The organism is Rickettsia endosymbiont of Lasioglossum villosulum (assembly GCF_964026455.1).
GTDB lineage: Bacteria > Pseudomonadota > Alphaproteobacteria > Rickettsiales > Rickettsiaceae > Rickettsia.
Map to the genome: position 1 here is coordinate 749,729 of NZ_OZ032152.1, position 115,343 is coordinate 865,071.

Below are 115,343 nucleotides of genomic sequence, written 5' to 3' on the forward strand. Positions count from 1 at the left end.
ACCACAAGCAGCTGCTTGATAATAAGGGTGAATATTATGCTTTGTATAATAAAGAGCTGAGGGAAGAAACTGTTTCTAATGTTATTCCGTGAGCTTGTAGCGGGATCTCAGGACACAGTTTATAATAAATAGATACCGCGGTCAAGCCGCGGTATGACACTACTGTACTAACCATAAATAAAAACAACTAACATGCTTATCACCAGAATATTTAAAGACTACCGCTTATTCGAAATATTAATCTTAGGAATAGTTAGTGGGATGCCGCTGGCTGTAATTTTTACTACTATTTCGGTTTGGTTAAAAGAGTCAGGTGTGGATATTGCTGTTATCACTACTTTTGGAATAGCGAAATTATCTTATTCCTTAAAAGTATTTTGGTCTCCTCTGATTGATAATTTTAAAGTGCCTTTTTTAAGCAAATGGGGACATAGAAAAGGTTGGCTCATATTATGTAGCAGTTTGATGGCTTTAGTATTGATAGTTATGGGAAGAGAAAACCCTGCTGCTTCTTTAACTGCTTTATATTTTCTAACCATAGCTTTAGGGTTTTTATCAAGCACATTTGATATTGCTGTTGATGCTCTTCATATTGATAAGTTTGAAGAAGAAACCCAAGGCATAGCTAGTGCAACAGCGGTATTCGGTTATAGAATTGGTATGTTGATTACAGGTGGCTGGGCTTTATATTTTGCTGAAATAACTAACGATAACTGGCAATTAACTTTCTTTGTTATAGGTATAATATTTGCCGTCTCTACTATTTTTATAATAACAGTAAAGGAAAAAGAATTAGTAAGAGAGAAGATAAAATTTACTTCTATCGCTTCTTGGATTCATACAGTAATTAGTCCTTTTAAAGATTTTTTTAAAAGAGAATTTGCTATAACTATTTTGTTTGCTGTAATATTTTTTAAACTTGGTGATTCGATGCTTTTATCTATTGCATCGCCTTTTTATATAGAACTTGGTTATACTAAATCAGAAATAGCAGTAATTGTTAAGCTATATGGCTTGATTGCAACCTTAGTTGGTGGCTTTGTCGGCGGTATAGTGATGTATAGGTTTAATAATTTTAAAGGCTTAATTATTACCGGTATTATTCAAAGTTTAACACATTTTGCGTTTATTTGGCTCAACGGTCAACCTCCTTCTTTTGGAGCTTTATTAATTACTATTACTATAGAAAATTTTGCTGCCGCTATGGGTACTACTGCTTTGGTCGGATATATAAGCTATTTATGTAATAAAAAATACTTAGCAACGCAATATGCACTTTTTACCGCTGCGAGCAGTTTATGTAACAATACTGTCACTATTTATGCTGGTAAACTTGTAAATATGCTAGGCTGGAATGGCTTTTTCATCTTCACTATCATTTTAGCCTTGCCTGCTTTATTTATATTAATGTATCTTAATAAAAAGGTTAATATATAGTAAGTTTTGGCGTCATAAGCTATGCGAATTAAATGAGCGTGGCAATCTCAGGGGTTCTATGCTGCTTCATAAGATTGCCTCCGCCCTCTGCTACGCATCTCCTCGCAATGACGGTAAAGTTATAATTTCATCTTGACCAAACTCTAATAATATTTTATCTATATAAGATGTTTAGAAAAATTTTATTGCCTTACATTTTTGTTATCATTTCTTTACTTACCCAAGTAAGTGAAGCAAAAAAGGTTGTAAAAAATTCTTCTAAAGTTCCTATTCCCGTTCAAACTAGTTTAGTAATTAATGAAAAAAATGGTGAGGTTTTGCATGCTCATAATTCACAAGTTCGGATGTATCCCGCCTCTTTAACTAAATTAATGACGCTATATTTAATGTTTGAGTCAATTGAGACAGGTAAACTATCATTAAATAAAAAGCTAACCGTATCAGAAAAAGCGGCAAAAATGCCTCCTTGTAAGCTAGGTTTAAAAGCAGGCGAAACTATAACAGTCAGAGATGCTATTAATGGGTTAATTATAACTTCTGCTAATGATGCTGCTGTGGTTGCTGCTGAAAACCTTAAAGGCTCAGAAAAAGCTTTTGCTCATGCAATGAATGTCAAAGCTAAACAACTTGGGATGAAAAATACTTATTTCAAGAATGCTTCAGGCTTGCATGACCCGTTGCAGCAAACCACCGCAAGAGATATGGCTAAGCTTGCTTTAGCAATTAAGAAAAACTATCCTAAATATTATCCGTTATTTTCCAAAACAAGTTTTGTATTTCGCGGTAATACAAGAAATGGACATAATAATATTACTAAAAACTATCGAGGAGCTGAAGGTCTAAAAACAGGTTTTACTAATCCATCTGGTTATAATTTAGTTACTACTGCCTCAAGAAACGGTAAATCATTAATCACAGTTGTTACAGGCGGTAGAAGTGCTGGATCTCGTGATCAGAAAATGATCGGATTATTAGATCAGCACTTTAACGTAGCATCTGCCAAGCCTAAAGTCACACTTGCTTATAACAATAAAGTAAAAGCAAAACCTAAGCCAAAAATAGTGATAAAAAAAGGAGTCATGCGTAGTTAGTCTTCAAAATCGTCATTGCAAGAAAATTACGTAGTAATTAACGAGGCAATCTCAGGAATTTTTGTATTGAATTATGAGATTGTTATGCAGTCTTCGCTTGTTTTAGTACTATAAAAGCCATCCATGAAAATTTTTTATTTTTCTCATTATTATTCTTGCGAATATTATTGCTTCTAAATTTCAACTAGTCTATATATAATTCTTCTTAATTATAAGCCTTAATTAAAAATATGGAAAAACTTATCGGTTCAATTTTATTAATTGCAGGTACTTGTATAGGTAGCGGTATGATAGCCCTGCCTATGGTATTAGCAAAAATAGGTTTAATACCTAGTATAATATTAATGTTTATAATTTGGTTTCTAATGTATTATACTTCCTTAATTAATTTAGAACTTAACCTTCAAGCCGGTAAAGGTTTAGCATTAGGAAGACTTGGAAGATATTTTTCAGGACGTATTGCTGAAATTATCGGTATGGTAAATCTTAAGATTCTTTCATACGCTTTACTGGCAGTTTTTATATATGGAGGTTCGTCAATAATACAAAACTTATTATCCTTAGATATAAGTATAGTTTATATAGGAGCATGGTATGCTGTTATATCTATTTTAGTATTATTGCTACCGTTAAAGTTAATAGATTATATAAATCGTTTGTTATTTATTAGCATACTTATAGTAATAGCAATTTTAATTATAGGACTTATTGCTATGATTAAATGGTACAATTTACCATTATTTTCATCAAGGTATAAAGAAATATTAGTATGGAGTGAAATAACGCCTGTAGTTTTTACTTCTTTTGGTTTCCAAGTAATTTTTCATACTTTAACTAATTACTGTAATAAAAATGCTAGAACATTAAAATTAGCATTCTTATTTGGTACTTTAATTCCAGCAATAGTATATATAATTTGGACATGTAGCGTTCTTACTGTAATACATCATGAAAATCCGGTATTTTATCAACAGATGGTTGTAGGCAATGTTGAAGTAGGAGAGTTAGTTAAAGAATTAAGCAGTATAGCAAAATGGCAGTCCGTACAATTGCTAGTGTGGATAATTTCTACTTTAGCTATAGCTACCTCAGTAATTGGTGTAGGTGTAGGTCTATGTGATTCTCTTAAAGTAAGTTTTTCAAACCTACAGTGTAATTCAATGATTCGTGATATAATAGCTGCTTCTACTACTATATTACCAGCTTATATTGTAACAATACTAATTCCTAATGCTTTTGGTTCGCCGGTATGATATTGGTAATAATTGCAATTTTATTGCCTGCTTACTTATTATATAAAGCAAAAATAAAAAATTTTTATTATCCTGAACTAAAAAAGAAATATTTAATTGTTATATCAGTAATTATCGGAATATTTATTATGGGATATGAACTTACTAATACGATTATTGGTATTTTATAAGTATACTCGTTTTATTTGAAAAATTGGCTACGTTGTCTTTTGCTGATAATCCTCACGTATTAAGTATACGCTGCGGTTATCAGCTTCAAGCCGCCTTGCTCTTTTCCAAATAAAACTTCGTCTATCCAACTCTTCATTTATTAGCAGTATATATAGCTCGGTCAAGCACTAGATAACCCTGAGTTTTATACAACTATTATCTCGGATGCACTGGATATTTTGTTTCTAGATTAACAAATTTAGAATATTGACTGTCATAGAAAAGTTGAACATTTCCAACAGGACCGCTACGGTGTTTTGCAATTATAATATCGGTAATATTATGTGCTTTACTCATATTATCTTGCCATTCAGCATATTTTTCAGCATGTTTAGGGTCGCTTGCTGCAGGCTCTTTTCTGCTTAGATAATATTCTTCTCGGTAAATAAACATAACTATATCGGCATCTTGTTCAATACTTCCTGATTCTCTAAGATCGGATAGCATAGGTCTTTTATCCTCCCGAAGCTCTACGGCTCTTGATAGCTGAGATAATGCAATGACAGGAATATTTAATTCTTTGGCTATGGCTTTTAAACCTTGGGTGATTTCTGAAACTTCATTAACCCTATTATCGGATTTACTTACACCTCTAATTAACTGTAAATAATCGACAAATAATATACCTAAATTATGCTTGCGTTTCATTCTTCTAGCACGTGTTCTTATAGCTGAAATAGTTAAGGCAGGAGTATCGTCAATAAAAAATGATAATTCTGATAAAGCTATGGCTTCTTTGCGAAGACGATTATAATTTGCTTCATTAATCATTCCCGTACGAAGAGTAGTAGAGTCAATTCCTGCACTTATTGAAAGCAAACGTGTTGTAAGCTGCTCGGAGGACATTTCTAGAGAGAAAAATCCCACAGATTGTACTTCTTGATTATCACGCTTATTTTTAATAAGCATATTATTGCAAGCATTTAAAGCTAAATTTAAAGCAAAGGCTGTTTTACCCATCGCAGGACGTCCTGCAAGAATTACAAGATCAGAATTATGAAAACCAAACAGTTTACTATCTAAATCAATTAAGCCAGTAGATATACCTATCACATGATCGTTATTTTTCATTGCTCTATTTATGCTGGCAATCGACTCTGAAATAGGTATAGCAATTTTGGTAAAGCTTTTTTCATTTATCCCTTCACTAGCTAAATCATAAAGCTTAGATTCGGCTCGTTCAATTTGTTCTTTTGCTTCAAACTCTAAAGAAGAATTATATGCGTCGTTTACTACTTCTTCACCGATATTTATTAAATAACGTTTTATTGCTAAATCATATATTATTTTACCATAGTCAATAGGATTAATTACCATCATTGACATAGTGACTAATTTTGCTAAATATTCAGCTCCCTCCATTTCAGCAAAAAGCTCATCATTTGCTAGCATACTACGTAATGTTATAGGGGTAGCGATTAAACCTTTTTCGGTAATTACTTCAATTCCGTTATAGATTTTTTGGTGAATAAGTTCAAAAAAATGCTCACTGCGTAAAAATTCTGATACATAGTTTAGCAATTCATTATTGGTTAAAATTGCCCCAATAAGCATCTGTTCTGCCTGAGTATTTGAAGGTAAAACTCTTGCTAATACAGTATTTGCTTCATCGTTAGCTATATTTTTATCGTTGTTTGTTTTATTACGTGCCATTGTTGTTTTTTTAATAATTGAATTGTTATAAGAAATTGTTATTTTATATTAGGAATTCTACGTCATCTTAGCTAAAAGCGGCGTTGTTGCATAGCTCAATTTTTCCGTCATTGCGAGGAAAAACTGTAAGTTTTGACGAAGCAATCCAGTTAAAAAATGCTATAAATTAGCATTTTTTATTATTTTTTCTAGATTGCCATGCTCCTTGCAGTCGCTTAGCTCAGACGATTCTCGGTTTACGCAACAATGACACGCGGGAATGACATAGAAAGCATGATATTATTACAAACTAGATGTTTTATATTCTTCATTTTTTGCTTCATTTCTGCGTTCAGTAATTAATTTATCTACTAAACTTTCTTCTTGAGAATAGTATTTATTAATAGTATTTCGAGCTTTTTTTAGTGCAGATTTTAATAACAAAATTGATTTTTTATTATTCACAGCCCACTCCATCTTTTAATCAGATTAGTTTCGATATCGAAAAGGTCTAAGACTCTAGCGATAGAGTGGTTTACTATATCATCTATTTCTTTAGGTTTGCTATAAAAAGCTGGCATTGGTGGTGCTATAATTCCGCCATAATTTGCTACTTTTAACATATTCTTTATATGTCCTGTATGCAAAGGTGTTTCGCGAGTCATTAAAACGAGCTTTCTTTTATCCTTTAATACTACTCCTGCTGCTCTGGTAATTAAATTATCTTCCATTGCATGAGCAACGCTAGCCAAAGTCCTCATACTGCATGGTGCTATTATCATGCCAGAAGTTTTAAACGAACCGCTTGCAATAGCAGCTCCTATAGCTTTATTACTATAATGATAATTTGCAAGAGCTTTTACTTTTTCTATAGAATATTCAGTTTCAGCTTTTATAGTAAGAGCGGCTCCATCTGAAATAATTAGATGAGTCTCGATATTCTGTTCTTTTAATACTTCAAGTAAACGAATACCATATATTGCCCCTGAAGCTCCAGAAATTGCTATGATAATTTTTTTCATCGATGTTTTTATAATTTATTAGTTTAGTATATAATAAAAAAAATTATATAAAACAAATTATATATGCAAATAGCGAAGATATTATTACCAGCAGTAAAATTATTTCCTCTAGATTACTTAATCCCTGAAGATTTATCATTAAATATAGGTGATCTTGTTATAGTGCCTTTTAGAAATAAGGAATTAACCGGCATAGTATGGGAATTTGCTAATATTCCTGAAGTAAAGAAGCTAAAAACCATAAAAGAAAAAGTACCACTAAATTTAACTATAACTTCAGAAGTTTTAGACTTAATTAAATGGATGAGTAATTACTACATGGCTGAGCTTGGTAGCATAGCTAAATTAGTATTACCAGTAGATATAGCCGAAAAGCCAATTAAAGTTAAAGAACAGAAAATAAATAATAATTTTACGTTGCCTGATTTATCAGAAGAGCAAAAACAGGCGTTACAAATGTTAAACAATAGTAATAAACCAATTCTTATTAAAGGTGTTACTGGTTCAGGTAAAACAGAAGTTTATTTTCATCTAATAGCAGAATATTTAGCAAAAGGTAAGCGAGCACTTGTGATGCTTCCAGAAATAGCACTAAGCACGCAAATTATTAATCGTTTTAAGGAGCGTTTTGGGTTTGATCCTATAATATGGAATTCGAGCGTTACAAAAGCTCAAAAGAAAATGATTTTAAGAGGTATATTAGAGGATAAAGTTAAGATAGTAATTGGGGCTAGGAGTAGCTTGTTTTTGCCTTTTAAAAACCTTGGGTTAATAGTTATTGATGAAGAGCATGACGATTCTTATAAGCAAGATGATGGTGTGTTATATAATGCAAGAGATACTGCTATAGTTAGAAGTACGTTTGATAAAGCACAAATAGTTTTATGTTCGGCAACGCCCTCTATTGAGACAATGTATAATGCCAATATAGGAAAATATAGTTTAATTAACTTAAGTAGTAGATATAAAAACGCTGTTTTACCGAATATTGAAATGATTGACATGACAAAGGAAGAGCTACCTAAAAATTGTTACTTGTCTAATATTCTAATAAAAGCCATCAAGAATAATCTAGAAAATAAAGAGCAAACGCTTTTATTCCTTAATAGAAGAGGCTATGCCCCTTTAATGCTATGTAAATCTTGCGGTCATAGATTTACTTGTAAATATTGCTCTAGTTGGATGGTAGTGCATAAAAACTCTAAAAAGCTTGAATGTCATCATTGTGGTTATCAAAGTAAGATTTTTAACTCTTGCCCTGAATGCTTAGAAGATGAATCTCTAGCTATTTGCGGACCTGGAATAGAAAGGATAGAGGAAGAGGCAAAAACACTTTTTCCAAATAGTAAAATTGCTGTGATAAGTAAGGATCATGTTAAAAATCCAGAAAAAATAGCTCAGCTTCTACATCAAATGGAAAATCTAGAAATTGATATATTAATAGGAACGCAAATGATAACAAAAGGTTATCATTTTCCAAATCTTACTTTAGTTGGAGTAGTCGATGCCGATCTTGGGAGTAATCATGCTGATCTTAGATCAAGTGAGAGGGCTTTTCAGTTGCTTCATCAAGTAGGGGGTAGAGCAGGGCGTGGAAATTCTAAAGGTATGGTATATTTACAAAGCTATTATCCTGATAATATTATTTTTAGTTATATTAAAGATGAGCGGGAAGATAACTTTTTTGTCAATGAATTGGAAGTACGGAAAGCTGCCGATATGCCGCCATTCTCAAAAATGGCATCAGTAATTTTATCCGGCACAAATGAGCATAAAATTTTAGAGGTTGCTAAGAACATGGTACGAATTGCTCCAGAAGCACAGGTGAAAATTTTAGGACCAGCAAGCTCGTTAATGTCAAAACTTGCTGGTAAATATCGCTTTCGAATACTTATTATTGCTGATAAAAAATTTAATCTGCAAAAATATTTAAAATTTTGGTTAGAGCTGATTAAAATCCCCTCTTTTTGTCATATAAAAATAGATATCGACCCAAAAAGTTTTTACTAACCTCTTTGTTTAGTTTTGCTTTTAGACTTAGTTTTTTTAGGTTGGAGCTTACTTTCTAGAAGTTTTTTTGTTGTAGATTTAGCTGTTAAAGGTTTGGTAGCACCTCGTACTTCTTCTTTAGCTTCTTTGGTATTTTGTTTAGCATTTTTTACTGCTTTCATATAATAACGCACTTTCTCAATTTCGTCAGTATATCCTTTATTACCTATATTTTTGATAGCTTTTAAACTGTGCTTTATAACATTACCAATATTTTTCCAAATAAGAGTTTTATCTGTTTTTGTAGGTTCTTCACACCATTTATCTAGTTCTTTTAGCTTTGCTTCTACTATAGGCAAAACAGTTAATTTTTGAGATTCTTTTATACTAGGATCTATATGATCTAATTTCCTGTTGTAAGTTTCAATAATATCAGTTACTTTTTCTTCAAATTCTTTATGATGTCTAGTTTGCTTTAAATTAGCTTTTATTTCTTCATTCGTTGATAGTTCCTTAAGTGTGGAAATTATGCCATGTAATCTCTGTTGTTGAATATCACTAAAAGCCTTATGTAGAGCATCTTGTTTTTCTCGTCTATCTACAGCTGCTTTATCTTGCTCCTTTTTAGGTTTTGTTTTAAATATGTTTGTTATATCTTGTATTATACCCATAATAAATATCCTAAATAAATTTAACCATATTAAAATATAACTACTAATAGTTTATAGTTTTCAAATCTATTTTATTAAAATATAAAAATTTCTTTTTGTGGTGCGATATTTTTACTATAAAATATTTAACTATTTTTTTACAAATCAGCTAATAGAAATAGCAAAAGTTTAAATCTATTGGTTTATGCTCAAAGTTTAAAATAATCTAATATAATAATTTTTGACTATTGTTATCGTATATGTGCTTTATTTTTAGAAGTATAATTGGGTGCTAAAGAAGTGGAATTTGTATTATAATATTGAGTTTGTTGTTGAGTTCTATTTCTATACTTTTTTATTGGGAAAATTTCAATGGTATTGAATTTATCATGGTTATATTTAATATTCATTATATTTAGTTTTTCATCTGATCTTGCTTTCTCAATTTCTTTTTGTCTTTTTTCTACTAGCTTTAAATCTAATTCTATTCCATTATATATAAATTTTCCTGTACTAATATCTTTAGCTGCTTCTTTTAATTCTTTGCCTATTATAGTATGAATTGTTCCTAATTCATTTGCTCCTTTTCCTATTTTACTAACATATTCTGCTTTTACACCCCAGTAACTATCAGTCTTGCTACTTTCAATTATTGCTATTTCTAAATTATATAATGCAAGTGCTGTAATTGCATATTCTTTGCCTCTTTTGCCTCCATTTTTAATAAAATCTCTTTGAATGTTAGCCATTATATTATGCTTTTCTCCTTCATGCCAACCTTTAGGACTTAATTTATCTAGACCACTTATTCTTGTAAATTTTGAGGCTTCATCTTCTTTCAAGCTTTTTATATATTTTACTATTTCTTGAACAGATTGAAATATTGATAGATTTTGTTTTTGCTGATAAACATTAGCTATTTTTAATATTTCATTTTTATAACCTTGATTGATTAATAGTTCAATTTTTTTTGCTTGAAATTCAGTTTCACGACACATTATCGAATCATATGGATCAGTATTTACAAATAGACCAGCAATCGAATCATTTTGATTTCTACATGCTATTCCAATTAAAAAACGAGATAATGTATTTGATTTTAATTTATAAATTTTTTGTTTCATTTCATTAATTTATAATTTTTATTTACTCTTATCTTGTTCCCTAGACATATGGTTTTTATTCGGTATAAACCTAATGGAATCAGAAGGAGTATGCTTTATAACATTTCTTATTTTCTCTACAGTTGTTGAGATATTTTGTCTAGAATCTTTTATGGCATGTAAATAGAAATTTATTTTCTTTTTTTCTCGCTCAAAGGTTTTTTTATTACCTGCATTTAAAATAGCTAGTATTGCATGTTTTACTACCTTGCCAAAATTTCTCAATATATGAGTTTTATCAGTATTTATATTTTTATCACACCACTCTTCTAAATCTCTTAATTTTTGTTTTAATAATGGAAGTTCTTTTTTACTGTCTGTATTTATAATATTATTTACTTTTTCTTTAAACTCTTTATAATTTTGATTTTGTTTTAGCATTTCTATTATATCAGCTTGTAATAATTCTTTAAGGTTATTTATTATACTAGGGATTCTTTTTTCTTCGGCTAATTCTTTCGATAAAATATCTTCTATAGACTTGTAATTTTCAAGTTGAGGAAAATTGTCTTTTTCAGAACGTAGGCTTTGCATAGTTGATAAAGCTGTTAGTACTTTATCTTCTAATTCTTGTTTATTTAACTTTTTAGAATTTTCATTAATAATTACCTTATCTTTTTCTTCAAGTTCAACAAATAAATTTTTTATATCTTCTTTATGAATTATAAAATCTTTTAAGTCATCAATAGTACTTAAATTATCATTTTGTAAACGATTATTAACTAAATTAAATAATTTTCTGTATTATTACTATCTATATCATCAAAAAATTTTTTTACTTCATTATATGTTACTTCATTTTTATTTAAGGAAATTAATTCTTCGCCTTTATAAGTAAAACCATATTTAGGATGGTTCTCAACATTTGTTTTTGCTAATAATTCTTTAATTTCTGATATAGTAGGATTCCAAGGTATTAATTTCTTATTTTTTACTATAGTCATAGGTAAATCCATATTATATTTTTCAGAAACATAATATTTTGCTTCCAAAGCATATAATTTATGCTCAAGATCATCATTTTGTAAAGCTATACCGATAAGTCCTTTAGGATATAAATTAGCTATTATTTCGTTATAATCTTTTTGAGGATTATCTTTTAAAAAATTTTTATATGTTTTTAGAAATTTTTCTTTTGAGTGGGTTTGAACAAATTTTTTATTATCAAGCCTCATATTAAAAAAATCTTCTGTTCTACGTGCATTATCGGTCCAAAAATCATGCGGCATAAAATGCCTAATGGTAGAATCATTTGCATTATATAACAAACCTATACCTGTAAAAAATAGAGATATATTTACATCGGGTACGAGAAGGGTGGCACTTCTTCCTCTATTACCTTCACGTTCAATATTTTTATAATATCCGTCTTGACGATATTGATATAAGTATTTAGTCTCGTCTTCAATACGTCCGGTTCTTGCTATTATATTTGACTCTTCAAACAATTCTTGTAGCTGTTTATTGCTTATTTTTTTGCTAATGCCCTTAAAATCTTCTTCTACCTTATCTAATGCAGTCTTACCAATCTTATTCTTAATATTTATATCAGCTCCTAACTTTATTAGTTCTTTGATCATTTCCCCATTTTGTGCTCTTGCTAAAATATGTAAAACTGTTTCACCATCTGCATTTCTAGCATTGATATCAAAACCAAGCTTTTGAAAATTTTTTATTATTTCAAATTGACCATTTTGAGCTGCTGTATGTATTGGGGTATTGCGTTGTTTATCAACAAATTGAGTTAATATCTTTTTACCATTATCATGATTTTTCTTTACTAAATATTCTAGTACTTCTTTATTCCCTCCAGTAGCAATATAATATAAATAATTTTGTCCATTTTTATCATTTATATTATTTAAAAATTCTTTTTTAAATAAATATTTTGTTGCAGTAAGGTTACCGCTTTCTAAAGCTTGACAGAATAGCTCATATCTATTTTTTTTAAATTTAGCATTATTTTTTATTAGCAATTTAAATATTTTAGAATCGTTAATACGAATAGCATATTCAAGAGGAGTAAAACCATAGTAATCGACAGCATTAGGATTAGCTCCACTTTTTATCAATTTTAGTACTATATTATGGATATTTTTAATATTGACTTGACGTTTATTAGCTTGAAGAATTGCATTATGTAAAGGAGTGCGTCCTAGTTTATTTTGAGCTTCTGTATTTGAACCGGCTTTTAATAAAATTTTTGCCATTTTTGATGTTTTTAGCATATGTAATGCAGTTTCACCAGTTATATCTTGAGCTTCAACATTAATATTGTGGTTAATTAATATTTGTGCTTTTTTAATGTTATTTCGTTCAGCAGCCTGATGTAATAATGTTCTATTAAATTTTCCTATAGTAGTATTAATATCATTTTCGGGTTTCAATAAGATTGAAAATAATTTATTATGTAAACGTGATAAAGCACGTAAATCCATAGAATTAATATTTATATTTGTTTTTAGCAGCAACTCAAATGTTTGATCGCTTGCTGAATTATACATAGCTAATTCAAATAAGTTTCTCCCATTTTGAGTTTTAACATTTATATTTGCTCCAGCATCAATTAGCAATTTTGCTAACTCTGGTTTATCATTTATAATAGCATATTGTAAAGGAGTTTTACCAAGCTTTCCACGTTTGCCGAAACTATCTATTTTTATAGTATTCGAACTAATTAATTCTTTAATTTTATCAAGATCATAATCCTCTATAGCTTTTAAAAACTTTGCTTGGTTAATAGTATTAAATTTTATATTTGGTAGCGTAGAAACAGAAGGGGTTTTAGACGTTTGTAATAATACATGATCAGGCATAGGAGGTGGAACTGGTATAGAAGAATTTTTAGTATCTGAATTTAGATGTGATTTATGAGTTTCTTCCCAAGCTTTTATCTGTTTTGGGGTGGGTTTTGGAGCAACGGCAGGCTTTCCAGATTTTAATTTGGATTTAATATTCTTAATTTCATCTAGTAGTTTTGTATCTTTGTGCATAATAAACCTCAATAAAATATATTTTTTTGTTGAATATGTTTACTATTTAGATACTATTAGTTAATTTTATCTAACTTATTTGTTATATTAAAAAAAGTTTTTTTTGTTGTGTGGTAATTTTGCTTTAAGTTTAGAAATTAAAAAAGAAATAAAACTATTAGTCTCTAACTTTTTACAATATGGGACCTTAATTAGAAAAATTTTAAAATAACAATAATTTAAAAAGTTATACACTTTTTAAGAAAAAATAAGTTTTTTTTGTAATATAATAAATTAATATATATAATAATTATTATTAATGATGAGATATACCATGTACCCACTTATTAGACTTAGAAGAAATAGAAAAGCTGCTTGGCTTCGTGATTTAGTTGCTGAAACTACTCTTAGAGTAGAAGATTTGGTATTACCTTTATTTGTTGTAGAAGGGCATAATCAGCGGCAAGAAATTAAAACTTTGCCAGATATATATCGCTTGTCTATAGATCAGGTGATAGAAACGGCAAGAAAAGCAGCTGATCTTGGTATCAAAGCTATAGCACTATTTCCGTGTATTGATCAAAGTTTAAAAAACGAGAATGGTGACGAAGCTTATAATCTAGATAATTTAATGTGCCGTACTATAAGAAGTATTAAAAATGCTGGTATTGATATTGGAATAATATGTGATGTTGCACTTGATCCTTATACTACGCACGGGCATGATGGCGTAATACATAACGGCGAAGTGGATAATGATAGATCGGTAAAAGCGTTATGTAACCAAGCTTTAACTCTTGCAAAAGCTGGTGTTGATATTGTTGCTCCTTCTGATATGATGGACGGTAGGATTATGGCTATAAGAGAATATCTTGATGAAGAAAGTTTTGTTAATGTAGGGATACTTGCTTATGCTGCAAAATATGCTTCAAGTTTTTACGGTTTATATCGTGATGCAGTCGGTAGTACTAAGAAAATTTATTTAGATAAGGCAAGTTATCAATTGGACATACGAAATATTAAAGAAGCAATGCTTGAGATTGAACATGATATAGCAGAGGGAGCTGATATGGTCATGGTTAAGCCCGGTATGATGTTTTTAGATGTTATTCGTGAAGCAGCTAATAACTTTAATACTAAAATCTTTGCTTATCAAATTACTGCAGAATATGCCATGTTAAAATTTGCAGCAAATGCCGGAGCTATAGATTTCGAAAAAGGTTTATTAGAATCATTAATTAGTTTTAAAAGAGCAGGGGCAAGCGGCATATTTACTTATGCAGCTCTTGAAGCAGCTGAACTATACCTTTGATACTTCAAGATTCGGTAAATACTCAGATAGAACTTCAAAAATTGGTGACAATGTTCTATAAGTACGCAGGTAGCCACGTATTAAGTAACTGCTGCCGCTCCTCGTCTTATGAACCGATTACTCTTTTTGAAGTTGATCTTCGTATAAGCCAAATTGTGGGATTCGTCTTTGCTCACGTAGTTTATCTACGTTCCGCAGACTCACCGCTTACTTGACTTACCAACTTTTGAAGTATCTGCGGTATATTTAAGAAATAAATTATTTTTAGAGAGGTAAAAATGGCTACAAGCAAGAAACCAGTATTAAAAAATGTAATTGAGTCTTTAGAGCCTGAATTAAGTTTAGATAAAAAATCAGCTTTTAAAGATTGGAAATTTTTAAAGCCTAAAAGTGGTGGTGCTAATGAAGCAGGGGAGTACGGTGGAGTATATCAAAGTGCGGATAGTAACATTACTGCAATGATAAAACAAGAAGCTTCATCATCAAAAAATATAGCTGAATTTTTAGGGTCTAAATTTTTTGCAGCAACAAGCCCTGGTAATGGTGCTGAAGTTAGTTTAATTGCTCCAGATGGTTTTAGCAAATCTAAAAATAGTGATTCGCAAATATATGTTAAATCTGAATTCTTTAAGAATTACAGTAGTGATATGTATGTGGATATGGATAAACATATGTCTGCTGAAACTAAACCAAGTTCTTGGTTTAGAAAAGATGGGGGCAAACCACTTTTTATGGGAGCCCGGAATAAATTATTTAGAACTTTAGAAAATGCTTTTAAAGAAGTTAAATATCAAAATTTTGAAAATATCATGCCGACAAGTTTGTTGATTGGTGATTTTGATATACATGTCGGAAATATAGGGGTTATTAGAGATGAGAAAAATCCAAAAATTTTACCTAAATTAGTAAGAATTGATTTTGCTGGTAGTTTTGATAAATTAACAAATCAAATTTATTCTCATTCAAGAATGAGGCATTTACCTGGCTTTGGTCCTACTAATCACTTTAGAGAATTTCCGTCTAAATTAAGAAGAAGTCCTGAACTTGGTGATAGTTTAATTGCGGCTTCCAAAATCAATTTAACTAAAACTATTAATGAAAGTTTTGATGAATTAACTAAATATTATAGCGACGAAGCAATAGCAGGTTTTGCTAAGCAGGCTATGCCAGGACGATTTAATAAATCTGAAAAAATAACCCCGCAGCAGGTTAAAGATAGCTTATTAGATGTGATGCTAAAAAGACAGGAGTCTTTGAAAGAATATGGTCTTGAAATAAAGTTAACTAATGTAATTTCCAAAAAATACGATTACCCTTATTTTGAAATAAAAGAGCAAGAATTAAAATCGTTAATGAAAGAACATCCTAATTACTTTGAAAAAATTCTTAAAAGTGAAGAAGGAAAAATAGGAGGAAAGAAACTTAAATTACGAGACAAAGTTAGTTCTACTTTAAACAGAATTCTAGAAACTCTAGGGATTAGACCTAGTGCAAAAAAACACTTAATAAAAACTATAAAAAGCTTAAATGAAGAAATTAATAACGAAAAAGATTTAATAGATTTTTCAAAAGAAGTTGAGATAAAAAAGGTTAAAGCACCAACTAAAGAAAAAGCTAAAGCTAAAGAAAAACCAAATTTATTAGATTTAAATGAAGAAGATCTAAAAGCAATTAAGCATTTAAAAGAAGAGATTTTAAAACCAACAAAGCTAAAAGCGATAGAGACAACTAAGCAAGATTCAAAATCAAAAACTGCTCATCAGAAAGATGCTTCTAAAGCTAAAAAAATTATGCAAAAGTAAAAGCAAAGCCATAGTTAGGTTAAATTAAAACATGTCTAGCCGTATTTTTATAACTTTTTTTATTTTATTGAAAGAAAAGGCTAGACGTTAACAAAAAGATTTGTTATAAGGAATTATCTAAATTTTCCAGATGCTTCTAATGTTCCTCGGTAGCTCAGTGGTAGAGCAAACGGCTGTTAACCGTTCGGTCGCTGGTTCGAGTCCGGCCCGGGGAGCCAGTACCTACAGTCTACTATTTCTTGCAGTTTATCAAATGAAAAAGCCAGAGAGTAATCAAGGTTTTCGTCCTTCAAACTAGGTTCACAAATACAAAATTTAAAAACTCTCTTTTTTCTTCAATATTTAAACTTTACATTTATAAAGTTTAAATTATTAACATATTAATAATTTGATTGACAAAAAAATAAAATATGTGTATAGTACGCATAACTAAAAATAAATCAATTATTAGAGAGATTAATATGTTTAATAAACTAAATCGCTGTACTCTTGCTTTAATGTTACTAACTAGTAGCATGTCATTTTCTGCTTTACCTACAAAGGTAGTTGATCTTAGCCATTTATATGAAGAGGATGATATTCTTAAAGTGTTAGAGAATCGTGTGGGCAACAATCCAAGTATACACATCGTACCGCCAATTTCGGAGCTTGAAGATGATCCTACAAAAGATTTTATGGCTCAGTCTTGTATTGACAATATTGAAAAGATTGCCAATCAAGGTATTCCAGTGCAAGATATAAAAGTTTTAATACCTAATTTTTATGGCAATAGTAAAGATGAGAAAGGTAATGTTGTTGGACATTGGACTGCGGCAATAATACGTAAAGATAAATCAGGGGCTGCTACATTATATTACAACGATCCTGCAGGTAATCGATATAATCCTGATCCTAAAACATTACTTGAAAAAATAATAGGACTAATGAAAGTTGAATTGGGTGATATACCAATACGTGATTTACAAGTACATCAACAAAGTGATGGCACTTCTTGTGGAGCGTTTACTGCTGAAGATCTTGTAGTTTTAGCAGAAATGAACGGTGATGAATTGACATTAGAATCAGCAAGAGCATTACTTTCTAATATAACAGATGCTCAAATGCTTCGTAACAAACATGCAGGTATCGTTACTAAAGGAAATAGAGAAGATGTTATTCAAGAAGATAGAGAATACTACACTCAAGAAAATAGAGAGTATTTTGAAGATGAAGATAAAGATAAAGAGGAAGTTTTTAATTCGTCTAAAGATAAAAAATTTGTCGAGCAATTAAGAAAAGCATTACCAGGTAGTGATGCAGAAAAATTTGGAAATAGTCTTGATGAATTAATTGAGGAGCAGCAAGTAAAAGAAGCTTTTTCTAAGTTAACTGATCGTCCAAAAGAGCGAAATAGCGAAATTATACGTGCAGCTTTAAGACATGCATTAACAGATACCCATAATTCTGCAATGAGTGCGATACATAGCAGGTTAAGTAATGGACCTTTAGTGTAGTAGCAGCAGGTGATGATGATGTTGTTGGTGATACATGGCAACATGGCGTATGGGCTAGGGCATCAATTAGTCACAGTAAAGATAAAACAAGTAATAAGACAGCAGAATATTTTAGTGGTTATAAAACAAAAGGGCATAGTAATACTATAGGTGTTGATACCTTAATAAACGATAATCTACTTCTTGGTTTAGCGTATACTAACGCTTATACAAGCATAAAGCCGCAAAATCAAAATGCAGGTAATGTAGACAAAGCCAGAACTAATATGTTCTCATTATATGGTTCATATAATATACCAAATTATAATTGGTTTGTAGATGGTACTATATCTTATGCAGAAAGTGTTATAAGAGGTAAAAATGTACGTAATAGTAACGAAGTAGCATCAAGCAAATATAAATCACATTTATATAGCGGTAGCGTGTCTTTAGGATATAATTATCATACAAGTAATGACATCTATATTACACCAAGTTTAGGTATGACAGGTTCTTTAATTAAAGATTCTGGATATAAAGAAACTGGAACTAACTTTCAGAATTTAAATGTTGCGAAGAAACATTATAATAAGTTAAGCAGCACATTAGGAGTTAGAACATTTAAAAATATAAATCAAGGTAAGTTAACTATAACACCTGAATTATATAGCTTTGTTAATTATTCTCTGAAAAATAAAACTCCTAGTGTTAATGCTCAATTGCAAGGTATAGATGAAACTTTACCAACAATTAACTTTAAGAGTAATAAAGTAGATTATAATTTAGGTGTCGGTCTTTCATTAAAACACAACATGATGGAATACGGCATTAATTATACTGCTACTTTTGCTAAGAAGTACGAAGCACATTCAGGTAGTTTAAAAGTACGAGTAAATTTCTAATCTAATCCTATCTATTGCCAGGCGGTCTTTGACCGCTACGGCTCAAATTTTCAATTTTTCCTTTGTCACCCCGTGATGGCATTGCCCACGTGAATCAGTTTTTCCGTCATTGCGAGGAAATTACGAAGTAATTGACGAAGCAATCCAGCTAAAAAATATAATATTAGTATTTTTTATTATTTTCTGGATCTAGTTCCCAAGCCACGGTATGACTACCTTAGGGCATTTTTCGATCTACGCAACAATGCTGCCATGGCATGACAGAGGGAACTGATCCATGCAGGAAAAACCATCCCGATTCCATATTTCTCTACTATTTATCTTATTATTTTCTTATTTATTAGTTTTAATATTTTATTAAATACAATATGCTTACACGTTATTTAGTTGCTTGTATCTGCGGAATCCTGAAAAATGGACTCCGTGAATAAATCTATAGTACCGGACAGTTTTTATTCGATGTCATTCCCGCAGAAGCACAATAGTGTCCGGAAAAAATTGGAGTATTATTAAAACCGTCATTGCGAGCGGTCGTAGACCGCTTGGCAATCCAGAAAAATTGTAATTCTTCTCGCAATGACGAAAAAACCCAATAATAACAACGTTTATTTTTTTCCGGACACTACTGCGTAGAAGCGGGAATCCAGAAAAATAAACATAAAAGCAGCAAGTTTTAAAATTAAAAGCTTAGGTATCCCGCTTTTAGCTAGAAATGACATACAGGGCATTTTTCGAGCCACGCAACAAAGCCGAACAAGCAACTAAATGATAGTGGGTAATAAAAAAAAGTTTATGGTAAAAGGACGTATTAATTCGCTAAGAAGTTTGTTTAAAGAATATAGCATAGATGGTTATATAGTTCCGTCTAATGATAAATATATGAGCGAGTATGTACCTGAGTATGCTAAAAGGCTTGAATATATTACAGGTTTTACTGGCTCGAATGGTATAGCTGTTATATGCAAAGATATAGTGTTATTCTTTACTGATGGTAGGTATTTAGAACAAGCACGTAAAGAACTTAACCCGCAGCTTTTTAAGATTTTTGACTTAAAGGACATATCTAAATTTGCTTGGAAAAATTATTTAAGTAGAGCAGGGTATGATCCAGAATTATTTACTTACCCTGCTATAGCTAATCTATTGGATTCCGTGGATAAACCATGGGATGACAATCTACAGAAAATCAAAGGTAATCTAATTGATAAAATTTGGCAAAACCAGCCTCAAGAGCCAAATTCTCAAGTTTATTTACATGACATTCAGTTTGCAGGTGTCTCACATATAGAGAAGATTGATAAATGCCGTAACACGTCATCCCGTAGTTTACCCACGGAATCCAGAAAAATAGATACCGAAGAATATGCTTTAATCCTCCTAGATAGCTCTTCTATATGCTGGCTATTAAATATGCGGGCTAGCGATGTTGCTTATACGCCTCTAATGTTTGCTAAAGTGATAATCACTCCTAAAAAGTTGTATCTATTTATTAATCCTGCAAGAATTAGCCCTGAAATTATTGAAGAACGCCCTGAAATAACGATTTTACCTGAAGAAGAATTTGAGAATATTTTAAAAGATCAGGATAATATTTTTATCGATGACAGCATAGCATCTATTCATATAATGGATTTGATAGCGGATAAAAAAGTACATAAAATTAAAGATCCTTGCTTAATGCTTAAAGCCTGTAAAAATGAAGTAGAAATTAAGCATGCAATAGATTTTCATATTAAAGATGCAGTGGCTTTATGCGAGTTTTTTGCTGATTTGGAGGAAAGTACTCGTCATTGCGAGAAGATGCAAAGCGTTGACGAAGCAATCTCAGGAAAATATGAGGAGATTGCCACGCAGTCTACGACTGTGAGCTATGACAAAATATTAAACGAATATACTCTCGGTCTAAAACTTACCGAATATAGAGCAAAGCAGGAGGGCTATGTTTCAGATAGTTTTCCGGCTATTTGTGGCTTTAGGGAAAATAGTGCAATCATTCATTATAGAGCTGATGCTAAAACCGCTAAGAAGATTGAAGAGCAGGGGATATTGCTTATCGATTCAGGCGGTCAATATAAGGGTGCTACTACTGATATAACAAGAACAATTACAATAGGTACTGCTACTGATGAGCAGAAAAAGCGTTATACGCAGGTGCTTAAAGGGCATATTGCTCTAGCTAAAGCCAAATTTCCTAAAAATATCATTACGGGAGCAAATCTTGATATCTTAGCACGGCAATATTTATGGCAAGACGAACTGGATTATCCTCATGGCACAGGGCATGGGGTTGGAAGCTTCTTAAGCGTTCACGAAGGACCGCAAAGTATAAATCTCCGTAATAAAACGATTTTGCAAGCTGGTATGATTTTATCCAACGAACCAGGGTTTTATATTCCTGGGGAATATGGTATCAGGATTGAAAATTTAATATATGTAAAAGAAAATAATGGCTGGCTAGAGTTCGAAACTCTAAGCTTAGTGCCTTATGCTAAGGAATTGATTGATGTTAAATTGCTTAATAATGATGAAATAAATTATATAAAACATTATTATTATTTTTATAGCTATTATTGTAATTGACGTTTCTACTATTTATTGGTATAAAGTCTATAACTATGTCACATATTGTGTAATACGCACAAGTGTCAACTCAAACATCGGTGTCATCCCGTGGCTTGTCCACGGGATCCAGTAAAAATACTAGTACTAGTATTTTTTATTATTTTTCTGGATTCTTGCCTATGCGGGAATGACATCAACACAGCAAATTCATACATTGGGACGTCGCCAAGTGGTAAGGCAACGGTTTTTGGTATCGTCATCCGGAGGTTCGAATCCTCCCGTCCCAGCCAACTAATTTCTAAATTACTTATTTACATATATACTTAAAGCTATTGGAATAAATAATTCTATAACTAACCTTGATCTTAGGGACAATGAGCTAATAGATAGGGATATATTGATTATGTTTCTGAAAAAATTGAAAAATATTTAGAAAGAAATAAATCAAAAGAATTAAATAGAAATAATGAATTAACCGAGAATAAAACTCAAAATTTTGAAACAGAACAAGAATTTACCTAATAATATAAGATTGTTCTATAATCTATATTATGGAAAATAACCATAATAAATTTTTGAACCAACGCCTATTATTTTTGCAAGGTTTGAAAGATGGAAAAAGGATAAGATTGAAAACTCTTATCCTTATGTTTTTAATTTATCTTTTCCAGCTAAACATTTTACTAGATTATTAATAGCTTGTTGCTCATCTGTACTTTGAATTTTCATGAAATTTCTTGAAACTTCAATACACATACGTTGATGTTGAGTATGCACAGGTTGTGGCTTATTTGCCTCTTCTAATCCTTCAAAGAAATAATCAATGTTTCTATCTAATGCTTCGGCAATTAATACGAGTCTTCCTACGGAAATTCTATTAATCGCTCTTTCGTATTTTTGTAATTGCTGATGGGTAACGTCAATTACTTCTGCAAGTTGTTGACGAGATAATCCTTTTGCTAGCCTTAAGGAATAGATTTTCTTTCCTATAAAACTATCGATTTTTTGTATTATATCATTTTTTCTAGCCATTCTCTTCTCCTTGGTTATTTTATATATTTATAATTATTTCAATAACTACTATACTATAGTTATTAATAATTATATAATATTAAACTTATACAATTATTAGTGGAAATAATAACACATTTCAATATCATATACAACTAAAAAATAACATTTTTTAAGTTTTTTGTAATTATTTAGTAAATTTTAAAGACAAATTTAATTTATATATTAATATACTAAATGTTTCTAATCTTTTTTTATACAAGTAACATTTTAACTAATTTTGGAAATTGATTTTAATGAAAAAAATATTTAATTGTCTTTATGTTGCATTATTTAAAACAATAGAGCATGATGGAGTCGAACATTCCGGATATATGTCATTCATGGTACTTTTATCTATTTTTCCATTCTTAGTATTTTTACTAGCTCTAACAAGCTTTTTAGGGGCTTCAGAACTTGGGCAAAATTTTATACAAATTTTTTTAGAAAGTATGCCAGAGCGAGCAACGGAATCGATCGAAAAAAGAATAAAAGAATTATTAAGTGTACCGCCGCAGAGTTTAATGAATCTTGCTGTTGTAGGTAGTGTTTGGACCGCTTCTTCCTTTGTAGAATGCTTAAGAACCATTCTAAATCGTGTATATGAGATTAAGTCCCCTCCCCCTTATATAAGAAGACGATTACTTAGTATTTTACAATTCCTTGTAATTAGTATTTTAATTACTTTCACTATGTTTCTTTTAGTATTTATTCCAATAGTTTTCACAAAAATTCCAGTATTATTAGAAACTATAGAACAATATAAAAATATTTTAAATTTTATAAGATATGTTTTAATCTTAGTTTTACTATTTCTAGGAGCCTCCTCTTTATATTATATACTACCTAATGTAAAACTAAACTTTATAGATGTATTTCCAGGAGCTTTATTAACAGTAATATTATGGGTAATAAGCGGTTACTTACTTTCAACTTATATAGTTTATTATAACCAGCTAAATTTAATGTATGGATCTCTTGGTAGTATAATAGTTACACTAATATTTTTCTATATTATTAATATGATATTTATTTATGGTGCAGAATTTAATTATCTAATGAAGAATTATAACATAGTTAAGAAAAGAATTGATGAAAAGTAATCATATAATTAGAGTAACTTAAGCCTTTATTTCTGCTTTTAGTTTCCCTATTTCCTCTATAGATAATTCAGTAATTTCATGAATTTCTTCTACGGATCTTTTTTTAATTAACATTCTTTTTGCTATTTCTATATTTCTTTCTTCTCTTCCTCTTTCCTCGGCTCTTTTAACGGTACTAGCTTCAATTCTAAGCCAATTCAAGCGATTCTCGTATCTTCTCTTTCTTCATCGCTTAAATTTATTACTTCAAGCACATTTAATGCTTTCTTTAGCTCTTTACTATTTAGTTCTTTTGGAAGTTTATCTTTATTTAACAGGTCATTACGTGTTAGAAATGCAACCCATATATCTAATGCATTCTTTACTTTCTTTACTATGTCGGATAATTCCGCTTTAACTTTATCTGCAAACTTATTAAGTTCTATCGTATGCAGCTCCATATCTTTAAAATATTTAATACCACTCTCGTCTTCTTTTAACTGAAATATATTATGATATTTATCAATATTTATAATACCGTTAAAATTAAGTATATGAATTCCTATAGTCTTGTTTAATTCTGAATATCTAGAACCTTCTTTTAATTGCCCTGCATATAATTTTGCCCAATAGTACAAAGCTCGCTTATCATAATCAGCTTCATCCGTTATCTGTATTTCGATATTAAACATTTTGCCGCTTTCACCTTTGGCTTTAATATCTAAAACAGAAAGTTTATCATTTAAAAAATTCTTTGGATTATATGGATTAAGAAGCGTTACGTCTTTTACTTGATCTTTTTCACTAACTATAGAATTAATAAGCGATATCAATAAATCCTTATTCTATTCTACTCCAAAAATTTTTTTAAATGCTAAATCTACTCTTGGATTAACTTTATACATATTAATTATCGCTATTTTGGCTAAATTTTATAATATTACTTTAGCATATTTTGCGTTAAATATCAATGTTTGTATGGTAGGTAACCCCCCTACTCTACTCTGCGTTAGTATTAAGTAATTGGGCAAGATGGACATAGATATCTAATGTTTCAAGCTCATTTTTACTAAATTTATAAGGAGATTTTACATAAATAAGATTTTGGGTATCTTGCTTTTTGGCTTGGTCAGATAGCATATATACGTATAATCTATGTTCTTTTTTACTATTTGCATCTTCATCGCATAATATTTCATGCAGTGCTTCTATGTCTTTTTTAGCTTCTGATAGAAATTCGGTAGCAAGCTTCTCTAGTTTATCTTTAAATAAAAATCTTAGCTCTTCATCTTTTGCTAACTCTTTTCGTGAAATAACTCTTATATCATCTAATTTAAAATATATTTTAATTTCAACCTAAATTATTTGAATTACTGAATATATGATAATTAAAGAAAAAATTGATATAAAAGTGTAAGGTATAACTAACTGATGTTTAGTGACTCTTTGCAGGGTTTTACTACGCTCTAAATCCCTTACAATATTTGTTATAAACGGCTTATTGTATTTCTGCTCCAAATCTATATTATTATTTTATCAAGGCTCTTTAAATAAGATACAGTATGTTTTAAATTTGATGCCCATGTAATAGCAAGTATTAAACCTATTAATGCTAAAATAATGAGTGAAAGTTTTGTAATATAATTAGTATTGCACTCGGCAACGTTCGTAGTGATTTTTTCAATAAATGGCATAGATGCAACAAGAGCCGCAAATAAAGAAATATAGTAATTATTTATCTCGTCACGTCTATCTTCTACATGCTGTTTATTAGCAATCGCTATTTCGTATAATTTCGTATCAGTTATAAAATCTGACATAATTTACAGCCCTATTTAAATATTACATATGTGCTATAATATGCGATTCTTCTTGACCGGTAAGTGGCACTTCTTAAGGTAAATGATCAATATAATCTAATAATTTATTTGTTCCTTCTTCTACTAATTTGAAATTATTATGATATTCTTTATTTGAAGATTGCTCAAACTTTTTAACCAATCTATTTATATCAACTACCTTTTTGACAGCCTCAGCTGGGTTATAACCTTTATCCTTTTCTAATTTCAGAAGATAATTATTCCATTCGTTACAATTTTCTGGGAGTTGTGTAACAAGCTTATAAAAATCTTCCATTTGCTTATTACAAATTTCATTAAATGATAAATTAATATTTGCTTTATATTTATCCACTCTTCGTACATCCCCGCCGGTAGCTACTACATTATCATTAACCTCTATCACCTTGTTTGATAGAATAAGTAATGCTTTACAGGGAACATTTTTTGCTTTTTTTTCTAATTGAGCAATTTCTTTGCTTATTTCATTTGTAGGTATTAGCTCATAATTAAGTTTCGTTCTTTCATCTTTAAGCTCACTAATCTTTGTATTATATTCTTTTAGCTCATCCGGTTGAATTTGTTCTATATCTTGAGCTAATTCTTCCGACAAAAAAAGTTTTTTAAATGCAGCAAGCCATGGACCGAAAGCTGTAGGCTCTAATAACTTAAATTTCTCTTGTAATTTCATATGAACCTGATATTTCCTTTTATACCCCGATACATCCGTATGTTATATATAAATCATTACTATTACCTATAATCCCTAACTTCTTTTATTAAGTTGCATAAATATCCTAATAATGCATTTGTTCCCACCCTTATCGGCTCAAAATATTTATTATATTCTTTATTTGCAGGTTTCCCAAATTTTTTAATTAGTTCGGGTTTTTTAAGGACAGCTTGAAAAAATTGAATTTTTGATTGTAACTTCATATAGATCTACGTATTAATTTACTTTTGCACTTAAATATCTTATTAAACTAATTAAAAATTTAATAATATTGCCCTAATAAATATGCTTCTATTTCTTGAATGCTTTCTTTTATTTGGCTGTAATGTCCTGAGTATGTAAGTTCTTCAATTAGCTGATTTTTATCACTAATATTTTTAAAAAGCTGAATATTTTTTTCTTCCTTTGCAAAATAATCTTTAAATTCTCTATGATCCTTAGGAAGCTTTATTAGAAAGTCTAAAAATTCTTTACTTAACCTCATACCTAACTCCCTATTTATTTGAGGTTTTGTTGTATATAATAAAAGTTGTCATTGCGAGAAGAAACTGAAAGTTTCGACGAAGCAATCTCAGGAAGTTTCACAAGATTGCAGCAAAGCTTTGCTCCTCGCAATGACGGGAAAATAACCCACGCAATAATACCGCCACGGGGTGACATTAAACAATACCATTTACTTATGATGCATTTATTATATAATTAAGCTGAAAATAATCAAACTATATTTTCTACTAATAATTAATAATCATATAAAATTTTAGCTTAACGCAATAATTGAAAAAGTTTACTTAAGATATTAAAATAATTTGACTATTTCAGAAAAAATTCATAACATTTATTAATAAACTCAATCTTAACAATAATATAATATATGAAAACAGCCTTTATCTTTCCAGGTCAAGGGTCGCAAGCCATTGGCATGGGCAAGGATTTTTACGATAATTTTAAATCCGCAAAAGAAACGTTCCAAACAATCGATGAAGCACTAAAACGAAAACTTACTGATATAATTTTTAATTCTACTTCGGAAGAATTAACATTAACTACTAATGCACAGCCAGCATTAATGGCTGTATCTATGGCGATAATAAATACCATAAAAGCCGAGACTAATAAAAATATAGTTCAGCTTTGTGATTATGTTGCCGGTCATTCCTTAGGTGAATACTCTGCTCTATGTGCTGCTGAAAGTATTAGCATTGAGACGGTAGCGAAATTACTGCATATACGCAGCAGCTCCATGCAAGAAGCCTGCCCTGCTAATTTTGGTGCTATGGCTGCTTGTATCGGTATATCCATAGATGAGCTTGAGACAATAGCAAAAGAAAGTTTATGTGAAATAGCAAATGATAATATCGAAGGACAAATTGTAATTAGTGGTAAAGCAGATGCTATCGATTATGCTATTAACCTTATTAAAGAAGCAGGCTATAAAGCAATAAAGCTAAAAGTTAGTGCTCCGTTTCACTGTAGTTTAATGAAGCCGGCAGAGGAGAAAATGCGAATAGCTCTTGATAATAGAGTAATTAATAAACCTCTAATACCAGTAATTCAAAATTATACCGCAAAACCTACGTTAGACCCCTTAGAAATCAAGCAAAATCTGGTTTTACAAATATGCGGACGAGTTAGATGGCGTGAAACTTTAGAGCTATTTAACACACTAGATATCACCCATATAGTAGAAATAGGAGCAGGAAATGTGCTAACAAATATGCTTAGAAAAATCAACTATCCATTTAAATTAAGTAATATAAGTAATGTAGAAGAGATGAAACTATTTCTACAAGCTTATGAAACTGCAAATTAGGTTTTTTGCTAATTTATATAATTTTTTAATAGAAGATTATCCTCTGCAACCGAATAAAGAAAATATAATAAAATTATCAAAATCTTTATTTAAGAATTCAGCAGAGGTTAATTTCCTATTAAAAAATATTCACATATTAGATTTGCCAGATCTAAAATTAAGTAGAGTACAAGCCATAAAAGAGATATTAAAATTATATCTTTTAAAGTCTGATATATTAAACATTAGTATACCGAAATTTGAATATCAAATAAAACAGGATGATTTTCATGGAAAAGATCTAATACTCATATAAAAAGTTTTGCAGCCACCAATTAAAGAATGTGAAACTCATTATTTTTTATTTAAAGATTATAGCCTTCCAGAGTCAAACACTCTTATAGATAAAGGGCGTAATTTACTACTTTTTAATTTTAAACTAAATGAATTTGTTAAATTACTATATTTTATAAATCAATTTCTTTGTATTGGCTATAGCAAGATAAATGATTGTACATTGTATATTGCTAGTACATTTTATGATGAAGAGGATCTAAAAATTTTATTGGATACAGAAATTGATATAGAATTAAATTAATAGATAGTTTAGCTAAAAATGATAATATACCCATTAATTAGTGTTATCCTGATGGAATTACTTTTGAATCTAGTAAATACTGTAAATTATTAGGAGAAGACTTTTATGCTTAAAAAAATATACAAATGAAAAAATAACTCTGGAAATTCTTTTAATTAGCTGATATAAAATAGTTCTGCATAAATGGAGAGATGGCCGAGTGGCCGAAGGCGGCGGTTTGCTAAACCGTTATACGGGTCATACCGTATCGAGGGTTCGAATCCCTCTCTCTCCGCCATTCGGTACAAGTTGTCGTTTTTTCAAAAATATCGAACGGAAAACGTAGAGAGGTCTCAAGTTTTTTGCCCCTCAGTTTGAGGTTCTGAAATACGAAATTTATCATTTTACGTTTTTGAGGCATTTCAGAACCTTTAAAAGTTTCATAGGCTTCAGATGCTAGAGTTATTAGCGTTGTAGCAGTATCAGTAAATTTATCGTCTGCTTCATCATAAGTTTTCAGTAAACGATCAATTTCATATTGGCGATCTTTTAATTGTTGTTTTTTTCTTTGAAATTCTTCTGTGCTAAGTTCTCCATTGAGTCGCAAATCTATTAATGAATTTAATCTATTTTCATTTTCGGTATGTTCTTTCTTTAATGAAGCTGTTGCTTGGTCATGTTCAGCTTTTTTTAGCTCATTAGTGTTTCTTAGATATGCAAGGGTCTCTTTTAGCATTTCCGGGTCTCTTATACCTATTCTTTTAAAAACCTCTTCTATTTGCTTTAAAACCTCATCTTCCCTTATATATATTTTCTTGTCTAAGTTCTGTGGATCCCAAGTAGCTAAATATGTCCATTCATCCACTTTACCGTTTGGATATGTTTTACTATGAATTTCAGATGTTACCATTTTGCCAGTTACAGCACAGGTGATTAATCCTCTAAAGAGAAAATCTTTCCCACCATATTTGAATGGCTTCTTCTTCCAGCCTAAACGTACATCTTTACATGCCATAAAAATCTCTCTTGTTATAATAGGTTGATAACCATGTGACCACATCTCTCCTTTTACTCTCATTTCACCGTAATAAAATGGTTGTTGTATTAAACGATGTATAACAGTTTTATTTAGGTGACAATTCTTTTTACTTCTTAAGCCTAATTCTTTAGCCATGTTTACCATAGACCTAAGAGTATAGACCCCGCTCGCATATTCTTCAAATAGTTTTTTGATAATAAAAGCTCTAGACTGATCAAGAATTATTATACTATTGCCACTTGCGTCTCTGCTATTTAGATAACCAAGGGGTGCTGGACCTATCCATTGTCCTTTACGTAATTTATGATCTAGACTCCTTTTAACGTTATCACTTAAACTATCAACGTAAGATTGTGCCATTAATACGTTCATCCCCCACATTAGCCTTGCATGGGATTGAGAATCTTTGTTTATTACATAACCTTCTGTTCTAAAGTGTAATTCTATTTTACCAGCTTTTATTGGTTCTTCTAGTAATGAAATTTCTGAGATTCTTCTTTGTACTCGATCTACTTTATCAGCAACTATAGCAATTGTTTCTCTATGGCTTTTAGCAAATTTGATCATCTCTTTAAATTGTTTGCAATCACCTCTGCTTGAAGATTCGATAATTTCAAAAATTTCGATAACTTCAAGATTTTTACGTTGGCAATATTCTACTAATCTATATTTTTGAGCTTCAATTGAATACCCTTCTTCTTGCTCCCTTGTTGAAACACGAACTAAAATTATTGATTTTGTTGCTTTGTCTGTCATATTTTTCCCTTTGATAAAAGTATTATGCATTCAGAGATAGATTAAATACTGGATGAGTCAAGTTGAGTTTGCATTAAATTATCCAAGTAACCTCAGTATTAGAGCCAAGTGTAACATTTCTTTAGCATTAATAATTTTTGGTTATTGTAAAAATAATTGTTTTAACTCATAGCAGTAGTAACTTTATCAAGTGGTTTATCATAGATACCCCTATTTATTATTTTAAGGCTATTACACGGCTTTTTAGTATCATTATGATAGGGAGACCTAGTTTTTGAATTATTACGCTCTAAGTCTAAATATGGGTCTTTTTGATTTATTATGAGTTTGCTTTAAAATAGATAAGTTAAAAACTTAACCAAATGCCACTGTTTACATCGATCACCTTATTGATATTCTGTATCAGATATGATACAATTGAGTCATAACAAATAAGTTGTAGTGATCTTATGGCAGCTAAACGATTATTAGTGTCTTTAGACGAGAAAATATTTGATGAAATTGCAGGTCTTGCTAAAATCAACAATGAATCCCTATCTAAAGTAGCAAAAGACCTTATTATAACTAGTCTAGAACTCCAAGAGGACAAAATATTAGCTAAATTAGCAGATGAAAGGATAGGTAATACTAGGGAATGGATTAGTCATACGGACACTTGGAAATAATGTATAATCTTCTCTATTCAGATCAAGTTATACACAAGGATATCCCTAAGCTTTCTACACCAGTCAAATCTTTAATCAAGATAACCATTGAAAAAAAGTTATTATCTGATCCAATAAAATTTGGTAAACCTTTAAAACATAGCCTCAAAGGTTGCCGCTCCCTCAGAATTGGTGATTATAGAGTGATTTATCAAATAGTAGATACAGCAATTAATATACTAGTAATTCAACACCACAAAAATTGTTATAATAGTTCATAACAACACTACTACACGTTCCAATACCTCAAACTTATAGATCATTGCGTTTATGGACTTACTTTGTCTATATTAAGGAGCTTAAATTACCTCTTTATTAATCCTTTCCAAGCAAATTTTTTCCGTCACTGTTTTTAATTTTTTAACTCTATCGATAAGGTAAAGTAGCTGTTCTTTAGTTATCTTATAATCTTTGTTATAGCGAGCTTCAATATAAGCCTGTTCAAGTAATCTAAAACATTGCCTTTGTTCAATGCTGGAATGAGGAAATATTTGCCATAATTCTTCGTTGTAATTTCCGGCTATACTACCTAATTTTCTGATGTCGTGTAACTTTGGCTTATAGCCAGAAAAAACTAACAGGATAGCATTATAAAAACTTTCGGTAGCTTGGTGTAACTCAAAAGCACTTTTACTAAAATCTTCCCTTTTTAATGGATATTTACAATCAATAAAAAAACTTTTGCCTTTTCCAAACCAGTATTTATAATCTTCTTTAGCTATTTGTCTTCTTTCTTCCCATGGTAAGTTTTTAGCTTCCGCCAGCTGAAACTCACCACTATCATATAAAAGAATTCCTTCTTTTTTTATATCAGAAAAGAAATAATGCCCCTTCTCTAACTGACTATTTACCGTCTTGATTGATTCTAGCACCAAAGTTACCCATAACTCAAAAGGACTTCTTAATGATTTTCTTTCTAGCCTTTTTTCTATTTTATCTTCTATGGATAAGCCAGCAAGACCGGCATATTTACCTTTCTTCATCACCAACATAATATCAAAGTCACTTTGATAACTGTAGGTAATGTGACCTTTTTTATACTCATCTTGTACCCAATCGCCCCTTGCATACGAGCCAAATAAAATAATCATCGCAATCTTGTGCTTTGATACATTCAGAATCTCTCTGACAATATTATCAAGTCTTTCTTGAATTATCAGGGAGCGTTCAGGTAAAACAGTTTTCATATATTTGTAATGCAGCTATCTATAATGCAGATTATACAATAGGCACAGATATTGCAAAAAGAATTTTGCAAATTCACCTATATACAAGAAATCTTTTCTATAACATTTAGGCTTTTATTTGAGTACCGTGATATTGTTGCAAGCAAAATATAATCTTTTTTGGTGTAATAGATAGCTTTTTAACCACATCAATATATTTACTATTTAAAAAAAGATAAATATTTTTAAAATTATACCTCCAGTTTTTTGTTGTGACTTTCTAGAGTCTCAATTAACAGCTCTTCTACTTGATAACTAATATTTGCATTCTCAAAATCTGTGAAATCTATTATTATTTTGCTTGTAATTTTATTATTAGACTCTAGAAGTCCTATCAGTGCTATTGCTCCATTGTCAGTAATATTATTATAGCTGAGGTTTATTTGGCTGATGGTTCTGTTAGTTTCCAAAGCTTTAACAAGCTGGACAATCCCAACATCACTAATAATATTATTATTGAGACATATTGTCTTTATAGTGTTATTATTCTTTAGAAGTCTTGCTAGTATGATTGCTCCTTTATCACTAATATTATTGCTACAGATATCCACTTGCTTTATAATTTCATTATTTGTTAGAAGGTCTGCCAGTATATCCGCTCCCTCATCACCAATATCATTGCCTCTAAGACTTATTTGCTTTATGGTTTTATTATTTTCTAGAAATTCATCTAGTATAATTAGTCCTTGAACCCCAATATTGTTATATTCAATATCTATATTAATCAAACTATGATTATTCTCTAACAGTTTGATAAGCAGACTTAGTTCCTCAAGGTCAATATCGTTGTTGCAAAGACGTATTGCGGTTATAAGCTTATTATGTTCTAAAACTTTACCAAGTATTTCCATTCCTTCTAAACCTATATGAACTTCGATAAGTTCTATATAAGTTATATTATTGCTCTGCAAAACTTCTCCAAGTATTTGTGCAGCAATATTAGTGATATTATTTATTTTTTCATTTGTTGAATCATTTTGTTGTTGATTTTTGACATTGCTCGTCATACAATCGACCCCTGTTTTTTGTGTTTGAAAAATAGACACTGAGGTTAGATTTAAAAATTTGATGATTGTTGCTTCTAACCTCGGTGCTTAACACCACCCCACGTAGTGTTATCTTCACACATATCCTCATTAATCCTAGAAGTACAGCGGTTTTTTCCACTATTAGTGATTTTTTTGTAAAATTTATTATAGCAGTGTTGAACTAGAGACAGTGACTAAAATTATTATTAAGTCAGTGCCTAATTTAGCTATTAAAATCAAGGAAGTATTGAAAGAAAGGGATGTACTCTCTGTATTTACCAACATATTCCTCTGATCTCAATTCAATTTAGCATTGCTGGACTAACTAAGAATTACTTATAAAAAATGATTAAAAATCTTGATGAAATAAGAGATACTATCACAGAAGCCTAAAGCTTCCCCAGGTTATTTATAAAATCTTAATTCATCAATGAGGAAATTACATATGAACTCAAGGATAATATCATTATTAAATATTTTATTAGCACAATTAATATTAATTAGTACCTGTAAAGCTGAGGGTAGTAACCTACCGAGTGCCAAAACTGGTAAATCTATATTACTACCAAAAGTGATAAGTCCTAATACAAGTACTAATATAACTATTATTTTAAATATAAATCAATCTAGCAATGATTCATACTTTACAATTGAATTAGGGGCATATGAGAATAAAAGCCCATCATTAAAACTCACTATGGGATCAATGCTAGAGTTATATTCTCCAATCCAGAATTCAGCAAGTACTCAGCAAAAATTACACATAGTAATGCGTCCATTTCAAGAATCGAATCAATCATTAAATGAGTATCCTAATACCAAAGAACAAAGTCCTAGATTAAAAAAGGAGTTATTAAGAGAGAAAGTATTCAAAAAAACTTATCCTCAAGAAATAAAGTTTCAAAATGAGGAAGTATACTCAAATGACCAATCACGTTACTACGCAAATAATCAATCACTTTACTATTCTATCTTAATACCGAGTTTTAGAACTAATAGTGTCTTGGATTTGTTAGGCAGCAGTAAACTAGATGTCTGGCGGGCAGCTTGCCGACAAGCTTATGCAGATAGTTCAAGTCTATGGCGAGCTTTTAACCCAAAACATATTATTGAACCTGAGTTACGGGATATTGCTAAATATTTCGAAACTTACAATAACAAATTAACCAAGGAAGAGTTTGAGCAAAAATATGGTGAATCAGGTTTAAAGTATGACCATAATTTTACCGTTCAATTAGTAGAGGATGTTTTAGAGAGGAAAAAGCAGCGAGAAATTAATGAATATATAATTGCTGCAGGTAAAGGTGGATTAGTTGAAGTTATTGTAAAATTTGGACTCGAGGTGATATTTGGTAATCTGTTCTTATTAACATTGCTGCTAGCTTCGTCCCTATTGTGGTGGGCAAGTAAGATGGGTGGCAATGGCTTTAAAAAATGATAAACTAGCTAACTCCCAAAAGTATAGAGGTTTTCCTCTATCAATGATTTTTTGGTAAAATTTGTTATAATAATGCTAAACTGGAGACAATAGAATTATTATTAAATTAAACACCTAATTTAGCTAATTAAGATTTAATGTGTGGCGACATTAATCAGAAATATTAAGTCGCTACACATTCAAATTTTTTATTTCATTACCTCAAATAGCTACAATCTTTAAAAAATAAGGGTAAATAATTTTATTAAAATTTACCACTTAAAGCATCAAGTATCACTTTATTATTGGCAATAATGGCATCTAGGTATTTTATGACTTGTTGTAAATACCATATAATGGTTGTAGCACTATCACCTGAATAGTCGTATACTGTCTGCATTAGCTGATCATTAGAACAAAGCGTTTTTAATACTTTTGTTAATGTTAACCTTGCTTCAACCAATTCTGGCTGAAGCTCGTGCAAGTTAATAATTTCTTTTTGTTGATTTTGGTCGTTATTAGTCATATGATTTTCCTACCGTTTTTTAGGTTACAAAAAAATGGGGTACTAGAGGTTAGATTGGTAAAATTTGCGTTTTATTCTAACCTCTGTACTTGTTAGTTAACTAGATGGCACTTACTAACTTAACAACAAACTTAAACATATTAAGTGCTATCAACACCACACCTATTCCATATTAGAAGAGGAGTAAAGCGAATTGGAAAGTAAAATCAAATATTTTTCTTAAAAAACCAAAGAAGCTGCAAATAAGAGACAGTGGAAAAATAACCACTGTAACCTACAGCCAAATCAGTTAAATTAAATGTTACTTACCGTTAATCTAATTTTTGATTTGGCAGTACTTTTTATAATTCATCCCAACAAATAAACCAAAATATTCCCTATAAAACTTACTATAGCAATTTCTTCTCTAGTAAAAACTGGCTTATTAATCGATAATTTCTGAAAAACTAATTCTATATCTTCTCTAATCTTGGCAGCATTTTCTTTTAGTATTTGTTCATTTATTAACCTTAATTTTGAGTCTTGTATATAATGTGCTGTTCCTTCATGGATAGTCGGTATTAAATCAATTCCTCTTGCTTTATGCGATAAATGTGATACCTTAGCTAAATGACCATATTTTTCTAAATATTGATTGATGAAATAGGCTACATTTTCTCGATAATAATATAAAAAATTTCTTCTTCCCCAATCACGTCCTTTTTCACCAAAAATTACTTCGCCATTTTCTAAATGTAGTAGTTTTCCAGTAGTCATCTGAATGTGGGCATGAGGATTATTTGGATTGTCATAATGAATGTTTATATCTGCTATCATGCCATGACTAACTAGGCACTCAGAAGCAAAGTGTTCGGTAAGTTCAGTATTCTGTTGTTGAGTTAATTCTTTTGGTAAGGCTATGGTCAGCTTTCTAGCAGTCTCAGCATTTTTTCTTGTTTCACTACTTTCTGCTCTATTCCATAATTCTTGTCTATCATATACCCAACTAGGAGCATCATCCGGGGCTAGAATTACGCTATGAACAAGTCCTTTCTTGCTGCTAAAATTATAGGTAACAGTACGTTTTTCTCCTGTTTTACGGTCAGTTGTAAAAAACTGCAATTTACTTCTTGAAATATAGCTACTTGCTGCAACTGCATTTTGTCCTTTGCTTCTTCGTACTTCTGATTTATTACAGTGATATATTGCCATTGCTATTACCGCTATAAGCTGTAAGTTTTTGGGTAATAGCAATCACCAATGAATCTTTGAGCGCAGGCAAACTAGGTTTACCTAGTTTGCCCAAGTGCGCCTATCGGAATTTGAGCTGTAACCGCTATAACCTCATTCGTAAACTTCAAGCTTATTTTGTTTGCTAAACCTCATATAGACAGCAACATCTCTCCTTGGCAGGCCTTAGGCAGAAGGTTGGGTAGAGTGATAGGTGGATGGAAGATAATGACAGCAAGGGGTTTTAACACTCTGTCCGTAAATGTAAAAATCAAAACTTATAATATTTGAATATGTCAAAGAAAATTCTTATAGACTAACAGCTGAAAAGCTATATATGGTATTGTGGTTAAAAATATATAAAATAAGTTGTTGCATTAAGATTTAGGAATTAGTAGAATAAACCATTAAAGAATTTTTATATTTATATAATAATATCAATTAATGAAGGTAGCTGACATTTTATTCTGTTACCTAGGAGTCTTTCGGAGAATAGCGAATTTACCCTAATTAATGATCAAATTTGAAAAATAAGCCGTAGGGGAGTACGGTCAATTTTTTTATTTTCTGCAAAATATTTCTATTCTCCGACAGACTCCTAGGTAAGACTAAAGATTGATCTGAAATTATAGGAGTGGGGTTACATGTCAAACGTACATAATGCGGTAAAAGTTAAGTGGCATCAAACAAAAGGTGACGGTAATTGTTTTTTCCATGCAGTATTTGGTGATAAAGATAGCCCTAATCCTTATGAAACCAAGCACGCTGATACAATGAGGAAAGAATGGCATAATTTCTTGAGTCAATTTAATTCTTTACAAGATCCAAAAATGCCAAATAAACTGAAAGATCAGTTAAAGACAATATTTACTGCTTTCATAAACAACCCAGAATATCTAACTAATAGATCAGAGCAAATTAAAGAGTTAGCTGATCAAACAAGAGAAAGGAGAGATAATGCTGGAACAGATGTTCAATCTCAACAATCTATTGTAAATTCATTTTGTGAAAATGAAAATCTATATCAATACTATTTAGGCGCTATTAGTAGTAATAATTATTATGTCTTTACTGAAGAAATTCCTATTCTGGCATCTTTAGCAAATATTAAAATTACATTTTATCGTAAAGATAATCATGGCAAAATATATAGTTTAGTTTATCCCCCAGACAAGGAACTATTAGGACAGTATCAAGCAAATCTTGAACTTTGGGGGACAAAAGAAGAGGCTATTATATTTCACGAGGGCATGCATTTTTCACATGCTGAATATTACACATCTAATATTCAAAATCAGCAGTATGCTCCTACAAGAGAATATTTTAATGCAAATGAAGAAGCGATGCAAAAATTTCATGTTAAGGAACTTTCAAGTAAGCTATTTGGAGTGGAAATAAGTAAAGAAATATTTGCAGATATTGTAATTAATGATAAGGATGGTAATCACCATGTAACAGTATGTCGTTCCAAGATTATTGGTAGTTCGATTGAACAAATGCATTATGTAACTCCATTGTTGTTTTTAAAACAGGCTCTTGGAATTAAAGTGTTAGATGTATCAATAGGTAAAAATTATACAGTAGACAATTTTATAAAGTATATATTAGCCATATCAGACCAAATACAAGGTAGATGTCTGACACAAGAACAATATGATAGTCAAAAACTAAATAGGCAAGAAGACTTTTTTAATATCAAGGTTATTACTACAAAGAGAGATAGTACGAAAAAAATAAAATATCTAATTACTAATGAAGACTTAATTGAGCAATTGGAGAGTCATGAGATAAATTTGTCAGAGTACAATGTTGATGAATCAAAAAGAGATTATACTACTGAATTTCAGAGATATATTAAATATGTACTCAGTGGTTTTCAAAAAATGATACTTGATGATTATTACATTCTTGAAACAACTTGTGAACTTATAGCAAAGTTTATATTAACTACACTTAGTCAACAGGAAGGAGTATATTTTTCTACAAAGGATAATATGTTATTTAAGGAGATACGCCTATACCAACACATGAAAGGAGCAAAACTGGATGATACAGTACCTTATGAAGTTGTATCTCATAAAGAAATTGTTGATAGAATTGAAGGGAATAAATTTAAATACCAAGGTAATAAGAAAGAACCACATATTAGAATTATAGATGTTAAAGAACAAATAGTACAAAACACAGTAGAAGCATTAGATATAATAGACTCCTTAATAAAGGGTATTGTACTTAATGTAAGTAGTATAGAGTCAGATAAAATAAGCTTATTGTTAAATAAGTATAATAAGTATAATTTTAAAATTAACACATTTACATATAAGGATAATAGTTTAGATAATTACACTGATTATGAGGATCCACTTACTGAAAATAATTGTAATCAAATTTTTCATTGTCATGCAGCAAAACATTTATATCTAATATTTAACTTTAGATCGTTAGGAACAGAAAAAATGTTTGCACCTAAACAAAAGGGTGATAGGACAGGAATAGTTAAAGTTTACACTTCTAATAGCGAACAATTAAGTGAACAATATTCCATTCAAAAATCAGCTACCGCTATACCAGCAAAAGAACCATTAACACAACAAGTTATTAGTCATATTTCTCTGATGTTAGCTCCTTTCTCATCATTGAATTCTAATGTTACACTTGAAGAGGATGTTAACCAACAGGGGTTATCACCAATAAAGCAAATATTTAACTCTTTTTGTAAGTTACTAAAGGCTGATTACAGCTCCCCGAATATTTTAGATCAAGTATGGTATAATGACTTAGAACGTCAATTTAATATAGAACTTATAGATAAGTTAGATGAAAATTTAAGTGTATCAGGTGATACTTATAGGCAAGATAATTTAGATTTTTCATAAAAAGTGCTATGCATATAGCCATAGAATAAATTATAAATATAGATTAGGTTTATTATGAAATTTACAGCAGCAGTAGAAGGGTTTATTAAGTTTATATCTGATGCATTAGATGAAGATAAGAAAGAAGTTATTACAACTTGGATTGGCAATAATTTGCTTAATCAACCCCCAAGCCTAAGGATTACTCAAGATATAAAAGCAGCTTTTTTTGAAGCACAAAAGACAGTGTTTACTGAATACATTATCAGAAATGATATAGAAAAAATAAAACTGTTACTTGATGCAGTAAATAGTCCTGCTAATGAAAAATTAAGAACATTTGAATGTAAAGTACTAGCAGATGCTTTTATTGACAAAAAAGAGTTTTTAACTACAAATACACAACATAATCAAGAATTAATTGATATATTAAATAATCAATATGAAAATATAGACAGTGATGAGTTAAAAGAAAGTATATCAAGCAAAATACAAGAAGTACGGCAAATTATAGATGATTCTATGGGTGGAATTGTAGAACCGAGTACTCCAGTCATAAAACAACAAAAATGGTATATTCGCAACTTTATAGAAAAGTTATTTAAAATAAATATGAGCCAAGATGTATTAGTAGATATTGTAATTAATGACGATCCTACTAATCCATGTGATAATCAAACTACAATAGTGGGGCGTCCAAAAGTATTAGGAAGTTCAACAAAGCAAATGCGCCATGTGACACCATATGCTTTTATAGCAGCAGCTATTAAAACAAAAATTGATATATCAGAAGGGCATGATGGTTATAAATCATATGTAACCAATTTAGTAGAAGCTACTAAACCGCTACTCAAAAATAAAAAAGGTATCTGCTTAACAAATGCTCAATATTCTAAACTAAGTTCTAATAGTACATTACAAGATGAGGGATCTGAAGCATTTAAATTATCTACTACCAGTAATGAATATCACTTAATATACAATGATGCACTTATAGAACAATTCAAGAAATGTGATGATTTCTCGCAAGCTGAAAAAGATAAAGCTGAAGCAGATTTTAGTACTAAATTTGAAAAATATATTACTTATGGTATAAAATATCTCACTGAAGGAATATTAGATTCACAAAATGCTAACACTATAACCATAGTTTGTGAAGGAATTGCAAGGATAATATTAACTTTATTTAATCAGGAGAAATATGCTGCTTTTCCTGAAGAGGGAAATTCTTTGAAAGAGGAAATTCGTGTATATAACACTCCAGAGGATGCAAAACAAGCTGCAAAATTAAAGTTAGAACAACAGAAATATGAAGTAATATCTCATAATGAGATAACTCAGGGAAATACATTACAATATGACTCATGTATTAGAATTGTTGATAATGAAGGTTCCATAGTAAGAAAGGTAGTAGAAGTATTAAAGATTATAAACTTATTAATGCATCATAAATTATCAGAAGTATCACGTAAGACAGAAAAAAAAGATTTAGAATATCAAAAAGAATATAACGAGAAATATAATTTTAAGGTAAATGACCAAAATCTTAAGTGTAAAGACAAATATAATGAAGATATTGACATTGAAAAAAATTTAGTAGATATTTTTCAATATCATGTAGCAAAACATCTATATTCTGTGTTTGATTTTAAACCATTAGAAAACAAAGTATTAGCACCCAAACAACATGATGATACAGACATAATAAAAGTTTATACTTCAGCTGGTGGACAGAGGCAAGCTGAATATTCTGTTCAGGATGGTATTCAATATCGAAAGTTAGAGGTTAATGGTGCAAGAGGTTATAATGATGATGCAGTATTTCGTTCGGAAATGAGTAATGAAAAAACTAAAGGGATACTAAAAGACAAGGTTGTTAATCATGTTATTATTTCTCTTTTACCGTTTGATGCGTTAAAAGTTGAATGTATATTTAATGAATCACAATGTAAAGGAACTCCAATACTACAAGCTTTTTGTGAGTTAGTAAAAGTAAAGTATGAAGCAGAGGGAATGATACAATTGGATGATGCATGGATGATTAATGTCCAAAATGAATGTTCTAGGTATTTTGAAGATGTATTATTAGGTGATGTATCAAAACCTATAGATGCAATTTATGATGTCTAACTAATACAAAAGTGATATAATTACTAGAATGAGATTTAGTTATAATAATTTAATAGAGGATAATGTTATATGTATAAAAATGTTTCACACAGGACTTTGCAAGCAGGGTATACTGAATTTTTAGTTACAAAAATTCAAGATGACGATATGAAATCTGTAACAGAATGGGTAGAAGAAAGTTTAATAAACGAGAATCCCAATGTTGATGCTCCTAGGAAAATTGCTTTTTATGAAGCAGAAAAATTACTAATTTCTGAATATATTGAACGAGACAAATTTGATAGGTTATCTACACTTATTAACGCAATAGATAATGAAAAGTTTGATAAAGAATTTAAAGATCATCCAAATTATCCTAAATTAAAAGCCAATGAATGTCGAGTCCTTGCAGGTGCTATAATAGAATCTAAAAAATACTTGGATCAGGATAAAACTATGCATCAAAAGCTTGGTGAGTTACTCAATACTAAATATCAAACACTAAAGGATATAAAGTATGATGTTAGCCAAATTAAAACAATAGATACTGCTCTTCAAATTGTACATTATGAAGAAGCTCCAGTTAGTACAATGGGAGCTACCAGCGATACTATTGATCATCATTAATCATAATAAAGAGGTTAGAAATGATCTCTTTATAACTCTGATATGGTTGGAGATTTACATAAATGTGTTGGCTCAAAGCAGTTAGTTACCTTGATACATTGGTATTCGGTTAGATTAGACAAAATAGTATTTTAGTAATAAATAGGCAGAACCTATAATAATCCAAGGCTTACAATGGAAACATTTAAAATTACCTAATAAACCAAACTATTGAATTTGTATGATTCGGGTAGCAAATGTTAGTATCTATTCACGACCCCGGCAGAAATTTAACTATTAAAGTAATTTAATACAATTTTTTAAAATATAAGACTGTGATTTTTACACCTCCAAGGTGTATTTTTTAAAGAAAAATACACTAGTGATTGATTTTCTGCCGGGGGTCGTGAATAGATAGTCTCCCCGTCAAAAGTCTAGAAGGATAATATATAATATGCTTAGCAGATAAAAATATATAGAGAATCCATAAGAAAAAGCTATAATATTGGCAAAAAACTTAAGGATTATCTGATTAATGCCGATAGAAAATATAACAAAGTTGCAAAGACAAGGACAGCTTTTTGGTTACAAACTGACCGAAGAATTAAACCACAATAATAAATTATATAAATTAAGATCATTAATAAATTGGTCTAGTTTAGAGGAATGGTTGTCAGCGAATGTTGATATTAAGAAATATGGTAGTAAAATATTTGGTATGACAGGTACTTTAGGCTCAAATGCTGAGGAGTCTTTGTTATCTGAAATATATAATGTAGATCATACGGAAATTCCTACTTATAAAGAAAAAAAATTTACAGAATTAACTGGAATAATAATTAAAGATAGTAATTGGCTTGATAGCATTATACTTGGAATATTAGAACAAATTAATCTAAGTAGAGCAGTGCTGGTTATTTGTGAAACTATTCAAGATGTTAAAATAATAAAACAAAGCTTAGAATTATTTAAAAGCTTAGATAAAAATGCTATTAATACAATTAAAACTTATGTTGATGAAGATGACGCAAAAATTACCAAGGATAGGGTAAGTTCTAGAGATGTAATTATAGCGACCAATATAGCTGGTAGAGGAACAGATTTAGAGACAGTCGAAGAGCTGAATCAATATGGTGGATTACATGTTTGCATTACTTTTCTGCCATCTAACCAAAGAGTAGAAGATCAAGCATTTGGTCGAACAGCTAGACAAGGTAGCACCGGCAGTGGACAATTAATTATTAGAGAAAGTGAGATTAGAAGTTTAGGTATAACAAAACCACTGGAAGATATTAAGATTCATGAAGTAAAAGAGTTTAGAAATGAAGTAGAAAAATTAAGAGTGCAGAATATTTTAGATAAAGTAGTAGAACTTGATCTTCAGGATAAATTATTTCATTGTTTTTCTAATTTGTATCAAGAGTTACGAGAAAAGAATAAACATATTGAAGGATTTCATTTTGTACTAGAAGACCTAAAAGAATATTGGGCTTTTTGGTTGGAACGACAAGAGCTTAAAGCCAACAATTTACCTGAATTAGAAACAATTACTCAAGAAAAAAAGCTAAAGTCAGAACAACATTCTTCTCTCAAAGCTATAGCAGAGCAAGTATTTGTAAAATTCACAGAAGAAGCAAAAATCTTGATAAAGGGGCAAAAGGTCTATCAAGATGGAATAGAAACTAATGGTAGTATAGCAGAAGCAGAGAGAATCATTCACAATCCTTATCATAGGATAAAACAAGCCGAGTATTTAGTACAGAAAAATAATTTACGCAATAATAAATTATCTAAAGCTGAATATGCATTAAAACAGGCTATTTTTCTAAGCGGTAGCACAGAAATATTACCTAGTGCTGATATAATACTCTTTGAAGTGGAGATAGAACGTAGCTGGCATCTAATAAAAAAGTTCACCTCAATATTTACTGCTATATCTCAAGGAACATTCATTATTAAAGAGCCAGAATCATCAATACACCCTGCAAATTATAAAGATATCGCTAGAGAGTGCCTTGAAAGGGCAAAAAAACCTTTAGAGAAAGAAATTAATTATCTAAGAGAATTTTTTAAAATCAATAATGATTTTGATCTAATATTATTACCTGAATCTTCTAAGGATAGTAATCAAGATATGTTAAACCACACTAGCCTAAAAGCTTCAATAGTCTATAGAGCTACAGATACAGACTATTTCCACCTTAAGTCAAAAGAATATGATCAAGAAGTTGTTCATAAGATACATGGTATAATAGAGCTAGCAGAACTTCTAAATAAATATCAAAACGATATCAATAATAAACCTATTTGTATGCACTACTATAACAAGAACAATAATGATCAAAACACAGAGGATATAGATGACATTATAACAATCTATATATTAAAAGATAATGATCATATTAGCATATTATATGATGACCCTTTAGGCGATAAGATACCATATAATATAATATGGTTGCTTACAAAATATTGTCATAATCAACAAAAACAAATAGATCAGGTTGAACAAATGGAGCAATTAGCTAAAATGTTATTTCTTGAACAAGAAGGAGCTATTGTGCCAATGGCAAGAGAAGCAATAAAAGAGGAGACTACTCATAGTGGAAATAAAAAATCTTATCAAGAAGAGTTACTACAAAGGAACTTGTTATTAAAACATTTATACTCTAAATTAGTATGTTTAAAGATTCAGCAAGACAATATAGATGAGCTTATCAAGAAGCTTAGCAGTGCAACAGGGGACTTGATAATTAAGAGTAGAAGCTCCGAATCTAAATATTTTCAGAAAATTGACTCTAACAAAGAAGTGATTACTAGTGTTGAAATAGCGGAATTAGAGCATATCGGTTTAGGTAATATATATGGGTTGAATACCGTACAAGAACTAACTGACGAAACTATTGAGAATATAACGAAACAAGTATATAATGGTTTATCTTTACTTAAAACTGCAGAAGAGTTTCCTTTTTTATCTCTTATCATGAAACAAGTTGGTTATATCTTAATAGCAGAAGGAATATCTAATTTAACAAGTGAATTAATAAATCATAGAGAATCATCATTATCTTGCAATCAATTATTTTATCTAAATGGCAGAATAATCAATGAAGCTATTAGTTTAATAGCCGAAGAACCAGTAACCTTTATTGAGAAAATTATGCAATATACAATTAAGTCATATCAAGAACTTATTGTACAAGAAAGCCTGCCGTCTGTGATAAGTTTATATGAAGAGCTACATAATCAACAAATTGCAATAATTCAAGAGTTCTTAGATAAGGTAAAATTTGATCAGACAAAGACAAAACAAGAATATACGAATTTAAAAGATGAAAAAGACAGTGAAGTAGTACCCTATACTGCGTATCAAACCCAAGATTTGGATCAAATGCAAGGACAAGAACGTGAGCAAGCACAAGAACGTGAGCAAGCACAAGATGTTGGATTGATTGGTTGTGATTGGGTTATATAAATTGTATTTCAGTTAATTACACTTTATAATAATCCACAGTCTATAAATTCTAGATAAAATTTTAACATCATTTTAATACTAGCCTTAAATATTAGCAGTGTGTTGATCTTTATTGGCAAGGAGAATAATTACTGCCCAACTAAATCTCATAGAATGAAACTATTTGGAATAATATAATGAATAAAGAAAGCGAATTAACATCTGAAAATATAGTAATACCTAAAATGAGAGTCGGAGACGATGATTTTAAAAGTCTATTGTTCAATAGTGATATTTTTGTTGATAAAAGTTTACTAGTTAAAGAGATTATTGAAGATAGTGGCAGCGTAATACTTATAACTCGACCAAGACGTTGGGGTAAAAGCTTGAACATGGATATGATCAAGAAGTTCTTTGAAATAGAGGTGGATGAGAGAGGTAAGCCTTTACCTCAAGAAAAGAGGGTAAATCATAAACTCTTTACTGGCGGTATAGTAGATTTAGGCTTTGATGAAAACAAAGAATTACAGCCTTTAAAAATTGCGGATGTAGTAAGGAGCATGAAACGTCAAGGTCAATTTCCAGTATTGAATGGCTTTAGAAGGTTTTTAGGTTTAGACATATCAATCATACCATATATTTCAGGATCAAAACCCTGAGGGAATTTTGTAGGTGGAAAACCCTCAATTGTAAAATCTATACAAGTAGGAAAATGTAAAGCTAAAAAATTAAAAATTTTAAATTCAGAAGTCATTTTAATGGTTTGAGAATTATAATAAGCATTTTCTAAGTGAACAACTGATTCAATTGTATGAGGTAATACTATTATATTAGATAAATCTACTCCTATTAAATTAGTGTAACTAAAATCCGTATCGAAATATGAGGTTTGGTACAGTTTTGCTCCACATAAATTACTTTCTCTAAGATCTGCACCACGAAACTCTGTGTCAATAAATTTGCTATATTGAAAATCATTAAAATTTAAAACTGCTTTAATGAAGCTTACTTTTTCAAAGTAAGAGTTTTTAAAACTTATATCATAATATAATTTACCCATCCCACTTAAGTTTATACCATTTAAGGTAAGGCTTTTTAAATCATTTTTATAGTAAGCGACTAAAATACTTAATTCTTTCCAAAGATCAAAATTGATATCGTCATAATCTGGTATAAGTGATTTGATAATACTAAATATAAGGTTCTGTAGGAACTTTTATCTTTTGAAAAGATGGTATTCTTTCTAATACAAATTTACGTTTTGTCCTTCTGCAAGTGTTACTAAATTTACAACTTTATTATCTATAGAAAAAAGAGTAAATTCATACCTAGCAAAAGCCAAAGCGTATAATGTGAGGTACAATCCTATTACTGCATGAAGCACCTATAACCAAAATTTAATCTGAGGATAGGAACAAAATTTATAAATTAACTTAAATGGGTTCATAAAAATATTATGTCAGCAAATAATACAATATATATTGTTTCAAATATTTAGTAAAATATTAAATTATTAATTGCAATAATGAATTTTACTAACTGTACAGTAGCTGATATATCTAAAGCACTAGGTTTAACTACTCGTCGGGTTCAGCAGCTAGTTAAATCTAACATTTTACTATTAATGGTAGTTATGATTTAGCTCGTTGTATTAGAGCTTATGAGCAATATCTACAACAACAAAATCCTAACAAAAACAATAATAATCTACATACTCAAAAGCTTCGGTTTAAAAGCGAGGGGCAGATAAGGCAGAGCTTTCAATTAAAGCTGAAAAAGCCTTAAGTAGTTTAATTATTTCTATAACTTGTTTTAATTAAACTAAATTAATATTTAAGCTCCGCCATTAAACATAAGAATAATTTAAAAGAGTTAATATATGAAAAATAACGAAGAAGAACAAACTTTAATGCCTGAGTTTGAGTTCGATGAAGAGGAAGAAAAACGATTAAAAGCCGAAAATTCAAAAAAAGAACTGAAAGTAATATTAATAACTTTCGCAATTCTTTTGACTAGTTTTATAATTTTCTGTTATTTCTTTTTCAACTATATGGAAGAAAAAGCGGCAGAGTATAAATTACAACAAGAAGCAGAAGCAAATAAAAATAATTAATTTAAAGATATAACTTTTATGGAAGATTTAAGCCGTTGGAAAGAAAAGTTTGAAAGCTGTGTTTATGCTAAAAAACTACTTGATAAACTTGAATATCTAAATACCAAAGTAAATAACCCTATTGCTATTTCCGAAGTCAAAAAGGGTATTTATTATGCCCGAAAGTATCATGGCTTACAAATGCGTAAGTCAGGTGATCCTTATTATTCTCATCCGATTGAAGTGGCGATTATGCTTGCAGAATTTACAGCAATGGAAGTACCTAAGCTTTACATTGCTGTAATGCTACAAGCAGCCCTACTTCATGATACTATTGAAGATACAAAACTTACGGAAGAAATGATTGCTGAAATCTTTAACCAAGAAGTAGCAAAGCATGTAGAGGGCTTAACTCGTATTAAACCTTACGGCAAGATTAGTGCAGAAGAAAGTTTAAATATATTAGTTAAACAAAAAAGATATGATACAGTATTAATAAAATTATTTGATAGAATACATAACTTACAAACCTTAGGTGCAAAATCACCTGAGAAAGCTAAAAATATTATAGAAGAAAGTTTAATAAGTTTTACATCTTTTAGCATGTATCTAGAAATGCCTCAGATAACAAAATATTTAACCAATATATGTTATCAAAATTTATCTATTGTGCTTTCTGAAAACCAAAATTATAGAGTGTTTTAATAGAATAATTACCTGTTTCTTTTTCTAATTTTTCAAAATGCAAAACTCCCCAAATAAACCCTATAACTACAGGAATAGTTACAACAATTATTCCTAAGTGCCCAAAATATTTTGTAAGATAAATTAATCCAAATGAAGTAATAGCATATATGAAAGCTCGTGATAAAGCATATATAAAACTTGCATAAGTAAAACGTTTAAATACAGTTCCACAATGAAAATAAATTATATAAAAACATATAGACCATGCACATTGTATCAGAAAAAGGGCTAAGGAATTTTTTTGTTTAACTTTTTCTTTCCATGCTAAATTATTTTCTAATTTTTCGGTATTTATATCAATTTTATGCGATGCTAATTCAAGAGATTTTTTTAATTGACGTTTTGCATCAACAAATTCTGGCGTTTCGCGTAGATGAGTTCGAGCAATTGCTCCTATAATAGCTATAACTGCTCCCATCCAAAAAGCTATACGCCAGTTAAAACTCCCATTTATAGCTAGATCAGCAATACCTAAAGCAATAAATCCTCCTAAGCTTGAAAAAATAGTAACTATTGCAACGGCTGGATATTGTATTGGTGGTTTTGTTATCTCAGTTATATATAAGTTCCGCTCCTATTACTTCCCCCATAGAAGACATGCCTTGAATAATCCGGCATATTGTTATTACCCATGCAGCACTTGTACCAATCTGTGCATAAGTAGGAAAAGTAGCCATAGCAACACATGAAATAGACATTAAAGCAGTAGTTATTACCACAGTACTTTTTCTTCCTATATTATCGCCTATCCATCCAAATATTAAAGCTCCAACAGGTCTTAGTAAATAAGTTGAGCAAAAAGCAGCAGCAGTATAAAGAGCCGCAACATGTGCATCAGCTTTTGGATAAAATAATTCATTTAAAAGTACAGCCATATGTACATATAGCATTAGGTCAAAATATTCTAGAAATGTACCGATAGATAGTAAGCCTATGGCTTCTTTTTGTTCTCTTGTTAAATTTCTTTGTTCTTTTGCGTAGTCTAGCATAAAATTCTTTATAAAAAATTTAATACCTTTTTATATAAAAGTCAATAGGAATTTTTACTGTAACGTAATATATTAAAAAAACTCTAAAATATTAACTTATTTATGTCATTCCTAGCTAAAAGCGGGAATGACATAAATAAAAACTGTCCGGTACTATAGAGTAAATCACGGTATGACAATAAAAGAACTGGATTCTGCCGTTACTGGGAATGATATCGAAGCCATACGACAATATGACAAGTCATGGCATTGCCCTCACCAAAAAGCTATTTTCTACCTTTATACCATAAATAATATAAAGGAATGCCGGCTATAGTAAAAGCACTAGCTATGATTAATGTTTTAATAGGTGTTTCATAAATAACCCAAGCACAAAAAACGATTGATATTATGGCAATCAATAAATAATAATAAGAAAAATTTTTCTTTGAACTAAGAATTACTTTTAAAAACGCTAAGCTACAAATTAAATAAACGAATAAAAACGCTATTGCCGAGAAATCTATTATTTTGGTAATCTGCTCAGCAAAATTATCATTCACTGTAAATACTAATAACGGCACGATGCCAAGGCAACTTACAATGATTCCCCACACTGGTGCATTATTACTATTTTTCTTAGCAAAAAATTTTGGCAATAAACCATCTTCGGCAAGCCCTAAAGCAATCTGCCCACTAGTTAGTACCCAGGCATTAAGCGTGCCAATGCAAATAATAGAAGCAATAACAGAAATCACACTAGACCATTTACCGCCAAATAATAAAGCTGCGGCATTAGTATAAGGAGCTTTTGAAACAATTAGCTCTGAGGCAGGAATTAAACCCATTATACCGATACTATTAATAAGATATAGCACGGCAACGCAGAAAGTTCCAAGCATTATAGCCCTCGGGATAGTCTTAGAAGGATTTTTTACTGAGCCTGCCGTAGTTGTTGCACACTCTACCCCAATAAATCCCCAGAAAGTAAGCAGTGCTACCCTACCCATAATGGTTGGAACGCTTAAATTCTCTACTTCCTCAGCAATAGCTATATTATCTATGTTAAAATGTGATAACGCACATACTCCCACTATTAATAAAGGTACGAATTTTAATAATGTTAAATAAAATTCTGCTTTACCTGCCACTTCAGGACCTTTTAAATTCAAGATCATAATGGCAGCTAGTAATATTATCTGTAATATTAAATCTAATATTGCTTGTGATTTGAAGAAAGGAGTGAGATAACCTATAGCAGAGATTACAACTATACTAGTGCTAATAAATGATATAACCCAATAAGTCCAGCCAACAAAAAAGGCGGCTTTTTCGCCAAAGCTTTCACGAATATAAACATGCGGACCGCCTGTCTTAGGAAATTTTGCACATAGATATGAAAATACAAGTGCGATGCTCATAGCACCGAATAGCGAAAGCACCCATCCCCATATGCTATATATACCGTAAGGTGCTAAACTCAAAGGAAGTATAAAAACACTAGTACCGATTTGACTACCGGTAACTAATGCAAAAACTGCCCAAAATCCTAATTTTTGTGACATAAAAAAAGTTTAAATTAAAAGAAGAAAAGTATACTTAAAAAAACGATTTTATGCAACTTATTTAAATAATTGGCATATTATATTTGGTAACTATAATTTTAAATTGAGTATGTATGCTAGGTAATGTTATACCTATAAAAGGTAAGAATATAATTATAATTAAAGAGTATGATAATAAAGATTTATTATTTTATCCTCATAGTGAAGTAACGTTGGTTAAACATAATGTAAAGTTGATCAATAATACTGATGAATATGTAACTATTTCTTATAATGAAGCGTTGAAAACCGGTCCTTGCTCCGAATTATTTCATGGACTAAAAATTTGAATTATTAGGAGATGAAATAATTGGCAGATAAAGCTACTACCAGCTAAAAACCGATAGCAGCTTGTATTTTTTACGCTTGATCTGTAGGAAATTCAGAAGCTACGCCTATTACAGGCGTATCAGTTATTTCTTGATCTAATACTGGAGCATCGCATTTTTTGAAATCTATATTTTCAACAAAGGATTTTTGTTGATTGAGACCCATGTTATGAAACTCACTTAACGAAACTAATTTTTTGATTAATATAGCTTCTATAATTAACTTTTGCTCAGCTGTAGGAAATTTTGTTTCGATTGAATATTTAACATTTGAGGTATACTGAATCAAAAACTTTTGCTGTTCTGATTCCATAGCAACTAATTCAGGTATAGAAATCCCTATTTCTTTTAAATATTTTATATTATAGGCGTTTTGAATAAAGAATTTTTGCTCTTCAGTATCCTTATTAAGTAATGTTTCTAAAGAAATTCCTAACTCTGTTAAGGTTTTTATATTATAGCCATTTTGAATAAAGAACTTTTGCTCTTCAGTATCCTTACTAAATAATGTTTCTAGAGAAATTCCTAACTCTGTTAAGAGTTTTATATTGTTACCATATTGAATAAAGAACTTTTGTTCTTCTATATCTTTACTAAATAATGTTTCTAAAGAAATACCTAACTCTGTTAAGGTTTTTATATTATAGCCATATTGAATAAAGAACTTTTGTTCTTCTATATCTTTACTAAATAATGTTTCTAAAGAAATCCCTAATTCTACTAAGGTTTTTACATTATATCCGTTTTGAATTAGGAACTTTTGCTCTTCAGTATCCTTACTAAATAATGTTTCTAAAGAAATTCCTAATTCTGTTAAGGTTTTTACATTATATCCGTTTTGAATTAGGAACTTTTGCTCTTCAGTATCCTTACTAAATAGTGTTTCTAAAGAAATCCCTAATTCTACTAAGGTTTTTACATTATATCCGTTTTGAATTAGGAACTTTTGCTCTTCAGTATCCTTACTAAATATTTCTTCTAAAGTAAATCCTAATTCTGTTAAGTATTTTATATTAAAAGCATATTGAATCAGGAATTTTTGTTCTTCATTATCCTTACTAAATAATGTTTCTAAAGAAATTCCTAAGTCTATTAAGGTTTTTACATTATATCCGTTTTGAATTAGGAACTTTTGCTCTTCAGTATCCTTACTAAATATTTCTTCTAAAGTAAATCCTAATTCTGTTAAGTATTTTATATTAAAAGCATATTGAATCAGGAATTTTTGTTCTTCAGTATCCTTACTAAATAATGTTTCTAAAGAAATTCCTAAGTCTATTAAGGTTTTTACATTGTAGCCATTTTGAACCAGGAACGTTTGTTCTTCAATATCCTTATTAAATATTTCTTCTAAGGTAAATCCTAATTTTATTAAGCTTTTTAGCCCATAGAAATTATTACATAATGTCGAGATTAAATCATCATCTTGCTCTATAAATTGTTTAGCAGTTACACCTAAATTAATTAATGCTATTTCCTTTTCATTTAAATCACGATTAATTTTTTTACTGATGATAATTTGCTGTAATCGTTTATTATTTGTTTCTATTTCTTCGAAAGTAGAATATTTATTAGTAGAAATTTTAGAAGAAATTTCCTTGATAGAATTTCTAAAATCCTTAAGGTTTTCAACTGATATTTCATTTTCATGGTTATCATCTTGGGGTTCAGTAATTATTTCTATGTCTTGCTTTATTTCTCCTAAATTTATTTTTTTATTTCGGTAATTATTACAAGTCTCAACAAATATTTTAAATATTTTTTTATTTCGTTCTAATTCTATTTCACTTTGTTCAGATAATATTTCTGGATGGAACTGAAAAGTTTTAATTGGGGCTCCAAACTCTGATTCAGTTGCCACTATTTCATTTTCTATCATTGCAACTGGATTTATAAAGTTTAAATTACCAATTTTTTTTACTATTTGTTTATGAGAAGCCCAAAATTTTTGAGGTGGTAGATGGGCTGATTCTAAATCTTCAACAATAGATGAATTTTTAGTAATACGGGCTAATTCTAAATCTTTATCAATCCTAACTTTTGAATAATCTAGCTCATCAACATTAGCTAATTTACCTCCAAAATATACATTTATAAGTTGATGCCCACCGCATATTCCTGTTATTGGTATACCTTTTTGTATAGCAACATCTATCAATATACTTTCTGCTATTGAGCGTTCTTTATCAGTTTCACCAAAATTTTCTTTACTATCAAATAATTCAGGATAAACTGCTGCTTCATTACCAGGAATTATCAGACCATCAACGTTCTGAAGCATTTCTTTTGCTTTTCCAGCTTCTAAAATCTTTTCTATAGATTGAGTTTTAGTGTTTAATGGCACAATCTTTCTATAATCTATATATATAACATTCCCGTCTTGTTCCATTATACGTTCTTTGGCTTCCTCTGCTGTATCCCCTCCTACTTCTGCATTATAACTTAAAGCAATAATAGGTTTAGTGTTATTAGAAGAATCTGGCTTTTGCTCGTCTTGAAAACTCCATAATATAGTGTCAGAATTTGTATAATTTACTGTTTCTAAATATCCTTTAACTTCCTCTATATTTGAAAAATAAGTTGCTAGTCGTTTAGCTAATACTGCTTCATCTACATTGTACATTTTAGAAAGTAACTTAGTATATGGCAGTATTTCCTTGTATAAGCTTTGATCTATGTCCTTTGAAAGTAGAGGTTCCTTATTAAATAATTTTTTTATTTGAGATATTTCATGCGAATTACATATTTTAGGAAGTAACTCATTAATGTGTGGTAGTATTTCTTCATATAATTTTTCATCTATATTATCTAAAGGTAGAGATCTATCCTTTAATGCTGCTTTTATCTCAGGGACTTCAGACAATTCATATATTTTAGGAAGTAAATAATTAATGCAATCTAGCCTTGCTTCGTGCAAGTGTTCATCTATATTACCTGTGAATTTGGCTCTGTGGTCATTTATTGTTTCAGCTACTTTACTTGAGTTTATTTCATTGAAATTATCTTGTAGTAATTTCTTTAGTTGCTTTCGGTTTTCTTCATTATATTCTGTATCATCTAATAACTGGTTATATGCTAATAAAATTTTAAGGTTTTCTGTACTTATTGTTAAAGTACTTAAATCAGTAGTAGTTAGTAATTTATAAATTTGTTCTATATTTTCAAATGTAACCAGCATTTTTAATTCCTTATTTTAATTCAATTGTTATCACTAAATATGATAATTACCATAAAATATGGTAATTATTGAAAAAAGTCAAGGATGGGGGTTAATTATTTTTAATAACCTTAGATGATAATTATTAGCAATTATTAATAATTTAATTATTCTATAATAATACTACCTATAACTCCTCTATAGTAAGTTTTAGGGTCATACATAGATTCACTATAAATAGCAGGAAGTGTAAATATTCCTTTATTGATGGCTTTAATTTTATATTGATAAGTCATTTCATGGTTAGGAATAGTGCCAAAAATCATTATTCTATCATCACGTCGATTTGTATATATCGGTCTCCAAATCATTGCCTGTTTATCAAGTTCTAAAATATTTATATTATTATCTGGTAAAAGCTCAAAGCCTGCTGGTAATAAATCAAGGATCACCATATTATTTAAGGCATTAGTACTATTAGAACGCATAGTAATTTTTACTGTGACATTATCACCTAATTTTACTTTATTTATCTCTTTATTATTCTCATCCAGATATTTTTTAGTTATCTCTATACCTTTTACAATCTCTTTATTTTCTTTTAAAACTTTATCATACCCTGAAGTTAAAAGCTGATAGAAAAAGCCATTATTTGTTGAAGTTAAATTAACTTCTTTAGCTTCATTTATTAGGAAACTAGCTTGCATTATTTTGTTATTTTCTAAAACAACTTCTTGGTTAGAATAATTTACTTTAATAGTATTTTCATCTGCGTTATTTATTTTATCAGCATAAGTAATACTTGCCATAATTGCGTAGCTTGCTGATAGAGTATTATAATTATCTTTAGCAAAATTTGCTATATCCTCTACAACTTTCTGATCAAAGCTTTTTAGTCTTTCAGGGAAATGTAAAGAGATCAGATATAAATACTCACTATATTTTATTAGCGGACTATAATATAGATAATCTGTTTTTAATATTGTAGATTTATCTAACGTAAACTTATCTAATAATTTATTTGCTTCTTCATTCATTTGTAGCATTTTATAGCTAGCAGCTAAATAAACAGCAGTTAAATCACTATGCCATTTATCTTGTTGATATTCTTCTAAATATTTTAAGATATTTGCGATATAGCTTGTGGTAATCACATTATTTCTAGTCAAAATATAAACGGCATAGGCTTTTTCTCTGGCTTCATTTAAGGAACTAATAGACCTATTCGCCATATTCTCTAAATAATATATACCTTGATTGAATGTATCGCTAGGAACGGCTAAATATTTACTAGCTGCTTCGGTTAAAAAATGCATAGCATAAACAGAAATGAATGGATCAGAATTATCGCTAACATTATTCCAATATTTAAACCCACCATCATAATTTTGACGTTCTGATAGCATTTGAAAAGCTTTAGATAATGACTCATCCATTTTCTTACGATCTGTTTGTAGTATGGTAACTAGATTTTGCTGATCATATAATAAAACATTAGCAAAATTTTGGCTTATTAATTGCTCAGTGCAGCCATAAGGATAATTATTTAAGAAATCTCTAAAACCAGAAATAATAGCAAGCGGTGATTTAGAAGCAGAAATTTGTAATTTAGCAAATTCCGGATATAAATCTCTTGCGATTTTTAAAGTAATATTATTACCAGCAGCAAAGCCAGTATCAACTGTTGTAACGTTAGGCATAGGCGGACGTACGCTAGTTGTTGTGGTAATTTCAGAGCTATGTACTACAGCCAAAGAGATAATATCAGGTTTAAGGTGATTTATAGAAGCTGTAACCTTGAAGTCAGCCGAACCAAGCTTATCTGTTGCTTTTAATTTAACATTAATAGTAGCTTCTTTATTTTCATCAATCTGTATTTCATTAGGATATTCTAGGATTTTAAGCCCATTGCTTGTCTCAATATTTACAAAAACTTGAGCGTTTCTTGAATCTTTTAAATTATTAAATATTGTTACCGGTACTGTAAATTCATCATCTGGAGCTACAAATAAAGGTAAGTTTGGAGTAATAATAATATCTGATTGTACTAAAACATCAGATTTGAAAGCTCCAGCAGCTTCAAGACTTGCTGATACTGCCATAACTCTTAAAGTGCCGTTAAAGTAGCTTGGAATATCAAATTTAATTTCTCTTTTATCAAGATCTGCATCTAAAATTCCTGACCAGAATACTACGGGAGGCTGATCTTTTCTTTTAAATGGATTAAGGTTTCTGCTAATATCCATAGCATAATCACCTGGAGGTGCTGCCATAGCTTTCATTAAAAATGAGCTTTCTGGCAATATTAAATCCATAATTTGTGATGTGGTTACCTCAAGGGCTCTATTACCTATAAAATAATTAAGTGGATCAGGTGTTTGATAACCAGCAAACGATAATATTCCTTCATCAACGGCAAATATTACAATTTTACCAGGATTTTTAGTACTATAATTAATTGTTAGTTTCTCACCTGATTTTATCTTTGTAGGAAGTGCTAGTTCAATTTCTTGATTATGTTTATGTACATCAGAGGTGAAAGGTACTACTGCATAACTAAATGGCGACATAAATATTTCTTTAGCGTCTAGATCCCTAACGAATTGTACGTTTACATATCCTTTGCCTTCAAAGTCATTAGGTATTTTGATTTCCTGAATAGTGTTATTTTCATCTGTTTTAAACCAAGTAAAATTATGCATCTTATCAGTTTCAATAGTAATTAATCCATATCCTGTATAAGGAGTAATAATATTTAAAAGAATCGTATCACCAGCTTCATAAGAATCTTGATCAAGATTAACTGTTAAATTAGCCTTTTCAGTTAGGTTAGCCGTAACATTGCCCTCACCTATTACCGAAAACTCGCTTTGAGCGAATATAGTTCCATCTTTATCTGTTAAATAAATAACGTAATCGCCTGCTTCTTTAGTAGATATATTATAAACAAAGCCGTCTTCTGCTGTAATATCGATTTTATCAGAAGATATATTCGTCTCAATAGGAACTGATTTATAGGAATAATTACCCCCACCATCAGCAACTAAATTATTTACATGATTAATTTTCTTTAAAGTAAGACTCAAATCAGGAACTGCTACTTTATCTGCTTTATTTGATATAGCAATGAACTCTATTTTTGAAGTAGTTCCTCTTTTGATATATTTTAAATCACTATCACTTTTAAAGCCTATTATGTAATCTAGCGGTGAAACTATGATGGATTTATTTGCATTTACACTTCTTCCTGAATCAGGCTCAAATCCATCTACTGAAAGTGTCAAATTAAAAGTAGCATTATAATATTTTTCAAGATTCAGTGTAAAAATAGCATCCCCTTTAGAATCGGTAGTAATATCGCCTAAGCGTTCACTAAAAAATTCTTTATTTTCTTTACTGCTGTAAAATTTATAATCTTTAAAAGCAGGCACAAAGAATTGTGTTGGTCTAATATCGATATATCCGCTAACTTTCCTATTTCCTGCCGGCGTACCATAAAGATTTATAAGATTAACATTTGCTTTAAGGTCTTTAGGATTTGTCCATAATTCATCCTTTAAGTTATTGAAGTTTATGTTTATTTTCATGCGATCAGGCTGAAAATCTTCAACTCTTAAACTTATACTATTGAGATAACTATTATCACCCTTATTCCCCACTAAATATAAACTTACATTATATGTACCACTTAAAAATTCCTCATATGTAGTAAATAAATATTCAGTAAATCCATCTGGATTTAATGTTATCTTACCTTTATCTATTATTTGCCCACGAGGATTAGTTACCTCTACCGCTAGAGGTAACCCGTCAAATTTTCCTTGCCAATCGTTTTGCTTTAGGATAATACCTATATGTCCGTGTTCTCCTGGTCTATAAATTCCACGATCAGAAAACAGATAAGCCTTTAGTCCTTGATCAGAACTAACTACTCCTGATACGTCAAAACGAGAATAATTAACTTGGCGATCAACTCTTCCATAGGGCATAAATGAGAAATCATCGCTTGTGGTTAATATGTAAGCTACAGGCGTTTTTTCTTTACTAGAATCCTTAACATTAGATAAAACAGCATGCCCGTTGCTATCTGTCTCTTGACTTTCTATTACCTCACCGTTAAGCCCTATAATATCAACTTTAACCCCGCTTGCTGGTTTACCGCTACTAATATATGAAACGAATATATTATGTGTTCCATCTTTATCGGTTTTCACTATTAGACCAAGATCAGTTACTAGAATTAACCTTTTATCTTGAGAAATTATATTACCTTGATTATCTTTAGCAAAAACTTTTGTCAAAAATAAACCTTTAGAATAACTGCCTTTAGCTTCTAGATTAAAATATTTGCTAAAATCTAAATCAGTATAATGAGGTATATTTAAATTTTCAGAGTTAATTATTACCTCTTCTTGAAACACCTCTGAAATATTATATTCATTGAAAGAATATTCATTTATGAAAGTTGGGTTCCCAAAACTGTTATATCTATTTGTCTGACTAATCAAGTGATTTATTTCCTGCTGATTAATTTTATCAATCTCTAAATATAATTTATCTATCCCAAGAGAATAAACAGGCAGTACTTTTTCACCTGATAATGAGAGAATAGAGCCGTCAGACATTAATTTAACTTCTCTAAGATTTTCAGGTATTTGCACTATTTGAGCATAATCGCTACCAAGCATCAAACCTCCTGATGCTTTAATCCCGCTATTTACCTTAACAAGTAGGGATCTTGCAGAAATAGTATTGACCTTGAAACTATGCATGGTACTAACTTCTGGCACCGATGGCAGCAGCTCAAAATTTATTTTCTCACTAGATTTAAGAATATCATCGGTTACTTCTTTTGGACTTTGCCATTTATAATCTTTTTTATTTGTTACTCCTAAAAAAGCTGGCTTGTCTTTTGGTAATAAAAATAGCTCTAAATGTTTTTTGAGTTCTTCACCTAAAACAGATGTGTTTGTAGTAATTACAATTATTTGCTGAGGCTTTAATTTTTCATCTTTAACGGTTGTGGCGGTAACATTAGTCACTTTTGAATATGATGATAAGCTGGGAATTAATACCTGCTCCTTATAAGAATATTTTATGCTATTTGATGGTTTATTATTTTGTAAATCAACATTTTTATGAGCGAAATCCACACCACCATATAATGGCTTAACGCCATCTTTTAATTCAATAGATACTATATCTTCCTTATTAGTAAGAGTTTCTATATTAGCAATAATAGTAGCTTCAGTTTTATTTTGGTTGAAAGTAATAGAAAAAGGTAGTTTTTCTTTTGTTGAAATTTTTGTAAGCTCAATTCTTTCTTCAAGAGTTTTAGAGTCTATAGGATAATTAAATGCTATTCTAGCTTGAACAAATCTTTTGGAAATATCGATATTATCTTGTAGATAATTCATCTCTTTAATAGTAGGAAGTAACGGCAAAGTTGTGAAGTTTATGATATTGCTTTTAAAATCGATAAAACTTGGGAAGAAATCTTTAGTATTAACAGTAACTTTATAAGTTTGATTAGCAAGAAAGTTGCTTTCAGGAATGAAGCTTATATTATACCATGAGTCAAATCGCCATTCCCCTTTAATTTCAGGGGTAATCGTTAAAAACTCATTTACTTTTTGTCCCTCAACTCCTGTATTTCTTTGTGGCTTGGCACACCAATCTTTAATTCTAGTATCGCATAAACTAATATTTAAAGAATTCTGACCGGCAAGCAAATTTTCATTATCAAGCTTAAAATATAATGGTATTTTTTCATTAAAATTTGCTGCAATCACCTGAAAATTTATTAAATATAACAAGATGGTAAATGTAAATTTACAAAAAATATTTTTCATATTTGTAGTTTATGATTTATAGTTAATTCAATTATATATAAATAAAATTCATTAAAGCAATGAATAAGGATATTTTTTTATTATTTAGGCAACAATACTTACTATAAAACTAAAATTATTAATTCTTATACCACACTTCCTAGCATATTTAATATTCAGTAACTTAAAAGTTACGATTTATTAAATAATATTACTTTTTATTTAGATTAATATTTACAAATTTGTATTTTTGATTTAACTTTTAAGTATCTATTCAATTTATTTTTATTAATAAATACTCACCTAGTTTAAACTCCTAGTTAAGTAAATTTCCTCGCTTAAAAATTCAAGCAATTAAAAAATATTACTTATATGTCGAAAGGAAAAACTACAAAAAGTGATCCTAAAAAAATTGAAGCAATAAAATTTGCTGAGGCACATGATTTAGCTGGAAAAAGAGAAAAATTATTTCTTAAAGCTGCACAGCATTATTATGAAAATAATAGTGATCAAACACATATATTCAAATATATTTATAATGGAGATGAAGAAGACCTTAAGAAAATAAAGGATAATATAAAGGATAACCCAGCAATTGCAGCAGCTTTTAAAGCTAAACAAGATTTAATGAAATTAGAAGATGCTTTAACTCCTGATACTCCTGAAAAAAGAAAATTTAATTTAGCAATTACTAAAGCATTTGAAAAAGAACCTCCTTATACATTGATATATGATGGTCCATTAGACAATAAAGGACATGCTGAAATGCGAATTGTTGATTATTTAAGAAAAAGAAGCAGGGATCCTAATAACAAATTAAATAAAAAAATATATATAGGATTATCTAAACTTTGTTGTACGAGTTGTGATGTAGCAATAAATAACTCAAATTTAGAATTTAAGATTAAAGGGAGTGACGGTAAAGAACATAGCGTTAATATTGATCCTACTAGAGGAGGACATGGGGAAGGATTTGAATGGTCTGTAGTAAATACCATAAAAAATGATGACATAAAATTAAAAGCTTTTCTTGGTGACAAAGCATATGACATTTATAAAAAACTAACCCCAGAAGAGGCAAATATAGCACTTTACGGTATAGTAAGATAGCTGAGAATAAGTTAAAAGTAAATGGTCAAAAAATAGAGTTAATACAAAAAGAAGATCCGGCAGCACCTTTTCATGAGAAACCAAAATTTGCCATGCAATACGCATACAATTCTGCAAGTGAATCGGAAGATAACCCAAAAAGAAATAACTTAATTAAAAAAAATAAAAATCCTACTTCCTCGCTTATTCCTAAAGCACCAACTACAGCAGCGTATGAAGAACTCGAGAAAAAATTAGCAGAACTAAATGCTCAACTTCAAATTAAAGACCAAGAAATTGAGGATTTACAAGGTAAACTTACAATTTCTGAAAATAAGAGAAAGAATATTGATATAGATGTTAATAACAACGACACAACAAATAAAAAACCTAGAACTAGTGATTTACTAGATCAAGGTTCAGATATTGACGTTGGATCACCATTATTAGATAATCAGAGTAAGACACAAACACAAAATTTAAAAATTTCGCCTGAATTAAGTCCATATAATTCACCTCAACAAGATAATGAGGAAATGGTTATTCCAGGTCCTGATGCTAGTACTCAACAAATACTGGATTTTAATCCAATCAAATATTTACAAAGCTTAAATAAAAATGCTAATAAAATTACTACTTCTAAAAATGATGAAGAAGATTTAGGTTATGAAAGTGAAGTACCCCATACAAAAGGTCCAATTTCACCTAGTGCAGCACAAATTGATGAGTTTTCTCCTTTCTCCTCCCCTAGTACTCAATCAGGATTTAATAATTCTGATACTAATCTTACTCAAGCTGAGAAAAAACACCTTGCTAATTTATTACAAGCCGAACTTGATGGTAATAATAAATATAATTTAACCGAGCGTTTGATTACTGAAAATAGTAACCAAGAACTGTTAAACAAATTTGATAGAGAAGCAGTAATTACAGCTAATATAGATTTTAAAGCAATAGATGCTCAAAAGTCAGCAGAAGCCGGTAAAGTAGAAGTAAGAGGTGAGAAAGATCATTTAACAGATCACAAAGATAATACTCAAACATTAATTGATGAAATTCAAAAAGGTGTAATTGATAAAAACACTGTTATAGCGATTGAGCGTAAGCAGTATGGTGATAATCTGAGCATGAAAGATGTAATAAAATTAGCAAACATATTAGAGCATAACGAAAAGAATCCTGATAATTCTATAACATTACCCAAAGAGTTAGAGAATACACCAATACTTCAAGATGCACTTTTATATAAAGCAGCTAAAGAACATGGTGTTAAGGTTATAAGTTTAGAGGGGAAAAACCTAGAGTATGGTAAGACTTCTGAGCTTCAGAATGAAAACCGAGAACAATATATGACGAATGTCATTAATGAGGTTCGTAGTAAAGGATATAATATAATTGCTAATGTTGGTTCTAGCCATGAAGAAAGTCTAAAAAAAGCCTTAGAAAATCATCAAAAAGACAATATAGGATTTAGCAATATACCTAGAAAACTAAACCAAGAAACTATACCTAATGAAGTATTACAAAAAGCTTTAGCTATTGCAAAAGCAATTCCAGTAAAAATTATTAGTATAAACTCAAGAGACGGCAACAATATTTTACCACAACAATCCTTAACAAAAACCCAATTGAAAAGATCTAGCCAAATTAGATAATTAAAAAAAATATGTTGACCATTTCGACATTAATATCGAAATAGTTATGACCAATCCGATATATGGTTATAAAATTTGAAAAATTAACTACGTTATTCCACAAAAGATTTGTTGCATGGCTCTGAGGTCATTTCCGCATAGGCATTGCCTGTGTGGATCATTCTCCCCTCTGTCATCCCATGATTTATTCACGGGATCCAGTTAAAAATACTAATAAAATTAGTATTTTTTATTATTTTCTGGATCTAGTTCCCAAGCAACTAGATGATAAGGAAAAGGTAGACGAAGTTTAATTTAGAAAAGAGGAATCGGTCTTGAAGTTGATAACCGCAGCGTATATACTAGTACGTGAGGATTATCAGCAAAAGAAAATGATCAGCGTATTTTAAAAGTTCTAGACAAGATGAATTTTAAGGTGAGCCTGCACAACGTACATCTTAGTACGTGAGCAAAGGCGAATCCTGCAAAATTCGCTTGTATAGGGCTTTATAAAATAGCTGAAGCCAATTTTTCAAATTAAACGACTACACTATACTTTGACGGGCATAACTACAAATATATCCTTAGGGCTTTCAGGGAATTTAATGAGTACAGGAGCTGAAACGCTTGAGAAATATAGCTCTACTAAATCTGATTTTATAGCTTTTAGAACGTCTTCTAAATATTGCGGATTGAAGCCTATATCTAAATTAGTTTCACCACTATACTCATAAAGATTTTCTGTCTCTTTTGAAGAATTAATAACTTCTTTTGCATTTCCTCGTGCTTCCCCTATTGCACTGATCTCTAAAGCTTCGGTAGATAGTGATAGTTTCACAGCTCTGAACTTTTCAACTGTTATTATTGCTATTCGCTCGATAGTATCGGCAAATATTTTGCGGTTAATTACTAGTTTTGAGCTGCTATTTTCTGGAATAAAGCTACTGTAATCAGGGAAAGTACCATCAATTAGTTTTGATAGCATAATAACATTTTCATTGCATATGAACTTAATTTTGTTACTACTTAAAAGTATTTCTATATCTGCATTTGCATTTTTAGAATCTTTTACTATCTTTAAAATCTCTTCAGCACTCTTCTGCGGTAATATAACACCAAAATCCTCTATTTTTTCAGCTAACGCTACAGATGAAACAGAAAGTCTATGCCCATCGGTACTTGCAGCATAAAACTCGCTATCTTTTACATGCAAATAAATGCCGTTTAGATTATATCGAGTCTCATCTAAAGAAACCGAAAATTTCGTTGATTCGATTATTTTAGCAAAATCAGCACAAGAAATTTTAAAGCTAGCTTCCGGATTAATATTATCCATCACAGGAAAAGACTCTACCGGCAGAGTAAATAGATTAAAACGACAATTTTTTCCTGTTATTTCAAGCCCTGTAGTACCTAAATCAGTTAAGGTAAGCTCTGAATCAGGAAGCTTTCTAACTATATCATTTAAAGTTTTAGTGGAGACAGTAAGCTCACCCTCACTTACTACCTGCACTCCTATTTTTTGGCTTAAATATAAGTCCATATTGGTAGAGCTAAGCTCTAACAGCCCGTTCTTTGCCGATAGTTTAATATTTGCAAGCTCGGATATTACATTACGTTTTTCAACAACAGAACTTGCAAAACCGAGTGCTTGAACTAATGTTTTTGTCTCAACTATTACCTTTAACATATTATTATACTCCGAATAAATAAAAGAATTGGTAGACGAAGATCAACTTCAAAAAGAGCAAGAAGTATATAAAGCGAGGAGCGGAGCGTATATATAATACGTGAGCACCGCAGATCTTATAATACGACGTAGCCAATTTTTGAAGTTCTATCTACGTATACACTCTTAATGTTCCTTGAAATTTCTGCTCAATATTGGCAATTAAATCTTTGCTGAATGAATTTAAATCATCTTCATTTAAAGTGCGATCATCAGCTTGAAGCCCTACTCTAATTGCAATAGATTTTTTACCTTTAGGTAATTTATCACCGCTATAAATATCAAATAATATAACTGATTTGACAAGCTTTTTATTAAAATTATTTATGTATGACATTATTTCACCAACTGGTTGATTTTCGTCAACAACAAATGCATAATCTCTAAAATTAGCTTGATAATCGGATATTATAAATTCATCCCTCTTGCCGAATTTAGCTTTAGATATAGGTAAATTCGTTATATTTAATTCAAACGCAAATACTTCCTCTTTAATATCATAATGCTTTAATATTTTAGGATGTATCTGCCCAAAGTGACCTAATAAATTTTTCCCCAAGGCTAAATTTACCGATCTAGTCGGATGATAATATAAAGGTGTAGCATGATTTGATACAATACACTTCTCTATAGATAAACCGGCATAATCAAAAACAGTTTCTAGATCACTTTTAAGGTCAAAAATATCATAGCTACGCCCCATCGAATGAGGGTTTTTATTATTATATGAACCGGTTAAAATTGCTGTTAAATAAGTCGCTTCGTTATTCAAATCTAAGAAATTTGGACCGACTTCAAAAAAAGCCATATCTTTTATAGAACGTGCAAGATTTTTTCGAACTATATCAAGTAAATTCGGCACGATAGTAGGACGCATATAATCATCCTCAACGCTTATAGGATTCAGCAAAAATAGCTCATCTTTTAGCTCAGTAAATAATTTAGCGTCCTTGCTATTCATAAACGAGTTGGTAACTACCTCATCATAACCTTTGCTTGCAAGTATCCTTTTAAAACTAGATATCCTTTTATGATCTCTTAAGCGGCTATTATCCTGCTCTAATTCCGGTAGTTTTATGCTCTCTATCTTATCATAACCATAAACACGGGTTATTTCTTCTACTAAATCTTCTAAAATATTTATATCATGACGCCAAGACGGAGGAGTTACTTTTATCACTTCATTTTTGACATCAGTTACAAATCCAAGTTTATTTAAAATTACCTCTATCTCATTGATATTTAATTTAATTCCGGTGATTTTTTCTAGATAATCTACTGGAAAATCCAACGTTTTCTTTGCTGGTTCTTTTTCCCCAGATATTACTATTTCTGATACTTCACCACCATCACATATTGATAAAATAAGATCAGTTGCTATATTTAAAGCTTTTTCGGTAAAGTTTCTATCAATATTACGCTCAAAGCGATATCTGGAATCAGTATCAATTTGTAGTCGCCTACCGCTCGCTGCAACCATCTTAGCATTAAAACAAGCAGCTTCTAGTAAGATATTAGTTGTATTACTATCACAGCTACTACTAAGTCCGCCAATGATACCAGCTAAAGCTTGCACGCCATTTTCATCTTTTACAACTAGATCATTTTCATTAAGTAGATATTTTTTATCGTTCAGGGCGTGGAATGCGTCATTGCGAGGCTGCAAAGCAGCCGCGGCAATCTCGTTTTGTTGTCCTGAGATTGCATCAAAGCTATGCTCCTCGCAATGACGACTTACACTAACATCCCCCCTTAACTTATCCGCATCATAAGCATGCATTGGCTGACCGAAGCTATAGGACATATAATTTGTCACATCAACTATGCTTGATATAGGCTTTACACCAATATTTTTAAGCAATTTCTGAAGCCAGTCAGGACTTGGTTTATTTTTTAAATTTCGTATTTCTCTGAACGTAAATAACGGGCAAGCTTCTTTATCTTTTATATTAAGCTTTATTTTAGAGCTAAATGTACTTTTCACTTTGGGAATTTCTAACTCTTTAAGTGTTCCTATTCCCTTAGCTGCCAAATCTCTTGCGATGCCGTAAACCCCCAAAGCATCCCCACGATTAGGAGTGACATTAATAACAAATACCGGATCATCTAAGCCGTAACATTTAGTAAAAGACTTACCGATTACGGCATCTTTAGGTAACTCCATAATGCCCTCGGATTCAGAAGCAAGCAATAATTCCTCTTCAGAACAAAGCATACCGCAACTTTTTTCCCCTCTAATGTTAGATTCCTTAATCTTGAATTTGCCATTGGGAATTTCAACACCGATATTAGCTAGCACTACTTTAATACCGGCTCTAGCGTTGCTAGCACCGCAAACTATTTGCAAATTGCCGTTCTTGGTTTCAACTTCACAAATCTTTAATTTATCGGCTGATGGATGAGGTTTAGTGCTTACTATATATGCTACTTCAAACTTTTGTAGATCTGCCGCTTTGTCAATTATTTCTTCTACTTCAAGCCCAATAGCAGTTAGGCTTTGGGCAATTTCAGTAACCGAAGCTGATGTATCTAAAAACTGTTTTAACCATGATAAGGTAAATTTCATTTCGTAAGCCCTCCTGCTAAATTTGGTATATCAAAGCTTGAGAAGCTATAATGTTTCAGCCAACGCACATCACCTTCAAAAAATTGTCTTAAATCTTTAATATTATATTTCAACATCGCAAAACGCTCTACCCCAAGACCAAAAGCAAAGCCTTGATACTGGATACTATCAATGCCGACATTTTTAAGTACGTTTGGGTGAACCATTCCGCATCCTAAAACTTCAAGCCATTTATCGGTTTTACTCATCCGGATATCAACTTCGGCTGAAGGTTCAGTAAATGGGAAAAAGCTTGGTCTAAAACGTAGTTCAATACTCGAGTTTTCAAAAAAGCATCTTATAAATTCCGTGATGACATATTTTAAATGTCCCATATTAATATCTTTATCAATAACAAGCCCCTCTATTTGGTGAAACATCGGCGTATGAGTCATGTCAGAATCCGATCTATAAGTCCTACCTGGTGCTATAAATCTAAAAGGCGGTTTGCCGTTTTTCATAGCCCTAATCTGCACTGTGGAGGTATGAGTACGAAGTAACATAGGCTTATCATTTTCCTGACCTTTTAAATAAAAAGTATCATGCATTTGCCTTGCAGGATGGTCATCCTCAAAATTAAGAGCAGTAAAATTATGAAAATCATTATCAATATTCGGACCGCTTTCTATCGAAAAACCAAACTTAGCAAATACTTGGATTAATTCCTCCATACACTGAGTTATTGGATGAATTGAACCTTGCTTATATCTTCTTGCTGGTAAGCTTAAATCAATTTTATCGCTAGAGAGCTTAAGGTTTAATTCCTCTTCTTCCAGAATTTCTTCTTTGGCTTTTATTATATTCTGTATTTCTTCTTTTAACTTATTGATTTTTAAGCCAAATTCTTTACGATCCTGCTCACTTAAAGAACCTAATTTTTTAAGCTCATTAGTAACTATGCCGTTTTTACCTAAAAACTCTACTTTATATTCTTGTAAAATTTTTAGACTTTGAACTAACAAAATCTTCTCTTTAGCCAGCCTTAATATTGTTTCTATATTATCCATGATTTTCTTACTTGCTTTTTAATTTTTTGCACGAGTAGACGAAGTTTAATTTGGAAAAGAGCAAGGAGTCCATAAGACAAGGAGCGGAGCGTATACTTAATACGTGAGCACCGCAGTACTTATAGGACGACGTAGCCAATTTTTCAAATTAAACGAGTATACATTTCATACACCCATCTTCCACACCCACCAGCTTTGCTTTAAATATCTGCCCTATTTCTAGTGGTTCGTCTAGCTTTACCGGTATAAAATTCTCAGTGTGGGCGATGTTATTATTCTCTACCAACAATTCTACTTTCTGCCCTATATGCTTCTTGAAAAACTCAGCTAATTGTATCTGCCCTTCTTGTCTTAGAATTTCAGCTCTTTCTTTTCTAATAGCTTTCGGTACTTGGGGCATACGAGCCGCCGGTGTTCCCTCACGCTCAGAATATGGGAAAACATGTAAATATTGCAGCTCAGCTTCCGCAATTAACTTCCTAGTATTTTCAAACATTTCAGGCGTTTCTGTCGGGAAACCTGCTATAATATCAGCTCCAAAAGATACTTCAGGTCTAATTGCTTGCAGCCTGTTACAAAACTCGATTATTTTAGCTCTATTATGCCGTCTTTTCATCCGCTTTAATATCATATCGTCACCTGCTTGTAAACTAATATGAAAATGGGGCATTATCCTTTCATTATAGGCTAAAAGCTCAAAAAGCTCGTCATCTATTTCGGCTACATCTATCGAAGATAGCCGCAGCCTTTTTAACTCAGGCACTAGATTCAAAACACGCTTAATCATCTGGGCAAAAGTTGGGCTTCCTGGTAAATCACTACCATAAGCTGTAGCATCAACACCAGTAAAAACAACTTCCTTAAAGCCATTTAATACTAAATGTTTCACCTGCTCAGCTATAGCTCCGATCGCTGTTGACCTGCTTCTACCTCTACCATAGGGAATTATACAAAAAGTACAATTATGATCGCAACCATTTTGCACTTGAATAAAAGCCCGAGATTTGCCATCAAAACTACTAATTAGATGGTTTGCGGTCTCTTTTACTGACATTATATCGTTAACGACTATTTTTTCATCATTAATTTGGTAGTGACTTGGCAGCAGCTTTTCTTCGTTACCTATAACCTTGTTAACTTCCGGCATATCGCCATACATTTTAGGATTAGTTTGAGCACTACAACCAGTGACGATAATTTTAAAATCAGGATTATTTTTTTTAGCTGCACGAATAGCTCCTCGTGCTTGTTTCTCAGCAGATTTAGTTACTGCACAAGTATTAAATACTGCAACATTATCAAGCCCTGAAGCTGCAAGATTTTTTCTTATTATCTCACTTTCATAAATATTAAGGCGGCAACCAAATGTTACTATTTCTTGCTTTAGATTACTCACAATAATATACCCCTTGAGCTACCATCGTAGCCGGTCCTTGCATTATTATATTACTATTTTCTTCTTTCATAATAAGGCTACCATGTTTAAATACCACCTCACATGGTGAGTGAATAAAACCGAGCTTTAAACCAGCAGCAAAGCTACCGCAAGCTCCACTACCACAAGCAAGCGTTAGCCCTGCTCCACGCTCCCAAACCGACAAGTAAATTTTATTATCTTTAACCTCAGCAAAATTAACGTTAACGCCGTCTATAAACAAATCTTTATCCTGTAATTTCTCACCGACAATTTTTTGATCTTGCAGCTCTAGCTTACTAAAAATAACCAAATGCGGATTACCGACATCAACACAAATAGTTTCCTTTAAATCAATCATATAACGCTCAGCAAACTCCCAAATCTTATCACGACTTGGCATCCAAGATTCATTAAAACTAACCCCGCCTACATTAACACTAATATTATTTTCATCGATAATATTACACAGTAATTTCTTATTACCCACTACTACAGTAATATCTTTTTTACCTGTATCAAGATAGATCAATTTTGCTAAACATCTTGTAGCATTACCGCATAATTTAGCACTAGAACCATCAATATTATAGATAATCATTTCATAAGAATCATTTTGCTCTTCGTAGATAATAAATTGATCGCATCCAATACCTAAATGACGTTCTGCCATACTCTTTGCCAGTTGTGATAAATCGTATGTACCAGTTAAATCTTTCTTGTTAATAATAACGAAATCATTACCAAGACCATGCATTTTTACAAAGTTAATCTTACTACTCATAATGTAATTCTAATATTTAAGATTGTATTATAGCAAATTTCTTGGAATTTGCTATAATGAAGTTATTATATATAAAAATAGATTTCAAATGCTACTTTCACGTTTCTTAGATCCTAAAAATAATTATGCCTTTTTAAAAATTTTCGGCACTGAAAAGAATAAGGACATACTTATCCATTTCTTAAATGACATTTTAGGTTATACAGGGGAAGAAAAAATTAAAGAAGTTACTTTTTTAAAAACCAATCAAGACCCTGATATTGCAGTTTATAGACAATCTATTGTTGACGTATTGTGCAAAGATGAAAACGGCACGCAATTTATTGTAGAGATGCAGATAAGTAAACATCCAGGTTTTGAAAAAAGAGCCCAACTTTATGCTGCAAAAGCCTATTCAAGGCAAATAATCAAAGAGGATGAACATCACAAAAAAATGGCAGTATATGCCAAGCTAAAAGGCGTCATATTCCTAGCCATTGCCGATTTTATCCTTTTCCCAAATAAAGAGGACTGGAGATCAAACCATAGGCTACTTGATACTAAAACTTATGAGAATGATTTACAAGACTTTTACTTTATTTTTATAGAGCTAGAAAAGTTTAATAAAGAACTAGACCAATTAGAGAATCTTCAAGAAAAATGGGTATATTTCTTTAAACATGCACATCAAAGTACATTAGAAGAAATGGAGCATTTAATAGGTCATGATCTTATCATGAAAAAAGCTTTTTACGCTTTAGATCAAGCTAGTTGGTCTGAAGAAGATCTCAACACCTATGAGAAAATGGTAAAAACTGAAATGGATAACTTAGCTGTAGAAGAGCAGAAAATTATGGATGCTGAAGCTAGAGGGGGATATGGTAAAGCTATAAATATTGCTAAAGAAATGCTAGCTAATAATGAGCCTTTAGAAAGAATTATAAAATATACTAAACTTAGCAAAGAAGAAATTGAGGAATTAAAGTAAAAATGAAGATACTTAATATTATGCTAAGTCATGACCTTGGCGGTATACAACAAGCTTTTTTAGACTATAACACAGCTCTTAAAATGCAGAATATTGAGGTAATAAATATTACCTCCTATAAAGCAAAAATAAATTCGTTTATATCTAAAAGCTTTAAGCTCCCTAATTTATTACCTTTTGATTTAATTTCAGTTCTTATTCTTAAATATATAATCTATAAAACTAAGCCTGATATTATTATAGCTCATGGCAATAGAGCAATAAATTTTAGTAAACTTGCTAAAACATCTAATATTAGATTAATTGGAATTGCTCATAACTATAGCCTAAAGGGACTACTTAAATGCGATTTTGTTATTGCCCTAACGCATCATATGAAAGAGCATTTATTAAAAAATAAATTTTCTGAATCTAAAATATTTATCCTGCCAAATATGATAAATATCACCAAAAAATTTACTCCTAATAAATCATATAAAAAACCGGTGGTAATTGGCGTATTAGCAAGGTTCGTAGCTAAAAAAGGTGTTGATGTTTTTATCAATAGTATCAAAATTTTACAGGATAAAAATTATGAAATTCAAGCAGTTATAGGTGGTAATGGAGAGGAACAAGATAACATAACTGCTTTAGTAAATAAACTTAATTTACAAAATAAAATATTATTTATAGGATGGGTTAATGATAAAGATAAATTTTTTGAACAAATTAATATTTTTTGCCTCCCATCGCTACATGAACCGTTTGGCATCATAGTACTTGAGGCAATGGAAAATAGTCTGCCTATAGTTAGTACAGGTACCGAAGGTCCTAGCGAAATCTTAAAACATATGCAAGACGGGCTAATTTGCAAAGCCGGATCAGCAGAAGATTTAGCCGAAAAAATTGCGTATCTAATAGACCACCCACAAAAAGCAAAAGAACTTTCCCAAAAAGCTTATCTAAAACTAACTCAAACCTATAATATTAAAGTTATTTCAGAGAAGTTAGTAACATTATTACATGCTTTAAAAATAGTTAGTTGAAAAAAGATTGCAGTATATTGACATAATAGTTTAAAGAATCATAATTAAAATTAAAGTAATATTAATTTATTTTAATGTATATACTCGTTAAACTTCAAAAATTGGCTACGTCATTTTACAAAAATATTATAATTCTATCACTTCTACTACTATGCAGCTGTAAAGCAACACATGATAACCCCCCTAACCTACCATTACCTAATAGTTGGAATAATTATTCATTAACACCTCAAAATAACCAGATTTCTAAATGGTGGTTACAATTTAACGATTTGGTACTTAATAACTTAATTGAGGAATCTTTAGCTAATAACTCTGATATTGAACTTGCAATGAGTAATATAGCGATAGCAACAGCTCAATATAACCTTGTTAATTCTTATAGATTTCCACAGATTAATTTACAAGGTAGCGTAAACCGCACAAAAACCAGTAAACAATTAAAACAACCAAATCAGCCAAAAATTTCTAATAATTTTGGGCTTGGTAGCGTACTTAATTACGAAATAGATTTATGGGGGCTAGCTGCTAATGCTAGTGAGTCAGCCCGTAGAACTTTACTAGCAAGCGAATATAGCAAGGAAGCAGTACGGCTAACCGTTATAAGTAATGTTGCTATCAGCTATTTTAATATTCTGGCATTAGATAAACAAATATATCTAACCAAGCGACTAATAGAAACTCAAACCGAAATCTATAAGCTTACTCAAAAGCTATACGATCTTGGTGTAGGCGATTTAATATCAGTTAGTGAAGCTGCTTCCGAGCTTGCTCTTACCAACTCTTCGCTTCCGCCCTTAGTGCAAGAGAGACAAGGGCAAGAAACAGCTTTAAAGATTTTACTAGGTTGTTCCCCTGAAAATATAGTAAACGGCTTAGTTTATCGTGATAAACCTATAGACTATTTCCCTACCCCGCCCGTATTACCATCAATATTGCCGTCAGAACTTTTAGAGCAAAGACCGGATATTAAGGCAGCAGAGCAGAATTTATTTGCGGCTGATAGCAATTTAAGAGCAGTAAAAGCCTCTTATTTCCCACAAATTTCTTTAACAGGTTTATTAGGTTTTGGCAGTAATAAGTTAAATACTCTATTTGGTAGCTCAGCTGAGACTTGGCAAATAGGTGGTACTATAGCTGGTCCTATCTTTGATTTCGGTAAAACTAAAGCTAATGTAGAGATTGCGGAAAGTACTAAACAACAATACATAGCTATGTATAAAGCAACTATGCGTACAGCCTTTGGAGAGGTTATAGATGCTTTATCAGCTCAGCAAACAGCGAGTGATAATTTTCGTATCTGGCGACAAAATGAAACAGCTTTAACATCCGTGTTTAAATTGGCAAATCAGCGTTATAAACATGGTAATATAGATTATTTAACAGTACTTACCGCTAAACAGAATATGTTACAGAACGAAATAGATGGAGTTTCTATCAAGCTTTCACAGTTAAGTAGTATGGTTAATGTATTCCATGCGTTGGGTGGAGAGTGGTAGACTCGTTTTATTTGAAAAATTGGCGGCGTTACTTTTCGCTTATAATCCTCACGTATTATATATACGCTGCGGTTATAAGCTTCAAAGTGCCTTGCTCTTTTCCAAATAAAAATTCGTCTACAAGTACATAAAGTAGATATTGAGGCAAATAAAACAATGCTTAAAATAATAATGCGGAATTTGGTATTAACGATATTAGTAGTACTACTTGTAATATTATTAATTTGGTTAGTGATACATCGGAACAAAAAAAATAACTTAAGCAATATCGCAGCACCGGTTGAAGTAACAAAAGTTATTAGAAAAGATGCACCATATATTATAGAGCTTGCGGGTAATGCCGAAACTTATCAAACTGCAGATATTAAGTCACAAGTTACTGGACAAATATTAAGTGTAAATTTTGATGATGGGCAGGAAGTAAAAGCAGATGATTTATTATATGAAATTGATCCTCGTCCATTTCAAAATCAATTACAACAAGCAGAAGCAAGTTTATTAAGTGATACATATAACCTTGAAAATGCTATTAAAGAAGAAGCACGATATAGAAATTTATATAAAGAAAATGCTGTTTCTGAAGAGCAATATTTACAGATGCTTACTAATATGAACGTGCTTAAAGCTGCTGTTGAACGTGATAAGGCTGTTATTGCTGATGCAAATTTACAAATTGAATATTCAAAAATAGTAGCACCTTTTGACGGCAAACTTAGCGAAAGTAATGTAGATATAGGAAATCTAGCACAAGCAGGCTTAACTACTTTAGTAACTATTAACACTATCTCGCCTATTTATGTTAGTTTTCCTGTACCGGAAGAGCATTTAAATAAAATCAATAAATCTCAAAAAAATTCTGATTTATCATTAATAGTTAAAACTTCAAATGGTCAAGAAGTCACAGATGGAGAGATTGTATTCATTGACAATACAATTGACTCTAATAGCGGTACTATCAAACTTAAAGCAACCCTACCCAATAAAGATGAAATATTATGCCCTGGTCAATTTGTCCGTGTTTCCTTAAGTGTCTATACGGAAAAAGATGCTTTGGTAGTTCCATCTAAAGCAATACAAACCAATGATCAAGGACCGTATGTATTTATTGTTGATAAAAATAATAAAGCAGTAATTAAAAATGTAGAAATAGCTTTTTCTAATGATGATTTTGTTGTTATTAAAAGTGGTGTAGAAGAGGGAGAGATAGTAGTCACCAATGGACAGTTAAGATTAAATAACAATACGGAAGTCGTAATTAAAGAAAGCGATTAGGTGTTCCATTATCGTCATTGCGAGGAGAAACTGCAAGTTTCGACGAAGCAATATCAGGATGCTTCATGAGATTGCCACGTCGCTTCGCTCCTCGCAATGACACTCTAGTATAATTTTATAAAAAAGAGGAATAATTGGGTATTTCAGAAATATTTATAAAACGTCCGGTGCTTGCTACTTTATTCATGGCAACTATTTTGCTATTTGGAATATTTGGCTATAGATTACTGCCAGTAAGCATACTACCTGATATTGATTTCCCGACAATTCAAGTATCGGTAAGCTTGCCCGGTGCTGACCCAACTACCATGGCTTCATCCGTAGCCTTGCCGATTGAAAAGCAGTTCTCGACAATATCCAATATTGATTCAATGAGTTCGGTTAATAGTGCCGGTAGTACTCAAATTACTTTGCAGTTTGATTTAAGTAGGGATATAGATGCCGCAGCACAGGACGTACAAGCTGCTATATCATCTGCTGCTAAACAATTACCGAATGACTTACCAACTCCCCCATCATATCGCAAAGTAAATCCGGCTGATGCCCCAATATTCTACATATCTCTAACGTCAGATACTCTACCCTTATATACTGTCGATTATTACGCTGAAACTATTATGGCTGAACGTTTATCGATGTTACCGGGCGTTGCACAAGTACAAGTATATGGCTCACAGCAATATGCGGTACGTGTGCAGGTTGATCCTGTTAAAATGGCAGCAAATAATATAGGGCTTGATCAGGTATCTAATATAATCAGTAGCAGTAACGCTAATTTACCAACTGGAGCTTTATACGGCAAGGATATTTACTCAAGCATTCAAGCTCCCGGGCAGCTACAAAATGCTAAAGAATATAATGATTTAATACTAACTTATCGTAATGGCAGCCCGCTTTTTCTTAAAAATATTGGGAAAGCTATCGATAGCGTTGCTAATAACAAAATAGCAACATGGTATAGAGATAAGCCGGGGATAATTCTTGCTATTCAAAAACAACCCGATACTAATACTATTGAGATAGTAGATGGCATAAAAGAAGTATTGCCTTTACTTCGTAGACAAATCCCTGAAGGAGTTAATATAAATATCATGTTTGATAGATCAATTTCTATCAGAGAATCGGTAAATGATGCTAATTTTACGATGATCTTAGCTTTAATATTAGTGGTACTTGCAATATTTCTTTTCTTACATAATTTTAGATCGGTGATTATCCCAACTATCGCCCTACCCTTCTATAGTTGGCACTTTTGCTTTTATGTATCTCTTCGGATTTAGTATAGATAATATGTCTTTGATGGCTCTAACACTTGCGATGGGGTTTGTGGTAGACGATGCAATAGTAGTGCTTGAGAATATCACAATGCATATAGAGGCAGGTGAAAATAAGATTCAAGCTTGTATTAATGGAACTAAGGAAATTGGATTTACTATTGTTTCAATGACTTTGTCATTAACTGCGGTACTCATTCCAATATTATTTATGAGCGGTATTTTAGGGAAATTACTGCACGAACTCGCTGTTGTAATTACCACTGCTATCCTGCTTTCAGGGGTTATTTCAATCACTGTTACCCCAATGTTATGTAATGTGTTTTTGAAAGATGAGGAAAAAAAACGTCATTGCGAGGAGCAAAGCGACAAAGCAATCTCAGGACAAAAAAACAAGATTGCCACGCAGCCTATGGCTGCTCGCAATGACAAAATTCCCCTTACTGAAAAAGCTTTTGAATATATCAAACAAAAATATAGTAATAGCCTTGAGATAGTAGCTGAGTATTCTAAAACTACTATGTTTGTATTTTTGCTAGTGATTATTGCAACAGCCTATCTTTTTGGATTAGTGCGTAAAGGCTTTATGCCTGATTCCAATACTGGACAAATCTTAATATTTACTGAAGCTGCTCAAACTATTTCCTTTGATGCAATGGTGAAAGAACAACAACAAGTAAGTGACGTATTACTTAAAAACCCTAATATAGAGTCGTTTTTTTCGGCAGTTGGTGTATCAGGCAGAAATTCATCAGTTAATCAAGGTACAATTTTTATCAGCCTAAAACCACGTAACCAACGAGTAGGTGCAGACGAGGTAATTGACCAGTTACGCTCAAAACTAAATCATTTAGTTGGCTTAAAGGTATATATCCAAAATGTGCCAACTATTACTATTGGCGGGCAGGCAACAAAAAGTCAGTATCAATATACTCTGCAAGGACTCGATCAGGATGAGTTATTTGGTTTTTCCCCAAAATTACAGGCAAAACTTGCAGCTACGCCTGGATTTTTAGACGTAACTTCGGATTTACAAATGTCACAGCCGCAAACTTTAGTACAGATTGATAGGTATAAAGCAGCAAAGCTAGGTATATCGGTTGAGCAAATACAAAATGTTTTATATGCTGCTTATGGGGCTGAGCAGATTTCAACTTTATATACCCCTACTGCCCAATATGATATTATTTTAGAGTTAGATCCTAAATATTAAACTGATTCATCAATGTTATCCTTAGTTAATATTAATTCTGTAAATAACACTTTAGTCCCTCTAACTACTCTTGCTAAAATTGTTAATAGTGTTGGTCCTTTAAGTATTTCACATTTTGGTCAATTACCTTCAGTGACAGTATCGTTTAATCTGCAAGATGGTTATTCTATCAGTGATGCCGTTCCGAAAGTTAATGAGGCGATAAGAGAGCTGCAAATGCCAGCAACGATTACGGGAAGTTTTCAAGGAACAGCACAAGCGTTTCAGTCCTCTTTCTCTGACCTTGGACTATTACTAGGTCTTGCTGTTATAGTTATCTATATCATTCTCGGCATGCTTTATGAAAGTTTCGTGCATCCGGTAACGATTCTTTCAGGGCTGCCAACTGCCGTGTTTGGTGCATTACTTACCTTGCTAATATTTAATTGATATGTACGGCTTTGTCGGGCTTATTATGTTAATCGGTATCGTTAAGAAAAATGCTATTATGATTATCGACTTTGCCTTAGAGCTTGAACGTACTAGCAATAAAAGTTCCAAAGATGCGATTTTAGAGGCTTGCACTATAAGATTTAGACCTATAATGATGACAACCTTAGCGGCATTAATGGGTGCTATGCCGATAGCTCTTGGGATTGGTAGCACAGGAGCAGAAAGAAGATCACTAGGACTTGCAGTAGTTGGCGGGCTTCTTACTTCACAATTACTAACTCTCTACATCACTCCTATTATCTTCCTATATCTAGAAGCAGCTAAAAGAAAACTCCAATCCATGTCATCCCGTGATTTATTCACGGGTTCCAGTTAAAAATACTAATAAAATTAGTATTTTTTATTATTTTCTGGATCTAATTCCCAAGCTACAGTATGACTACCTTAGGATGCTTTTCGATCCACACAACAATGCTTACGCAGGAATGACATTATGTAAAAATGTATTTCTTTTAAAAAACCTTTTTTCTTGAACATATTTATAATATATTAGATACGTATATTCAAACGTATGAGGACATAATGAAAAAAAATCCAAAAATCTCATTAATAGGAAGCGGTAATATAGGTGGAACGCTTGCTCATTTAATCAGTCTTAAAAACTTAGGTGATATAGTATTATTTGATGTGGCTGAAGGGATTCCACAAGGCAAAGCTCTAGATATAATGCAAGCAAATACTCTAGCAGGCTCTGATATCAAGATCAAAGGTACAAATAATTATGCAGATATAAAAGATTCTGATGCTATAATTATCACTGCTGGTTTGCCTAGAAAACCTGGCATGAGTAGAGACGATTTAATTAGCGTCAATACCGGTATTATGAAAAGCGTTGCAGAAAATGTTAAAAAATATGCTCCTAATGCTTTTGTAATAGTAATTACCAACCCGCTAGATGTTATGGTTTACGTAATGCTGAAAGAAAGCGGCTTGCCACATAATAAAGTCATTGGTATGGCTGGCGTACTTGATTCCTCAAGATTTAACCTTTTTCTTGCTGAGGAGTTTAAAGTGTCAACTAATAGCGTTAGCAGTATAGTTCTTGGCGGTCATGGTGATGCTATGGTACCGCTTGCTAGATATTCTACTGTGAAAGGCGTGCCTATACCTGACTTAGTAAAGATGGGGTTATCAACCAACGAGCGTATCGAAAAAATAATTGATCGCACTAGAAATGGCGGTGGCGAAATCGTGGCACTACTTAAAACAGGATCAGCTTATTATGCCCCTGCTGCTTCTGCTGTAGAAATGCTTGAATCTTATTTACAAGATAAACGACAAATTCTAACCTGTGCTGCTTACTTGCAAGGTGAATATGGCGTAAAAGATTTATATGCCGGTGTGCCAATTATTATAGGCAAAAATGGCGTAGAAAAAGTAATCGAGCTGCAACTAACTACCGATGAGCAAGCTTTATTTGATAAGTCAGTAGACGGAGTTAAAAAGTTGATTGAAGCGTTGAAGTAATCTAATTCTTAATTTAAACAATTAGTTAAATATTTTTAATATTTGTTATGGAAAAAATATAAAAAAATTAAATTTTAGCTGCTTTTCGCCTATATTTCTGAATATTTCATTACTTTTAAGAAAAATGTTTTTTTATTGAATAATATAAATACAACATATATAATAAATATTAAAATTAGTATAATATTAATTATTGATAGTTTTATATAAATGATATTACTTTCTTATATGAATTAAATATTTAACTAATAGGTGAAGAGGCTAAAATGTCTACAGAAAATTTAAATAAAGTATTAAAGGATATACAAAACGAAATTTTGAACTCCGGCACTACACAAGATAAATTGACGACAATAGAAACATTACAAAAATCTATTCATCAGAAAGAATTAAAAAATGAGAAATTAACACAAGAAGAAATAGATAATATTTATAAAACTTTAAATATATTTGAAGAAGTCAAAGAACATAATAGAAAAGAAAATATACGCAACCCTCGTATATTAAATAAAAATTATTATAAATTAACTGATCCACGTGATGAGGAAAGAACATATCCCTCAAACCATAAAAATTTGAGTTCAGATATAGTATTTGATAACGAGTTAGAATGGGACGATAGTGGAATGCCTGCTGCTTTTCAAAAATCTTACGGTTCAGGAAATGTTTTAGACCGATTAAAAACGGCTGTAGATGATTACATATTTGAATTAAAGCAGACAGGTGCGGTACAAGATAAGGTAAAATTATTTGAAGAAAAGGCTAATGCTATACAATCTTCTAAAGATAAGCGTAATATACCTACAGCTTCTACTAGCGTAAAAGATAGAATACAAAATTTTGAAGGAAATAATCCTAGCAAAATAAAAAAATATTGGACGGAAGGACGCAGAGAGTTTGTAGAAAAACATGCTCAGCATACACAATCTAAAGACCCTCAAACCGAACGTAATCAGCGTAAAAATGCAGTATCGGCACCATCCAATGAACATGATAATTATGCTGCAAGCAGGCAAGAAACTCATAAGCAATTAATAAATAAATTTGAAAATTTAGCTAAAACTAAAGAGATTGATTCTAAAGAACAAAGTAAGCGTATCTCATCTAACAATTCTCAAAAACTTCAACAAGGTAACACCAAAAATTTAAAAGAGAAATTTGAAAAACTAGCTAACGAAGCAAAACTAATTGGAACGCAAGCACAACAGAAATCTAAACTAACAAATAAATCTAATGAAAAACCTAAGGTAAAACCTGCAAACCATACTAGAGGTATTTAAAAGAATGAAAAACCTGTAGATGGTATAATTTAATATAGAAATAAAATCATGAGAAAAATAATCATTTTATATTTAATATTTTTTAATTATTTAACTTATGCATCTGATTCTAAAATTGATTGTGATAATGCATATACACAATTTGATATGAATTATTGTGCTAACGAAGATTTTAAAAAAGCTGATAAAGAATTAAATCAACTTTATCGAGAAATATTAAAATACACTTCAGAAGAAGAAACTAATTTATTAAAAAAATCCCAAAATTTATGGATTAAATTGCGTGATGCCGATTGTGAATTCGGAAGCTTTCAGGTCCGCGAGGGTACTGTATTTCCAATGATATTAAGTATGTGTTTAGCAGGTAAAACCAAAGTCCGCATTGAAGAACTTAAAAATATACTAGAATGCTCGGAAGGTGATCTTAGTTGTCGGGTACTGCGAAATAGATAAAGTTATGCCGTGACTTAATCACGGCATTTAGTACACCTAATTATTTACTACCCCAGAAATAACTACATACATAATCACAAACAGATCCTATAATGTTATAAGCTGTTGTGAAAATATCATTGCTATGTGTGCTAGGATAAAAATCTTCAACAATAACTTCTTGATCTGAGAATATATCATTAAAGTTATCTATTGATTTTAATAATGTAAACATTGCTTTAGTACCACCAGACATATCTGATACTGTATCACCTATGAAAGCTAATATATCTTCGTTACTATCATTTAAATTTATTACTACTCTTTAGTATCACTCATAAAAAACTATTTATTTTATTAAAAATTTAATTATTTAATAAGCGTCATATAGATTTTTGACATTAAAGTCAAAGCTAGAATATTAATAAATTAGCATTTAGTTAATTATTTAGCAAAAACATTGTTGACATCATTAGTTAATATGCTTATAATACAGATTATTTAATTTGAGACAAAATATGAGCGATAATTTAAAATCTTCAAACTTAATTAAGGATTCAGAATCTCTTACAGGTAGTTTTCATATAGTAGATTTGTCTGCGGATGCTCTTGCACATAAAGGTGTAAGTTTAGCTCGTACACTTGGAACAGAGGAGTATAAAGATACAGAAAAAAACCTCACAAATTCAGGTTGGGAGGTATTAGCTACTTCTGTTGATGATAAAAATACTAACCAATATGGATACAAAGCAGTAGCTTTTATTAATCGTAATACCAAAGAAATTCATATTTCTAGTTCCGGTACTATAATTACAGAAAAATATGATTTAATCGACGATGCACGTATTACTTTTGGTCGTCTTCCTAATAAAATGTTACCAGTTAAGGCATTTGTTACTAAAATTTTAGAGCAAGCTGGTGGACAAGAAGATGTAATAGACTACAAATTTAGTACTAGTGGTCACTCTCTTGGAGCAATAGTTTCAGATTTAACTGGAATAGAAATTCACTCTAGAGGATTAAAATTTGAAAAATCTGTTACTTTTGATAATCCTGGTTCAAAAAAAGTAGTAGAAAACGCCATAAAAAATAAAGATTTTTCAGGGGAAGTAGTAACTTCGATAGAAGAGCTAGCAAAACATTGCGAAGTTTATAATGTCAAGCATAATTTTATTAACACTGCTAATCCTCAGTTAGCAACTAAAATAAATATTGTAGCCCTTCCTAAACTTGCTACTACAATAGAGCAGTCAGCTAAATCAGCTGGCATATTGGGATGGACAGATTATCTTACAACTAAAGTTGGTGAAGTAGCTAATACATGTGCAGATTACTTAGGAATCAACAAAGTAGTACATGCTATTAGTAATCATAGGTTAGTAAATTTTGCTGATGCAACTAGCAATCAAAATACTTTTGAAGTAATAGATTGGAAAAAGGTAAATGGTCAAGTAATGCTAAAACCAGATCCTAAACTAGATAAAATTAAAAGCACAGGTAATGATTATGTAGTTATTAAGCATGAAAAAGTTATCTTAGATCCGCTTACTGAGTCTTTTACATTACTAACTGAACAAGGATATAGCTATAAGGATTTAGCCAACTATCATATTCAGCAAGAAGAAGCTAACTTAATAGGTCAGGTTATTGCAGTTTGCTAATTAAACTTTTGACTTTTGTCTCACGTCATTGCGAGAAGGTTATGCAATAACCGACGAAGCAATCTCAGGAGTTATAGACTTACTTCATGAGATTGCAGCAAAGCTTTGCTCGCAGTAGATCGAAAAACACCCTCGGTGTCATCCCGTGGCGGCATTGTTGCGTGAATCAGTTTTCCAGTTGTCATCCCGCGACTTGATCGCGGGATCCAGTTAAAAATACTAATAAAATTAGTATTTTTTATTATTTTTTAGATGCCGTGGTCAAGCCACGGCATGACATCGATTTTATAAAATTTAGCCTGCCCCTAATATGTAAAGAGCGTTCAGGTAATTCGGTTTTCATTTAAATATTTGTATTTTTATTGTTTTTCTGGCTCTAGTTCATAAATCACGGGATGACAGGGGAAAATGATCCACGCAGGCATGACATAAAGATATGCTTTTTCTAAGCCTTACCAGGAACAACATTCTCCAGCCAATATTTGCTGCATGCAAGAAAATTAGGATTAGCAAAGTTTTCTTTACCATAGGTAATTTCTTTGCCATCTAGATCTAGAATATTACCACCACCAGCTTTAATTAAAGCATGACCTGCTGCTATATCCCATTCCATAGTTTGACCGAATTTAGGACAAATATCCACACTACCCTCAGCAATTAAACATAATTTAATTGAGCTACCTATTGCGTCTATTTTATTAAAGGAATATTTACTTAAGAATTCTTTAGTTGCTTTATTTGAATGATAAAAACCTATGACAGCGTTTAGTTCTTTTTGTTTATGAATGATAGGAATTTCTTTGGAATGTTGTTCGATTTTTAACTGATTTTTTTCATCAGTATAATATAATTTATCTGTCTCAGGTTGATATATCAAGCCAATAGTCGGTACACCATTTTTAATTAGACCTATATTTATAGTATAGGTGCTTTTGCCGTTTACATAACTTCGTGTTCCATCAATTGGATCAATTAACCAAAAAGTGTTACTGTTAAGTATTGGCAGTGGCTGTTCTTCACACACTATATTTATTTCTGGAGTTAAGTCTTGCAGATTTTGATAGATTATTTTACTGATTTCTTTATCTGCATTGGTAACTACCGAGCCATCTGACTTAGTATCAATTAATATTCCTGATTTTTTTATATCTAAAGCAATTTTACCGGTATCGATAATCAAATCTTTTAAAGTATTTATTAAATTATTATTCATACTATTTATTTAACATTTTTGCAGCTACATCATCCTCCAACCACTGTCCTGTATTTAGAAGAGTTGATTGCTGCAATTTGGCGACTTCTAGATCAGGTGATCCTTGTAATTGTTGCCATCCCAAATATTCAATTCCATAATATTCTATATCAACATTTCTTAAATAAGAATCCATATCTTTTAAATCTTGTTTATTATTTGCAAATACTATGATTTTGCTAGGCTCTTTTGGTATAATTTTTAAAAATTCAATAAGTGATTTTACTTTATTAGTATTTCCGGTAAATATTATTCCTAAATAAAAAATAGGTGCGTTTGCATCAGTTGGATCAAATCTAAATACATCTTTATCATTAACTTTACTAGTAAAATTAATACCTAATCCATAAAGTAAGGTATACAACCATCCTTCATAATTTTCAATCAAATTACATGGGGTAGTTATTTCTTGAAGCCCTAAAACTGTTGCACCTTGCTTTTTCATTTGATTAATAAAATCCACCCAACCTTTTTCTACAAGCATCATTTGGCGTTGTTGCATTAATTGTGCTATAGAATTATTTACTGATGAATCATTTACTGCAAGACTATATAAGTTTTTGGTAAAATTTACATAAGGATTATCGTTATAGCGAAAAAATTTTGATTTGGGCGTTATAATAGTATTATCTATATTTATTAAAACAAGGCTATCTTGGTCTATTTTGGGTAACAAATCTTTCATTGTTACAGAATTTACAGAATAAGTAGGAATTATTTGACCATAGCTTGAAGTTGGTACAATTAAATAAAGTAATAAATGGAGTAAAATTTTATTTACTTTGATCATAAGGGTTTTTACTTTTTGCATTATTAGTTTTTAAAGGTGGGTTATTTCTTTTTATATTATTCAATTGATTAGTCAAGTCATTAATAATTACATTATAATTTGTATTATTATCCTTAGTATCTTGATTATTATAATAATATCCAATAAATAAAATAGAAGAACTATAATTAGCCAGCTGTGCTTCCATTGAACTTAATAGCTCTGTACTACCGCTAACCATTATAAGTACCTTAGGCATAAAATTCATTTGAACAAAAAAATTAATCATTAGTTCAGCACCCGATATATTATTGCTGGTCAATATGCCTTTATAAAATACCGGATAAGTATTGGAAAAACTTTTTAAATTATTAAAAATAATATAATTATTTTTAGGGAAGCTATTTGAAAAATCGATGTTAAAATTCTTTTTTAAATAATCAGCAATCCATATTTCAAATTTAGGTATATTATTAAAATTACCTGTAAAACCTCCATTTACGGCTATTATAGGAATATTTTTATTGCTGATATCACTTACAAAATTCGGAAAATTAGAATCTAGTAATTCCTTTTTATATTTATCACTTGTTAAAATTAACTGATCGATATAAATATTTTTAGGGTTTTTATTCATCTTTTGCAAAGTAGGTGCTAGTTTAGCATAAACATCTTTATCGATTTGCTCACCTAAAGATAATAATGGCTTAAATAATACCTTATCCAAGTCTATTACCACTAGTAAATCTTGCGGCAAATAATTTTTATTATAATTTTCTTCAAAATCTTGTTTTATTTTATCTAAATTATTTACTTCTATATTTTCTGCTTTAACTATAGATGTGACAAGTAGTAATAAGATAAATATATATTTTTTAAACATTAATATACTCCAATATAATACATTGTCGCCCCGTGGCGGCTTTGCCTGTGTGGATACCAAATCGTCATTGCGAGCGACTGCAAGGAGCGTGGCAATCCAGAAAAAATAGTAAAAAATGCTATAAGTTAGCATTTTTTACTGGATTGCTTCGTCAATTACTTCGTAATTTCCTCGCAATGACGGTAAAACTGATCCACGCAGGCAATGCCGCCACGGGATGACACTAAACCAAAAAGCATATCTTAGTGTTAGCACATTGTAATGCTAATATCAATCCATATTAAACTATAATATGGTAAATATGTTTGGAAGTTTTTTTAGCTCATTCGGTGGTGCTATCGGAAATGCATTTGGAGATGGTATATTTTCAAGCATAGGAAGATTTGCTGGTAAAATGCTTGGTGAGTATTTAGATCAACTAAATCATGAACCAGAAGAATATGATTATATTAAAAACTTCAAAAAAAGTTTTAAGTATGTTACAGCAAATTATGGTGAACCTATCCCTTTGGTTTTTGGCACTACAAAAGTTAGCGGAAAAATAATTTGGGCGGATAAAGTCAAAGAAATAGCAAATAGCACCCGTCATAAAGAATATTTTCCTTATTTTCATAACGTAAAATCTACTATGACTTCTACGGAATATAGCTATTTCTTTTCTTTTGCCGTTGGTATTTGTGAGGGTGAGATCATTGAAATTAAAAGGGTATGGGCAAATGATGAAATTATAAAATTAAATAAATATAAGTTTAGATTATATAAAGGATCAGAAGAACAATTACCAGATCCTTTAATTGAAAAATGCTTAGGTAAAAATAAAACTCCTGCTTTTAGATCTCTTAGCTATGCAGTATTTGAAGAACTACCTTTAGAAGATTTTGACAATATTATTCCGAATTTCTCATTTGAAGTAACTAGAAAGCCTAATATTCATCTACCAAATAATTATACAAAAGTCGAAAATTTAATTAGTAGTATAAGCATGATTCTAGGGTCTGGGGAATTTGTCTATGATACAGAGATTCAGTATAAAACCCAAGAAAGCTTTTTTGGTGGTGTTGTGAATCATGAGGCTATTAATACACATAATCATTATAACATTGCTGATAGCGTATATAGCCTTAATCAACTACAAACCACCTGCCTTAATATAAAATGGGTAGCACCAGTAGTTTCTTGGTTTGGCGATAATCTTGATATAAACTATTGTAGTATAAAACCTGCTATAGAATTTAACGACCCCTTAACCTCATACTCATCTACTTGGCAAGTTGGTCGGTATAATAGAGAAAATGCTAAAATTATATCTAAGGATGAATATGAAAGCCCTAACTATGGTGGTAGTGGCTAGCTTAGTGCGTTACCTCAAAGAGCTAAAAAAACGTAATTTAAAAATTATGTTTTATCCGATGTTTTTTATGGATTTACCCGGTAAACCTTGGCGTGGGCATGTTAGCGGTTCTGCGGAGGCAGTAAGTAATTTTTTTCATAAAATTGATGGTTATAACAATTTTATTCTTCATTATGCACGTTTAGTTAAAGATTATGCAGATGCCTTTATAATCGGCTCGGAACTAATTGGCATCACTTCTATAAGAGACTCAGCAAATAACTTTCCAGCAGTTAATGAACTATGCAACCTTGCTCGTTTAGTAAAAGAAATAGTAGGCAATAAGGTACAGGTTACTTACGCAGCCGATTGGTCGGAATATCATCATACTAGTGGTGGATGGTATAATCTAGACCCGCTATTTGCCTCTTCTTACATTGACTTCGTCGGGATAGATGCTTATTTCCCTTTAACTAGTTCTTTAAGCTCTAGAATTACAAAAGAAGATATTATCAAAGGTTGCCATAGCGGTGAGGGGTATGATTATTACTTAGATGGCAGCGGTAATAAACAAGCTTTATCGGCTGCTTATGCTTGGAAGAATGTAGCATATTGGTGGGAAAATCATCACTATAATCCTGATGGAAATAAAACAGCGTGGCAACCAAAAATGAAAAAAATTTGGTTCACTGAATTTGGTTTTCCATCGATAGATAAAGCTTCCAATCAACCTAATGTGTTTTTTGATCCTAAATGTACGGATGGCGGTGCTCCTAAATACTCCTCAACAGGCACAGATTTTTTAGCACAACGCATAGCTATTAAAGGGTTTATAGAATATTGGCAAACACAAGAATATATAGAAGAGATGTTCTTATGGACATGGGATGCACGCCCCTACCCCGCTTGGCCACATGGTAATATTTGGAGCGACAATCATTTATGGGAAAAGGGACATTGGGTTAACGGTAAACTTGGCACTTGTAGCCTTGCTGAAATAATACTTGAATTATCTAATAGATGCAGGATTGATATACAAAGCATCGATATTTCTACCATTGATGAAATAGTAGACGGTTTTATTTTAAATAAGGTTTTATCTGCTGTAGATGTTATTAACTCCTTAAGAATATTCTATTTCTTTGACATAATTGCGAATGAATGTGAAAAAATAAAATTTTTAAAGCGAGGCAGCGGAAAATTAGAATATATAAACGAAAAAGCTTTAATAAAACTATCTGATAACAGCTATATAAAGCAAACAGAAATACCTGAAGAAAATATCATCAACAAACTAAATATCAATTTTATTGATAGATTTAATAATTATAATGATTGCTATGCTTATGTAAATAATGAGACCATTTCAAATAGCCCTAAACTTAACGTTAAAATTCCTATTATTTTATCACTGTCAGAAATAGAAAATATTTAGCCGTTTACTTACAAAGTAATATTAACGAATTTCTTTATGTTTCAATTGATGGCAATAATTATGCTAAAATAGCAAATTTAACAAAACAAACTTTTATTGGTAGTGTAGTTAATTTTACTGCTGATTCTATCATTATTAACTGTAAAAATTTTGAAGAATTGGTTATTAATGATTGGAATTTAGCAGCTTTTGGGCAAGAAATTATAAAGTTTAAGCAATGGGAAAAGCTAGATACTAATACATATCAAATAAGTGAAATGATCAGAGGTGAGTTTATGACGCAAGAGTTTATTTCTACCCATCAAACTAATGAAAATTTTATTTTACTTGAGAAGAATTTTAATATTATTCCGGTAGCTTCTAAATTAAAAGATATGAATATATATTTTAAAGTTGGTAATTTATCGCCTATGGAAATTAATTTTCAAAATAAAGCAAACTTATAATAGCTTTCTTAAAATAAATATTTCTTTACTTTTTAATAAATAATTAATATAATACTTTTTAAAAAATTAAATATTGATTAATAATTTAGGATTTTATGAAGAAAGTATATGATAATAACTTGCAAGATAAGAGTAATAAAATCACTTTTTTTCCTACAGATAAAATTGTTTCGGAAATATCTTTAATTCAAAGGGAAGAACTTAGTAATTCGCTACAGCAAAAAATAAAATATTATCCTAGAATTATAGAATATCTAGATAATTTAGATTATATAGGTGAAATAATTCTTTTTTGTGTTAATCATGTAGCTTCGTTAAAAAAATCTGAAGAGAGAAATATAAAAGAAGAGTTTATACAAGAAATGATGGGAGTAGTATTCTGGAAATTTGACTATTCAGAATATAGCAATCATAAATTATTTCGTAATTACAAAATACAAAAAACAGCAGATCCTAAAAAACTAAAATATACGATAAGTGCCTTAAACTCTAAGTTTGAATGTAGAATTATCGAAGAAAAAGCAAGCGAATCTGTTGATAAACTTATAAGTATTACAGCTATAAGTGAGGCTTTGTATGCAAGTATAGTAAATAATAGCCTTAATAATGTTTCAAATACTGCCAAAGATTTACTAAAAGACTCATATGAAACATTAACTTTATTTTTAGCAGAAGATCAGCAAAAATATCAAAAACTTCTTCAAATAATTTCTAGTGCAATTCAGGCATTAAAACCACAATTTCAACTTAAAGTAATTGAGATTTTAAAAGAACACTTAAAGGAAAGTTTTCAATCCCTATTTTATACTTCTAATATACTAATTGAGAATGGTCTTCATGAAGAAGCAGTAAAATTACTTAAATACAAATTATTACATTCTACTTCAACCGAAATTGAGGCATATCGGTGCATGCATAATTTAGCAGATGCTTATGCAGAATTAGGAAAGTTTAAAAAAGCAGAAGAATGGTTTTTAAATGCTTTAAAAGGGCTACCTAATAATGAAGATATAATGTGTAGTTTATGGTGTATATATAGAGCTATTAATAAAATAGAGGAAGCAGAAAAATTATTTCCTAATTTAAATAAAAATAGTCAGGATCATTACAGCTTATCTTTAAATGCCTACACAATTAATAAAAAAAGTCTGGAATCGATTAATAAAAAAACTTTACCACCTAATTTTTTAGATAGTTATAAATGTTACAAATATATAAGTAAATATAACAATTATTCAGATATTGAAAAAAATAAAAATCATAAAAAAATATCTGATGAAGTAAAAAAACTTATTACTTCAACAAAATTAAATAAACTTTCTTTTGTGCTTTACCCAAAGCAAAATGAATTAGCTTTAGAAATATTAAAAGAAATGCCTAAAGGTTTTTTTAAGACATTTCCTAATCTAGTAAGACTTAAAGCATTACTCGATCCGAATTCAATATTATCAATAGAAGAAAAATATACTAATACGGATGATGCAAACAATATTTTTAATATAGTTTGTAATTCTCTAATAGCAGAAAAAGGGCATCAACCGAGTGTCATTAAAACAATTGAGACTTTAAAAGAAACAGGTAAACTTAGTGACGAAATTTATAACGAAGTTAAGTTTACTACTAATTTACTTGATGGGAACAAAGAACAAGCTAAAGAGCATGCAGTACAATTAAGTGAAGAGAAAAAAGAAGAAATTATTGAAAATTTTTCTTCAATTGATGAGCAAATAGATAATATAGATCAATTTGTTGAGCAATTTGATGCAAAAAAAATTCATGAATATTATCAAACAAAAAAGAAACATGATCTTCTTCTTTTGAAAGAAGAAATTACTAAAACGCCTTCAGGTTATTGGAAACTTGAAAATGAAGAAGTAATTACTACTGAAAAAGCTAAATTTATCGGTAAGTTTAAAGGAAAAAATTGTTATGGGATTATTTCAGAAAAGCTTGAATCTAAAGTTGGCTCATCTAAATTTAATATTTTCAAAAAAACCTTAGAAGAAAAAGGATTAATATTTAAAAAAATTGCTCAAAATGGTGTTAAATTCCTTAAAAAAGCTTTTGAGATTAAAATAGATGGTGATGAGCGTATATATACTAATGAAGTATACGAAAATCAAGAAGAAGAGCTATTATTAAATTTTGATCATAATGGTAATCATGATGAAGTAAAAAATTTCCTAATTGGTTGTAGTTTAGAATATCATAAATTTGCTTAAAAAATTGCTTTTAACTATTAGAATTTAAAGGCTGAAGCAATTTGTTTAAAATTGCTTCGTCATTAATGCATGCTCGTAATATTGAGCCATCAATGAAATATTCCGGATGTTCGGTTGTTATTTTTTGTGTTAGTTCAGGATAGGCTTTGGTAAATTCCACAGCACAAATAAAATCTTTATTAGGATGATTAATAGCTCCTAAACAAATCGCTTCAAAACACAGCATTTTAGCAGTTTCTATATTTTTAGCACTCGATAAATCCCTTAATTGCTTTGCTAAATATTTATCGCATAAATAACTCGCTGCTCCCCAAATACCTAAAAATCTAAATTTTCCTGTACTCCATTTACCTTTAGCAGCATTAGTATATATTTTATTTAAAACTTTTTTTTGTATTTTTTGTTTAACTTCTAAAGTAATTTCCTCAAAATCCCCCCGTTGTAATATAAACTCCCTAGTCTCGTTATTTCGGATAAACTTCGGTGCGATTATTTTAATATAACTTTCTAAGTTTTTAGTATGGGAATGTTTTAAGCCTAAAGTTTGTACATACATTAAATAAGCTTGTTTATGAAGTTCTTTTGCTTTGCTTATGTCTCCCAATTTTCTATATACTGTTCCAATATCAATAAAAGAAAGAATAATATAATGATGATTTCCTTTGTATAATATTTTTATCATCCTAAACGCTTCTTCTTTATATCTTAGTTCTTTAGAGATATGGTTTAATTTATCATAAACTGTATTTACATTATTAAGGGAGGTAATAATTGTAGGATGATCAATTTGATATAATTTTTGTTTCATCTCTAAGGCTTTTTTAAAATATTCTAGCCCTTTAGAAATATTGTCCAAATCCTTATAAACTAAGCCCACATTATTAAGAGAATTTGCAATATCGGGATGATCAGCTTGATATAATGCTTGCCTTATCTTCAAGGCTTCCTCCAAATATTCTAGTGCTTTTGAAAACTGTCCTAATTTTTGATAAGCTATACCAATATTTTTGAGAGAAATAACAATATAAGGATGATTACCTGAATACAGTACCCTATATCTCTTTAAAGCTTCCTCGTGATATTCTAATGATTCTTTAAATTTACATAATATATGATCATTATAATACCCCACTTTTTTATATAAGCTTGCTTTGCTAAGTTTATGTATATTTAATATTTTTATTACATGAGGATAAATTAATTTAGCATTTTCCCAATCTTTGCTTGGTTCATTTGTTACTGACGGAAATAAATTATCTAGTACTTCTATTAATCTTACAAAAACTTCTTTTTTATCTATTGCATGCTCTTTATGTCTATCTGCATATCTTTTTACTGCAAACTGTACTAATCCATGTAATTGTAAACCTGCTTGTTCATCTTGGCGTATTAGATTCATTAACGATAATTCTTCTAATCTTTTTATAGGTTCTTGTAATTTTTCTTCACTCACTAGAAATAGTTTTTTGAAAATATCTATACTTATAAAGTCAGGGTCTAAATATGCTGAATATTGTAACATCTGCCAGGCTACTGGTGATTTTTCTAATATTTCTAATAGCAGTATTGTCTCAGGTTGTTCATCTTTATTATTACGTAGAAAATTAAGATAATCTTTTACTTTAAGTAATTTATTTTTTTTAAAATATGCTACCGCTTTGGACAAACTATATGGCAATACTTCATCTTTATTGCCTAACTCTTCTATTAAATCGTTAATGTCTTCATTATTAAACCTATTTCCTAAGGAATTTTCTAAATATGTTATTGCTGTTTTTATATTAAAAGGTTTTAATTCAATATTTGTTATATCATCACTTAGCTTATTATTTTTAGTAGTAATTATGGTTTGTACTTTATCTTTGGGTATATTCATTATACCGTTAATATAAAGTTCAATATCTTTATATGCTTCGACATTATCAAAAATAAATAATGTATTTGAATTTAAATTTGCAATTTTATTACAGACTAATCTTATTATCTCTTCCTCTTTTTTATCTGTTATATAAATGGCAAGCTCTTTAGCAAGTTGCCTATATGCTTCATTAATTTTATAGGCAGAATCAGCATTAATAAAGCGTACTATTTTCTTTGCTTCGTCTCTTTGTTTACGACCGTAATCCTTAGCTAGAGTAGTTTTGCCCGTTCCGGCAAAAGCACTAATTGCTACATATGAGTTTTTACTTAAAGCATTATCGATTTGTTTAAATGCTTCTTCACGATGAATAAGGTTATGAATTGATAAAATAGGTAAATTACTGTTTACACTCCCTATATAACCGGCAGAATAAACATTACGATCTTTCAATATTTTTTTTGCCTCATGACTCACTTCAACTAATCTTAAAATTTGCTCCCTTAAATCATCCACCTTAATATTAGATGATTTTATAAATATATAATCTTTGTCATTTTTATGTTCTATCTCATATTGTTCTTTTATAATCTTTAATTGCTTTCTAGCTAAGTTTGGTATCTCTTTTACTTCAAGGTTTAGTTCTGCTAGTTGGCATAAATACCAATCACCGTTTCTTTTATCATTTATATTAGCTACATCTTCAGACAAATTTACTTCCTGCGAGCGGTAATGACCTTGGTAAGAAAGCTCAAATTGATTCTTTCCCTTTAGTTGTTCAGGGTTTTCTAAATGCTTGTAAACTTCTAAAATTTGCTCAATTGCGACATTACCGCTGACAAATTGATTAATTACCTCAAGAAAACTTCCTAATGTCGTTGCCGTTATGCCTCTATCTGCTAGATCGCTTGCCAAATCTTTAATTGTGTTATTAACAGGCACAAAATAAAATAACTTATCTCCTAACGTATTGTCTTTAGGTTCATATTTGATACAAGGCCAATCTATTATCTGTTCATATTTTATAGGTCTACCGATTTCGGGATCAAAGGCATCCAGCATTGAAGTAAGTAAGTCGCTACTTAATGATAGTAAAGAAATATAATTTTTAATTGGGATGGCTTTATTCAAGGTATTTATTATTTTACTGCTATACTCGGTAGCCGTAATTTCAGGAAATAATCTATATGCCTTATGAATATGAGAGTTACTAGTATTTACAAAATTCGGAGCAGATAGATAAGTAGTTATGTCTAAATTTCTTATATCAAAATGAGTTTTATGACTAATTATATTAGGTTTAAAACTACCTATAACTTTTGCAGAGCCAGGACTATCGAACGTTATAGCTTTTCCTTTGTAATAGTTAAAATCTTGATGAGCAAAATATAAGCTTAATTCTGCAAACCATGCACCTAAAGAATAACCCGTAAAAGATAGATTATAGTCATGCTTTTTAGCATATTCGGTGATTTCCTGCGTAGTCTGATATGCTGCTGCTTGTTGTGCTACTATCTGCCCGCCTAAAATACTTTTTAAATGGGTCTTAAGCGGTGAGTCCGGTTTTAGCAAATCCCACCCCTCAAATGTAATGCCTCGATGAGCAAATACTATTTGTTTGGTCTTGTCGTTTACATATGCTACGGCGTAATATCTGCCTATTTTAGACTCGCTAAATATTTTAAATATCTTCCAATCTTCTAAATATTGATTATATTTTGCTTTTTCAAGAGTTACTTTTTCTTGTGTTTTAGAATCTATATAAGAATGCAAACTAAGTAACCCATGAATAAAATCGCTAGGGTGCTGCTTGTAATTCTGATTGTTTAAAATTATTTTATTTTCTATCTTCTGTATAAAATCACTGGAAGAATTAGGCATTTTTCCCCAGCTTACATTACCGATAAAATCATTATTTTGGATTTTACTTGCTATTTCTTCTAGCTGCAATATTGTTAAATCTATATCTTTAAGGTCAAGATGTACAAAATTAGGATCGTTTTTTTGTAACTGAGTGATAAGTGCTTGATATTTGTTTGTAGAACTCATAAATAGATTTAGTTGAATTTTCACAAGGCATTATAAATTAAATTTTATAATTTTCAACTGTTACGTTATTTACCATGAACTTTTTTATCTATAATTCTTTATTAAAAACAGCATATTTAAATATAAAAGTTAAAGCAGCTGCTAAGAATAATGCTATCAAAGAATTTATTATAATTAACGATATCCCCCATCTAAAATTATCTATAAAAGCACATGCACAACAAGGCAAAGCTAACGAAGAGATCATAAATTTTTTGGCAAAAGAATGGCAGTTATTGCGGAGTAATTTAGAAATTACTAAAGGACATACTAACAGCTTAAAGACAATTTTAATAAAAAATATTGATGAAGAGTATTTAAATTTGATTTTAAAATCCTATATTAAATGAATAAAGTTTTGTTACATTGGTGTCACCCCGTCGTGACTTGATCACGGGGTCTTGTATCACAAACTGAGTCATAAGATCCCGCGATCAAGTCGCGGGATGACATTAAATACAACAAAACTAAAACAAGAATTTTAAATTGGATTTAAGTAATGAAACAAGAAAAAAAGAAATTTGATGCCGAAGTCGGTAAGATTTTAAATTTAATGATTCACTCTCTTTATAGTAATAAAGAGATTTTTATGCGGGAATTGATTTCTAATGCCTCTGATGCTTGTGATAAGCTGCGTTATCTATCCCAAAGTGAAGCTGAATTAGTAGCCGGTGACTCTAACTTTAAAATTACTGTTAAAGTCGATAAAAATAATGGTCAGGTTATCATCCGTGATAACGGAATCGGTATGAATAAAGAGGATTTAATCGAGAATCTAGGCACTATTGCAAGATCGGGTACGGCAAATTTCCTTAAGAATCTCTCAGGTGATTCTAAAAAAGATAATATGCTAATTGGTCAGTTTGGCGTTGGTTTTTACTCAAGCTTTATGGTAGCTGATAAGGTCACTGTAACTTCAAGAAAAGCTGGCGAAGATAAAGTATATGTTTGGGAATCGGAAGGCGAAGGCGAATATATTGTATCAAGCTCAGATAGAGAATTTAGCAGAGGAACGGAAATCGCTCTACACATTAAAAAGGAAGAAGATAGTTTCCTTGATCATTTTAGATTAAAACATATAGTTAAAAGCTATTCCGATCATATAGCTGTGCCAATATATTTCTTTGATGAGGGGGATAATAACGAAATACAACTAAATTCTGCATCAGCATTATGGACAAGATCAAAATCAGAAATTACCGAAGAGCAATATAAAGAATTCTATAAAAGCTTATCTTATGTGGTGGATGATCCTTGGGTTACTATGCATAATAAAAATGAAGGAGCTATAGAGTTTACAAATCTGCTATTTATCCCATCAAGCAAAACTTATGATTTATTCCATCCTGATCGCAAAAGACGAGTAAAATTATACATAAAAAGAGTATTTATTTCTGATGAGAATATTGATTTAATCCCATCATATCTAAGGTTTTTACGAGGAGTGGTAGATTCAGAGGATTTACCGCTGAATATAAGCCGTGAATCGTTGCAACATAATAACATACTTGAGAAAATTAAAAACGCTATTACTAAAAGAGTGCTAGGAGAACTTAAGAAAAAGAAAGAAGAGGCTATGGATGAATATAATAACTTTTGGGCTAATTTTGGTGGAGCTTTAAAGGAAGGGTTATGTGAGGCTACAACAGATCATGAAAAGTTATTAGAAGTATGTATATTTAGAAGTGCCTTGCATAATAAAATGATTAGCCTTGATGAATATATAAAAGGCTTTAAAGATGGGCAGAATACTATATATTATTTAAGTGGTGATAATCCTGACAAACTACTTTCAAGCCCACAAATAGAGGGGTTATTAAGTAAAAATATCGATGTGTTATTATTTACCGATACTGTTGATGATTTTTGGGTAAATGTTAATAGCGAATATAAAGGACATGCAATTAAGTCAGCTACAAGAAGCGATATTGATGTAGATCAAGCTACTTCATCACCAGAAGAAAAAAATAAGGATGATAAAAAATCTGATGATGAATATAAATCATTAACTGATTACTTTAAAGAGATTTTAGGGAGTTTAGTTAAAGATGTTAAGATATCTAAAAAACTGACTTCAAGCCCTGCTTGTCTTGCTGTTAGTGAAGCTGCTATGGATATTCGTATGGAGCGATTTTTGATCGAGCAGAAGCAAATAGCTGCTGCATCCGCTAAAAATCTAGAGCTGAATCCCAAAAATAAGATCATAGAAAAAATATTTAATGACTTAAAAGCGAATAATAAAAATAACGAGGAGCTAGTTAAGTTAATATTTGATCAAGCTTGTATTTTAGAGGGTGAACCGGTAGCAGATACAGGGGCTTTCTCAAAAAGACTTAATGATATTGTACAAAAAGCTATATTATAGCTTTTAACTTAATTAGTTTTAATGTAGAATGGTTGCGAATAGGTTAACGTCATTGCGAGGAAAAATTGAAAATTTTGACGAAGCAATCTCAGGATTATAAAACGAGATTGCCACGCTCCTTTTAGTCGCTCGCAATGACGGGATACATAAAAATTTTTCAAATAAGATAATAGGTTTAATGTCTTATTACGATACTATATTTAGCGATCATATAGATAAAATTAAAAATGAAGGAAGATATCGGGAATTTAAAGCCTTAAAAAGGCAAGCCGATAATTTTCCTTTCGCTATGTGCGATGATAAACAAATAGTCATGTGGTGTATCAATGACTATTTGGGTATGAGCAAGCATCCAAAAGTAGTGCAAGCTTCCATAGATGCATTGCTAAAATATGGCGTTGGTTCAGGCGGAACAAGAAATATCGGCGGTAATAATGTAGCTATTCTTGAGCTTGAGCAGGAGCTGGCAAGCTTGCATAACAAAGAAGCCTCCTTAGTCTTTACTTCCGGCTTTGTTGCAAATGACACAACCCTTGCAACACTTGCTAAAATTATGCCTGATCTTGTCTTTTTTTCCGATGAGCTAAATCACGCCTCGATCATTGCCGGCATTACCGGTTCTAAAGCCGAAAAGCACATATACAGACATTTAGACGTTAAGCATTTAGAAGAGCTGCTCCAATCAGTTGATGTTAATAGACCGAAAATAATCGTTTTTGAGTCGGCTTATTCCATGGACGGCTTCTTTTCTCCTGTTAAAGATATAATCAATTTAGCTAAAAAATATAATGCTTTAACCTTTATTGATGAAGTCCACACAGTAGGTTTATATGGCAAAACCGGTGCTGGTATTGCTGAGCTTCTTGATTGTAGCGATGAAATCGACATTATCCAAGGAACGCTTGCCAAAGCATACGGTACTATCGGTGGTTATATCACCGCAAACCATAGCCTAATTGATACTATCAGATTAACAGCTTCCGGCTTCATTTTTACTACCTCACTGCCACCGGTAATTTCTACCGCTGCAACACATAGTATTAGGCATTTAAAAGAATCTAATCAAGAACGAAAAACACATCAGCAGGTGGTTAGCAAGCTTAAAAGCTCTTTTGACCGCTTTAACATCCCTTATCTTAAAAATGAAAGCCATATAGTGCCGATAATTATTGGTGATCCTATTAAGGCTGCCAAAGCTTCTAATATGCTGCTTAATGAGTATGGTATTTACGTTCAACACATCAATTTTCCAACAGTACCAAGAGGAACCGAACGCCTCCGAATTATCCCAACTCCCGCACATACCGATGAAATGATCAACGACTTATCTACCGCCTTAGTGCAGATATTTGCTGCATTAAACATAGAATTATCTTCTACAAAAGAGTTAAATGATGAGATATATTTAAACCTTATTGCTTGATCGGCTTGGCGTAATCAGTGATAACTTGGAAAATGCCTTGTATGTCATTCCTGCTTAAGGCTTGCTTGCGTGGATCGAGAGTCGCTCGCAATGACGACTCTCGATCCACGCAAGCAAGCCTTAAGCGGGAATGAGATAAGAATTATCCAACAATGCCTTTTACTCTTCATTTATTAGAATTATAATATGCATAAAAATGAGTTAATTTTTCAAAAGATAGATAATCCGGAATTGATAAAAGTTGCTAAAACTTTAAAAAATGAAGGGGTAGTTTTGCAAGAAAAAAACTATACTTATTTGAAAACCAGTAATGATTTTATTCATAAATTATATCCTTTAATTGCAGAGCATGAAGATTTGCAAAAACCTGATTATTTCAGTGAACAATGTGATATAGGTACTCATATTACTATAATTTATCCTAATGAAGAAGTAGTCATAAATGACCAAGACATTAATGTAATACACTCCTTTGAAATAGAAGAATTAGCAAAAACGCAAACAGGAAATAAACAATATTACGTTTTAAAAGTTAGTTCACCCTCCTTGATTTCTCTAAGAAAAAAATATCAATTACCCCCACAACTAAGCTTTAAAGGTTATAAAGTAAGCTTGCATATAACTATAGCTACCAAGAAGTAATTTACATTTAGATATATTAGAAATATACTACTTAAATATCCGATATTTATGGAGTGTATATAGCTTTTAAGAAGAAGATTTTGCATATACTTCTACTTTTTTACTTTTTTCTAAATTAACACAAAATATATTTATTTTTTTCTGCTTGACTTTAAAAAGTATATTGAGTATTAATTATTTTACAAAAAATTTAATCCATTTAAATAAAATTATTAAATATGTTTTCTTTTAACCTTAAAACTGCGTTTATTGAGCCTCTTAAACCTAATTCAAAAAACAAGGCTAACAAAACAAAAAAGAAAAAAAGTAAATCAAATAAGAATTTGCATATATCAGTTAAAATAACCAAAAAACTATAATAATAAAATAAACTTTTATTTAAATAAACATAATTACAAATATGCTTAATTTTAATCGTACAAATGCGATTGTTAAACTTCTTAGAGATAATCCAGGGAAAAAATTTACCGGTCATGAAATTGCAGCATGGCTTGGAAACACATATCCTGAAGAGATTATACGAAAAGAGCAAATGAGTAAAAATAAAATATTACTTGGTATTACCGATAAAGCAATTAGAAAGAAATTTGTTATTAAACTTATACAAAATGAATTTAATTCAAATTTTCGTACGGCTTTACAAAAGAAAGAACCGAAAATTAAAATAACCGATGAGTACCAACCTAAATATTATTATATTGATAAAATTGCTAACTATGAATCTACAATACATAAAGAATTTGACCTTAAATCTATAGTTATCAAATTCCTTAGAGATAATTTAAACAAAGAATTTACTAATTCACAGATTGCAACTTCAATTATTAATATGTACCCTGAAGAAGCAGAGCAAAAAGTGCAAATAAGCGATTATAAACTATCAAAGGAAGAAATAGCTATACTTTTACATAAAGAAGTAGATTCATTATGTATGACCATACAAAAAATAGAGCCAAAAATCAAAATAATAGAAAATGGATGTTGGACTAAATATTGTTATATTGATAATACTGATAAAATATTTGATAAATTTAAAGTTATAAAAACACTTGAAAGCCATAAACAACAAGAATTTACGGCTCATGAAATGGCTCAATTATTACTAGGTACTAACTCTAGATAGTTATTAATTACAAAAGATGTATCCAAATTCATAACCAACAATAGAAATAGTTGATAATGATAAACTACAAGATATAATGTGTTAAACTTATTAATATATTATTATGACCCTTATAGATTATCGGCATCAAGCCACTTTATATGCTCAAGCTTATTCTAAATTATACCTAAGCGGAACAGGATATTTAGCATTTCGTGATATTCCAAATATAATAAAAAATCATATTACAGGTAATAAAGTATTAGATTATGGTTGCGGTGCAGGTAAGTCTACTATTTTTTTGAAGTCTTTAGGGTTAGATGTTACCGGAGTCGATATTAATGAAGAGATGATAAAAATAGCAAGCTCTAATGACCCTGTAGGAACATATAATCTAATAAAAAGCGGTAATATTCCGGCAGAAGATAATACATTCAATTTAGTTTTTTCTAGCTGGGTTATGATGGAGGTAGCAAGCAAAGAGTAGCTAACAAAGATTGCTAAAGAAATTGTACGAGTTCTAAAAAATGATGGTATCTTTATTATGCTAGTTTGTAATGAGAATACTTATAATAGAGATTGGCTATCGGAAAATACCGAATTCCCTGAAAATAAAAACCATGTAATATAACTACTTAGTTAATATTCTTTCATTTAAATTGACAAAATTTATTTATCCGCTAATTTGACAGTTAGGATTAATTAAAAAAAACACCCATATGTCTAAGCTTAGAGAACAAATTAGCCTCTCATCTAATGATCCATCAGGAATCGAAGAAATAAAAAAAGTTTTGTCAAAAGATAAAAAAGGAGAATGTTATAAAGAAATTTATTCGGATGACTTTAACTCAATAAATCATGATTTTCAAGATCCTCCTGGCAATAATTGTTTACTTATCGCTATAGCAGCAAAAAAATATAAAATAGCTGAGTTATTAATTGAGGATGCACGTGAAAAGCTTACTAATGAAGAATTCTTAGAATTTATTAATTATAGATATAATGACCCAACTAAAAATTCAGTTAGAACAAATTGTTATATAAATACTTCATTAACTTTAGCAGCAAAACATGAACAATATGAATTAGTACAAAAGTTATTAAATGAGGGAGCTGATCCTAATGGTACAGATCAATATGGTTTTACAGTATTAACTGTATTAACAATGCAGCTAGGATTAGTTTCACCGCCTAAAAATCAGCAAATAGTAGAAACCATTAAATTATTGCAGGATAAAGGAGCTGACCTAAATCAGCTTGATAAATTTGAGCGTAATGCATCTTACTATTTAGAACATGATTTAAATTCCGGTGAAATACGTGGTAAAATTTTTACTGATTCTACTGTGGCAAGGATATTATCAATACGCAAGTTAAACAATATAAAAGAACTTGGGGAAACAGCAAGTATTTTAGGCAGTGGAGCAACAACAGCAGATGGAGCGATTTATGATTCTTTACATTGGGGACCAGGTGAATCAACAAAAAAAATAGAAGATTATACAGATGGACGTAGCCTTATTAAGTTTGATAAGGAAGAAAAGAAATTAAAATATTTAACCCCAAAAGAATTTTTTAAATATCCAGATAAAGATTACAAGAAACAATTTTTCCAAACTGAAGAAGGACAAAATATTAAAAAAGAAGAACCGATAATAAAATTAATTGCATCAAACGTTCGTATTGCTCGTACAATTTCACATGCACAAAATATTAAATCAGCATCTAATCAAAAATCTACAGGTATGAGCAGGTAAAATATTTTGTAGTATCGGACTCATCATTGCGAGGAAATTACGAAGTAATTGACGAAGCAATCTCAGGAGTTTTATATTGCTTTATGAGATTGCTGCGTCGGTTATTAAAATAACCTCCTCACAATGACAAAATATTTCTAAATAATCACTTTCAGCTTCTCTATTGTCTTAGAATCTTTAGCGAGTTCTAAAAATATTTCTCGTTCATATTCCATTAATTCTTCTTCATTTGTTTCATTATGCTTATCTATAATATTCTGGAACTTGGTAAGCACTTTATTTTGCAAATCATCATATTTTGATGTATCTATTTCTTTCGCTAGGTCTATTTTTGGCAAAGTAAGCTTATGAGGAGCTGGCACTATTTTCTTAGGTAATTTTAACGCCAGTACTTCTTCTAAAATATAATGCTTATTCATATTTATAGAAATATTTTCTACACTATAATCTGCTTTAAAATAATCCGCTGAACTTGATTTATTTTGTTCTAAAATATTTCTGATATTTCTAATTAATTTAGCTTTATCACCTTTGCTTCTTACAAACATTTCAGTAATTCCGCCCCAACCTGGAACTAAACTAACACCAAACTCCACAAGCCCGGAATTTAAATCCGCATTTGCAACAATATGGCTTGAATGCAGTAATATTTCACACCCACCGCCAAGTGCTACACCTTTCGCAGCACTAATAATGTGAGCCGCAGAATATTTTAAATGCAGCATAGTTTGCTGCCCTACTTTCAGTAAATTCTCTAAGTCGTGGAAATTTTCATCTTCAATATAAGAAAGCAGCAGCTTTAAATCTGCCCCAGCTGAGAAATTATTACCTTGCGGGTAGATATATAGATGCTTCCCCTGCTCTTCTGCTTTTGTTGCTGATTCTTGAAGTAAATAGAACACATCATGATTTAGACAATTCATTTTCGTAGTAATAACAAAAACTAGATTTTCTTTATAATCTAACAGCTTTGCCGAATCATTTTCTAAAACTATTTTACTTTCTTTTAAGATATCTTTATGGGCATTAAATTTCTGTTTATCGATTTTTTGATATTCTTTATTTGCTAAATATGGCGGAATTGAATTTGCATTTTTCACTATTAAATCCCAGCTATTTTTAGTTTGTGAAGTTAGCAACTCGAATGGTCCATATTTCCAGCTATAGCCAAGTTTCATAGCCGCATCAATATCATAAATATTATCGTTAACAGATGGCACTAAACTTGCTAAATAAAGATAAAATTCTGTAATAATCTCATTAAAAAACTTGCCATAAACCGAATTACTAGCAAGCAGCTCATCAAGATTATTAAATGAAATATCCGTTTTCTGGGCAGGCTTATAAGATAAATTATCTATATTTATAACTTCCTTAGTTTTTTTACCATTTGTTACTGATAAGCGATAAAAACCACCTCCCCCTTTACGTCCTATTAATTTTTGTTCTATCATCTTATCTAGCGAAGGTGTATTCACATATATTTTATGATAGGCATCATTGTTAGGCAGACTGGCAAGTAACGAGCTAGAAATTAGCTTCATCACATCATGACCAATTAGGTCATATAGCCCAAAAATTCCAGTACTTGGCAACCCTAAACATGAAGTAAAAATCTTATCTATCATCACAAAATCAAGCTTTTCAGCTATTGCTTTTCTAGCTACTAACTCAAGTAAAAAGCACCCTACTCTATTGGCAATAAAACCAGGCGTGTCGTTACATTTTACTATAGTCTTACCGAGCGTTTTCGTTAAAAAGCCTAAAACTCTGTCTATTATTTCAGATTTTACTATTGGATCGATGATTAGCTCAAGAAGCTCCATATATCTTGGCGGGTTGAAGAAATGCGTAATGACAAACCGAGATTTAATATCATCTGGTAAGTTTTCTTTTAGCCTCTTAAGCGGCAGAGTAGAAGTGTTAGAGGCTATAATTGCATCTTTTTTAAGATAAGGAATAATTTTGTTATATAATTGGTGTTTGATTTCTAATTTCTCAACAATAACTTCAATTACTAAATCACATTCCTTAATCAGATCTAAATTATGCTCTAAATTACCGATAGTAATTAATTCCGCTTTATCAGGAAAAGTTAAAGGAGGCGGTTTTTGTTTATGCAAATTTTCTATAGCATTCTTTACTATTTTATTTGGGTCATCTGAATTTTTATCAGCAATATCAAGCAATACAACTTGATGAGATGAATTAGCAATCAAAGCAGCGATCCCTGACCCCATCACCCCCGAACCTATAACACAAACCTTTTTTATTTCATTTTGCATAAACTACTCCTATTGGTTTTATTAAATGTGTCATCCCGTGGCTTGTCCACGGGATCCAGTAATTTTGTCACCCCGCGACTTGATCGCGGGGTCTCGTGTCACAGATTGCGTCCTAAGATACCGCGATCAAGTCGCGGTATGACATTATTGTGTCTAAGTCATTGCCACACTCACCACTTTAACCTCTTTTGCTTCTGCTGCTCGCAATATTTTACTACATTCATTTATAGTAACACCCGTAGTAATTACGTCATCCACTAATAAAATTTTTTTTCCTATAATATTATGTTTTGTGTTAAATTTGATACTACCACTTATGTTGTTTTTACGTTGCCTTTTTGATAAAAAAGTTTGGGCTTTTGTCCATTTTGACTTAATCAATATATCGGCTTTTACTGTAAGGTTCATAATTTTTGCTATTTCTTCTGCAAGAATATGAGGCGGGTTATACATCCGCAGTAACCTTTTAAACCTATTCATCGGCACAGCTATGATTAAATCAACATCTTTTATATCTTCTAAATATCTATTACATAAAAGCTTTGCGAAAGTTTTAGCAAATATCGTTTTATCTTGATATTTAAATTGATGAACTACTTTTTTGCTATATTCATTAAATTTAAATAGACTGCGAGCGAGATTATAATTAGGCTTTTTGCTATAACAACGTCCACAAACTGCATTATCTAAGATTTTTACGCTAAATCTCTGACCACATATATTGCAATAAGGTTTTGCTATAAATTCTAATTTCTGCCAACAATCTCCACAAAACTCACCACTACTACTTAATATTTCTAAGCAGCTTAGGCATCTTTGCGGTAAAATATAATTTATTAAATAATTATAAGCCTTTACTAACAATTAACGCCCCACAAAAGATTCATGATGTTTAGAAGCATTTTGTGTTTGTTGTGGCGGTGTTACACTATTACTATAGCCGCTAATTTTACCATGTGTAAGGTTCTCTTGCATATTATGAACTTGTTGTTGTGCTTGCTCTTGTGCTTTACTTATTTCGGGCTTTTGTACTTTATTAGTGGCATTTGGAATTACTGAAACTTGAGTTTGTTTATTTTCTTTGCTAAACGCTTCTTTTATTCCCCAAATTGTGCTTCAACAAAATAACTAGCTCCAGCTTTTACTGCCGATTTAACTTTTTGAAAACCAGTTTTCTCAGGAGGTTCTTTAAACTCATCTCTTGCTCCTACTTCTTTTTGCTTTGTAGCAAATGCCGCTTCAAGCTGTATCTGGTTTAGCTTATCTATATTAGGTGTATCTAAAAATTCTTTTAATGTTTGATTATTTATTCTCTACACCTATAGGTGTTGGATTTAATGCTACTGAACTAATAGCACCGCCTACTTTAAGAATTCTTTTAGTACCTTTGCTTGATATTACCTTATACGTTTTATCTAAACCATCTGCTATTATATTACCACCAGGCACACTAGTTCTAATTTTATTAAGAGCTTTATCATATAAGCCAGGGCTATGCTGTCCTTCTTCCTTAATTTTTCCACCTTTTCGAGCTTTATCGAGTGGATCAGCTGCTTTTGAAACAGCTGTTGCTACTTTAGACCCGCCTTTAGCTACTCCTTCTACTATATGCTCAACACCGCAGACAATATCATGTGCAGCAATTTTACCTACTCCTTTAACCACCCCGGCAGTTACATGATATCCTGCCTCAGCAGTAGCTCCTGCAAGTGCAGTAGCTGCAGCTCCAGCTTGTGCCATTCTTGTGCCTTTAAGTTTAGGATCATCCTTTAATATTTTTCTTGTTTTTTTCTCTTCTTGGGGATTTGAGGGTGCTGGTTGTTCCTGCTCTTGTACAGGTTCAGGATTTTGTACATTAACCCCTTCAGGCGTATTTATAGAAGGTTTAAGTTTATTACTTTCTTCTGCACTTTTTACTCCCTCTTCAAGCGTATTAATCGACGATTTTAAACTCTCCTTACTCATAAATTTACATCCTTAACATTAAGAATTGAAACAATAAAAAATATACATATAATAAATGAAAAGTTGGGTATACGAAGATCAACTTGGAAAAGAGCAAGGAGTCTAAAGCCCTCGGAGCGGAGCGTATACTTAATACGTGAGCACCACAGATCTTATAAGACGACGTAGCCAATTTTTCAAGTTCATCGAGTATATTTTACCTTTTACCGATTGCGTAGCTAGTAATCAGATTTTTAATAGGCTTAAAGTTATTTATCACTTTAAACCCTATTTGTCTTAAATGCCTTAAACTTTTTGAATGATTTGAGAAAATATTATTAAGCTCATCAGTTAGCTTATACATGATAAAATTATCTGCTTGTCTTGATTTTTGGTATTCTGATAGCGGTAAATTATTACTTACTATAATAATTAAGGATTCAATATCCTTTATACCTTGATTAAGTCCTTGACCGGCTAATGGATGCACAATATGAGCACTATCGGCAATAAGTATTATTTTATTATGAAAATACCTATTTGCTATACGAGCTTTGAGAGAAAAACCTCTTACTTCACTATCAATAGTGATTTTCCCAAGTGAATTACCAGCATTTCTTTGCGTTAAGAATCTAACCTCTTCAATAGGCAGCTGCATAATTAAAGCAGCTTGGTCAGAAGAAGTTGACCATATTACAGAAGAACTATGTTGATCTTTCATCGGCAATAATGCAAAAGGTCCTAAGGGCAGAAAATGCTCCATAGCACAATTCTCATGTGGTTTTTCATGCTTAATATTAAATACTAAAGCTGTTTGATATGGCTTTTCTATTTCATTCGCAAAATAATGTGATCTAATCTTTGAATTTGCTCCATCACATACAATTAATAAATTACATTTAACGTAGGTTTCGTTATTAAACTTAATAATAGAGTATTCGTTATGACTCATAACTTTTTGATATTCTTTATTATCAACTAATGTTATCAGTGGATTACCAATTACTTTTGATAATAATATTTTCTTAAAATCGTTATTCTGAACTACATACCCTAAAGAACTATCATTTTTTAGTTCCAATATCTCAGGAGCTTTATTATCAACTACATAAACATCTTTCATGTGGCTTACAAACTCTTCCAGCTCTTGCCACATATCAATGGAAGATAAAAAATCCTTAGAAGCCGGCGTCAAAGCTGTTGTTCTAATATCGTTAAAAAAACTAGGACTTTTAACAGCCTTACTTTCAAATATAGTAGTTTCTATACCTTTTTTGGCAAAAGCAAGAGCGGTTAGCATACCACTCAAACCACATCCCAAAATAACTTTATCAATCTGCTTTGTTTTTATCTGATTCATATACAAAATATTTTAAATAACCATTTGTTGCTATAAAGCTCAATAAAAAATAAATAATTGCTATATCTAAATATGAGCTATTGCCTAGATAAAAACCCAAGCAGCAAATAAATAAACTCACCACACTAGTTAAACTGTTTAGAATTAATAGCTTAGTGAAAATATCCGTTTTTCTGATAAATAGATAGGTTATTAAAGAAATAAATAAAGAAATGATAATTAGAAAGATATTAATCATAATTAATTTGCTATGTATTTAAAGGGCTTGTTGAAAAACGTCATTGCGAGAAGCATAGCTTTGATGCAATCTCAGGATGTTTAATAAGATTGCCTCCGCCCTCGGCTTTGCCACTCCTCGCAATGACTAATCAAAACCTGTATTATAATAATCCACTATAATATTACAAACTGCAAATAAATTTGATTAAAATTACTTAAATAATTTTAATATATGTAACTGTTTAACTTAATATTAAGCTGTTTTAGATAAAGAAGTTAGAAAAAACTTAAAGTCTTATAGGATGTTGGCGAGAGTGACGGGACTCGAACCCGCGACCTTCTGCGTGACAGGCAGACGCTCTAACCAACTGAGCTACACCCCCCTTTAAGGGATAACAAATTATATATAACAATTCTTTCGATCGTGCAAGGATAAAATAGTTTATTTTCATTTTTTTGGAGCATATATACAGCATATGAAATATTTAAATAACTTACAAAATACTAAAAACCCTTAAAATAAGGCAAGAATGACGGGACTCGAACCCGCGACTTTCTGCATGACAGGCAGAAAATCTAAACTAATTGAGCTATATGAGTCAGTATTATAATAAAATCTAAAACAATCATCAGTAATCTCTTTTTCCATCCTTAGTTGAACTCTTAAAAATTATTATACTTTTTTAAGATTTTCTTAATAAGGGCAGCATATAAGCCGGTTCGCTTATATTAAGGAATCTTATTTTTATTAATCAATAATTAAGAGTATAATATGACAAAACCATCCGTTATTAAATTAGCTACCCCTTTTGAACGCTTAAAATTTCATAATCCTTTACCTGATATTGCACTTAGGCTCGCTATTATTATGCAAGCAATAATTGATTCAACTAATACTTCCCCAAAAAAAGAAGCTAAAAAAGCAGAAGATGCAGCTAAAAAATGGATTTTTATAGATAATGAAGATTTTATTACCATATGTTTTGAAGCAGGGATAGAACCCTCTTTAGTAAGAAAAATCACTAAAGGCTTAATTAGACTACAACAAAATAAATCAGTTACCTATGAAGGAGATTTATTTTGTAATAAAAGCTTGAAATTACGCTAAATATAAATTAATTGTATAGATGTTACTAGTTAACATCTATACATACTAATAACTAATATTTACGTTATAGTTATAGTTCTAATTTTAAGCTATAAGGTTATTTATGATTATTTCAGTTTCAGGACAACATATTTCTATTGGTAATAATTTACAAGAATATTCAAAAGAAAGAGTTAACCAAGTTCTAACAAAATATTTTTCTGATATAATAAGTGCAGATATACATTATTCAAAAGAAGGAATAAATTTTAAATGCGATATTATAGCAAAATATGGTTCAGGTAAGCATAATATCGTTAAGAGTAACGAGAGCTGCAATGACATATATGTAGCATTTGACAAAGCTATGGCAAAACTCGAAAAGCAGCTTAGAAAATATAAATCAAAACTAAAAAATCATCACACAGGTAAAGTAAAAATATCTGAAATCGATTCTGAAGGTACTAAATATATTATTAGTCCTCAAGATCAAGAAAATACTAATGATACAAATGATGCTAATTATCCAATAATTATTGCTGAAAAACCTGTAGAAATATTAAAGCTATCAGTAAAAGAAGCAGTAATGAAAATGGATTTAGAAAATTTACCAGCAGTAGTATTCAAGAACGTTAATAATAATCGTATAAATATAGTGTATTATCGTAAAGATGGTAATATTTCTTGGGTAGATTATAATTAATGATTATTATCCCCTATAAAGGAATTAAACCTAACATTGATAAAACAGCCTATATTGCTCCAAGTAGTTCTATAATAGGGGATGTTAAAATTGGAAGTAAATCAAGCATTTGGTTTAATACTGTTTTAAGAGGAGATGTTGAATCAATAAAGATAGGGGATAATACTAACGTACAAGACGGCAGCGTAATTCATACTTCAAGGTTTAATGGTCCTGTAGAAATAGGCAATAACATAACTATTGGTCATTTATCGCTTATTCATGCTTGTATTATCTGCAATAATGCCTTTATTGGTATGAGTGGACTATGCAGTAATAGAAGAATATGCTTTTGTTGCTGCAGGAAGCCTTGTACCTCCTAAAAAAATAATTAAATCTAAAGAATTATGGATGGGTCGCCCTGCAAAATTCGTTAGATATTTAACAGATCAAGAGCTAGAAGAGATGCAAGATAATGTAAGAAATTACGTAGAACTTACTAATATTTATAGCTCTAATAAATAAGTATATAAAAAGTTATAGCTTCTAATTTAGGTTTCGTGAAGATTGATAATTATATACATCTTTGGTAAAAAATTTTATCTAAAAAACTCTGGCTTAAATAGCTTAAAACTTTCCTGAGCTGACGTTGGTAATGGTGTTAAATTATATTGCGGATCAAAAGCATTTCCGTAAATCTTTTCTGTTTTTTTAATTGAATTTGGAAATTTTAAAGATAATAATATAGACTTTAAAATAGTAAAAATTGCTATATAAGGATCAGTTTCAGGAGAAGATAAGCGATGTTCTAAACGTTTAGGAATAACATTTGGAGTTCGAATAGCTACACTTCTGTTATTTCCTCCATAAGATACATGAGTTGGTGCCATAAAATCTTTGTCAAGGCGTAAATAATCAATACTACCAGGCATAAAAGCAAGTAGAGTATCTAGCATATAATGGCATAAACCTTGTGCTGCTAAAATTATATAATCGCCAGATTCTATATCAAAACTTATATGGAAATGCATACTATTTCCATAATCATTTAAAAAAGGTTTAGGAGAAAAATCCGTATGACCATTTAAATATTCAGCTATTTTTGTTAAAGTATTTTTAACTTTAAGTATCATTTTTGCATAATTTACTAAATCATGGGATGGAGGAAGATCTATTTCGAATTGATTATTACCCTTTTCTTTTTTTATTTTAGAAATTTTAAACTTCGTTAAATATTTTCTTGCAAGTATTTCAAATTTAGATATATCAATATTAGGGCTTAAGTAAAACTCTATCTCTACCCCAATAATAGGTATTAAATTATAATCTTTATGAAATTGGAAAATGATTTTTTCTAGCTGTTTCTTTTTTTGTAGGTTATTAGATAAGGTATTAATAAAATTATTATAGGATATTTGCATGGAAGCACTAATAAACGGACTAGTATATTATAAAATTTTTGACGGAACATTCAAGGATTCTAGTCATAGATATGTAAAAAAAAATAATTCTATAGATGAAATAGAAATAATAAGAAACAAAAAAGCCATAACTGATTATTTTAAAGCAGAAGATATTCTAATTTTAAATCAAGTTTACGGTATAGATATTATTGATGCAGATAATAATTCTATTATCATACCTGAAGCTGATGGCAGTATTACTACTAGAAAAAATTTAGTTCTAGCAGTGCAAACTGCAGATTGTGTACCAGTGTTACTTGCAAGCGGTGATGGTAAAATAATTGGAGCAGCACATGCAGGATGGAAAGGTGCTATAAACGGTATTATCCATAACATAGTTAATAAGATGATAGAAAAAGGTGCAAAAAATTTGGCTGCACTAATAGGTCCTGCTATAGCTCAAGGATCATATGAAGTTGATGTAGAATATTATAAAGCTTTTTTAGATAAAGATATTAATAACAAACAATTCTTCATAAATTCAAAAAAAGAAAATCATTATATGTTTGATTTACCAGGATTTGTAGAATTACAGCTTAAGCAAACAGGAGTTAAAAATATTAAAAGGATTACAGAGGATACTTATGCAAACCCAGCAAAATACCCTAGCAAAAGACGCTCTTATCACTTGCAAGAACCTTATAATCAAAATATATTATCAACAATTATAATTAAAAATTAGTATTATGAACCAAGAAAAATCTTACTATCAAATAGTTTACGCTCCAAACGATATCTTTAAGAAGCAAGCAGAACATATAGAAGTCGTTGATGATAATATTCGCATTATTGTAGATAAAATGCTTAATACTATGCAGATAGAAAGGGCGGTAGGGCTTGGTGCTAATATGGTCGGTATATTAAAGCGTATAGCGGTAGTTGATTTACATGAGAATAACAAATCATCACCTATTATTTTTATCAATCCGGAAATAACTTATTTCTCAAGTGACAAACAAACATTTATGGAAAGATCTTTATCATTTCCAGGAATAGAAACACCTATTACCAGATCAAAAGCAATAAAAATAAATTACTTTGATTATCAAGGGAATAAACAAGAGCTAGAAGCACAAGATTTTTTAGCAACAGTAATTCAGCATGAAGTAGATTATTTAAATGGCAAAGTTTTTTTAGATCACTTATCTAAACTAAAACGCGACACTTTGTTTAAAAAAATGCTGAAATATATAAAAATGCACCCTCCTCATGTTCATGGAAGTAGCTGTAAGCATTAAGATTATTTAAACATTGACAATATACTATAGCTTTATTACAATATGGTTAATAAATCTTAATAGTTTAATATGTTAGTTAATAGTCAACCAGTAGTAAGGATACACGAAAATATTATAGCGTTAGATATTTATTCTAATTAGGGTTTTAGATTTAGAATTTTAATAGAAGAATATGTATGAAAAAGAAGCTGAAGAATATATTTAAAATTAACAAAAAGGAAAAAGTTAAAGATAATATTCCTACTGAAACAATAATAAATCTTCCGGAAGATAAAACGACTAAAGGTAAAAATAAGAAAGACAAAACTTATGATTATGAAAAGTTAAAACAAAAGCTCTTTAAAATATCAGAGAAAGCTTTACAAAAAAATAATGACCTAGATAAAATATTCAAAGCTTTAGCAGAAGATAAAAAACTAAAAGCTGGGTATAAAGGTGTTAAATTTATATTTAAAAATCCGAAATTAGCTATTTCAACGTTGAAAACAATACCTAGTTTAGTAAATGATATAAAAAAAATAGAAGAAATATTTTTAAATAAAGATGAGAAAAGTAAGTTAGAGAATCAAAGCTTTTTACTAAAATTAATAGAAGATCCTGATAGTGTAGCATTTTTAGAAAAGAATAAAGAAGTAATTAAAACAACAATTTCTAAAATTTTGCCCAATGCCTTGAACTTTGCTCTTAAAAATGACAAAAAAGTTACTCGAGCATTAACTCCTCTTATTCATCAAATATTAGATAAATGCTTTGATGATCCTAAAAATTTTATGACTATTGCTAATTTAGCTGTAAAATTCACTTTAAAGACCAACTCAAAAGATCATATTCAACAATTATTTAATAAAATAAATGTTACTCCAATATTAAAAGATTTAGGAGTATTTTTAAGTCAAGATGATAAGATAGGCAATCTTTTAGCCGAAATTATAACAACAAATATAAAATCGAATAATACGATAAAGCAAACTTTTTTAAAAAACGTTAGTAATTTAGATATATTACAAGATGCTACCCCTATTATTTCAAAACTTATAGGTAAAATCTTAGAAAATGAAACTGATACAAATAAATTACATGAAGCATTAAAACCTATTATATTTAGTGATTTTAAAGAAAAATTAATTGCAGCATCTGATATAGAACAAATAAATATTTAAATGTAGCTAAAATTTTATCTAGCCCTTTAATAAAATCAGAAATATTTCCTACAATTCAAGAATTAATTACTGTACTTCACAAGCATAAATCTACAACTCAAACTATTATCTCTAATTCTATAGCTATATTTAGTAAAGACAATGAAGAATCAGCAAGAAAATTATCAGAAACAAACAAGACTTTAGATCACAATAAAGTTTTTGAAGTACTAAAATTAGTTATTAATACCGTAATAGATCTAATAAAGTATAAAATAGCATTTAATTCTGCAAAAAAAATAGGACAGAATATAAAAAATGAACAATCTAATATAAAACAGTCACAACCAGCATTATTACGATCAAATACGCCTAAAAGCTTAGCACGATAATAATATTTATCTAACTATTGTTTGACTTTTTTTATTAGAAAAATTAGGCGTAGCTATAGGTGATTCAATTTTGATATTGTGAGGTTTAGACTTTAAAGCAAGCCGTTTTGAGTCTTCAAACACTGTTTGATCAAATCTGTACGGGTTAATTTTTCTAAGCTCTACTAAAGCAGCTTTATTATTATGTATTTCATTGAGATTTACATTTCGAAGTTTAGAGTTGTCTGATATTTTTTTTGTATTTTCATCTATAAAATGCTTTAAACCTGTAACAAATTCATTATTTTTTAAACCTTTTGAAAGAGTAGTAATTTTATTATCTATATGCTTGTTATTTGCCTTAATATGAGTATCTAAGACATTCTCTAATTTTTCTCTCAAATAATCTTTTCCTGTAAAAACTGCTTGTATTTTTTCTAAAAAAGAAGTGCCTTTATTACTAACTGCCTGTAACTCATTGATTATTGTGTTATTATATTTAGTTATATAATCTGTATCTAATTTAGATAATAATGTTTCTGTGACCTGCTTATTTTTTGCAACATCTAAGTTATTAATCCCTTTTTGTACTGATTCAAACGACTTAATAGCATGATTAGTTTCATAAGTAAATTTAAGGATATTTTCATCAGTCAACTTTTTCTCATCTAAAACGCATACATTTTTAACGTCTTTACCAAAAAAATCGCTAGCATTTTTAGCAATTTGCCGCACTAATGGGTCTAATAATTTTTCATTTTTTAGCAAAGCCGAAACTGTATCTTGCGATATTTCTACATATTTATTTATTTTACCTATAAGAGCGTCTTTTTCATCTTTAAATATTGGTTGGTTTTCTTTAGCAAAATTAGCGTACATAAATATACGGTTTTTTACACGCTCATTTACAAGATTATCTACATTTTTTTGGCTTGATAATTCTG

The 115,343-nt window shown here is 30.6% G+C and carries 94 protein-coding genes, 5 tRNA genes and 4 pseudogenes (2 of these 103 running past the window's edge); 60 read left to right on the plus strand and 43 right to left on the minus strand.

All coding sequences use genetic code 11. From position 1 onward, the window contains the following. The 5 genes from AAGD49_RS03730 to AAGD49_RS03750 all read left to right on the plus strand — a co-directional run. A protein-coding gene (locus AAGD49_RS03730; protein ID WP_341789194.1) for an ABC transporter ATP-binding protein crosses the window boundary here: on the plus strand, positions 1–92 show its final stretch. The gene continues 1,687 nt to the left of window position 1, outside the view; 92 of the gene's 1,779 nt are visible here — the last part of the coding sequence; its start codon lies off the left edge, out of view; it ends in the stop codon at positions 90–92. 100 nt (positions 93–192) lie between these two features. Continuing rightward, entirely contained in the window at positions 193–1,437 is a 1,245-nt protein-coding gene (locus AAGD49_RS03735; protein WP_341789195.1) for an AmpG family muropeptide MFS transporter, read from the plus strand. A gap of 167 nt (positions 1,438–1,604) precedes the next feature. After that, the gene (locus AAGD49_RS03740) at positions 1,605–2,528 is read left to right on the plus strand and encodes a D-alanyl-D-alanine carboxypeptidase family protein (protein ID WP_341789196.1); all 924 of its coding nucleotides are present in this window, start codon (positions 1,605–1,607) and stop codon (positions 2,526–2,528) included. A gap of 230 nt (positions 2,529–2,758) precedes the next feature. After that, a complete protein-coding gene (locus AAGD49_RS03745) occupies positions 2,759–3,781 on the plus strand; it encodes an aromatic amino acid transport family protein (protein WP_341789197.1) in 1,023 nt (340 codons plus the stop codon). Further along, entirely contained in the window at positions 3,778–3,951 is a 174-nt protein-coding gene (locus AAGD49_RS03750) for a hypothetical protein (protein ID WP_341789198.1), read from the plus strand. Before AAGD49_RS03745 ends, AAGD49_RS03750 begins: the two co-directional genes overlap by 4 nt. Positions 3,952–4,147: 196 nt before the next feature. Here AAGD49_RS03750 and AAGD49_RS03755 read toward each other — a convergent pair whose 3' ends face one another. The 3 genes from AAGD49_RS03755 to AAGD49_RS03765 form a co-directional block, all read right to left on the minus strand. After that, on the minus strand, positions 4,148–5,644 hold the full coding sequence (locus tag AAGD49_RS03755; RefSeq protein ID WP_341789199.1) for a replicative DNA helicase: 1,497 nt from the start codon (positions 5,642–5,644) through the stop codon (positions 4,148–4,150). A gap of 282 nt (positions 5,645–5,926) precedes the next feature. Next, a complete protein-coding gene (locus AAGD49_RS03760; protein WP_341789272.1) occupies positions 5,927–6,067 on the minus strand; it encodes a hypothetical protein in 141 nt (46 codons plus the stop codon). A gap of 17 nt (positions 6,068–6,084) precedes the next feature. Further along, the gene (locus AAGD49_RS03765; protein WP_341789200.1) at positions 6,085–6,645 is read right to left on the minus strand and encodes a UbiX family flavin prenyltransferase; all 561 of its coding nucleotides are present in this window, start codon (positions 6,643–6,645) and stop codon (positions 6,085–6,087) included. 63 nt (positions 6,646–6,708) lie between these two features. Between AAGD49_RS03765 and AAGD49_RS03770 the strand changes: the two genes are divergently transcribed. After that, complete coding sequence (locus AAGD49_RS03770; RefSeq protein ID WP_341787974.1) at positions 6,709–8,655, plus strand: primosomal protein N'; 1,947 nt, start codon at positions 6,709–6,711, stop codon at positions 8,653–8,655. Here AAGD49_RS03770 and AAGD49_RS03775 read toward each other — a convergent pair. The 4 genes from AAGD49_RS03775 to AAGD49_RS03790 all read right to left on the minus strand — a co-directional run bounded on the left by AAGD49_RS03775 (position 8,652) and on the right by AAGD49_RS03790 (position 13,440). Next, the gene (locus tag AAGD49_RS03775) at positions 8,652–9,305 is read right to left on the minus strand and encodes a hypothetical protein (protein ID WP_341787975.1); all 654 of its coding nucleotides are present in this window, start codon (positions 9,303–9,305) and stop codon (positions 8,652–8,654) included. The two genes, AAGD49_RS03770 and AAGD49_RS03775, sit on opposite strands and share 4 nt — an antisense overlap. Positions 9,306–9,535: 230 nt before the next feature. Then, positions 9,536–10,408, minus strand: a complete 873-nt coding sequence (locus tag AAGD49_RS03780; protein ID WP_341787976.1) for a hypothetical protein — start codon at positions 10,406–10,408, stop codon at positions 9,536–9,538. Between the two features lie 18 nt (positions 10,409–10,426). After that, on the minus strand, positions 10,427–10,981 hold the full coding sequence (locus tag AAGD49_RS03785; RefSeq protein WP_341787977.1) for a hypothetical protein: 555 nt from the start codon (positions 10,979–10,981) through the stop codon (positions 10,427–10,429). Between the two features lie 188 nt (positions 10,982–11,169). Further along, positions 11,170–13,440: an ankyrin repeat domain-containing protein gene (locus tag AAGD49_RS03790; protein ID WP_341787978.1), complete on the minus strand. Its 2,271-nt coding sequence runs from the start codon at positions 13,438–13,440 to the stop codon at positions 11,170–11,172. Between the two features lie 313 nt (positions 13,441–13,753). Here AAGD49_RS03790 and hemB point away from each other — a divergent pair, with 313 nt between their 5' ends. The 7 genes from hemB to AAGD49_RS03825 all read left to right on the plus strand — a co-directional run bounded on the left by hemB (position 13,754) and on the right by AAGD49_RS03825 (position 21,759). Next, a complete protein-coding gene (hemB, locus tag AAGD49_RS03795) occupies positions 13,754–14,731 on the plus strand; it encodes a porphobilinogen synthase (protein ID WP_341787979.1) in 978 nt (325 codons plus the stop codon). A 278-nt stretch (positions 14,732–15,009) separates the two neighbouring features. Continuing rightward, the gene (locus AAGD49_RS03800; RefSeq protein ID WP_341787980.1) at positions 15,010–16,533 is read left to right on the plus strand and encodes a hypothetical protein; all 1,524 of its coding nucleotides are present in this window, start codon (positions 15,010–15,012) and stop codon (positions 16,531–16,533) included. Between the two features lie 143 nt (positions 16,534–16,676). Continuing rightward, positions 16,677–16,751 (plus strand) — tRNA-Asn (locus AAGD49_RS03805). Between the two features lie 243 nt (positions 16,752–16,994). Beyond that, positions 16,995–18,026, plus strand: a complete 1,032-nt coding sequence (locus AAGD49_RS03810) for a hypothetical protein (RefSeq protein WP_341787981.1) — start codon at positions 16,995–16,997, stop codon at positions 18,024–18,026. Between the two features lie 65 nt (positions 18,027–18,091). Further along, on the plus strand, positions 18,092–18,907 hold the full coding sequence (locus AAGD49_RS03815) for an autotransporter outer membrane beta-barrel domain-containing protein (RefSeq protein WP_341789221.1): 816 nt from the start codon (positions 18,092–18,094) through the stop codon (positions 18,905–18,907). A 792-nt stretch (positions 18,908–19,699) separates the two neighbouring features. Next, positions 19,700–21,487, plus strand: coding sequence for a M24B family metallopeptidase (locus tag AAGD49_RS03820; RefSeq protein ID WP_341787982.1), 1,788 nt, complete (start codon positions 19,700–19,702; stop codon positions 21,485–21,487). Between the two features lie 197 nt (positions 21,488–21,684). Next, a tRNA-Gln gene (locus AAGD49_RS03825) sits at positions 21,685–21,759 on the plus strand. A gap of 355 nt (positions 21,760–22,114) precedes the next feature. Here AAGD49_RS03825 and AAGD49_RS03830 read toward each other — a convergent pair. After that, the gene (locus AAGD49_RS03830; RefSeq protein ID WP_341787983.1) at positions 22,115–22,501 is read right to left on the minus strand and encodes a helix-turn-helix transcriptional regulator; all 387 of its coding nucleotides are present in this window, start codon (positions 22,499–22,501) and stop codon (positions 22,115–22,117) included. A gap of 275 nt (positions 22,502–22,776) precedes the next feature. On the opposite strand from AAGD49_RS03830, the gene AAGD49_RS03835 reads away from it, so the two are divergent. Then, positions 22,777–23,622 (plus strand): YihY/virulence factor BrkB family protein, encoded by an 846-nt coding sequence (locus AAGD49_RS03835; protein ID WP_068042189.1) that lies wholly within the window; start codon positions 22,777–22,779, stop codon positions 23,620–23,622. A gap of 18 nt (positions 23,623–23,640) precedes the next feature. Here the strand turns inward: AAGD49_RS03835 and AAGD49_RS03840 are convergent, their stop codons facing one another. The 6 genes from AAGD49_RS03840 to AAGD49_RS03865 form a co-directional block, all read right to left on the minus strand. After that, positions 23,641–23,823 (minus strand): hypothetical protein, encoded by a 183-nt coding sequence (locus AAGD49_RS03840; RefSeq protein ID WP_341787984.1) that lies wholly within the window; start codon positions 23,821–23,823, stop codon positions 23,641–23,643. Next, positions 23,820–24,434: an Rpn family recombination-promoting nuclease/putative transposase gene (locus tag AAGD49_RS03845; RefSeq protein ID WP_341787985.1), complete on the minus strand. Its 615-nt coding sequence runs from the start codon at positions 24,432–24,434 to the stop codon at positions 23,820–23,822. Before AAGD49_RS03845 ends, AAGD49_RS03840 begins: the two co-directional genes overlap by 4 nt. Before the next feature lie 166 nt (positions 24,435–24,600). After that, positions 24,601–24,741, minus strand: coding sequence for a hypothetical protein (locus AAGD49_RS03850; RefSeq protein ID WP_341787986.1), 141 nt, complete (start codon positions 24,739–24,741; stop codon positions 24,601–24,603). Between the two features lie 380 nt (positions 24,742–25,121). Continuing rightward, positions 25,122–25,421 (minus strand): hypothetical protein, encoded by a 300-nt coding sequence (locus AAGD49_RS03855; RefSeq protein WP_341787987.1) that lies wholly within the window; start codon positions 25,419–25,421, stop codon positions 25,122–25,124. Between the two features lie 73 nt (positions 25,422–25,494). Beyond that, positions 25,495–26,130 (minus strand): hypothetical protein, encoded by a 636-nt coding sequence (locus tag AAGD49_RS03860; protein ID WP_341787988.1) that lies wholly within the window; start codon positions 26,128–26,130, stop codon positions 25,495–25,497. A gap of 304 nt (positions 26,131–26,434) precedes the next feature. Beyond that, positions 26,435–26,656, minus strand: a complete 222-nt coding sequence (locus AAGD49_RS03865) for a hypothetical protein (RefSeq protein ID WP_341787989.1) — start codon at positions 26,654–26,656, stop codon at positions 26,435–26,437. A gap of 51 nt (positions 26,657–26,707) precedes the next feature. Between AAGD49_RS03865 and AAGD49_RS03870 the strand changes: the two genes are divergently transcribed. The 5 genes from AAGD49_RS03870 (at position 26,708) to AAGD49_RS03890 (ending at position 28,836) form a co-directional block, all read left to right on the plus strand. Next, positions 26,708–26,875 carry a hypothetical protein gene (locus tag AAGD49_RS03870; RefSeq protein WP_341787990.1) on the plus strand — a complete coding sequence of 56 codons (168 nt, stop codon included), beginning with the start codon at positions 26,708–26,710 and terminating at the stop codon, positions 26,873–26,875. 168 nt (positions 26,876–27,043) lie between these two features. Then, a complete protein-coding gene (gene fabD / locus AAGD49_RS03875) occupies positions 27,044–27,982 on the plus strand; it encodes an ACP S-malonyltransferase (RefSeq protein WP_341787991.1) in 939 nt (312 codons plus the stop codon). After that, positions 27,966–28,277, plus strand: a complete 312-nt coding sequence (locus AAGD49_RS03880) for a hypothetical protein (protein ID WP_341787992.1) — start codon at positions 27,966–27,968, stop codon at positions 28,275–28,277. Before fabD ends, AAGD49_RS03880 begins: the two co-directional genes overlap by 17 nt. A gap of 6 nt (positions 28,278–28,283) precedes the next feature. Next, the gene (locus AAGD49_RS03885; protein ID WP_341787993.1) at positions 28,284–28,559 is read left to right on the plus strand and encodes a hypothetical protein; all 276 of its coding nucleotides are present in this window, start codon (positions 28,284–28,286) and stop codon (positions 28,557–28,559) included. Positions 28,560–28,744: 185 nt separating this feature from the next. Continuing rightward, positions 28,745–28,836: transfer RNA gene (locus tag AAGD49_RS03890), tRNA-Ser, on the plus strand. A 762-nt stretch (positions 28,837–29,598) separates the two neighbouring features. On the opposite strand, the pseudogene AAGD49_RS07570 reads toward AAGD49_RS03890, so the two are convergent. Next, positions 29,599–30,363, minus strand: a pseudogene (locus AAGD49_RS07570) (recombinase family protein); the annotation flags it as partial. Positions 30,364–30,782: 419 nt separating this feature from the next. Here AAGD49_RS07570 and AAGD49_RS03895 point away from each other — a divergent pair. Together AAGD49_RS03895 and AAGD49_RS03900 are read left to right on the plus strand one after the other, a co-directional pair. Then, on the plus strand, positions 30,783–30,998 hold the full coding sequence (locus AAGD49_RS03895; RefSeq protein ID WP_341761650.1) for a hypothetical protein: 216 nt from the start codon (positions 30,783–30,785) through the stop codon (positions 30,996–30,998). Beyond that, positions 30,998–31,258, plus strand: coding sequence for a type II toxin-antitoxin system RelE/ParE family toxin (locus AAGD49_RS03900; protein WP_341787994.1), 261 nt, complete (start codon positions 30,998–31,000; stop codon positions 31,256–31,258). The genes AAGD49_RS03895 and AAGD49_RS03900 overlap by 1 nt, the downstream gene beginning before the upstream one ends. A gap of 78 nt (positions 31,259–31,336) precedes the next feature. Here AAGD49_RS03900 and AAGD49_RS03905 read toward each other — a convergent pair whose 3' ends face one another. Together AAGD49_RS03905 and AAGD49_RS03910 are read right to left on the minus strand one after the other, a co-directional pair. Beyond that, positions 31,337–32,224: a HEPN domain-containing protein gene (locus AAGD49_RS03905; protein ID WP_341787995.1), complete on the minus strand. Its 888-nt coding sequence runs from the start codon at positions 32,222–32,224 to the stop codon at positions 31,337–31,339. A gap of 230 nt (positions 32,225–32,454) precedes the next feature. Beyond that, positions 32,455–33,270: a hypothetical protein gene (locus AAGD49_RS03910; RefSeq protein WP_341787996.1), complete on the minus strand. Its 816-nt coding sequence runs from the start codon at positions 33,268–33,270 to the stop codon at positions 32,455–32,457. 466 nt (positions 33,271–33,736) lie between these two features. On the opposite strand from AAGD49_RS03910, the gene AAGD49_RS03915 reads away from it, so the two are divergent. Further along, on the plus strand, positions 33,737–34,729 hold the full coding sequence (locus AAGD49_RS03915; RefSeq protein ID WP_341787997.1) for a hypothetical protein: 993 nt from the start codon (positions 33,737–33,739) through the stop codon (positions 34,727–34,729). 244 nt (positions 34,730–34,973) lie between these two features. On the opposite strand, the gene AAGD49_RS03920 is transcribed toward AAGD49_RS03915, so the two are convergent. Together AAGD49_RS03920 and AAGD49_RS03925 are read right to left on the minus strand one after the other, a co-directional pair. After that, the gene (locus tag AAGD49_RS03920) at positions 34,974–35,234 is read right to left on the minus strand and encodes a hypothetical protein (protein ID WP_341787998.1); all 261 of its coding nucleotides are present in this window, start codon (positions 35,232–35,234) and stop codon (positions 34,974–34,976) included. A 348-nt stretch (positions 35,235–35,582) separates the two neighbouring features. After that, on the minus strand, positions 35,583–36,425 hold the full coding sequence (locus AAGD49_RS03925; protein ID WP_341787999.1) for a MobA/MobL family protein: 843 nt from the start codon (positions 36,423–36,425) through the stop codon (positions 35,583–35,585). A 662-nt stretch (positions 36,426–37,087) separates the two neighbouring features. Here AAGD49_RS03925 and AAGD49_RS03930 point away from each other — a divergent pair. From AAGD49_RS03930 to AAGD49_RS03950, 5 genes are all read left to right on the plus strand, one after another. Then, a complete protein-coding gene (locus tag AAGD49_RS03930) occupies positions 37,088–39,319 on the plus strand; it encodes a hypothetical protein (protein ID WP_341788000.1) in 2,232 nt (743 codons plus the stop codon). A 54-nt stretch (positions 39,320–39,373) separates the two neighbouring features. Further along, a complete protein-coding gene (locus tag AAGD49_RS03935) occupies positions 39,374–41,428 on the plus strand; it encodes a hypothetical protein (RefSeq protein WP_341788001.1) in 2,055 nt (684 codons plus the stop codon). A gap of 147 nt (positions 41,429–41,575) precedes the next feature. Then, entirely contained in the window at positions 41,576–42,034 is a 459-nt protein-coding gene (locus AAGD49_RS03940; RefSeq protein WP_341788002.1) for a hypothetical protein, read from the plus strand. Between the two features lie 514 nt (positions 42,035–42,548). After that, positions 42,549–45,488, plus strand: coding sequence for a helicase-related protein (locus AAGD49_RS03945; protein ID WP_341788003.1), 2,940 nt, complete (start codon positions 42,549–42,551; stop codon positions 45,486–45,488). Positions 45,489–45,664: 176 nt separating this feature from the next. Then, positions 45,665–46,126 carry an AAA family ATPase gene (locus AAGD49_RS03950; RefSeq protein WP_341788004.1) on the plus strand — a complete coding sequence of 154 codons (462 nt, stop codon included), beginning with the start codon at positions 45,665–45,667 and terminating at the stop codon, positions 46,124–46,126. On the opposite strand, the gene AAGD49_RS03955 is transcribed toward AAGD49_RS03950, so the two are convergent. Continuing rightward, positions 46,042–46,527 (minus strand): pentapeptide repeat-containing protein, encoded by a 486-nt coding sequence (locus AAGD49_RS03955; RefSeq protein WP_341788005.1) that lies wholly within the window; start codon positions 46,525–46,527, stop codon positions 46,042–46,044. The genes AAGD49_RS03950 and AAGD49_RS03955 overlap by 85 nt on opposite strands. 819 nt (positions 46,528–47,346) lie before the next feature. Here AAGD49_RS03955 and AAGD49_RS03960 point away from each other — a divergent pair. Together AAGD49_RS03960 and AAGD49_RS03965 are read left to right on the plus strand one after the other, a co-directional pair. Next, a complete protein-coding gene (locus AAGD49_RS03960) occupies positions 47,347–47,580 on the plus strand; it encodes a hypothetical protein (protein ID WP_341788006.1) in 234 nt (77 codons plus the stop codon). A gap of 18 nt (positions 47,581–47,598) precedes the next feature. Further along, positions 47,599–48,264, plus strand: coding sequence for an HD domain-containing protein (locus AAGD49_RS03965; RefSeq protein WP_341788007.1), 666 nt, complete (start codon positions 47,599–47,601; stop codon positions 48,262–48,264). On the opposite strand, the pseudogene AAGD49_RS03970 reads toward AAGD49_RS03965, so the two are convergent. Both AAGD49_RS03970 and AAGD49_RS03975 read right to left on the minus strand, forming a co-directional pair. Further along, positions 48,224–49,295 (minus strand): annotated as a pseudogene (locus AAGD49_RS03970) (MFS transporter). The gene AAGD49_RS03965 and the pseudogene AAGD49_RS03970 overlap by 41 nt on opposite strands. Positions 49,296–49,561: 266 nt before the next feature. Continuing rightward, positions 49,562–50,839, minus strand: coding sequence for an APC family permease (locus AAGD49_RS03975; RefSeq protein WP_341788008.1), 1,278 nt, complete (start codon positions 50,837–50,839; stop codon positions 49,562–49,564). A gap of 113 nt (positions 50,840–50,952) precedes the next feature. On the opposite strand from AAGD49_RS03975, the gene AAGD49_RS03980 reads away from it, so the two are divergent. Then, a complete protein-coding gene (locus AAGD49_RS03980) occupies positions 50,953–51,168 on the plus strand; it encodes a hypothetical protein (protein WP_341788009.1) in 216 nt (71 codons plus the stop codon). A gap of 70 nt (positions 51,169–51,238) precedes the next feature. Here the strand turns inward: AAGD49_RS03980 and AAGD49_RS03985 are convergent, their stop codons facing one another. Next, positions 51,239–54,385 carry a gamma-glutamyl-gamma-aminobutyrate hydrolase family protein gene (locus AAGD49_RS03985; RefSeq protein ID WP_341788010.1) on the minus strand — a complete coding sequence of 1,049 codons (3,147 nt, stop codon included), beginning with the start codon at positions 54,383–54,385 and terminating at the stop codon, positions 51,239–51,241. A 146-nt stretch (positions 54,386–54,531) separates the two neighbouring features. Then, positions 54,532–60,216 (minus strand): alpha-2-macroglobulin, encoded by a 5,685-nt coding sequence (locus AAGD49_RS03990; RefSeq protein WP_341788011.1) that lies wholly within the window; start codon positions 60,214–60,216, stop codon positions 54,532–54,534. A gap of 351 nt (positions 60,217–60,567) precedes the next feature. On the opposite strand from AAGD49_RS03990, the gene AAGD49_RS03995 reads away from it, so the two are divergent. Together AAGD49_RS03995 and AAGD49_RS04000 are read left to right on the plus strand one after the other, a co-directional pair. Beyond that, positions 60,568–61,305: a hypothetical protein gene (locus AAGD49_RS03995; RefSeq protein WP_341788012.1), complete on the plus strand. Its 738-nt coding sequence runs from the start codon at positions 60,568–60,570 to the stop codon at positions 61,303–61,305. Positions 61,306–61,397: 92 nt separating this feature from the next. Continuing rightward, positions 61,398–62,939 (plus strand): hypothetical protein, encoded by a 1,542-nt coding sequence (locus AAGD49_RS04000; protein WP_341788013.1) that lies wholly within the window; start codon positions 61,398–61,400, stop codon positions 62,937–62,939. 529 nt (positions 62,940–63,468) lie between these two features. Here AAGD49_RS04000 and dnaN read toward each other — a convergent pair. The 5 genes from dnaN to dapF all read right to left on the minus strand — a co-directional run bounded on the left by dnaN (position 63,469) and on the right by dapF (position 70,457). Beyond that, positions 63,469–64,608, minus strand: a complete 1,140-nt coding sequence (dnaN, locus tag AAGD49_RS04005) for a DNA polymerase III subunit beta (protein WP_341788014.1) — start codon at positions 64,606–64,608, stop codon at positions 63,469–63,471. A 151-nt stretch (positions 64,609–64,759) separates the two neighbouring features. Continuing rightward, positions 64,760–67,213 carry a phenylalanine--tRNA ligase subunit beta gene (gene pheT / locus AAGD49_RS04010; protein WP_341788015.1) on the minus strand — a complete coding sequence of 818 codons (2,454 nt, stop codon included), beginning with the start codon at positions 67,211–67,213 and terminating at the stop codon, positions 64,760–64,762. Continuing rightward, positions 67,210–68,259 (minus strand): phenylalanine--tRNA ligase subunit alpha, encoded by a 1,050-nt coding sequence (gene pheS, locus AAGD49_RS04015; RefSeq protein WP_341788016.1) that lies wholly within the window; start codon positions 68,257–68,259, stop codon positions 67,210–67,212. The genes pheT and pheS overlap by 4 nt, the downstream gene beginning before the upstream one ends. A gap of 148 nt (positions 68,260–68,407) precedes the next feature. Continuing rightward, positions 68,408–69,658, minus strand: coding sequence for a tRNA (N(6)-L-threonylcarbamoyladenosine(37)-C(2))-methylthiotransferase MtaB (mtaB, locus tag AAGD49_RS04020; RefSeq protein WP_341789222.1), 1,251 nt, complete (start codon positions 69,656–69,658; stop codon positions 68,408–68,410). After that, on the minus strand, positions 69,648–70,457 hold the full coding sequence (gene dapF, locus AAGD49_RS04025; protein WP_341788018.1) for a diaminopimelate epimerase: 810 nt from the start codon (positions 70,455–70,457) through the stop codon (positions 69,648–69,650). The genes mtaB and dapF overlap by 11 nt, the downstream gene beginning before the upstream one ends. A gap of 88 nt (positions 70,458–70,545) precedes the next feature. Here dapF and AAGD49_RS04030 point away from each other — a divergent pair, with 88 nt between their 5' ends. The 9 genes and pseudogenes from AAGD49_RS04030 (at position 70,546) to AAGD49_RS04070 (ending at position 81,399) form a co-directional block, all read left to right on the plus strand. Then, the gene (locus AAGD49_RS04030; protein WP_341788019.1) at positions 70,546–71,424 is read left to right on the plus strand and encodes an Rpn family recombination-promoting nuclease/putative transposase; all 879 of its coding nucleotides are present in this window, start codon (positions 70,546–70,548) and stop codon (positions 71,422–71,424) included. 2 nt (positions 71,425–71,426) lie between these two features. Further along, positions 71,427–72,449 (plus strand): glycosyltransferase family 4 protein, encoded by a 1,023-nt coding sequence (locus AAGD49_RS04035; RefSeq protein ID WP_341788020.1) that lies wholly within the window; start codon positions 71,427–71,429, stop codon positions 72,447–72,449. A 74-nt stretch (positions 72,450–72,523) separates the two neighbouring features. Next, on the plus strand, positions 72,524–73,948 hold the full coding sequence (locus AAGD49_RS04040; RefSeq protein ID WP_341788021.1) for a TolC family protein: 1,425 nt from the start codon (positions 72,524–72,526) through the stop codon (positions 73,946–73,948). A 156-nt stretch (positions 73,949–74,104) separates the two neighbouring features. Continuing rightward, positions 74,105–75,220 carry an efflux RND transporter periplasmic adaptor subunit gene (locus tag AAGD49_RS04045; RefSeq protein ID WP_341788022.1) on the plus strand — a complete coding sequence of 372 codons (1,116 nt, stop codon included), beginning with the start codon at positions 74,105–74,107 and terminating at the stop codon, positions 75,218–75,220. Positions 75,221–75,405: 185 nt separating this feature from the next. Continuing rightward, a pseudogene (locus tag AAGD49_RS04050) lies at positions 75,406–78,136 on the plus strand (efflux RND transporter permease subunit). A gap of 25 nt (positions 78,137–78,161) precedes the next feature. Further along, positions 78,162–78,515: an efflux RND transporter permease subunit gene (locus AAGD49_RS04055; RefSeq protein ID WP_341788023.1), complete on the plus strand. Its 354-nt coding sequence runs from the start codon at positions 78,162–78,164 to the stop codon at positions 78,513–78,515. 206 nt (positions 78,516–78,721) lie between these two features. After that, positions 78,722–79,666 (plus strand): malate dehydrogenase, encoded by a 945-nt coding sequence (gene mdh / locus AAGD49_RS04060; RefSeq protein ID WP_341788024.1) that lies wholly within the window; start codon positions 78,722–78,724, stop codon positions 79,664–79,666. Positions 79,667–79,932: 266 nt separating this feature from the next. Then, positions 79,933–80,946 carry a hypothetical protein gene (locus AAGD49_RS04065; RefSeq protein ID WP_341788026.1) on the plus strand — a complete coding sequence of 338 codons (1,014 nt, stop codon included), beginning with the start codon at positions 79,933–79,935 and terminating at the stop codon, positions 80,944–80,946. Between the two features lie 48 nt (positions 80,947–80,994). Further along, on the plus strand, positions 80,995–81,399 hold the full coding sequence (locus AAGD49_RS04070) for a lysozyme inhibitor LprI family protein (protein WP_341788027.1): 405 nt from the start codon (positions 80,995–80,997) through the stop codon (positions 81,397–81,399). 40 nt (positions 81,400–81,439) lie between these two features. On the opposite strand, the gene AAGD49_RS04075 is transcribed toward AAGD49_RS04070, so the two are convergent. Then, positions 81,440–81,634 carry a hypothetical protein gene (locus AAGD49_RS04075; protein WP_341788028.1) on the minus strand — a complete coding sequence of 65 codons (195 nt, stop codon included), beginning with the start codon at positions 81,632–81,634 and terminating at the stop codon, positions 81,440–81,442. 262 nt (positions 81,635–81,896) lie between these two features. On the opposite strand from AAGD49_RS04075, the gene AAGD49_RS04080 reads away from it, so the two are divergent. After that, entirely contained in the window at positions 81,897–83,039 is a 1,143-nt protein-coding gene (locus AAGD49_RS04080) for a hypothetical protein (RefSeq protein ID WP_341788029.1), read from the plus strand. 445 nt (positions 83,040–83,484) lie between these two features. Here the strand turns inward: AAGD49_RS04080 and AAGD49_RS04085 are convergent, their stop codons facing one another. The 3 genes from AAGD49_RS04085 to AAGD49_RS04095 are packed head-to-tail and all read right to left on the minus strand — an operon-like array spanning position 83,485 to position 85,943. Beyond that, positions 83,485–84,252 (minus strand): 3'(2'),5'-bisphosphate nucleotidase CysQ, encoded by a 768-nt coding sequence (locus AAGD49_RS04085; RefSeq protein WP_341788030.1) that lies wholly within the window; start codon positions 84,250–84,252, stop codon positions 83,485–83,487. Between the two features lies 1 nt (position 84,253). Beyond that, complete coding sequence (locus tag AAGD49_RS04090; protein ID WP_341788031.1) at positions 84,254–85,102, minus strand: DUF2608 domain-containing protein; 849 nt, start codon at positions 85,100–85,102, stop codon at positions 84,254–84,256. Continuing rightward, positions 85,065–85,943, minus strand: a complete 879-nt coding sequence (locus tag AAGD49_RS04095; RefSeq protein WP_341788032.1) for a DUF2608 domain-containing protein — start codon at positions 85,941–85,943, stop codon at positions 85,065–85,067. The genes AAGD49_RS04090 and AAGD49_RS04095 overlap by 38 nt, the downstream gene beginning before the upstream one ends. A 301-nt stretch (positions 85,944–86,244) precedes the next feature. Between AAGD49_RS04095 and AAGD49_RS04100 the strand changes: the two genes are divergently transcribed. The 4 genes from AAGD49_RS04100 (at position 86,245) to AAGD49_RS04115 (ending at position 91,376) form a co-directional block, all read left to right on the plus strand. Further along, positions 86,245–87,294, plus strand: coding sequence for a hypothetical protein (locus AAGD49_RS04100; protein WP_341788033.1), 1,050 nt, complete (start codon positions 86,245–86,247; stop codon positions 87,292–87,294). Beyond that, positions 87,263–88,708: a glycoside hydrolase TIM-barrel-like domain-containing protein gene (locus tag AAGD49_RS04105; protein ID WP_341788034.1), complete on the plus strand. Its 1,446-nt coding sequence runs from the start codon at positions 87,263–87,265 to the stop codon at positions 88,706–88,708. The genes AAGD49_RS04100 and AAGD49_RS04105 overlap by 32 nt, the downstream gene beginning before the upstream one ends. Positions 88,709–88,866: 158 nt before the next feature. Further along, the gene (locus AAGD49_RS04110; RefSeq protein ID WP_341788035.1) at positions 88,867–89,154 is read left to right on the plus strand and encodes a hypothetical protein; all 288 of its coding nucleotides are present in this window, start codon (positions 88,867–88,869) and stop codon (positions 89,152–89,154) included. Positions 89,155–89,249: 95 nt separating this feature from the next. Beyond that, a complete protein-coding gene (locus tag AAGD49_RS04115) occupies positions 89,250–91,376 on the plus strand; it encodes a tetratricopeptide repeat protein (RefSeq protein WP_341788036.1) in 2,127 nt (708 codons plus the stop codon). 10 nt (positions 91,377–91,386) lie between these two features. Here AAGD49_RS04115 and AAGD49_RS04120 read toward each other — a convergent pair whose 3' ends face one another. After that, positions 91,387–95,283, minus strand: coding sequence for a tetratricopeptide repeat protein (locus tag AAGD49_RS04120; protein WP_341788037.1), 3,897 nt, complete (start codon positions 95,281–95,283; stop codon positions 91,387–91,389). A gap of 74 nt (positions 95,284–95,357) precedes the next feature. Between AAGD49_RS04120 and AAGD49_RS04125 the strand changes: the two genes are divergently transcribed. The 8 genes from AAGD49_RS04125 (at position 95,358) to AAGD49_RS04160 (ending at position 102,611) form a co-directional block, all read left to right on the plus strand. Next, on the plus strand, positions 95,358–95,672 hold the full coding sequence (locus AAGD49_RS04125) for a DUF167 domain-containing protein (protein WP_341788038.1): 315 nt from the start codon (positions 95,358–95,360) through the stop codon (positions 95,670–95,672). Between the two features lie 149 nt (positions 95,673–95,821). Continuing rightward, positions 95,822–97,687: a molecular chaperone HtpG gene (gene htpG, locus AAGD49_RS04130; protein WP_341788039.1), complete on the plus strand. Its 1,866-nt coding sequence runs from the start codon at positions 95,822–95,824 to the stop codon at positions 97,685–97,687. Positions 97,688–97,865: 178 nt separating this feature from the next. Beyond that, a complete protein-coding gene (gene hemA / locus AAGD49_RS04135; RefSeq protein ID WP_341788040.1) occupies positions 97,866–99,110 on the plus strand; it encodes a 5-aminolevulinate synthase in 1,245 nt (414 codons plus the stop codon). Between the two features lie 186 nt (positions 99,111–99,296). Continuing rightward, entirely contained in the window at positions 99,297–99,752 is a 456-nt protein-coding gene (locus AAGD49_RS04140; protein ID WP_341788041.1) for a hypothetical protein, read from the plus strand. Positions 99,753–99,970: 218 nt separating this feature from the next. Beyond that, positions 99,971–100,111: a hypothetical protein gene (locus AAGD49_RS04145; protein ID WP_341788042.1), complete on the plus strand. Its 141-nt coding sequence runs from the start codon at positions 99,971–99,973 to the stop codon at positions 100,109–100,111. A 41-nt stretch (positions 100,112–100,152) separates the two neighbouring features. Further along, complete coding sequence (locus AAGD49_RS04150; RefSeq protein ID WP_341788043.1) at positions 100,153–100,875, plus strand: hypothetical protein; 723 nt, start codon at positions 100,153–100,155, stop codon at positions 100,873–100,875. A gap of 103 nt (positions 100,876–100,978) precedes the next feature. Further along, positions 100,979–101,341: a class I SAM-dependent methyltransferase gene (locus AAGD49_RS04155; protein WP_341788044.1), complete on the plus strand. Its 363-nt coding sequence runs from the start codon at positions 100,979–100,981 to the stop codon at positions 101,339–101,341. A 232-nt stretch (positions 101,342–101,573) separates the two neighbouring features. After that, positions 101,574–102,611: a hypothetical protein gene (locus AAGD49_RS04160; RefSeq protein ID WP_341788045.1), complete on the plus strand. Its 1,038-nt coding sequence runs from the start codon at positions 101,574–101,576 to the stop codon at positions 102,609–102,611. 137 nt (positions 102,612–102,748) lie between these two features. On the opposite strand, the gene AAGD49_RS04165 is transcribed toward AAGD49_RS04160, so the two are convergent. The 7 genes from AAGD49_RS04165 to AAGD49_RS04195 all read right to left on the minus strand — a co-directional run bounded on the left by AAGD49_RS04165 (position 102,749) and on the right by AAGD49_RS04195 (position 109,011). Further along, positions 102,749–104,896, minus strand: coding sequence for a 3-hydroxyacyl-CoA dehydrogenase/enoyl-CoA hydratase family protein (locus tag AAGD49_RS04165; RefSeq protein ID WP_341788046.1), 2,148 nt, complete (start codon positions 104,894–104,896; stop codon positions 102,749–102,751). Between the two features lie 153 nt (positions 104,897–105,049). Further along, complete coding sequence (locus AAGD49_RS04170) at positions 105,050–105,760, minus strand: ComF family protein (RefSeq protein WP_341788047.1); 711 nt, start codon at positions 105,758–105,760, stop codon at positions 105,050–105,052. Positions 105,761–106,198: 438 nt separating this feature from the next. Next, positions 106,199–106,861: a hypothetical protein gene (locus AAGD49_RS04175; RefSeq protein ID WP_341789267.1), complete on the minus strand. Its 663-nt coding sequence runs from the start codon at positions 106,859–106,861 to the stop codon at positions 106,199–106,201. A 196-nt stretch (positions 106,862–107,057) separates the two neighbouring features. Further along, positions 107,058–108,200: a 2-octaprenyl-6-methoxyphenyl hydroxylase gene (gene ubiH / locus AAGD49_RS04180; protein ID WP_341788048.1), complete on the minus strand. Its 1,143-nt coding sequence runs from the start codon at positions 108,198–108,200 to the stop codon at positions 107,058–107,060. Further along, on the minus strand, positions 108,172–108,438 hold the full coding sequence (locus AAGD49_RS04185; protein ID WP_341788049.1) for a monovalent cation/H+ antiporter complex subunit F: 267 nt from the start codon (positions 108,436–108,438) through the stop codon (positions 108,172–108,174). Before AAGD49_RS04185 ends, ubiH begins: the two co-directional genes overlap by 29 nt. A gap of 287 nt (positions 108,439–108,725) precedes the next feature. After that, positions 108,726–108,802 (minus strand) — tRNA-Asp (locus AAGD49_RS04190). Between the two features lie 149 nt (positions 108,803–108,951). Beyond that, a tRNA-Asp gene (locus AAGD49_RS04195) sits at positions 108,952–109,011 on the minus strand. Between the two features lie 180 nt (positions 109,012–109,191). Here AAGD49_RS04195 and AAGD49_RS04200 point away from each other — a divergent pair. The 3 genes and pseudogenes from AAGD49_RS04200 (at position 109,192) to AAGD49_RS04210 (ending at position 110,713) form a co-directional block, all read left to right on the plus strand. Then, entirely contained in the window at positions 109,192–109,527 is a 336-nt protein-coding gene (locus tag AAGD49_RS04200) for a hypothetical protein (protein ID WP_341788050.1), read from the plus strand. A 103-nt stretch (positions 109,528–109,630) separates the two neighbouring features. Next, positions 109,631–110,209: a ribosome hibernation-promoting factor, HPF/YfiA family gene (gene hpf / locus AAGD49_RS04205; RefSeq protein ID WP_341788051.1), complete on the plus strand. Its 579-nt coding sequence runs from the start codon at positions 109,631–109,633 to the stop codon at positions 110,207–110,209. Further along, positions 110,209–110,713 (plus strand): annotated as a pseudogene (locus tag AAGD49_RS04210) (gamma carbonic anhydrase family protein). Before hpf ends, AAGD49_RS04210 begins: the two are co-directional and overlap by 1 nt. Before the next feature lie 74 nt (positions 110,714–110,787). Here the strand turns inward: AAGD49_RS04210 and AAGD49_RS04215 are convergent. After that, the gene (locus AAGD49_RS04215; protein WP_341788052.1) at positions 110,788–111,609 is read right to left on the minus strand and encodes a glutamine synthetase; all 822 of its coding nucleotides are present in this window, start codon (positions 111,607–111,609) and stop codon (positions 110,788–110,790) included. Here AAGD49_RS04215 and pgeF point away from each other — a divergent pair. From pgeF to AAGD49_RS04230, 3 genes are all read left to right on the plus strand, one after another. Further along, positions 111,608–112,333, plus strand: a complete 726-nt coding sequence (gene pgeF, locus AAGD49_RS04220) for a peptidoglycan editing factor PgeF (RefSeq protein WP_341788053.1) — start codon at positions 111,608–111,610, stop codon at positions 112,331–112,333. The two genes, AAGD49_RS04215 and pgeF, sit on opposite strands and share 2 nt — an antisense overlap. A 4-nt stretch (positions 112,334–112,337) precedes the next feature. Beyond that, the gene (gene def, locus AAGD49_RS04225; RefSeq protein ID WP_341788054.1) at positions 112,338–112,889 is read left to right on the plus strand and encodes a peptide deformylase; all 552 of its coding nucleotides are present in this window, start codon (positions 112,338–112,340) and stop codon (positions 112,887–112,889) included. Positions 112,890–113,065: 176 nt separating this feature from the next. Then, positions 113,066–114,049: a DUF507 family protein gene (locus AAGD49_RS04230; protein ID WP_341788055.1), complete on the plus strand. Its 984-nt coding sequence runs from the start codon at positions 113,066–113,068 to the stop codon at positions 114,047–114,049. 377 nt (positions 114,050–114,426) lie between these two features. Here the strand turns inward: AAGD49_RS04230 and AAGD49_RS04235 are convergent, their stop codons facing one another. Further along, a protein-coding gene (locus AAGD49_RS04235) for a hypothetical protein (protein WP_341788056.1) crosses the window boundary here: on the minus strand, positions 114,427–115,343 show its 3' portion. Its footprint extends 382 nt past the window's final position; only the last 917 of its 1,299 coding nucleotides appear in the window; its start codon lies beyond the right edge, outside the window; its stop codon occupies positions 114,427–114,429.

Coding starts and splice junctions, on each gene's coding strand:
- AAGD49_RS03735 (WP_341789195.1), top strand. CDS start 193: ATGCTTATCACCAGAATATTTAAAGACTACCGCTTATTCGAAATATTA.
- AAGD49_RS03740 (WP_341789196.1), top strand. CDS start 1,605: ATGTTTAGAAAAATTTTATTGCCTTACATTTTTGTTATCATTTCTTTA.
- AAGD49_RS03745 (WP_341789197.1), top strand. CDS start 2,759: ATGGAAAAACTTATCGGTTCAATTTTATTAATTGCAGGTACTTGTATA.
- AAGD49_RS03750 (WP_341789198.1), top strand. CDS start 3,778: ATGATATTGGTAATAATTGCAATTTTATTGCCTGCTTACTTATTATAT.
- AAGD49_RS03755 (WP_341789199.1), bottom strand. CDS start 5,644: ATGGCACGTAATAAAACAAACAACGATAAAAATATAGCTAACGATGAA.
- AAGD49_RS03765 (WP_341789200.1), bottom strand. CDS start 6,645: ATGAAAAAAATTATCATAGCAATTTCTGGAGCTTCAGGGGCAATATAT.
- AAGD49_RS03770 (WP_341787974.1), top strand. CDS start 6,709: ATGCAAATAGCGAAGATATTATTACCAGCAGTAAAATTATTTCCTCTA.
- AAGD49_RS03775 (WP_341787975.1), bottom strand. CDS start 9,305: ATGGGTATAATACAAGATATAACAAACATATTTAAAACAAAACCTAAA.
- AAGD49_RS03780 (WP_341787976.1), bottom strand. CDS start 10,408: ATGAAACAAAAAATTTATAAATTAAAATCAAATACATTATCTCGTTTT.
- AAGD49_RS03785 (WP_341787977.1), bottom strand. CDS start 10,981: ATGCAAAGCCTACGTTCTGAAAAAGACAATTTTCCTCAACTTGAAAAT.
- AAGD49_RS03790 (WP_341787978.1), bottom strand. CDS start 13,440: ATGCACAAAGATACAAAACTACTAGATGAAATTAAGAATATTAAATCC.
- hemB (WP_341787979.1), top strand. CDS start 13,754: ATGTACCCACTTATTAGACTTAGAAGAAATAGAAAAGCTGCTTGGCTT.
- AAGD49_RS03800 (WP_341787980.1), top strand. CDS start 15,010: ATGGCTACAAGCAAGAAACCAGTATTAAAAAATGTAATTGAGTCTTTA.
- AAGD49_RS03810 (WP_341787981.1), top strand. CDS start 16,995: ATGTTTAATAAACTAAATCGCTGTACTCTTGCTTTAATGTTACTAACT.
- AAGD49_RS03820 (WP_341787982.1), top strand. CDS start 19,700: ATGGTAAAAGGACGTATTAATTCGCTAAGAAGTTTGTTTAAAGAATAT.
- AAGD49_RS03830 (WP_341787983.1), bottom strand. CDS start 22,501: ATGGCTAGAAAAAATGATATAATACAAAAAATCGATAGTTTTATAGGA.
- AAGD49_RS03835 (WP_068042189.1), top strand. CDS start 22,777: ATGAAAAAAATATTTAATTGTCTTTATGTTGCATTATTTAAAACAATA.
- AAGD49_RS03850 (WP_341787986.1), bottom strand. CDS start 24,741: ATGCTATCTGACCAAGCCAAAAAGCAAGATACCCAAAATCTTATTTAT.
- AAGD49_RS03855 (WP_341787987.1), bottom strand. CDS start 25,421: ATGTCAGATTTTATAACTGATACGAAATTATACGAAATAGCGATTGCT.
- AAGD49_RS03860 (WP_341787988.1), bottom strand. CDS start 26,130: ATGAAATTACAAGAGAAATTTAAGTTATTAGAGCCTACAGCTTTCGGT.
- AAGD49_RS03865 (WP_341787989.1), bottom strand. CDS start 26,656: ATGAGGTTAAGTAAAGAATTTTTAGACTTTCTAATAAAGCTTCCTAAG.
- fabD (WP_341787991.1), top strand. CDS start 27,044: ATGAAAACAGCCTTTATCTTTCCAGGTCAAGGGTCGCAAGCCATTGGC.
- AAGD49_RS03880 (WP_341787992.1), top strand. CDS start 27,966: ATGAAACTGCAAATTAGGTTTTTTGCTAATTTATATAATTTTTTAATA.
- AAGD49_RS03895 (WP_341761650.1), top strand. CDS start 30,783: ATGGCAGCTAAACGATTATTAGTGTCTTTAGACGAGAAAATATTTGAT.
- AAGD49_RS03900 (WP_341787994.1), top strand. CDS start 30,998: ATGTATAATCTTCTCTATTCAGATCAAGTTATACACAAGGATATCCCT.
- AAGD49_RS03905 (WP_341787995.1), bottom strand. CDS start 32,224: ATGAAAACTGTTTTACCTGAACGCTCCCTGATAATTCAAGAAAGACTT.
- AAGD49_RS03910 (WP_341787996.1), bottom strand. CDS start 33,270: ATGACGAGCAATGTCAAAAATCAACAACAAAATGATTCAACAAATGAA.
- AAGD49_RS03915 (WP_341787997.1), top strand. CDS start 33,737: ATGAACTCAAGGATAATATCATTATTAAATATTTTATTAGCACAATTA.
- AAGD49_RS03920 (WP_341787998.1), bottom strand. CDS start 35,234: ATGACTAATAACGACCAAAATCAACAAAAAGAAATTATTAACTTGCAC.
- AAGD49_RS03925 (WP_341787999.1), bottom strand. CDS start 36,425: ATGGCAATATATCACTGTAATAAATCAGAAGTACGAAGAAGCAAAGGA.
- AAGD49_RS03930 (WP_341788000.1), top strand. CDS start 37,088: ATGTCAAACGTACATAATGCGGTAAAAGTTAAGTGGCATCAAACAAAA.
- AAGD49_RS03935 (WP_341788001.1), top strand. CDS start 39,374: ATGAAATTTACAGCAGCAGTAGAAGGGTTTATTAAGTTTATATCTGAT.
- AAGD49_RS03940 (WP_341788002.1), top strand. CDS start 41,576: ATGAAATCTGTAACAGAATGGGTAGAAGAAAGTTTAATAAACGAGAAT.
- AAGD49_RS03945 (WP_341788003.1), top strand. CDS start 42,549: ATGCCGATAGAAAATATAACAAAGTTGCAAAGACAAGGACAGCTTTTT.
- AAGD49_RS03950 (WP_341788004.1), top strand. CDS start 45,665: ATGAATAAAGAAAGCGAATTAACATCTGAAAATATAGTAATACCTAAA.
- AAGD49_RS03955 (WP_341788005.1), bottom strand. CDS start 46,527: ATGGGTAAATTATATTATGATATAAGTTTTAAAAACTCTTACTTTGAA.
- AAGD49_RS03960 (WP_341788006.1), top strand. CDS start 47,347: ATGAAAAATAACGAAGAAGAACAAACTTTAATGCCTGAGTTTGAGTTC.
- AAGD49_RS03965 (WP_341788007.1), top strand. CDS start 47,599: ATGGAAGATTTAAGCCGTTGGAAAGAAAAGTTTGAAAGCTGTGTTTAT.
- AAGD49_RS03975 (WP_341788008.1), bottom strand. CDS start 50,839: ATGTCACAAAAATTAGGATTTTGGGCAGTTTTTGCATTAGTTACCGGT.
- AAGD49_RS03980 (WP_341788009.1), top strand. CDS start 50,953: ATGCTAGGTAATGTTATACCTATAAAAGGTAAGAATATAATTATAATT.
- AAGD49_RS03985 (WP_341788010.1), bottom strand. CDS start 54,385: ATGCTGGTTACATTTGAAAATATAGAACAAATTTATAAATTACTAACT.
- AAGD49_RS03990 (WP_341788011.1), bottom strand. CDS start 60,216: ATGAAAAATATTTTTTGTAAATTTACATTTACCATCTTGTTATATTTA.
- AAGD49_RS03995 (WP_341788012.1), top strand. CDS start 60,568: ATGTCGAAAGGAAAAACTACAAAAAGTGATCCTAAAAAAATTGAAGCA.
- AAGD49_RS04000 (WP_341788013.1), top strand. CDS start 61,398: ATGCAATACGCATACAATTCTGCAAGTGAATCGGAAGATAACCCAAAA.
- dnaN (WP_341788014.1), bottom strand. CDS start 64,608: ATGTTAAAGGTAATAGTTGAGACAAAAACATTAGTTCAAGCACTCGGT.
- pheT (WP_341788015.1), bottom strand. CDS start 67,213: ATGAAATTTACCTTATCATGGTTAAAACAGTTTTTAGATACATCAGCT.
- pheS (WP_341788016.1), bottom strand. CDS start 68,259: ATGGATAATATAGAAACAATATTAAGGCTGGCTAAAGAGAAGATTTTG.
- dapF (WP_341788018.1), bottom strand. CDS start 70,457: ATGAGTAGTAAGATTAACTTTGTAAAAATGCATGGTCTTGGTAATGAT.
- AAGD49_RS04030 (WP_341788019.1), top strand. CDS start 70,546: ATGCTACTTTCACGTTTCTTAGATCCTAAAAATAATTATGCCTTTTTA.
- AAGD49_RS04035 (WP_341788020.1), top strand. CDS start 71,427: ATGAAGATACTTAATATTATGCTAAGTCATGACCTTGGCGGTATACAA.
- AAGD49_RS04040 (WP_341788021.1), top strand. CDS start 72,524: ATGTATATACTCGTTAAACTTCAAAAATTGGCTACGTCATTTTACAAA.
- AAGD49_RS04045 (WP_341788022.1), top strand. CDS start 74,105: ATGCTTAAAATAATAATGCGGAATTTGGTATTAACGATATTAGTAGTA.
- AAGD49_RS04055 (WP_341788023.1), top strand. CDS start 78,162: ATGTTAATCGGTATCGTTAAGAAAAATGCTATTATGATTATCGACTTT.
- mdh (WP_341788024.1), top strand. CDS start 78,722: ATGAAAAAAAATCCAAAAATCTCATTAATAGGAAGCGGTAATATAGGT.
- AAGD49_RS04065 (WP_341788026.1), top strand. CDS start 79,933: ATGTCTACAGAAAATTTAAATAAAGTATTAAAGGATATACAAAACGAA.
- AAGD49_RS04070 (WP_341788027.1), top strand. CDS start 80,995: ATGAGAAAAATAATCATTTTATATTTAATATTTTTTAATTATTTAACT.
- AAGD49_RS04075 (WP_341788028.1), bottom strand. CDS start 81,634: ATGTCTGGTGGTACTAAAGCAATGTTTACATTATTAAAATCAATAGAT.
- AAGD49_RS04080 (WP_341788029.1), top strand. CDS start 81,897: ATGAGCGATAATTTAAAATCTTCAAACTTAATTAAGGATTCAGAATCT.
- AAGD49_RS04085 (WP_341788030.1), bottom strand. CDS start 84,252: ATGAATAATAATTTAATAAATACTTTAAAAGATTTGATTATCGATACC.
- AAGD49_RS04090 (WP_341788031.1), bottom strand. CDS start 85,102: ATGCAAAAAGTAAAAACCCTTATGATCAAAGTAAATAAAATTTTACTC.
- AAGD49_RS04095 (WP_341788032.1), bottom strand. CDS start 85,943: ATGTTTAAAAAATATATATTTATCTTATTACTACTTGTCACATCTATA.
- AAGD49_RS04100 (WP_341788033.1), top strand. CDS start 86,245: ATGTTTGGAAGTTTTTTTAGCTCATTCGGTGGTGCTATCGGAAATGCA.
- AAGD49_RS04105 (WP_341788034.1), top strand. CDS start 87,263: ATGAAAGCCCTAACTATGGTGGTAGTGGCTAGCTTAGTGCGTTACCTC.
- AAGD49_RS04115 (WP_341788036.1), top strand. CDS start 89,250: ATGAAGAAAGTATATGATAATAACTTGCAAGATAAGAGTAATAAAATC.
- AAGD49_RS04120 (WP_341788037.1), bottom strand. CDS start 95,283: ATGAGTTCTACAAACAAATATCAAGCACTTATCACTCAGTTACAAAAA.
- AAGD49_RS04125 (WP_341788038.1), top strand. CDS start 95,358: ATGAACTTTTTTATCTATAATTCTTTATTAAAAACAGCATATTTAAAT.
- htpG (WP_341788039.1), top strand. CDS start 95,822: ATGAAACAAGAAAAAAAGAAATTTGATGCCGAAGTCGGTAAGATTTTA.
- hemA (WP_341788040.1), top strand. CDS start 97,866: ATGTCTTATTACGATACTATATTTAGCGATCATATAGATAAAATTAAA.
- AAGD49_RS04140 (WP_341788041.1), top strand. CDS start 99,297: ATGCATAAAAATGAGTTAATTTTTCAAAAGATAGATAATCCGGAATTG.
- AAGD49_RS04145 (WP_341788042.1), top strand. CDS start 99,971: ATGTTTTCTTTTAACCTTAAAACTGCGTTTATTGAGCCTCTTAAACCT.
- AAGD49_RS04150 (WP_341788043.1), top strand. CDS start 100,153: ATGCTTAATTTTAATCGTACAAATGCGATTGTTAAACTTCTTAGAGAT.
- AAGD49_RS04155 (WP_341788044.1), top strand. CDS start 100,979: ATGACCCTTATAGATTATCGGCATCAAGCCACTTTATATGCTCAAGCT.
- AAGD49_RS04160 (WP_341788045.1), top strand. CDS start 101,574: ATGTCTAAGCTTAGAGAACAAATTAGCCTCTCATCTAATGATCCATCA.
- AAGD49_RS04165 (WP_341788046.1), bottom strand. CDS start 104,896: ATGCAAAATGAAATAAAAAAGGTTTGTGTTATAGGTTCGGGGGTGATG.
- AAGD49_RS04175 (WP_341789267.1), bottom strand. CDS start 106,861: ATGAGTAAGGAGAGTTTAAAATCGTCGATTAATACGCTTGAAGAGGGA.
- ubiH (WP_341788048.1), bottom strand. CDS start 108,200: ATGAATCAGATAAAAACAAAGCAGATTGATAAAGTTATTTTGGGATGT.
- AAGD49_RS04185 (WP_341788049.1), bottom strand. CDS start 108,438: ATGATTAATATCTTTCTAATTATCATTTCTTTATTTATTTCTTTAATA.
- AAGD49_RS04200 (WP_341788050.1), top strand. CDS start 109,192: ATGACAAAACCATCCGTTATTAAATTAGCTACCCCTTTTGAACGCTTA.
- hpf (WP_341788051.1), top strand. CDS start 109,631: ATGATTATTTCAGTTTCAGGACAACATATTTCTATTGGTAATAATTTA.
- pgeF (WP_341788053.1), top strand. CDS start 111,608: ATGGAAGCACTAATAAACGGACTAGTATATTATAAAATTTTTGACGGA.
- AAGD49_RS04215 (WP_341788052.1), bottom strand. CDS start 111,609: ATGCAAATATCCTATAATAATTTTATTAATACCTTATCTAATAACCTA.
- def (WP_341788054.1), top strand. CDS start 112,338: ATGAACCAAGAAAAATCTTACTATCAAATAGTTTACGCTCCAAACGAT.
- AAGD49_RS04230 (WP_341788055.1), top strand. CDS start 113,066: ATGAAAAAGAAGCTGAAGAATATATTTAAAATTAACAAAAAGGAAAAA.